At 60.4% G+C, this 115,343-nt stretch carries 103 protein-coding genes, 2 tRNA genes and 2 pseudogenes (1 of these 107 running past the window's edge); 53 read left to right on the plus strand and 54 right to left on the minus strand.

What is annotated here, in order from left to right; genetic code table 11:
* Positions 1-36 precede the first annotated feature (36 nt).
* Positions 37-1,068, minus strand: coding sequence for a small ribosomal subunit biogenesis GTPase RsgA (gene rsgA, locus J7E41_RS23515; RefSeq protein ID WP_214996670.1), 1,032 nt, complete (start codon positions 1,066-1,068; stop codon positions 37-39).
* Positions 1,069-1,174: 106 nt separating this feature from the next.
* Between rsgA and orn the strand changes: the two genes are divergently transcribed.
* Complete coding sequence (gene orn, locus J7E41_RS23520) at positions 1,175-1,717, plus strand: oligoribonuclease (protein WP_169357602.1); 543 nt, start codon at positions 1,175-1,177, stop codon at positions 1,715-1,717.
* A 173-nt stretch (positions 1,718-1,890) separates the two neighbouring features.
* Positions 1,891-2,502, plus strand: coding sequence for a trimeric intracellular cation channel family protein (locus J7E41_RS23525; RefSeq protein WP_214996672.1), 612 nt, complete (start codon positions 1,891-1,893; stop codon positions 2,500-2,502).
* Here J7E41_RS23525 and queG read toward each other — a convergent pair.
* On the minus strand, positions 2,484-3,563 hold the full coding sequence (gene queG, locus J7E41_RS23530; protein WP_214996675.1) for a tRNA epoxyqueuosine(34) reductase QueG: 1,080 nt from the start codon (positions 3,561-3,563) through the stop codon (positions 2,484-2,486). The two genes, J7E41_RS23525 and queG, sit on opposite strands and share 19 nt — an antisense overlap.
* A 63-nt stretch (positions 3,564-3,626) precedes the next feature.
* Between queG and J7E41_RS23535 the strand changes: the two genes are divergently transcribed.
* The 13 genes and pseudogenes from J7E41_RS23535 to J7E41_RS28590 form a co-directional block, all read left to right on the plus strand.
* Complete coding sequence (locus J7E41_RS23535; RefSeq protein ID WP_214996677.1) at positions 3,627-4,487, plus strand: NAD(P)H-hydrate dehydratase; 861 nt, start codon at positions 3,627-3,629, stop codon at positions 4,485-4,487.
* Positions 4,475-4,945 carry a tRNA (adenosine(37)-N6)-threonylcarbamoyltransferase complex ATPase subunit type 1 TsaE gene (gene tsaE / locus J7E41_RS23540; protein ID WP_214996682.1) on the plus strand — a complete coding sequence of 157 codons (471 nt, stop codon included), beginning with the start codon at positions 4,475-4,477 and terminating at the stop codon, positions 4,943-4,945. The genes J7E41_RS23535 and tsaE overlap by 13 nt, the downstream gene beginning before the upstream one ends.
* A 3-nt stretch (positions 4,946-4,948) precedes the next feature.
* On the plus strand, positions 4,949-6,382 hold the full coding sequence (locus J7E41_RS23545) for an N-acetylmuramoyl-L-alanine amidase (RefSeq protein ID WP_214996683.1): 1,434 nt from the start codon (positions 4,949-4,951) through the stop codon (positions 6,380-6,382).
* A gap of 14 nt (positions 6,383-6,396) precedes the next feature.
* Positions 6,397-8,295, plus strand: a complete 1,899-nt coding sequence (gene mutL / locus J7E41_RS23550) for a DNA mismatch repair endonuclease MutL (RefSeq protein ID WP_214996842.1) — start codon at positions 6,397-6,399, stop codon at positions 8,293-8,295.
* On the plus strand, positions 8,295-9,266 hold the full coding sequence (gene miaA / locus J7E41_RS23555; RefSeq protein WP_214996684.1) for a tRNA (adenosine(37)-N6)-dimethylallyltransferase MiaA: 972 nt from the start codon (positions 8,295-8,297) through the stop codon (positions 9,264-9,266). Before mutL ends, miaA begins: the two co-directional genes overlap by 1 nt.
* Before the next feature lie 94 nt (positions 9,267-9,360).
* Positions 9,361-9,621 (plus strand): RNA chaperone Hfq, encoded by a 261-nt coding sequence (hfq, locus tag J7E41_RS23560; RefSeq protein ID WP_094950970.1) that lies wholly within the window; start codon positions 9,361-9,363, stop codon positions 9,619-9,621.
* Positions 9,622-9,633: 12 nt separating this feature from the next.
* Positions 9,634-10,935, plus strand: coding sequence for a ribosome rescue GTPase HflX (gene hflX / locus J7E41_RS23565; protein WP_214996686.1), 1,302 nt, complete (start codon positions 9,634-9,636; stop codon positions 10,933-10,935).
* A 96-nt stretch (positions 10,936-11,031) separates the two neighbouring features.
* Complete coding sequence (gene hflK, locus J7E41_RS23570) at positions 11,032-12,210, plus strand: FtsH protease activity modulator HflK (RefSeq protein ID WP_214996688.1); 1,179 nt, start codon at positions 11,032-11,034, stop codon at positions 12,208-12,210.
* On the plus strand, positions 12,210-13,076 hold the full coding sequence (gene hflC, locus J7E41_RS23575; protein WP_214996690.1) for a protease modulator HflC: 867 nt from the start codon (positions 12,210-12,212) through the stop codon (positions 13,074-13,076). Before hflK ends, hflC begins: the two co-directional genes overlap by 1 nt.
* A 302-nt stretch (positions 13,077-13,378) precedes the next feature.
* A complete protein-coding gene (locus J7E41_RS23580; RefSeq protein WP_214996692.1) occupies positions 13,379-14,566 on the plus strand; it encodes an ATP phosphoribosyltransferase regulatory subunit in 1,188 nt (395 codons plus the stop codon).
* A gap of 54 nt (positions 14,567-14,620) precedes the next feature.
* A complete protein-coding gene (locus J7E41_RS23585) occupies positions 14,621-15,910 on the plus strand; it encodes an adenylosuccinate synthase (RefSeq protein ID WP_214996694.1) in 1,290 nt (429 codons plus the stop codon).
* A gap of 1,113 nt (positions 15,911-17,023) precedes the next feature.
* Positions 17,024-17,077, plus strand: a pseudogene (locus tag J7E41_RS28585) (hypothetical protein); the annotation flags it as partial.
* A 390-nt stretch (positions 17,078-17,467) separates the two neighbouring features.
* Positions 17,468-17,983: pseudogene (locus tag J7E41_RS28590) on the plus strand (methyl-accepting chemotaxis protein); the annotation flags it as partial.
* A gap of 109 nt (positions 17,984-18,092) precedes the next feature.
* Here the strand turns inward: J7E41_RS28590 and J7E41_RS23595 are convergent.
* The 4 genes from J7E41_RS23595 to J7E41_RS23610 form a co-directional block, all read right to left on the minus strand.
* Positions 18,093-19,658 carry an ABC transporter permease gene (locus J7E41_RS23595; RefSeq protein ID WP_214996697.1) on the minus strand — a complete coding sequence of 522 codons (1,566 nt, stop codon included), beginning with the start codon at positions 19,656-19,658 and terminating at the stop codon, positions 18,093-18,095.
* Complete coding sequence (locus J7E41_RS23600) at positions 19,658-20,683, minus strand: extracellular solute-binding protein (RefSeq protein WP_214996699.1); 1,026 nt, start codon at positions 20,681-20,683, stop codon at positions 19,658-19,660. The genes J7E41_RS23595 and J7E41_RS23600 overlap by 1 nt, the downstream gene beginning before the upstream one ends.
* Positions 20,684-20,875: 192 nt before the next feature.
* A tRNA-Leu gene (locus tag J7E41_RS23605) sits at positions 20,876-20,962 on the minus strand.
* Between the two features lie 177 nt (positions 20,963-21,139).
* Positions 21,140-21,226: transfer RNA gene (locus J7E41_RS23610), tRNA-Leu, on the minus strand.
* 224 nt (positions 21,227-21,450) lie between these two features.
* On the opposite strand from J7E41_RS23610, the gene rnr reads away from it, so the two are divergent.
* From rnr to J7E41_RS23675, 13 genes are all read left to right on the plus strand, one after another.
* Positions 21,451-24,087, plus strand: coding sequence for a ribonuclease R (gene rnr / locus J7E41_RS23615; protein WP_214996707.1), 2,637 nt, complete (start codon positions 21,451-21,453; stop codon positions 24,085-24,087).
* Positions 24,084-24,839, plus strand: coding sequence for a 23S rRNA (guanosine(2251)-2'-O)-methyltransferase RlmB (gene rlmB / locus J7E41_RS23620; protein ID WP_155582783.1), 756 nt, complete (start codon positions 24,084-24,086; stop codon positions 24,837-24,839). Before rnr ends, rlmB begins: the two co-directional genes overlap by 4 nt.
* Before the next feature lie 350 nt (positions 24,840-25,189).
* Positions 25,190-25,612 (plus strand): 30S ribosomal protein S6, encoded by a 423-nt coding sequence (gene rpsF / locus J7E41_RS23625; RefSeq protein ID WP_003217491.1) that lies wholly within the window; start codon positions 25,190-25,192, stop codon positions 25,610-25,612.
* A gap of 28 nt (positions 25,613-25,640) precedes the next feature.
* Positions 25,641-25,871: a 30S ribosomal protein S18 gene (gene rpsR, locus J7E41_RS23630; protein WP_002551829.1), complete on the plus strand. Its 231-nt coding sequence runs from the start codon at positions 25,641-25,643 to the stop codon at positions 25,869-25,871.
* Positions 25,872-25,907: 36 nt separating this feature from the next.
* On the plus strand, positions 25,908-26,801 hold the full coding sequence (locus J7E41_RS23635; RefSeq protein WP_214996709.1) for a hypothetical protein: 894 nt from the start codon (positions 25,908-25,910) through the stop codon (positions 26,799-26,801).
* 18 nt (positions 26,802-26,819) lie between these two features.
* On the plus strand, positions 26,820-27,266 hold the full coding sequence (gene rplI / locus J7E41_RS23640) for a 50S ribosomal protein L9 (RefSeq protein WP_003171376.1): 447 nt from the start codon (positions 26,820-26,822) through the stop codon (positions 27,264-27,266).
* 119 nt (positions 27,267-27,385) lie between these two features.
* Complete coding sequence (dnaB, locus tag J7E41_RS23645; protein WP_058411329.1) at positions 27,386-28,780, plus strand: replicative DNA helicase; 1,395 nt, start codon at positions 27,386-27,388, stop codon at positions 28,778-28,780.
* A 151-nt stretch (positions 28,781-28,931) separates the two neighbouring features.
* Positions 28,932-31,235: a YgiQ family radical SAM protein gene (locus J7E41_RS23650; RefSeq protein ID WP_214996711.1), complete on the plus strand. Its 2,304-nt coding sequence runs from the start codon at positions 28,932-28,934 to the stop codon at positions 31,233-31,235.
* Positions 31,236-31,378: 143 nt separating this feature from the next.
* A complete protein-coding gene (locus J7E41_RS23655; RefSeq protein WP_214996713.1) occupies positions 31,379-32,299 on the plus strand; it encodes an NAD synthetase in 921 nt (306 codons plus the stop codon).
* Positions 32,296-32,748 carry a hypothetical protein gene (locus J7E41_RS23660; RefSeq protein ID WP_214996715.1) on the plus strand — a complete coding sequence of 151 codons (453 nt, stop codon included), beginning with the start codon at positions 32,296-32,298 and terminating at the stop codon, positions 32,746-32,748. The genes J7E41_RS23655 and J7E41_RS23660 overlap by 4 nt, the downstream gene beginning before the upstream one ends.
* Before the next feature lie 208 nt (positions 32,749-32,956).
* Positions 32,957-36,247 (plus strand): DUF2126 domain-containing protein, encoded by a 3,291-nt coding sequence (locus J7E41_RS23665; protein ID WP_214996717.1) that lies wholly within the window; start codon positions 32,957-32,959, stop codon positions 36,245-36,247.
* Between the two features lie 229 nt (positions 36,248-36,476).
* Positions 36,477-38,963: a circularly permuted type 2 ATP-grasp protein gene (locus J7E41_RS23670; RefSeq protein ID WP_214996719.1), complete on the plus strand. Its 2,487-nt coding sequence runs from the start codon at positions 36,477-36,479 to the stop codon at positions 38,961-38,963.
* Positions 38,963-39,853 (plus strand): transglutaminase family protein, encoded by an 891-nt coding sequence (locus J7E41_RS23675; protein WP_214996721.1) that lies wholly within the window; start codon positions 38,963-38,965, stop codon positions 39,851-39,853. The genes J7E41_RS23670 and J7E41_RS23675 overlap by 1 nt, the downstream gene beginning before the upstream one ends.
* 164 nt (positions 39,854-40,017) lie before the next feature.
* On the opposite strand, the gene J7E41_RS23680 is transcribed toward J7E41_RS23675, so the two are convergent.
* Entirely contained in the window at positions 40,018-40,206 is a 189-nt protein-coding gene (locus J7E41_RS23680; RefSeq protein WP_214996723.1) for a hypothetical protein, read from the minus strand.
* A 68-nt stretch (positions 40,207-40,274) separates the two neighbouring features.
* Positions 40,275-40,862: a TIGR00730 family Rossman fold protein gene (locus tag J7E41_RS23685; protein WP_214996724.1), complete on the minus strand. Its 588-nt coding sequence runs from the start codon at positions 40,860-40,862 to the stop codon at positions 40,275-40,277.
* A gap of 341 nt (positions 40,863-41,203) precedes the next feature.
* Here J7E41_RS23685 and azu point away from each other — a divergent pair, with 341 nt between their 5' ends.
* A complete protein-coding gene (gene azu / locus J7E41_RS23690) occupies positions 41,204-41,650 on the plus strand; it encodes an azurin (protein WP_214996726.1) in 447 nt (148 codons plus the stop codon).
* Between the two features lie 215 nt (positions 41,651-41,865).
* Here azu and nadE read toward each other — a convergent pair whose 3' ends face one another.
* From nadE to J7E41_RS23705, 3 genes are all read right to left on the minus strand, one after another.
* On the minus strand, positions 41,866-42,693 hold the full coding sequence (gene nadE / locus J7E41_RS23695) for an ammonia-dependent NAD(+) synthetase (RefSeq protein WP_214996727.1): 828 nt from the start codon (positions 42,691-42,693) through the stop codon (positions 41,866-41,868).
* Positions 42,694-42,696: 3 nt separating this feature from the next.
* Positions 42,697-43,911, minus strand: coding sequence for a nicotinate phosphoribosyltransferase (gene pncB, locus J7E41_RS23700; RefSeq protein WP_214996728.1), 1,215 nt, complete (start codon positions 43,909-43,911; stop codon positions 42,697-42,699).
* A 239-nt stretch (positions 43,912-44,150) separates the two neighbouring features.
* On the minus strand, positions 44,151-45,047 hold the full coding sequence (locus J7E41_RS23705; RefSeq protein ID WP_214996729.1) for a LysR family transcriptional regulator: 897 nt from the start codon (positions 45,045-45,047) through the stop codon (positions 44,151-44,153).
* 153 nt (positions 45,048-45,200) lie between these two features.
* Here J7E41_RS23705 and amaB point away from each other — a divergent pair, with 153 nt between their 5' ends.
* From amaB to J7E41_RS23750, 9 genes are all read left to right on the plus strand, one after another.
* Entirely contained in the window at positions 45,201-46,691 is a 1,491-nt protein-coding gene (gene amaB, locus J7E41_RS23710; RefSeq protein ID WP_214996730.1) for an L-piperidine-6-carboxylate dehydrogenase, read from the plus strand.
* A gap of 185 nt (positions 46,692-46,876) precedes the next feature.
* On the plus strand, positions 46,877-48,160 hold the full coding sequence (gene amaA / locus J7E41_RS23715; protein WP_214996731.1) for an L-pipecolate oxidase: 1,284 nt from the start codon (positions 46,877-46,879) through the stop codon (positions 48,158-48,160).
* Positions 48,161-48,536: 376 nt separating this feature from the next.
* Positions 48,537-49,673 (plus strand): ABC transporter substrate-binding protein, encoded by a 1,137-nt coding sequence (locus tag J7E41_RS23720; RefSeq protein WP_214996732.1) that lies wholly within the window; start codon positions 48,537-48,539, stop codon positions 49,671-49,673.
* 224 nt (positions 49,674-49,897) lie between these two features.
* Positions 49,898-50,812 (plus strand): ABC transporter permease subunit, encoded by a 915-nt coding sequence (locus J7E41_RS23725; RefSeq protein ID WP_003188099.1) that lies wholly within the window; start codon positions 49,898-49,900, stop codon positions 50,810-50,812.
* A gap of 2 nt (positions 50,813-50,814) precedes the next feature.
* Positions 50,815-52,092 (plus strand): high-affinity branched-chain amino acid ABC transporter permease LivM, encoded by a 1,278-nt coding sequence (gene livM, locus J7E41_RS23730; RefSeq protein ID WP_214996733.1) that lies wholly within the window; start codon positions 50,815-50,817, stop codon positions 52,090-52,092.
* On the plus strand, positions 52,089-52,964 hold the full coding sequence (locus J7E41_RS23735) for an ABC transporter ATP-binding protein (RefSeq protein ID WP_214996734.1): 876 nt from the start codon (positions 52,089-52,091) through the stop codon (positions 52,962-52,964). Before livM ends, J7E41_RS23735 begins: the two co-directional genes overlap by 4 nt.
* Entirely contained in the window at positions 52,961-53,677 is a 717-nt protein-coding gene (locus tag J7E41_RS23740; protein ID WP_214996735.1) for an ABC transporter ATP-binding protein, read from the plus strand. Before J7E41_RS23735 ends, J7E41_RS23740 begins: the two co-directional genes overlap by 4 nt.
* 799 nt (positions 53,678-54,476) lie before the next feature.
* A complete protein-coding gene (locus J7E41_RS23745; RefSeq protein ID WP_214996736.1) occupies positions 54,477-55,244 on the plus strand; it encodes an SDR family oxidoreductase in 768 nt (255 codons plus the stop codon).
* A 178-nt stretch (positions 55,245-55,422) separates the two neighbouring features.
* The gene (locus J7E41_RS23750) at positions 55,423-56,328 is read left to right on the plus strand and encodes a cation diffusion facilitator family transporter (protein ID WP_214996737.1); all 906 of its coding nucleotides are present in this window, start codon (positions 55,423-55,425) and stop codon (positions 56,326-56,328) included.
* 123 nt (positions 56,329-56,451) lie between these two features.
* On the opposite strand, the gene J7E41_RS23755 is transcribed toward J7E41_RS23750, so the two are convergent.
* The 5 genes from J7E41_RS23755 to ureE all read right to left on the minus strand — a co-directional run bounded on the left by J7E41_RS23755 (position 56,452) and on the right by ureE (position 60,161).
* Positions 56,452-57,570: an AGE family epimerase/isomerase gene (locus J7E41_RS23755; RefSeq protein WP_214996738.1), complete on the minus strand. Its 1,119-nt coding sequence runs from the start codon at positions 57,568-57,570 to the stop codon at positions 56,452-56,454.
* A 185-nt stretch (positions 57,571-57,755) separates the two neighbouring features.
* Positions 57,756-58,328, minus strand: coding sequence for a HupE/UreJ family protein (locus tag J7E41_RS23760; protein WP_214996739.1), 573 nt, complete (start codon positions 58,326-58,328; stop codon positions 57,756-57,758).
* A gap of 22 nt (positions 58,329-58,350) precedes the next feature.
* Positions 58,351-58,965 (minus strand): urease accessory protein UreG, encoded by a 615-nt coding sequence (gene ureG / locus J7E41_RS23765; RefSeq protein WP_003217431.1) that lies wholly within the window; start codon positions 58,963-58,965, stop codon positions 58,351-58,353.
* Between the two features lie 24 nt (positions 58,966-58,989).
* Positions 58,990-59,664: an urease accessory protein UreF gene (locus J7E41_RS23770; RefSeq protein WP_214996740.1), complete on the minus strand. Its 675-nt coding sequence runs from the start codon at positions 59,662-59,664 to the stop codon at positions 58,990-58,992.
* Positions 59,661-60,161 carry an urease accessory protein UreE gene (gene ureE / locus J7E41_RS23775; RefSeq protein ID WP_214996741.1) on the minus strand — a complete coding sequence of 167 codons (501 nt, stop codon included), beginning with the start codon at positions 60,159-60,161 and terminating at the stop codon, positions 59,661-59,663. Before ureE ends, J7E41_RS23770 begins: the two co-directional genes overlap by 4 nt.
* A 336-nt stretch (positions 60,162-60,497) precedes the next feature.
* Between ureE and J7E41_RS23780 the strand changes: the two genes are divergently transcribed.
* Positions 60,498-61,010: a C40 family peptidase gene (locus J7E41_RS23780; RefSeq protein ID WP_214996742.1), complete on the plus strand. Its 513-nt coding sequence runs from the start codon at positions 60,498-60,500 to the stop codon at positions 61,008-61,010.
* Positions 61,011-61,015: 5 nt separating this feature from the next.
* On the opposite strand, the gene J7E41_RS23785 is transcribed toward J7E41_RS23780, so the two are convergent.
* On the minus strand, positions 61,016-61,648 hold the full coding sequence (locus J7E41_RS23785) for a TetR family transcriptional regulator (protein WP_155584926.1): 633 nt from the start codon (positions 61,646-61,648) through the stop codon (positions 61,016-61,018).
* Positions 61,649-61,802: 154 nt separating this feature from the next.
* Positions 61,803-62,300, minus strand: coding sequence for a hypothetical protein (locus J7E41_RS23790; RefSeq protein ID WP_214996743.1), 498 nt, complete (start codon positions 62,298-62,300; stop codon positions 61,803-61,805).
* 369 nt (positions 62,301-62,669) lie between these two features.
* Here J7E41_RS23790 and J7E41_RS23795 point away from each other — a divergent pair, with 369 nt between their 5' ends.
* Positions 62,670-64,739, plus strand: coding sequence for an AsmA family protein (locus J7E41_RS23795; RefSeq protein WP_214996744.1), 2,070 nt, complete (start codon positions 62,670-62,672; stop codon positions 64,737-64,739).
* Positions 64,740-64,849: 110 nt separating this feature from the next.
* Here J7E41_RS23795 and J7E41_RS23800 read toward each other — a convergent pair whose 3' ends face one another.
* The gene (locus J7E41_RS23800; protein ID WP_169357646.1) at positions 64,850-65,380 is read right to left on the minus strand and encodes a ferritin-like domain-containing protein; all 531 of its coding nucleotides are present in this window, start codon (positions 65,378-65,380) and stop codon (positions 64,850-64,852) included.
* A 98-nt stretch (positions 65,381-65,478) separates the two neighbouring features.
* Positions 65,479-66,390, minus strand: coding sequence for a LysR substrate-binding domain-containing protein (locus J7E41_RS23805; RefSeq protein WP_214996745.1), 912 nt, complete (start codon positions 66,388-66,390; stop codon positions 65,479-65,481).
* Positions 66,391-66,515: 125 nt separating this feature from the next.
* Between J7E41_RS23805 and J7E41_RS23810 the strand changes: the two genes are divergently transcribed.
* The 3 genes from J7E41_RS23810 to J7E41_RS23820 all read left to right on the plus strand — a co-directional run bounded on the left by J7E41_RS23810 (position 66,516) and on the right by J7E41_RS23820 (position 68,582).
* Positions 66,516-67,157: an FMN-dependent NADH-azoreductase gene (locus J7E41_RS23810; protein WP_214996746.1), complete on the plus strand. Its 642-nt coding sequence runs from the start codon at positions 66,516-66,518 to the stop codon at positions 67,155-67,157.
* 1 nt (position 67,158) lies between these two features.
* The gene (locus tag J7E41_RS23815) at positions 67,159-67,464 is read left to right on the plus strand and encodes a DMT family transporter (RefSeq protein ID WP_214996747.1); all 306 of its coding nucleotides are present in this window, start codon (positions 67,159-67,161) and stop codon (positions 67,462-67,464) included.
* 227 nt (positions 67,465-67,691) lie between these two features.
* Entirely contained in the window at positions 67,692-68,582 is an 891-nt protein-coding gene (locus J7E41_RS23820; protein WP_214996843.1) for an esterase/lipase family protein, read from the plus strand.
* A 113-nt stretch (positions 68,583-68,695) separates the two neighbouring features.
* Here the strand turns inward: J7E41_RS23820 and J7E41_RS23825 are convergent, their stop codons facing one another.
* Positions 68,696-69,583 (minus strand): DMT family transporter, encoded by an 888-nt coding sequence (locus tag J7E41_RS23825; protein WP_214996748.1) that lies wholly within the window; start codon positions 69,581-69,583, stop codon positions 68,696-68,698.
* Between the two features lie 97 nt (positions 69,584-69,680).
* Between J7E41_RS23825 and J7E41_RS23830 the strand changes: the two genes are divergently transcribed.
* The 3 genes from J7E41_RS23830 (at position 69,681) to J7E41_RS23840 (ending at position 71,977) form a co-directional block, all read left to right on the plus strand.
* Positions 69,681-70,469: an AraC family transcriptional regulator gene (locus J7E41_RS23830; RefSeq protein WP_214996749.1), complete on the plus strand. Its 789-nt coding sequence runs from the start codon at positions 69,681-69,683 to the stop codon at positions 70,467-70,469.
* Between the two features lie 71 nt (positions 70,470-70,540).
* Complete coding sequence (locus tag J7E41_RS23835; protein WP_017478381.1) at positions 70,541-70,855, plus strand: PsiF family protein; 315 nt, start codon at positions 70,541-70,543, stop codon at positions 70,853-70,855.
* A 108-nt stretch (positions 70,856-70,963) separates the two neighbouring features.
* Positions 70,964-71,977, plus strand: a complete 1,014-nt coding sequence (locus tag J7E41_RS23840; protein ID WP_214996750.1) for an AI-2E family transporter — start codon at positions 70,964-70,966, stop codon at positions 71,975-71,977.
* Positions 71,978-72,093: 116 nt separating this feature from the next.
* Here J7E41_RS23840 and J7E41_RS23845 read toward each other — a convergent pair whose 3' ends face one another.
* A complete protein-coding gene (locus J7E41_RS23845; RefSeq protein WP_214996751.1) occupies positions 72,094-73,362 on the minus strand; it encodes an Hsp70 family protein in 1,269 nt (422 codons plus the stop codon).
* Between the two features lie 299 nt (positions 73,363-73,661).
* On the opposite strand from J7E41_RS23845, the gene J7E41_RS23850 reads away from it, so the two are divergent.
* Both J7E41_RS23850 and J7E41_RS23855 read left to right on the plus strand, forming a co-directional pair.
* Entirely contained in the window at positions 73,662-74,612 is a 951-nt protein-coding gene (locus J7E41_RS23850; protein WP_214996752.1) for a DnaJ C-terminal domain-containing protein, read from the plus strand.
* A 2-nt stretch (positions 74,613-74,614) separates the two neighbouring features.
* The gene (locus J7E41_RS23855) at positions 74,615-74,923 is read left to right on the plus strand and encodes a chaperone modulator CbpM (RefSeq protein WP_214996753.1); all 309 of its coding nucleotides are present in this window, start codon (positions 74,615-74,617) and stop codon (positions 74,921-74,923) included.
* Between the two features lie 129 nt (positions 74,924-75,052).
* Here the strand turns inward: J7E41_RS23855 and J7E41_RS23860 are convergent, their stop codons facing one another.
* From J7E41_RS23860 to cbiE, 23 genes are all read right to left on the minus strand, one after another.
* A complete protein-coding gene (locus J7E41_RS23860; RefSeq protein ID WP_214996754.1) occupies positions 75,053-76,189 on the minus strand; it encodes a sensor histidine kinase in 1,137 nt (378 codons plus the stop codon).
* A gap of 100 nt (positions 76,190-76,289) precedes the next feature.
* A complete protein-coding gene (gene ureC, locus J7E41_RS23865; RefSeq protein ID WP_214996755.1) occupies positions 76,290-77,990 on the minus strand; it encodes an urease subunit alpha in 1,701 nt (566 codons plus the stop codon).
* 128 nt (positions 77,991-78,118) lie between these two features.
* Entirely contained in the window at positions 78,119-78,424 is a 306-nt protein-coding gene (locus J7E41_RS23870) for an urease subunit beta (RefSeq protein ID WP_214996756.1), read from the minus strand.
* On the minus strand, positions 78,421-78,954 hold the full coding sequence (locus tag J7E41_RS23875) for a GNAT family N-acetyltransferase (protein ID WP_214996757.1): 534 nt from the start codon (positions 78,952-78,954) through the stop codon (positions 78,421-78,423). The genes J7E41_RS23870 and J7E41_RS23875 overlap by 4 nt, the downstream gene beginning before the upstream one ends.
* Before the next feature lie 5 nt (positions 78,955-78,959).
* A complete protein-coding gene (locus J7E41_RS23880; RefSeq protein WP_214996758.1) occupies positions 78,960-79,481 on the minus strand; it encodes a GNAT family N-acetyltransferase in 522 nt (173 codons plus the stop codon).
* A 9-nt stretch (positions 79,482-79,490) separates the two neighbouring features.
* A complete protein-coding gene (locus tag J7E41_RS23885; RefSeq protein ID WP_214996759.1) occupies positions 79,491-79,793 on the minus strand; it encodes an urease subunit gamma in 303 nt (100 codons plus the stop codon).
* A gap of 162 nt (positions 79,794-79,955) precedes the next feature.
* The gene (locus J7E41_RS23890) at positions 79,956-80,795 is read right to left on the minus strand and encodes an urease accessory protein UreD (RefSeq protein ID WP_214996760.1); all 840 of its coding nucleotides are present in this window, start codon (positions 80,793-80,795) and stop codon (positions 79,956-79,958) included.
* Positions 80,796-80,825: 30 nt separating this feature from the next.
* Positions 80,826-81,524 (minus strand): urea ABC transporter ATP-binding subunit UrtE, encoded by a 699-nt coding sequence (urtE, locus tag J7E41_RS23895; protein ID WP_214996761.1) that lies wholly within the window; start codon positions 81,522-81,524, stop codon positions 80,826-80,828.
* A gap of 131 nt (positions 81,525-81,655) precedes the next feature.
* Entirely contained in the window at positions 81,656-82,516 is an 861-nt protein-coding gene (gene urtD / locus J7E41_RS23900; RefSeq protein ID WP_214996762.1) for an urea ABC transporter ATP-binding protein UrtD, read from the minus strand.
* Complete coding sequence (gene urtC, locus J7E41_RS23905) at positions 82,513-83,592, minus strand: urea ABC transporter permease subunit UrtC (protein ID WP_214996763.1); 1,080 nt, start codon at positions 83,590-83,592, stop codon at positions 82,513-82,515. Before urtC ends, urtD begins: the two co-directional genes overlap by 4 nt.
* Positions 83,592-85,094 (minus strand): urea ABC transporter permease subunit UrtB, encoded by a 1,503-nt coding sequence (gene urtB / locus J7E41_RS23910; RefSeq protein WP_214996764.1) that lies wholly within the window; start codon positions 85,092-85,094, stop codon positions 83,592-83,594. Before urtB ends, urtC begins: the two co-directional genes overlap by 1 nt.
* Before the next feature lie 153 nt (positions 85,095-85,247).
* Positions 85,248-86,513 (minus strand): urea ABC transporter substrate-binding protein, encoded by a 1,266-nt coding sequence (urtA, locus tag J7E41_RS23915; RefSeq protein ID WP_214996765.1) that lies wholly within the window; start codon positions 86,511-86,513, stop codon positions 85,248-85,250.
* A gap of 184 nt (positions 86,514-86,697) precedes the next feature.
* The gene (locus J7E41_RS23920) at positions 86,698-87,708 is read right to left on the minus strand and encodes a FecCD family ABC transporter permease (protein WP_214996766.1); all 1,011 of its coding nucleotides are present in this window, start codon (positions 87,706-87,708) and stop codon (positions 86,698-86,700) included.
* Entirely contained in the window at positions 87,705-88,652 is a 948-nt protein-coding gene (locus J7E41_RS23925) for an ABC transporter substrate-binding protein (RefSeq protein WP_214996767.1), read from the minus strand. Before J7E41_RS23925 ends, J7E41_RS23920 begins: the two co-directional genes overlap by 4 nt.
* The gene (locus J7E41_RS23930) at positions 88,649-89,437 is read right to left on the minus strand and encodes an ABC transporter ATP-binding protein (protein WP_214996768.1); all 789 of its coding nucleotides are present in this window, start codon (positions 89,435-89,437) and stop codon (positions 88,649-88,651) included. The genes J7E41_RS23925 and J7E41_RS23930 overlap by 4 nt, the downstream gene beginning before the upstream one ends.
* Before the next feature lie 138 nt (positions 89,438-89,575).
* Positions 89,576-91,684, minus strand: a complete 2,109-nt coding sequence (locus tag J7E41_RS23935; protein WP_214996769.1) for a TonB-dependent receptor — start codon at positions 91,682-91,684, stop codon at positions 89,576-89,578.
* A 153-nt stretch (positions 91,685-91,837) separates the two neighbouring features.
* On the minus strand, positions 91,838-93,220 hold the full coding sequence (locus tag J7E41_RS23940; RefSeq protein WP_214996770.1) for a PepSY-associated TM helix domain-containing protein: 1,383 nt from the start codon (positions 93,218-93,220) through the stop codon (positions 91,838-91,840).
* Positions 93,221-93,440: 220 nt separating this feature from the next.
* Positions 93,441-95,516 carry a TonB-dependent copper receptor gene (locus tag J7E41_RS23945; RefSeq protein WP_214996771.1) on the minus strand — a complete coding sequence of 692 codons (2,076 nt, stop codon included), beginning with the start codon at positions 95,514-95,516 and terminating at the stop codon, positions 93,441-93,443.
* 92 nt (positions 95,517-95,608) lie between these two features.
* Entirely contained in the window at positions 95,609-96,034 is a 426-nt protein-coding gene (locus tag J7E41_RS23950) for a DUF2946 domain-containing protein (protein ID WP_214996772.1), read from the minus strand.
* A 21-nt stretch (positions 96,035-96,055) separates the two neighbouring features.
* Positions 96,056-96,535 (minus strand): copper chaperone PCu(A)C, encoded by a 480-nt coding sequence (locus J7E41_RS23955; protein WP_214996773.1) that lies wholly within the window; start codon positions 96,533-96,535, stop codon positions 96,056-96,058.
* Between the two features lie 46 nt (positions 96,536-96,581).
* Positions 96,582-96,977 (minus strand): DUF2946 domain-containing protein, encoded by a 396-nt coding sequence (locus tag J7E41_RS23960; RefSeq protein WP_214996774.1) that lies wholly within the window; start codon positions 96,975-96,977, stop codon positions 96,582-96,584.
* Between the two features lie 277 nt (positions 96,978-97,254).
* Positions 97,255-97,998, minus strand: a complete 744-nt coding sequence (locus J7E41_RS23965; RefSeq protein ID WP_214996775.1) for a cobalt-precorrin-6A reductase — start codon at positions 97,996-97,998, stop codon at positions 97,255-97,257.
* Positions 97,995-99,200, minus strand: a complete 1,206-nt coding sequence (gene cbiE / locus J7E41_RS23970) for a precorrin-6y C5,15-methyltransferase (decarboxylating) subunit CbiE (RefSeq protein WP_214996776.1) — start codon at positions 99,198-99,200, stop codon at positions 97,995-97,997. The genes J7E41_RS23965 and cbiE overlap by 4 nt, the downstream gene beginning before the upstream one ends.
* 111 nt (positions 99,201-99,311) lie before the next feature.
* On the opposite strand from cbiE, the gene cobG reads away from it, so the two are divergent.
* The 5 genes from cobG to J7E41_RS23995 all read left to right on the plus strand — a co-directional run bounded on the left by cobG (position 99,312) and on the right by J7E41_RS23995 (position 104,617).
* Positions 99,312-100,604: a precorrin-3B synthase gene (gene cobG / locus J7E41_RS23975; RefSeq protein ID WP_285229522.1), complete on the plus strand. Its 1,293-nt coding sequence runs from the start codon at positions 99,312-99,314 to the stop codon at positions 100,602-100,604.
* Positions 100,597-101,223, plus strand: coding sequence for a precorrin-8X methylmutase (locus J7E41_RS23980; RefSeq protein ID WP_214996777.1), 627 nt, complete (start codon positions 100,597-100,599; stop codon positions 101,221-101,223). The genes cobG and J7E41_RS23980 overlap by 8 nt, the downstream gene beginning before the upstream one ends.
* Positions 101,223-101,954: a precorrin-2 C(20)-methyltransferase gene (locus tag J7E41_RS23985; protein WP_214996778.1), complete on the plus strand. Its 732-nt coding sequence runs from the start codon at positions 101,223-101,225 to the stop codon at positions 101,952-101,954. The genes J7E41_RS23980 and J7E41_RS23985 overlap by 1 nt, the downstream gene beginning before the upstream one ends.
* Entirely contained in the window at positions 101,954-103,600 is a 1,647-nt protein-coding gene (gene cobJ / locus J7E41_RS23990; RefSeq protein WP_214996779.1) for a precorrin-3B C(17)-methyltransferase, read from the plus strand. The genes J7E41_RS23985 and cobJ overlap by 1 nt, the downstream gene beginning before the upstream one ends.
* A 237-nt stretch (positions 103,601-103,837) precedes the next feature.
* Positions 103,838-104,617 carry a hypothetical protein gene (locus J7E41_RS23995; RefSeq protein ID WP_214996780.1) on the plus strand — a complete coding sequence of 260 codons (780 nt, stop codon included), beginning with the start codon at positions 103,838-103,840 and terminating at the stop codon, positions 104,615-104,617.
* 3 nt (positions 104,618-104,620) lie between these two features.
* Here J7E41_RS23995 and J7E41_RS24000 read toward each other — a convergent pair whose 3' ends face one another.
* The 9 genes from J7E41_RS24000 to accC form a co-directional block, all read right to left on the minus strand.
* Positions 104,621-105,217 carry a MarC family protein gene (locus J7E41_RS24000; protein ID WP_003217330.1) on the minus strand — a complete coding sequence of 199 codons (597 nt, stop codon included), beginning with the start codon at positions 105,215-105,217 and terminating at the stop codon, positions 104,621-104,623.
* Positions 105,218-105,324: 107 nt separating this feature from the next.
* A complete protein-coding gene (locus tag J7E41_RS24005; protein WP_214996781.1) occupies positions 105,325-108,102 on the minus strand; it encodes a hybrid sensor histidine kinase/response regulator in 2,778 nt (925 codons plus the stop codon).
* 101 nt (positions 108,103-108,203) lie between these two features.
* Positions 108,204-109,496, minus strand: coding sequence for a phosphoribosylamine--glycine ligase (purD, locus tag J7E41_RS24010; RefSeq protein WP_214996782.1), 1,293 nt, complete (start codon positions 109,494-109,496; stop codon positions 108,204-108,206).
* A gap of 147 nt (positions 109,497-109,643) precedes the next feature.
* Positions 109,644-111,251 (minus strand): bifunctional phosphoribosylaminoimidazolecarboxamide formyltransferase/IMP cyclohydrolase, encoded by a 1,608-nt coding sequence (purH, locus tag J7E41_RS24015; RefSeq protein WP_214996783.1) that lies wholly within the window; start codon positions 111,249-111,251, stop codon positions 109,644-109,646.
* Between the two features lie 81 nt (positions 111,252-111,332).
* Positions 111,333-111,653, minus strand: coding sequence for a DNA-binding transcriptional regulator Fis (gene fis, locus J7E41_RS24020; protein WP_003186237.1), 321 nt, complete (start codon positions 111,651-111,653; stop codon positions 111,333-111,335).
* Complete coding sequence (gene dusB / locus J7E41_RS24025) at positions 111,650-112,663, minus strand: tRNA dihydrouridine synthase DusB (protein WP_214996784.1); 1,014 nt, start codon at positions 112,661-112,663, stop codon at positions 111,650-111,652. The genes fis and dusB overlap by 4 nt, the downstream gene beginning before the upstream one ends.
* Before the next feature lie 185 nt (positions 112,664-112,848).
* On the minus strand, positions 112,849-114,066 hold the full coding sequence (locus J7E41_RS24030) for a DUF3426 domain-containing protein (RefSeq protein WP_214996785.1): 1,218 nt from the start codon (positions 114,064-114,066) through the stop codon (positions 112,849-112,851).
* Between the two features lie 30 nt (positions 114,067-114,096).
* A complete protein-coding gene (prmA, locus tag J7E41_RS24035; RefSeq protein ID WP_214996786.1) occupies positions 114,097-114,975 on the minus strand; it encodes a 50S ribosomal protein L11 methyltransferase in 879 nt (292 codons plus the stop codon).
* Between the two features lie 282 nt (positions 114,976-115,257).
* Positions 115,258-115,343 carry the end of an acetyl-CoA carboxylase biotin carboxylase subunit gene (gene accC, locus J7E41_RS24040; protein WP_169357689.1) on the minus strand. It continues 1,273 nt past the right edge of the window, so only the last 86 of its 1,359 coding nucleotides appear in the window; its start codon lies beyond the right edge, outside the window; its stop codon occupies positions 115,258-115,260.

The following is a 115,343-nucleotide window of genomic DNA, read 5'->3' on the forward strand; positions in this document are numbered from 1 at the left end:
GGGGCAAGCCCCCTCGCCACGGTGTTGTTGCGCTACCTAGTAACTGGTTTCCGGCAAGCTGGCGATGATCGAGCGATAGCTGTTCATCCGCTGTTGTTGCACGCGACCGTCTTCCAGCGCCTTGAGCAGGGCACAACCCGGCTCGCGATCATGCTTGCAGTCACGGAAGCGGCACGTGCCGATCAAGTCGTTGAACTCGATAAAGCCCGCTTCCACATCCGCCCGGCTGACATGGCCCAGGCCGAACTCACGAATCCCCGGGGAGTCGATCAGCTCGCCGCCGCCCGGGAAGTGGAACAACCGCGCCGTGGTGGTGGTATGCGTACCTTGGCCGGAAAGCTCCGACAGCGGGCCGACACGGGTCTCGACTTCCGGCAGCAGGCTGTTGACCAGCGACGACTTACCCACGCCCGATTGGCCGACGAACACACTGATGCGCCCGTCCAACTGCTGTTGCAGTTGTTCCATGCCGTTACCGTGATGGGCAGAGACTTCCAGCACCGGGTAGCCCAGGGTGCGGTAGACCGCCAGCAACGCATTCAGCGCCGGTGCGTTCTGCTCGTCGATCAGGTCGAACTTGTTCAGCAGCAACAGCGGACGAATACCCGCGTGCTCGGCAGCCACCAGGTAGCGGTCGATCAGGTTGGCATGCGGCTCGGGCAGTGGCGCAAACACGATGACGATCATGTCGACGTTGGCCGCCACCGGCTTGAGCTGGCCGCGGCTGTCCGGGCGGCGCAGTTCGGTGGTGCGTGGCAGTTGCGCCACGATTACACCGATGCCCTGGTTGCCGGCACGCCAGACCACCTGGTCGCCGGTCACCAGCGCGGGCAGGTTGGCGCGCAAGTGGCAACGGAACACCTGGCCTGCGTGCTCGCCTTCTTTGGCCTCGACCTCGACCTGCACACCGAAGTGCGCGATCACCAGCCCCGTTTGTTCGGAGCCCAGGTCGCCGCCTTCCAGCGCTTCCACGGCGGAGGATTCACGTTTGGCGGCGCGGGCAGCGCGTTCACCCTGAATCTTTTCGATGCGCCAGTTTTGGCGACGGTTGAGCTGGCGTTTGGCCATTGGTGTTCCGTGTCGATAATGCAAAGGTTGGATAAAACGGTCGCGAGTCTAGCACGCCCTGCCTGCTAAACTGCGCAGCTACGCCAAGGTGCCAAGGAACCAAGACATGCAAAACCCACAGAACCTGATTTGGATCGATCTGGAAATGACCGGTCTGAACCCTGACACCGACGTCATCATCGAAATGGCGACCATCGTCACTGACAGCAACCTCAACACCCTGGCTGAAGGCCCGGTGATCGCCATCCACCACAGTGACGCCGTCCTGGCCACCATGGATGAGTGGAACACTCGCACTCACGGCGGTTCGGGCCTGACCCAGCGCGTGCGTGAAAGCCGTGTCAGCATGGCCGAGGCCGAGGCTGAAACCATCGCGTTCCTGGAGAAGTGGGTGCCCAAGGGCAAGTCGCCGATATGCGGTAACAGCATTTGCCAGGACCGGCGCTTTCTTTATACCCATATGAAGGCGCTGGAAAGCTACTTCCATTACCGCAATCTGGATGTATCGACCTTGAAAGAGTTGGCCGCACGCTGGGCGCCGGAAGTGAAAGACAGCTTCCACAAGGGCAGCACCCACCTGGCACTGGATGACATTCGCGAGTCGATCGCCGAGTTGCAGCATTACCGCAAGCATTTCATCAAGTTCTGATTCCGCAGGTGAGCTGTTGTGGCGAGGGGGCTTGCCCCCGTTGGGCGGCGAAGCGGCCCTGAAACCTGACAGCACTACCTATCTGAAAAAAAACTCCGCTGCCTTTATAAGGGGGCTGCTTCGCACCCCAACGGGGGCAAGCCCCCTCGCCACAACTTGCAAGGATCGCCGTCATGCTGCTGATGCTCTACCTCATCGCCATCACCGCCGAAGCCATGACCGGCGCCTTGTCCGCCGGTCGGCGCGGCATGGATTGGTTTGGTGTGGTGCTGATTGCCTGCGTGACGGCGCTGGGTGGCGGGTCGGTGCGTGATGTATTGCTCGGCCACTACCCGCTGACCTGGGTCAAACATCCGGAATACCTGGTGCTGACCTCCGTTGCCGCGCTGGTGACGATCTTCATTGCGCCACTGATGCGTCACCTGCGCTCGCTGTTCCTGGCGCTGGATGCCGTGGGGTTGGTGGCGTTCACCCTGATCGGCTGCATGACCGCTCTGGAAATGGGCCATGGCATGTTGGTGGCGTCGGTCAGCGGGGTCATTACCGGGGTCTTTGGCGGCATCCTGCGGGACATTTTCTGCAACGACATCCCGTTGGTCTTCCGCCGCGAGCTGTATGCCAGCGTGTCGTTCCTCGCTGCCTGGTTCTATCTGCTCTGCCTCTATCTGCAGTTGCCCAGCGAGCAAGCGATCCTGCTCACGTTGTTCAGTGGCTTTTTATTGCGTCTGCTGGCGATCCGCTTTCACTGGGAAATGCCCAAGTTCGTCTACAACGACGAACACTGACGCTCGGCGTGCTGCTTCAGCGCCCACTCCACGTGTTCGCGCACCAGTTCCGACGGGTAATCCCGGCGTGCCTTCAAGGCTTCCAGCACCGGTATGCTCGACGGCGCATTGCCCAGCCCTACTGCCAGATTGCGCAGCCAGCGCTCATAACCGGCCCGGCGCAGGGGCGAACCTTCGGTACTGCTGAGGAATTTATCCTCGTCCCACATAAACAATTCGGCCAGTTCTGCGTTATCCAGATTGTGCCGAGGCTTGAAATCGCTTTCGGATGAGATGTGTGCGAAACGATTCCACGGACAAACGATCTGACAGTCATCGCAACCGAATACGCGGTTGCCGATCAATGGGCGCAGGTCTTCAGGGATGGCGCTCTTGAGCTCGATGGTCAGGTAGGAAATGCAGCGCCGGGCGTCGAGCACGTAAGGCCCGACGAAGGCATTGGTGGGGCAGATGTCCAGGCAGGCGGTGCAGCGGCCGCAGTGTTCGGTGGAGTGGGGTGGGTCGACCGGCAACGGGAGGTCGACAAAGAGTTCGCTGAGGAAAAAGTAGCTGCCGGCCTTGCGATTGAGCACCAGAGTGTTTTTGCCGATCCAGCCTAAACCTGCCTGTTCGGCAATGGCTTTTTCCAGCACCGGAGCACTGTCGACAAAGGCACGAAAGCCAAACGGGCCGATTTGCGCCTGAATCCGGTCCGCCAGCTGCTGCACGCGCTTGCGGATCAGCTTGTGGTAGTCGCGGCCCAGGGCGTAACGGGAGATGTAGGCTTTTTCGGGTTGGGCCAGCAATTGCGCCATGTGCGTGTCGCCGGGCAGGTAATCCATGCGCAGGGACACCACACGCAAGGTGCCGGGCACCAACTCTTCGGGATGGGAGCGTTTGCTGCCATGGGCGCCCATGTAGTCCATCTCGCCATGGTAGCCGGCGTCGAGCCAGCGTTGCAGGTGTTGCTCATGCTCGGCCAGGTCCAGGCCGCTGATGCCCACTTGTTGAAAGCCCAGCTCACGGCCCCAGTCTTTGATCGATTGGGCCAGGGCGGGCAGGTTGGAGGTGATAGCAGGCATGAGACAAGAGAAACCGCAGGTTAGATGCGTATAATTCTGCCAGACATCGGAGCTTGAAGACGCATGCCGCAGACAAAACACGAAATAACCGACGTTCAGCACCTGTTGCCCGGCCAATTGCCGGAACTGCCTGCTCGTTCCCCGGATGCCCATAAAGGCCAGTTTGGCCATGTCCTGCTGATTGGCGGCGACCGTGGACTCGGTGGCGCGGCCTTGCTGAGCGCACAAAGCGCGCTGCGCAGCGGAGCCGGCCTGGTTTCCTTGGCGACCCGCAGTGAACATGTGCCGGCCGCCCTGGTACGCCTGCCGGAAGTCATGACCCTGGGCGTGCATTCGGCCAACCAATTGATGGGCTTGCTGGAAAAAGTCTCGGTGATCGTCATCGGTCCCGGCCTTGGCGAAGCGTCCTGGGGCAAGAGCCTTCTGTCGGCGGCGGCGAATGCCCGGCAGCCGCAGGTCTGGGATGCCGACGCGCTGAATCTGCTGGCGACGGGCGCTGTCAGCCTGCCGGCCAACTGCGTGATCACCCCGCATCCAGGTGAAGCGGCCCGGTTGATGGGGATTTCGACAGCTGAGGTTCAGGCGGACCGCCTTAACGTAGCGCGCGCGCTGAGTCAGAAATTCAATGCGGTGGCGATCTTGAAAGGCGCTGGCAGTTTGATTGCCAGCCCTCACGGTCGGGTTGCCCTCTGTGATCAGGGCCATCCCGCAATGGCGACAGCCGGTTTGGGCGATGTGTTGGCCGGACTGGTGGGGGCTTTGCTGGCCCAGGGGATGTCGGCATTTGACGCTGGCTGTCTGGCGGTCTGGTTGCACGCTACCGCTGGGGATCGTCAGGGTTCGTTCGGTCGCGGGCTGGCGGCCAGTGATCTGATCCCCGCCATTCGTCAGTTGCTGGAGGAACAGTCACCGTGTCTGAAGTAACCCTTTTTCTGGCTGATGAAGAGGCCATGGTCGCGTTCGGCAAGCGTATTGCCGAGGTCACCAAAGGCTCGGGGCTGATCTTTCTGGAAGGGGATCTGGGGGCCGGTAAAACTACCTTGTCCCGAGGCATCATTCGCGGGCTGGGTCATGACGGCGCGGTGAAGAGTCCTACGTTTACCTTGGTCGAGCCCTACGAGATCGGCGAAGTGCGGGCCTTCCATTTCGATCTGTACCGATTGGTGGATCCCGAGGAGTTGGAGTACATGGGCATCCGCGATTATTTCGATGAAGACGCCTTGTGTCTGATCGAGTGGCCAGATAAAGGCACAGGCTTTTTGCCAAAGCCCGACCTGACCATTACCATTAGCCCGCATAACAGTGGACGTCAGCTGAAGTTGTTGCCCCAAAGTGCGCGCGGTGAGTCGTGGTGTGTCGCTTTGGCATTGGAATTCAAATAATTGATGGGGTTAGGTATGCGCTTTCGCGCGTTGGTTACTGTCGTAGGGGTGTTGCTTGCGGCAATGACTGTCAATGCTCTGGCCGCTTCACAGGTGAAAAGTGTTCGCCTGTGGCGGGCACCGGATAACACGCGACTGGTATTCGACCTGTCTGGCCCGGTCCAGCACAGCGTCTTCACCCTGACGGCGCCTGATCGCCTGGTGATCGACATCAACGGTGCGACCCTGGCCGCGCCGTTGAAAGTCTCCACGGCCAATACGCCGATTACCTCCATGCGCTCGGCCCAACGTACGCCGACGGATTTGCGGGTGGTCATCGACCTGAAACAGGCCGTCACCCCGAAAAGCTTCTCGCTGGCGCCCAACGCCCAGTACGGTAACCGGCTGGTGGTCGACCTGTTCGACAACGCCGCCGATGCTGCGCCGCCGCCCGCGCCAACGCCTAGCGTGGCAACGGTGCCCGCAGTGCCGGTCAATCCATCGCAACCCCAGGTCAAGCTGCCACCCATGCCGCCGGCACCGGCGGGCAAGCGTGACATCATCGTGGTCATCGATGCCGGTCACGGTGGGGAAGACCCGGGTGCCTCGGGCTCGCGCGGCCAGCATGAAAAAGACGTGGTACTGGCCATCGCCCGTGAGCTGCAGCGTCAGGTCAACGGCATGAAAGGCTATCGCGCCGAGCTGACCCGTACCGGCGACTACTTCATTCCGCTGCGTGGACGTACCGAAATCGCTCGCAAGAAGGGCGCCGACCTGTTCGTCTCGATCCACGCGGACGCTGCGCCTTCTACCGCGGCCTTTGGCGCTTCGGTATTTGCCTTGTCTGATCGCGGCGCCACCTCCGAGACGGCCCGTTGGCTGGCGGACAGTGAAAACCGTTCCGACCTGATCGGCGGGGCCGGTAACGTGTCCCTTGATGACAAGGACAAGATGCTCGCTGGCGTACTGCTCGACCTGTCGATGACCGCCTCGCTGACGTCCAGCCTGAACGTCGGGCAGAAAGTCCTGAGCAATATCGGCCGCGTCACCTCGTTGCACAAACAGCGCGTGGAGCAGGCCGGGTTCATGGTGCTTAAATCGCCGGACATCCCATCGATCCTGGTGGAAACCGGGTTTATCTCCAACTCAAATGAAGCCTCGAAACTGGCCTCCTCCAGCCACCAGCAGGCGCTGGCGCGTTCCATCAGTGCCGGTGTTCGCCAGTTCTTCCAGCAGAATCCGCCACCGGGTACGTATATCGCTTGGCTGCGTGACTCCGGGAAAATTGTCCAGGGCCCACGTGACCATCGGGTTCAGCCGGGCGACACCCTGGCGATGCTGGCGGTGCGATTCCAAGTGTCTGCGGCGACCTTGCGCAGTGCCAACAACCTGAAGACCGACGAGCTGAAGGTCGGTCAAGTGTTGACCATCCCAGGCACTGAATTGGCGGCCCAGTAATGAGCGAATCGGTATTGAGCAACACCTCGCGCATTGAGTTGCTAAGCCCGCGTCTGGCCAACCAGATTGCCGCGGGCGAGGTGGTCGAGCGGCCGGCCTCGGTGATCAAGGAGTTGCTGGAAAACAGTATCGACTCCGGTGCCAAGCGTATCGACGTCGACGTTGAACAAGGTGGCGTCAAGCTGCTGAGGGTGCGTGACGATGGCAGCGGCATCTCCTCCGATGACCTGCCGCTGGCCCTGGCCCGTCACGCCACCAGCAAGATCCGTGACCTGGAAGACCTCGAGCGGGTGATGAGCCTGGGCTTTCGCGGTGAGGCGCTGGCTTCCATCAGCTCTGTGGCGCGCCTGACCCTGACCTCCCGCACCCGTGGTGCCGACCAGGCCTGGCAGGTAGAAACCGAAGGCCGCGACATGGCGCCCCGGGTTCAGCCGGCTGCGCATCCGGTGGGCACCTCGGTGGAAGTGCGCGACCTGTTCTTCAATACCCCGGCGCGGCGCAAATTCCTCAAGGCCGAGAAAACCGAATTCGATCACCTGCAGGAAGTCATCAAGCGCCTGGCCTTGGCCCGCTTCGATGTGGCTTTTCACCTGCGTCATAACGGCAAGACCATCCTCAGTCTGCATGAAGCCAATGATGATGCAGCCCGCGCGCGGCGTGTGGCGGCAGTCTGTGGCGCGGGGTTCCTGGAACAGGCTTTGCCCATTGAAATAGAGCGCAATGGTTTGCGCTTGTGGGGTTGGGTCGGTTTGCCGACTTTCTCCCGTAGCCAGGCAGACTTGCAGTACTTTTTTGTGAATGGCCGGGCGGTGCGCGACAAGCTGGTGGCCCATGCGGTGCGCCAGGCGTACCGCGATGTGTTGTTCAACGGACGGCACCCGACGTTTGTGCTGTTTTTTGAGGTCGACCCATCGGTGGTGGACGTCAACGTGCACCCGACCAAACACGAAGTGCGGTTCCGTGACGGGCGCATGGTTCATGACTTCCTTTATGGCACCTTGCACCGTGCCCTTGGCGATGTGCGGCCGGATGATCACCTGGCGGCGCCGATTGCGACGGCCATTGTCCGTCCTTCGGGGCCGGAAGCCGGTGAGTTCGGGCCCCAGGGTGAAATGAGCCTAGCGGCCAACTTGCTGCAATCGCCACAAGCCCAGCCGAGTTATACCGCGCCGGGTTCAGGCGCGGGCGCCGGTTATCAGTATCAATACACGCCACGCCCGCAATCGGCGGTGCCGGTGGCCGAGGCCCAGGCGGCCTATCGCGAGTTTTTTGCGCCGCTACCTGGAGCCGAGTCGGGCGCCGTCGCCTTGCCGGAAGGCCAGGGCGATGTGCCGCCGCTGGGTTATGCCCTGGCACAACTCAAGGGCATCTACATTCTGGCGGAAAACGCCCAGGGCCTGGTGCTGGTGGACATGCACGCCGCCCACGAGCGGATCATGTACGAGCGCCTGAAAATCGCCATGGCCAGTGAAGGCCTGAGCGGCCAGCCGTTGCTGGTGCCGGAATCCCTGGCTGTCAGCCAGCGCGAAGCCGATTGCGCTGAAGAGCATGTCAGCGTATTCCAGAAACTGGGCTTTGAATTGCAGCGTCTGGGCCCGGAAACCCTGGCTATCCGCCAGATTCCTGCGTTGCTCAAACAAGCTGAAGCCAACCGACTGGTCGCCGATGTGCTGGCAGACTTGATGGAGTACGGCACCAGCGACCGGATCCAGGCGCACATCAACGAACTGCTCGGCACCATGGCCTGTCATGGGGCGATTCGCGCCAACCGGCGTCTGGCCCTGGCAGAAATGAACGGTTTGCTGCGGGACATGGAAAACACCGAGCGCAGTGGCCAATGCAACCATGGCCGACCGACCTGGACCCAAATGGGCCTGGACGATCTGGACAAACTATTTTTGCGCGGTCGTTGATGAGCGTTCTACCTCCGGCCATCTTCCTGATGGGCCCGACGGCCGCCGGCAAGACTGACCTGGCCATCGAACTGACCAAGGTCTTGCCTTGCGAGCTGATCAGTGTCGATTCCGCCCTGGTTTACCGGGACATGGACATCGGCACCGCCAAACCTTCAAAAGAGCTATTGGCTCAGTATCCGCACCGGTTGATCGACATCATTGACCCGGCCCAAAGCTATTCGGCGGCGGACTTTCGCACCGACGCATTGGCCGCCATGGCTGAAATCACCGCGCGTGGCAATATTCCGCTGCTGGTGGGCGGCACGATGCTCTACTACAAGGCTTTGCAGGAAGGTCTGGCGGACATGCCGCCAGCCGATCCCCAGGTGCGTGCCGAACTGGAAGAAGAGGCTGCGCGCCTTGGCTGGCAAGCCCTGCATGACCAATTGGCGGCGGTGGACCCGGTGTCCGCTGCGCGGATTCACCCCAACGACCCCCAGCGCCTGTCACGGGCCCTGGAAGTCTGGCGAGTCAGTGGTCAGACCATGACCGCGCACCGACTGAGACAATCTGCGCAAAGTACTGATGCAGGCGCGTCTAGGCAGCCACAATTGCCCTATACTGTGGCGAATCTGGCCATCGCCCCGGCGAATCGTCAGGTGCTGCATGAGCGAATTGCACAAAGATTCACAATTATGTTGGAACAGGGGTTCGTGGAAGAGGTCGTAGCACTGCGTTCCAGAGGTGATCTGCATCCCGGGTTACCTTCGATACGTGCTGTAGGCTACCGCCAAGTCTGGGATCATCTGGATGGCAAGTTGACGTCAGCCGAAATGCAGGAGCGCGGCATCATTGCCACGCGCCAATTGGCGAAGCGCCAGTTCACCTGGCTACGCAGCTGGAATGACTTGCATTGGCTGGACAGTCTGGATTGCGACAATCTGTCACGCACCTTGAAATACTTGGGAACGGTCTCCATATTGAGCTGAGTCCTTGCAATTGCCGTCTATCCTTGGGGGTGTGACGGCTACGAGCTATCTATTTTCCGATTTTTTATTATTGATCCTTAAAGGAGTGCGGCACATGTCAAAAGGGCATTCGCTACAAGACCCTTACTTGAATACTTTACGTAAAGAGAAAGTTGGGGTTTCCATCTATCTGGTCAACGGTATCAAACTGCAAGGTACGATCGAGTCTTTCGACCAGTTCGTTATCCTGCTGAAAAACACCGTCAGCCAGATGGTTTACAAACACGCTATCTCGACAGTAGTGCCGGTTCGTCCAATTCGTCTGCCTAGTGCAACCGATGCCGAACAGGGTGACGCTGAGCCAGGTAACGCCTGATAGGAGTCTCCTTTGTTCTTTGAGCGCCACGGTGGTGGTGAGCGGGCAATCCTCGTTCACTTGGATGGTCAGGACCCTGAGGCGCGCGAAGATCCGCAGGAGTTTCAGGAGCTGGCAAATTCGGCTGGCGCCGAGACCGTCGCGTTTTTTAACGTGCCGCGTCATCGGCCAACCGCCAAATTCCTGATTGGCAGCGGCAAGGTCGAAGAGTTACGCGACCTGGTCCATGCCGAACAGGTCGATCTGGTTATTTTCAATCACGTCCTCACACCCAGTCAGGAACGTAACCTCGAACGTGTTTTCGAGTGTCGCGTGATCGACCGTACAGGTCTGATTCTCGATATTTTCGCCCAGCGCGCCCGTACCCATGAAGGCAAGCTCCAGGTTGAGCTGGCTCAGCTGGACCACATGAGCACCCGGCTGGTTCGCGGCTGGACTCACCTTGAGCGCCAGGGTGGCGGTATCGGCCTGCGTGGCCCGGGTGAAACCCAGTTGGAAACGGACCGTCGTTTGCTGCGGGTTCGCCTGAAGCAGATCAAGGCGCGGCTTGAAAAGGTCCGCAGTCAGCGCGAGCAATCGCGGCGAGGTCGCAAGCGCGCCGATATCCCGACCGTTTCCCTGGTGGGTTACACCAACGCCGGCAAATCCACACTGTTCAATGCGGTGACGGAGTCCGACGTTTTTGCGGCTGACCAACTCTTCGCAACCCTCGACCCGACCTTGCGCCGTCTGGACCTGGACGACCTGGGGCCGATTGTCCTGGCCGATACCGTAGGGTTCATTCGTCACTTGCCCCACAAGCTGGTCGAGGCATTTCGGTCTACGCTCGAAGAGTCGAGCAACTCCGACCTGCTGTTGCATGTGATCGATGCGGCCGAACCTGACCGTATGTTGCAGATTGAGCAGGTGATGGTGGTGTTGGGCGAGATTGGTGCCCAGGACTTGCCGATCCTCGAGGTCTATAACAAACTCGATTTGCTTGAGGGCGTGGAGCCGCAAATCCAGCGTGACGAAGACGGCAGGCCCCAGCGGGTCTGGCTTTCGGCGCGGGACGGTTCCGGGCTGGACTTGCTCAAGCAGGCGGTTGCCGAGCTGTTGGGCAACGATTTGTTTGTTGGCACCTTGCGCTTGCCGCAGCGTTTTGCTCGACTGCGGGCACAGTTTTTCGAGTTGGGCGCGGTCCAGAAAGAAGAACACGACGAAGAAGGTGTCAGTTTACTGGCTGTTCGACTGCCACGGGCAGAGCTGAATCGGCTGGTCAGCCGGGAAGGCATGCAGCCGATGGACTTCATCGAACAACACACTTTGCAATAAAAGCCTGAGAAAGCGGTTGTGCCGCTGTGGCAGGCATTCTGTAGCATTGGTCGGCGCGCCGTGGGTGCGTCTTTGCTTTATCAGATGGAGAGCGCTATGGCTTGGAATGAGCCGGGTGGCAACTCGAATAATCAGGATCCTTGGGGTGGTAAGCGCCGCAATAATGGCGACCGCAAGGGGCCACCGGATCTCGACGAGGCCTTCCGAAAGCTGCAGGAAAGCCTGAATGGGTTGTTCGGTGGTGGAAAGAAACGTGGTAGTGGTGACGAAGGTGGTGGTTCGGGCAAGGGCGGTGGTTACGGCCTGCTCGGCATCGGCCTCGTCGTGCTGGCGGCCGTCTGGCTGTACAGCGCGGTCTACGTGGTGGACGAGCAGGAGCAAGCCGTGGTGCTGCGCTTCGGCAAGTACTACGAGACTGTCGGCCCGGGCCTGAATATCTACTTCCCGCCGATCGACAAGAAGTACATGGAAAACGTCACGCGTGAGCGTGCCTATACCAAGCAGGGCCAGATGCTCACCGAAGACGAAAACATCGTCGAAGTGCCGCTGACCGTGCAGTACAAGATCAGCAACCTGCAGGACTTCGTGCTGAACGTCGATCAGCCGGAAATCAGCCTGCAACAAGCGACCGAAAGCGCCCTGCGCCATGTGGTGGGTTCCACCGCAATGGATCAGGTGCTGACCGAAGGCCGTGAATTGATGGCCAGCGAGATCAAGGAGCGCCTGCAACGGTTCCTCGACACTTACCGCACCGGTATCACCGTTACCCAGGTCAACATACAGAGCGCAGCTGCACCGCGTGAAGTACAGGAAGCCTTCGATGACGTGATCCGTGCCCGTGAAGACGAGCAGCGTTCGCGCAACCAGGCTGAAACCTACGCCAACGGCGTCGTGCCGGAAGCCCGTGGTCAGGCCCAGCGCATCCTCGAAGATGCCAACGGCTACCGCGATGAAGTGGTCTCCCGCGCCAAGGGTGAGGCTGATCGCTTCACCAAACTGGTGGCCGAGTACCGCAAGGCACCGGAAGTTACCCGCGAGCGTCTGTACCTGGACACCATGCAGGAAGTCTTTACCAACACCAGCAAGGTTCTCGTGACCGGCAGCAAGGGCGGGCAGAACAATCTGCTTTACCTGCCGTTGGACAAGATGATCGAAGGTGGTCGTAGTGGCAGCAGTGCGCCGTCCAGCGCTTCGACTGCCGCTGCCAATGAAGCGAGCGCTCGTGCGGCCGCTGACTTGCAGCAACAGCAATCACGTACCAGGGAGAGTCGTTGATGAGCAATAAATCGCTGACCGCCCTGATTGTGGGCGTCGTCGTGGTCATCGCTGCCTGGAACTGCTTCTACATCGTGGCTCAGACCGAGCGCGCGGTGTTACTGCAATTCGGTCGTGTGGTCCAGGCGGATGTCCAGCCGGGCCTGCATGTGAAAGTCCCCTACGTCAACCAGGTGCGCAAGTTCGACGCCCGCCTGATGACGCTGGATGCACCGACACAGCGCTTCCTGACCCTGGAAAAGAAAGCTGTAATGGTTGATGCCTACGCCAAGTGGCGCGTCAAGGATGCCGAGCGCTTCTACACCGCGACCTCCGGCCTCAAGCAGATTGCTGACGAGCGTTTGTCGCGCCGTCTGGAATCGGGCCTGCGTGACCAGTTTGGTAAGCGCACCCTGCACGAGGTGGTATCCGGTGAGCGTGATGCGCTGATGGCGGATATCACCGCTTCGCTGAACAAGATGGCTGAAAAAGAACTGGGCATCGAAGTGATCGATGTTCGGGTCAAGGCCATTGATCTGCCGAAGGAAGTGAACCGCAGTGTGTTCGAGCGTATGAGCACTGAGCGTGAGCGTGAAGCGCGCGAGCACCGCGCCAAGGGTAACGAGCTGGCCGAGGGTATCCGTGCGGATGCCGATCGTCAGCGTCGGGTACTGTTGGCTGAAGCCTATCGCGAGTCTGAAGAGGCCCGTGGTGATGGTGATGCTCAAGCGGCGGCGATCTACGCCAAGGCTTATGGCCAGGACCAGGAGTTCTACGCGTTCTACCGTAGCCTGCGTGCCTACCGTGAAAGCTTCGCGAACAAAACCGACGTCATGGTGCTGGACCCAAGTAGCGATTTCTTCCGCTACCTGGAAAAGTCCAAGTAACCCGCACTTGACCTGAGAATCGCTCCGTCTGGCGGCTAAAATGTCGGGCGGGGTGATCCTTTGAGAAAACGGGTGTATGATGCGGCAGCCGGGAAATTCCCGGCTTTTTTGCGTCTGCATGTTTGATTGTTATTTTGTGTCCGCGGACGCGACAGGTTTTTCGAGGAAAGTGCCCGACGAGGCCGATTAGTGGTCGTTCGTCACGTCGCTCTTGCGCGTGGTTTATGCAAGAGCCGGGTATTTTCTGCTTCACTCAAGGCACGCCTTAGGGCTGGCCGCCCGGATCATAGGGGAATGGCGTAATGGCAACGGTAGACCGCTGGCTGCTGCCAGATGGCATCGAAGAAGTACTGCCACCGGAAGCTGCGCGCATTGAAGTTGCGCGTCGCCAGGTGTTGGATCTGTTCCAGAGCTGGGGTTACGAGTTTGTCGTGACCCCCCATATCGAGTACCTGGAATCCCTGCTGACCGGCGCGGGCCAGGACCTGGATCTGCGCACCTTCAAGGTCATCGACCCGCAATCGGGCCGGCAAATGGGCTTTCGTGCCGACATCACCCCGCAAGTGGCGCGCATCGATGCGCACACCTTGCGCCGTGAGGGCCCGAGCCGCCTGTGCTATGCCGGCAGTGTCCTGCATGCTCAGCCGCGGGCCTTGTCGTCTTCGCGCAGCCCGATTCAACTGGGCGCCGAGTTGTATGGCGATGCGAGCCCGAGCAGCGATGTGGAAGTTATCAGCCTGATGCTGGCTATGCTGCAACTGGCCGATGTGCCGGATGTGCACATGGACCTGGGGCATGTCGGTATCTACCGTGGCCTGGCCCGTGCCGCTGGTTTGTCCGGTGAAGTGGAACAACAGTTGTTCGATGCCCTGCAACGCAAGGCTATCGATGAAGTGATTGCCCTGACCGAGGGCGTGCCTACTGATCTTGCTGGCATGTTGCGTTCGCTGGTGGATCTGTGTGGTGGTCGCGAAGTGCTGTCCGCTGCCCGTGATCGCCTGGCCAATGCGCCGGCCCCGGTGTTGGCTGCCCTGGACGACGTGCTGGCGATTGCCGAGCGTCTGTCGGCGCGGTTCCCGCAGTTGCCGCTGTACTTCGACCTGGGTGAGCTGCGCGGTTACCACTACCACACCGGCGTGGTGTTCGCCGTGTTTGTCCCGGGTGTTGGCCAAGCCATCGCTCAGGGCGGTCGTTATGACGATATCGGCGCCGATTTTGGTCGCGCTCGTCCGGCGACCGGTTTTTCCACCGATTTGAAAACCCTGGTGACCCTGGGGCGTGCTGAGGTCGAGTTACCGTCTGGCGGTATCTGGATGCCCGACAGTACGGACGCGGCACTCTGGCAGCAGGTTTGCCAGTTGCGCAGTGAGGGTCAACGTGTTGTTCAGGCTTTGCCTGGGCAGCCATTGGCCGCCGCCCGTGAAGCGGACTGCGACCGGCAATTGATTCAGCAGAACGGGCTTTGGCAAGTATCGCCACTGGCTTCTTGAGTTTTCCTGCCGGCCGTTGCCGGCACCAAGTTTGCGCGAATGAGGACAAGTGTTATGGGTAAGAATGTCGTAGTCCTGGGCACCCAATGGGGTGATGAGGGCAAAGGCAAGATCGTTGATCTGCTGACCGAACATGCTGCCGCCGTAGTGCGCTACCAAGGTGGCCACAACGCTGGCCACACCCTGGTCATCGATGGCGAAAAAACCGTCTTGCACCTGATTCCGTCGGGCGTGCTGCGCGAAGGCGTGCAGTGCCTGATCGGTAACGGCGTGGTGGTTGCACCTGACGCCCTGCTGCGCGAGATCACCAAGCTGGAAGAGAAAGGCGTACCGGTGCGTGAGCGCCTGCGTATCAGCCCGTCCTGCCCGTTGATCCTGTCCTTCCACGTAGCGCTGGACCAGGCCCGTGAAAAGGCCCGTGGCGAGCTGAAGATCGGTACTACCGGTCGCGGCATCGGCCCGGCATACGAAGACAAGGTGGCTCGTCGTGGCCTGCGTGTTGGTGACCTGCTCAACATGCCGCGTTTTGAAGACAAGCTGCGTGAGCTGGTGGAATACCACAACTTCATGCTGGTGGGTTACTACAAAGAGCCGGCCATTGACTTCGAAACGACCTTGGCCGAGTGCAAGGAATACGCTGAGCTGCTCAAGCCGTTGATGCTGGACGTGACTGCCGAGCTGCACGATCTGCGTCGCGCAGGCAAAGACATCATGTTCGAAGGCGCTCAAGGTTCGTTGCTGGACATCGACCACGGTACCTACCCGTACGTGACCAGTTCCAACACCACCGCTGGTGGCGTTGCTACCGGTTCGGGTGTTGGCCCTATGTTCCTGGACTACATCCTGGGCATCACCAAGGCTTACACCACGCGGGTCGGCTCGGGTCCATTCCCGACAGAGCTGTTTGACGAAGTGGGTGCGCACCTGGCTAAACAAGGTCACGAGTTCGGCGCGACTACTGGTCGTGCTCGTCGTTGTGGCTGGTTCGACGCTGTTATCTTGCGTCGCGCTATCGATGTGAACAGCATCTCGGGCATCTGCCTGACCAAGCTGGACGTACTCGACGGTCTGGAAACCATCAATATCTGCGTCGGCTACAAAGATGCGCAAGGCAAGGACGTTGCCCCGACTGACGCTGACAGCTACGTGGGCCTGCAGCCTGTGTACGAAGAAGTGCCGGGCTGGACCGAGTCGACCGTAGGTGCCAAAACCCTGGAAGAACTGCCAGCTAACGCCCGTGCTTACATCAAGCGCGTTGAAGAGCTGATCGGTGCGCCGATCGATATTATTTCGACCGGTCCGGACCGCAACGAGACCATCGTTCTGCGTCACCCGTTCGCGTAATAAGCTGTTGATGTAAAAGCAAAGGGTCCCTTCGGGGACCCTTTGTCGTTTCTACCTTGCGCACGGCATGACCCTTGCTATGTTTCTCTCTTTCGAGGTGCCATCAATTTAATGGCACCGTAGGTAGAGGGATTTCCAGTGTCTGCCGTTCTTTCACTGTTACAAAGCCGTCTGTTGCGGCCGGTGTTCGTTACTCTAGGTATCGCTCTTCTGGTGCAAGTGCTGGTGGCCGTCGCCCTGACGCGGAGCACAGTTACCGCCTTGGAAGCCGATTTGGGTAATCGCCTGGGCGTGGACAGTCAAAAACTGTCGGGTGAACTGACGCAGGCGGGGAAGGAGGTCACCTCCAGCCTGGATAGCCTGTCCTCCAGTACGCGACAGCGTCTGACGGCGGGGCTTTCCACTCGATTGCAGGAAGAGCAGAAGCAACTGCGTGCGACTCTGGAAAAAGACCTGAAAGACTCGGCCAATGACATGGCGCAGTTGCTGGCCTCGGTGGCGCCGCGCGCCATGTGGGACAGCGATGTGCCGACCCTCTCCGAGTTTGCCCGGCGCGCCCAGCGCAATCCCAATGTGTTGTTTGTGGTGTACGACGATGCCAACGGCCAACACCTGACCCGTTATTTGAATCGGGACAACCCGATCAACCAGGCGCTGCTGGACAAGGGCAAGGGCGAGCGAGCTCTGGATAAGTTACTGGATGCCGCTAAGAACGATCCGTCGGTTTACTACCTTGAATCCTCCATCAGTCCCAATGGTGTGGAGATCGGCAAGGTCATCATGGGAGTTTCGACTGCCTCGGTGGATGCTGATCTGGCCGCCCTGGATAAGCGCTTCGCGGCGCTGATCGCCAGCAGCGATCAATTGGTGGGCGATAGCCTCAAAGGTGCGGCTGCGGACAGCGCATCGGCCATGGGCGCGCGCTTGCAGTCGGCCCAAGCCACGGCCACTCAGATGACTGCCAATACCAGCAGTGCCGTACAGGAAGCTGCTGGCACTTTGCGCTGGCGCATCGGCATGGGTCTGGCAGTCGTCGGTTTTGGCGTGTTACTGCTGATCGCCGTGGTCCTCGGGCGTCGAGTGGTCAATCGCTTGAAACTGCTGATCGCCGCCATGGATGATCTGGCGGCCGGCGAGGGTGACCTGACCAAGCGCGTGCAGATCAGCAGTCGGGATGAAATCGGTGAGATGGCTTCGGCAGTCAATCGCTTTGTGGATAAGTTGCAGCCTATCGTGCGTGAAGCCGGCGATGTGGCCCAGCGTACCGGTGTGGAAATTGGCGCCATGACCTTGCGCAACGCGGGTGCCGATGCGGCCGCCGGCTTGCAGCGCGATGAAGTCGCCGAAAGCCTGCGGGCGTTGTCGCAGATGGCTGATGCGGCTCAGGCGGAAAGCCATGCCATGCAGGCGGCGTTGCAGCAGGTAGTGGATATTCGTCAGGCCACTGACGAGAACTCGCGTACCTCCGCTGAGGTCGGCAGTCTGATCGAGGCATTGGCGGGGCAGGTGGACGATGGTGCCAAAGTCATTGAGCGCCTGGCGCGGCAAAGCGAACAGATTGAAGTGGTGTTGACGGTGATTCATGGGATTGCCGAGCAGACCAATCTGCTGGCGTTGAATGCCGCTATTGAAGCTGCGCGGGCGGGTGAGACCGGACGTGGCTTTGCGGTGGTAGCGGATGAGGTGCGAGCTCTGGCCAGCAAGACGCAAAGCTCTACGGGCGACATCCAGGCTCATATCGTGGCCCTGCAGCAAGGTGCTCGTGAGGCCGTGGAGACCATTGGCAAGGCCGGGCGCCAAGCCAGCGAAGGCTTGCTGGTGCTGCGCGACAGTGTGCGCTTGCAGCAATCGGTGCAGGCGTCGGTGGAGCAGGTGCATGCGGCGATTGGCTTGGCGACCCGGGCGGCGGAGCATCAGGCCAAAGGTGCCCATGCCGTGCGTGGGCGGGTAGAGGTTATCCATGCCCAGGCTGAGCGAGCGGCCCAGGCGGTGGTGGAGACTACGGCCAGCGGTAAAGTGCTGGATGGCTTGGCGGCGCAGTTGAAGGCGAGTCTGGGGCAGTTTCGGGCTTAGTGTTGTCTGGTCGGGCCCTTTCGCGAGCAAGCCCGCTCCCACATTTGACCGCGTTTATCCTGACGAAACGCGGTCAAATGTGGGAGCGGGCTTGCTCGCGAAGGCTATCTCAGCGGCTCAGATACATCCGCGTCGTCAGCAGATAAACCGGCAACCCCGATACCAGAATCAATAGCGCCGCATAAGGCGCTGCCGCCGCAAACTCCACATTCGACGTGTGTGCCCAGACGGCCGTGGCCAGCGTATTCAGCCCAGTTGGACTAAGCAGCAACGTCGCCGTCAGCTCCTTCATCGCATCCAGAAATACCAGCGCAAACGCTGCCCCCAACGCCGGGAAGATAATCGGCAGTGTTACTCGACAAAACGCACTGAACGAAGATGCACCGAGTGTCCGCGCAGCCTCTTCCAGCTGCGGCGCCGCCTTGTTCAGCGCCGTACGAATTGGCGCCTGGGCCAGCGGCAAAAACAACAGCGCATAAGCGATCAGCAGCAATGCCGACGTCTGGTACAGCGCCGGCACGTAATGCAGGGCGAAATACACCAGCGTCAATGCAATCACCAGGCCGGGCAGGGCATGCAACAGATACGGCAAGCGTTCGGCCCACAGTGCCAGTGGGCCCTTGTAGCGCACCACCAGCAGGCCTACTGGTACCGCCAGCACCAAACACAGCGCCGCGCCCCCCAAGGACAGCGCCAATGATGAAAGCAGCGCCTCGCTGATCTCGGCCACCGGAAACGCCGCCGACGAGCCAACCGCCAGCCAATAACCGAGCATCCCCAATGGAATGCCGCTGCCAATGACCGCCAGTATCAGGCAATAAAGCTGCCCCAGTGGCGCCCATTTTCCGAGTCGAACTTGCTCTGCATGCCGCGCCGCGCCCTGGCCGGTACGCACGTGTCGGCCCTTGCCGCGTACGCGCAACTCCAGCCACAGCAAGGTCAGGCACATCACTAGCAATACAGCGGAGAGCATCGCCGCATTGGCGTTGCTGAATTCCAGTTCGAACTGCTGATAGATCGCGGTGGTAAAGGTCTGCAGGCCGATGATCGACAAGGCGCCGAACTCCACCAGCATATGCAGGGCGATCAGCAGTGAGCCGGCCAGCAGCGATGGCCACAACAGCGGCAAGGTGATGTGAAAGAATACGCCCCAGCGGTTCAGACCCAGGGTGCGGGCCGATTCTTCCAGGGAGGGGTCAAGGTTGCGCAGGGTGGCTGCCACCGGCAGAAACACCAGCGGATATTTGGAGAGCGTCATCACCAGAATCGCTCCGCCCAGCCCCTCAAAGTTCGCGCTCAGGGATACCCAGGTAAAGCTGCTGACAAATGCCGGGACCGCAAAGGGCAGGCACAGAATCACTCCCCAGATGCGCCGCCCTGGCAGGTTGCTGCGTTCCAGCAGCCAGGCGAGGGAGAGGCCGATCACACCGCAGGCCACGGTGACGCCGACCATCAGTGCCAGGGTATTGCGCAGCAAGCCGAAGACATAGGGCCGCCACAGCAGATGCACGGCCTCAGCCCAGCCTGCCTGCCAAGCCTTGAGGCCGACATACACCAGCGGCAACAGGCTTAGGCCTACCAGCAGCAACACCGGCAACAGTAGCCAGACCGAAGGGCGTTTGCGTCCTGGAATAAAACCCCCGTGCGAGGCGGGGGTGGAGAGCGATGAGGTCATCAGTTCAAGCCAACGTCACGTTCCAGTTCCAGGGCTTCTTCGGCGTTGCCCAAGTCGGCAGGGGTGACTTTCGGCGGTTGCAGTTCGCTGAAAGGCTTGAGGCCGCGGTTGGATTCCATGCCTTTGCGCAGCGGGTATTCAGCTGAGGTGTTGGTGATTACCCGCTGGCCTTCTTCGCTGGCCATGAAAGCCAGCAGTTGCTGGGCTTCTTTCGGATGTTTGCTGGACTTCAATGCTGCAGCGGCGGATACGGTAATCAAGCCACCTGCATCACCGTCGGTGAAGTAGTGCAACTGAGAGTCCAGATTGGTTTTTTCCTTCTTCAGGGCGAACCAGTAGTAGTTGTTCACCAGGACGGTGGCGACTTCGCCGTTTTCCACCGCTTTGAGGGCAACCATATTGTTGCTGTAGACCTTGCCGAACGCCCTCAGGCCGGTCAGCCATTCTTCGGCGGCTTCGCGACCGTGCAGCTTGATGATCGCCACGGCCTGTTCCTGGAACGCGCCGCTGGTGGGGACGAAACCGACTTTGCCTTGCCACTCGGGCCCGGCGAAATCCAGCACTGACTTGGGCAGGTCTTTCTCGGCAATCAGTTTGGGGTTGAACGCGACGACTCGGGTTCGTGCGGTCACGCCCATCCAGGCGCTGTTGCCAGCCACGTATTCCTTGGGCAGTACGTCGAGGGTGCTGGCGTCGATGGTTGCCAGCAGGCCTTGTTCGCCAAGTTTATTCAGTGGCGGCGATTCTTCGGTGTAGATCACGTCGGCGGGGGAGCGATCGCCTTCTTCGACGACCTGGCTAGCCAGTTGGTTGCTACTGCCCTTGCGTACATTGACGTGGATGCCAGTCTTGGCTTCGAAGGCCTTGGCAAGTTCATCGCCGACCTCCTTGTGTTGGCCGTTGTACAAGGTCAGTGCAACCTTGTCGGCGGAATAGGCAGTGGGTGACAGCAGGGTCAGGCCGAGCAGAGTGATGGTCAAGCCACGCAGAAGGGATGTCTTGAGACGGGTATCGCGGATCATCATTCGCAGGATTCCTCACTTAAGTGCAACAATTTGTGAGAATGATAAACGATCGTAGAGGCTGTCGAGTGAAACGAGACTGCGATTTCTCAAGCGCGCCGCAAAACAAACAGGAAATTTCTGTAGGCCAGAAACGCAAAAACCCGCTTTCGCGGGTTTTTGTGAGACTCAAGGTTTTAACCTTGAGTTTGGAATTGGTGCCCAGAAGAAGACTCGAACTTCCACGACCTTGCGGTCACCAGCACCTGAAGCTGGCGTGTCTACCAATTTCACCATCTGGGCAATATCAGCAACGTTGCCGCTGTTGATGGAGCGAACTATACGGAGCGGCTTTTGATCTGTAAACCCCTGATTTGAAATTATAAATCAAGTTTTTCGTTAAAAATCAAAGGCCTGTAACGCAAAAACCCGCTTTCGCGGGTTTCTGTGAGACTCAAGAGTTAACCTTGAGTTTAGAATTGGTGCCCAGAAGAAGACTCGAACTTCCACGACCTTGCGGTCACCAGCACCTGAAGCTGGCGTGTCTACCAATTTCACCATCTGGGCAGCATCGGCAACGTTGCCGTCGTCGATGGCGCGCACTATACGCAGCGCACTTTTGACTGTAAACCCCCGTCATCAAAAAAGCCTGGAAAATTTCGCAAGCGGTCGTGCAAGGTGCGTTCCGAGGGCTGCAAAGTGCTTTTACGGGCTTGTTGACACCTGAAATTTCCCGTTTCAATACGCGTATGCCAAACTAACCCGCATATAGACAAGGTGAAAACTCTCTAATGGCCGATTGGCAGTCCCTCGATCCCGAGGCCGCTCGTGAAGCGGAAAAATATGAAAACCCTATTCCTAGCCGCGAACTGATCCTGGCGCATCTCGCCGATCGGGGTTCGCCTGCTAGCCGCGAGCAGCTGGTCGAAGAGTTTGGTCTGACCACAGAGGACCAACTCGAAGCCCTGCGTCGCCGCCTGCGCGCCATGGAGCGCGACGCTCAACTGATCTACACCCGCCGCGGCACTTATGCGCCGGTGGACAAGCTTGACCTGATCCTGGGCCGTATCAGTGGCCACCGTGATGGTTTCGGCTTCCTGATCCCGGATGACGGCAGTGACGATCTGTTCATGAGCCCGGCGCAAATGCGCCTGGTGTTCGATGGCGACCGTGCGCTGGCCCGTGTGTCCGGCCTGGACCGTCGTGGCCGTCGCGAAGGCGTGATCGTCGAAGTGGTGTCCCGTGCCCACGAGTCCATCGTCGGCCGTTACTTCGAAGAAGGCGGTATCGGCTTCGTTATTCCGGATAACCCGAAGGTCCAGCAGGAAGTGCTGGTGACTCCGGGCCGCAATGGCGCCGCCAAGGTCGGGCAGTTCGTCGAGGTGAAAATCACTCACTGGCCAACCCCGCGCTTCCAGCCACAAGGCGATATCGTCGAAGTGGTCGGCAACTACATGGCGCCGGGCATGGAAATCGATGTTGCGCTGCGCACCTACGATATTCCTCACGTCTGGCCTGAGGCTGTGCTCAAAGAAGCCGCCAAGCTCAAGCCGGAAGTTGAAGAGAAAGACAAAGAGAAGCGTATCGACCTGCGTCATCTGCCGTTCGTCACCATTGACGGCGAAGATGCCCGCGACTTCGACGATGCGGTCTACTGCGAAGCCAAGCCCGGCAAGCTGCGCCTGTTCTCCGGCGGCTGGAAGTTGTTCGTCGCGATTGCCGACGTTTCCAGCTACGTGAAGATCGGTTCGGCCCTGGACAACGAAGCCCAGGTGCGTGGCAACTCGGTGTACTTCCCTGAGCGCGTGATCCCGATGCTGCCTGAGCAGCTGTCCAACGGCCTGTGCTCCCTGAACCCGAAAGTCGACCGTTTGGCCATGGTGTGCGAGATGACTATCTCGAAAACCGGTGAAATGACCGACTACCAATTCTACGAAGCGGTGATCCACTCCCAGGCGCGTCTGACCTACAACAAGGTCAGCACCATCCTGGAGCAGCCGAAAACCAGCGAAGCCAAGGCGCTGCGCGGTGAGTACGGTCATGTCGTGCCGCATCTGAAGCAGTTGTATGCGCTGTACAAGGTGTTGCTGGGGGCGCGTCATGTTCGTGGCGCGATCGATTTTGAAACTCAGGAAACCCGGATCATCTTCGGTTCCGAGCGCAAGATCGCCGAAATCACGCCGACTACCCGTAACGATGCTCACAAGCTGATCGAGGAATGCATGCTGGCGGCCAACGTGGCCACTGCTGAGTTCCTGAAGAAGCATGAAATTCCTGCGTTGTACCGGGTCCACGATGGCCCGCCGCCAGAGCGTCTGGAAAAACTGCGCGCGTTTCTCGGTGAGCTCGGCCTGTCCCTGCACAAAGGTAAGGATGGCCCGTCGCCGAAGGATTACCAGGCGCTGTTGGCCAGCATCAAGGATCGTCCGGATTTCCATCTGATCCAGACCGTGATGCTGCGCTCCCTGAGCCAGGCGGTGTACAGCGCTGATAACCAGGGCCACTTCGGCCTGAATTACGAAGCGTATACCCACTTCACCTCGCCGATTCGTCGCTACCCGGACTTGCTCACGCACCGGGCGATTCGCAGCGTGATCCACTCCAAGCAGAACACTCCGCACGTCCAGCGCGCCGGGGCAATGACTATTCCGAAGGCGCGGATCTATCCGTACGACGAAGCGGCCCTGGAACAGTTGGGCGAGCAGTGCTCCATGAGCGAGCGCCGTGCCGACGAAGCCACTCGCGACGTGGTGAACTGGCTCAAGTGCGAGTTCATGAAAGACCGCGTGGGCGAGTCGTTCCCGGGCGTGATCACGGCCGTCACCGGCTTTGGTCTGTTCGTCGAGTTGACCGACATCTACGTCGAAGGCCTGGTGCACGTCACCGCTTTGCCGGGTGACTACTACCACTTCGATCCTGTGCATCACCGCCTGGCGGGCGAACGCACCGGACGCAGCTTCCGCTTGGGCGATACCGTGGAAGTGCAGGTCATGCGTGTCGACCTCGATGAGCGCAAGATCGACTTCGGTATGTCCGAAAAAACCATCGCTGCGCCAATTGGTCGCAAGAAGCGTGGCGCTGAAACCACCGCACCTGCCGGCAAAGGTAAGGGCGCTCCTGCGAAAGCTGCAGTTGAGCCGGCGCCGGCCAAGGTTGCTGGTCGTCGCTCGTCAGCCAAGGAAAAAGCCCCCGAGGCTTACCGTCCAAGCGATGCCGCGGCAAAAAATGCCGAGCTGCGTAAAAGCCGTGAACTGAAACAGGCACTGCTGAACGAAGCGAAAAGCGGTGGTAAAGCGGCGTCTGGGGGAAAGTCCCACGGGGCGGAAAAGCCGTCGAGCAAGCCAAGTAAACACCGTAAAGGCCCGCCAAAAGCGGGTTCGGCCCCCGCGAAAAGTGGTGGGTCACGCAAACCTAAGGCCAAACCATGAGTCTGGAAAAAATCTATGGCGTGCATGCCGTAGAAGCATTGCTGCGTCACCACCCGAAACGCGTCAAACAGGTGTGGTTGGCGGAGGGTCGTAGTGAGCCGCGTGTACAAGCGCTGGTCGAGTTGGCCAACGAAAACCGCGTGGCGATAGGTCAGGCTGAGCGTCGAGAAATGGACGCTTGGGTCGAAGGCGTTCACCAGGGTGTAGTGGCGGATGTGAGTCCGAGTCAGGTCTGGGGCGAGGCGATGCTTGACGAGCTGCTCGACCGTACCGAGGGTGCTCCGCTGTTGCTGGTGCTGGATGGGGTGACCGATCCGCATAACCTGGGTGCCTGTCTACGTTCGGCGGATGCTGCCGGTGCGTTGGCGGTGATTGTGCCTAAAGACAAGTCGGCGACCTTGACGCCTGTGGTGCGTAAAGTCGCCTGCGGTGCTGCGGAAGTGATTCCGTTGGTGGCCGTGACTAACCTGGCGCGCACCCTGGAGAAACTCCAGCAGCGTGGCCTATGGGTTGTGGGTACGGCGGGGGAGGCCGAGGTCAGCATTTATGACCAGGACCTCACCGGCCCTACCATCCTGATCATGGGCGCTGAAGGTAAGGGCATGCGTCGCCTGACCCGCGAGCATTGTGATTACCTGGTGAAGCTGCCGATGGCCGGTAGTGTCAGCAGTCTCAATGTTTCCGTGGCGACTGGCGTTTGCCTGTTTGAAGCCCTGCGTCAGCGCGGCGCCAAGGCCAAAGCCAAGAAGTAACTCAAATGTGTGCGGGCTTGCTCGCTATGCGGTTGTAGCCGCTGCCAAGGTACGAGGCTGCGATGCGTGTCCGCAGGACCGCCCTGGGGGCCGCTACGCAGCCCATCGCAGCCTTGTACCTCGGCAGCGGCTACAGTCGCATTCGCCGCTCCCACATTGGTTTTTGGTGTATTCGACATTGTTCAAATAATCACCAATTGCCTTGCGCCCATCCTTCCCCTTCTCTACAATTGCGCCCCTTGCCTTCCTGGCGGGCACGCATGTGCCTCCCTGCGGCAAGATCCATAAGTGTCATTCACTCCTTGTCTGACCGTTTTTGAGCGGCAGGCTACAACCCGTAAGGAGCATTCATGCGTCATTACGAAATCATCTTTTTGGTCCACCCGGATCAAAGCGAGCAAGTCGGCGGCATGGTTGAGCGTTACACCAAGCTGATCGAAGAAGACGGCGGCAAAATCCACCGTCTGGAAGATTGGGGCCGTCGTCAACTGGCCTACGCAATCAACAATGTTCACAAGGCTCACTACGTGATGCTGAACGTTGAATGCACTGGCAAGGCCCTGGCCGAGCTGGAAGACAACTTCCGCTACAACGATGCAGTGATCCGTAACCTGGTCATCCGTCGCGAAGAAGCCGTTACCGGCCAATCCGAGATGCTCAAGGCTGAAGAAAACCGCAGTGAGCGCCGTGAGCGTCGCGACCGTCCTGAGCACGAAGGCGCTGAAAGCGCTGATAGTGATGACAGCGACAACAGCGATAACGCTGACGAGTAATCCACGGACCTTTTAAGGAGCCTATCAAATGGCACGTTTCTTCCGTCGTCGTAAATTCTGCCGCTTCACCGCTGAAGACGTGAAGGAGATCGATTACAAAGATCTCAACACTCTGAAAGCTTACGTATCCGAGACCGGCAAAATCGTTCCAAGCCGCATCACCGGTACCAAAGCTCGTTATCAGCGTCAGCTGGCCACCGCTATCAAGCGCGCCCGCTTCCTGGCCCTGCTGGCCTACACCGACAGCCACGGCCGCTGAGACCGGGCAGTCGACAAGTAGTAAGGGATTGAATGCATGCGCGCCTTAGCTGAGTTCATCATGCGCGGTCGTGTGCAGGCCACTCTGGTAGTGGCTGGATGTGCAGCATTGCCGTTGTTGTATTGGTTGGGTGCTGCCGCAGGTTGCCTTGTGCTGCTGCGGCGCGGTTTGAAGGACGCCCTTGGTGTCCTTGCCCTGGGGTTGCTGCCGGCCTTGATCTGGTGGCTGCAATTCGACGATCCACGGGTACTTCTGGTACTGCTGGGGTCTTCGAGCCTTGCGTTGGTTTTACGCGCAAGTGAGTCCTGGAACCGTACGCTGCTGGTCAGCGTGGCATTGGGAGTGGTGTACGCAGTGGTGTTGGGCGCGGCTTTCCGCCCGCAAATCGAGGCGCTGGCGCAGGAGTTGGTAAAAATCCTGCCGCTGGCCCTCGGGGATCTCTACCAGAAGTTGTCGGTAGAGGAGCGAGCGCGCCTTGCAGCACTGATTGCACCGGTACTTACCGGCCTGATTGCGGCACTGTTGCAGATCGTCAGTGTGCTGAGCCTGATTCTTGGGCGCTACTGGCAGGCGTTGTTGTATAACCCGGGTGGTTTTGGTCGCGAGTTTCGCAGTATCAGAATCCCCGCAGGACCAGCGATGTTGCTGCTGGCGCTCATGCTTGTAGGGCCGAATTTCGGTCCACAAATGGCCATGTTGACGCCGTTGTGCAGCGTACCGTTGGTGTTTGCCGGACTGGCCCTGATGCACGGGCTGGTGGCGCGCAAGCGCCTGGCCAAGTTTTGGCTGGTGGGGATGTACGTGACGCTGTTGCTGTTTATGCAACTGATCTATCCGTTACTCGTGGTTTTGGCCATTGTCGACGGCCTGATTGATTTTCGCGGACGTTTGGCGCCGAAAGACGCTGACAATGCGAACGGTGAAGGTTAAAAGTTAGAGGATTTTCACATGCAACTGATCCTTCTGGAAAAAGTCGCCAACCTGGGCAACCTGGGCGACAAAGTGAACGTTAAGGCCGGTTACGGTCGTAACTACCTGCTGCCATACGGCAAAGCCACCGCTGCAACCGCTGCCAACCTGGCTGCGTTTGAAGAGCGTCGTGCTGAGCTGGAAAAAGCAGCAGCAGACAAAAAAGCTTCGGCCGAAACTCGCGCTGCCCAACTGGCTGAGCTGGAAGTGACTATCACTGCCACCGCCGGTGACGAAGGCAAGCTGTTCGGTTCGATCGGCACCCACGACATCGCTGATGCACTGACCGCCTCCGGCGTTGAAGTGCAGAAGAGCGAAGTTCGTCTGCCGAACGGCACCATCCGCAACGTTGGCGAATTCGATGTAGCTGTGCACCTGCACGCTGAAGTCGAAGCAACCGTACGCGTTGTTGTGGTAGCTGCTTAAGCTGCATTAACTGACTGGCACCTCTGGTGTCAGGCGGTTAACATCGGGCACGATCCTGTTTACAGGTCGTGCCTTTTGTTTTCCTGTAACCCCTGATTTTCCAACTATTCCAAGTGGCCATGAACGATATCTCCGCTCCTGAGCAATACGATCTGCAAACCGCTGCCCTGAAGGTGCCGCCGCATTCCATCGAGGCCGAACAGGCCGTGCTCGGTGGTCTGATGCTGGACAACAACGCCTGGGAACGCGTGCTGGATCAAGTCTCGGACGGTGACTTCTATCGCCATGACCACCGCCTGATCTTCCGTGCCATCGCCAAACTGGCCGATCTGAACTCCCCCATCGACGTCGTGACCCTTGCCGAGCAATTGGACAAGGAAGGTCAGACTTCGCAAGTGGGTGGTCTCGGTTACCTGGGCGAACTGGCGAAAAACACCCCATCGGTAGCCAACATCAAGGCCTATGCGCAGATCGTCCGCGCACGGGCGACCTTGCGGCAACTGATCGGCATCGCCACGGAAATCGCCGACAGCGCCTTCAACCCGGAAGGGCGCACGGCTGAAGAGATCCTCGACGAAGCCGAGCGGCAGATTTTCCAGATCGCCGAAGCCCGGCCAAAAACCGGCGGCCCGGTGAGCGTCAATGACCTGTTGACCAAGGCCATCGACCGTATCGACACCTTGTTCAACACCGACAACGCCATCACCGGCCTGTCCACCGGCTACACCGACCTCGATGGCATGACCAGTGGCTTGCAGCCATCCGACTTGATCATCGTTGCTGGCCGTCCGTCCATGGGTAAGACCACCTTCGCCATGAACCTGGTGGAAAATGCGGTGCTACGCAGCGAGAAGGCCGTACTGGTCTACTCCCTGGAGATGCCAGGTGAATCGTTGATCATGCGTATGCTCTCGTCCCTTGGCCGCATTGACCAGACCAAGGTCCGGGCGGGCCGCCTGGAAGACGACGACTGGCCGCGCCTGACCTCGGCCGTCAACCTGCTCAATGACCGCAAGCTGTTCATCGATGACACTGCCGGTATCAGCCCCTCGGAAATGCGCGCGCGCACCCGTCGTCTGGTGCGCGAGCACGGTGATGTTGGCTTGATCATGATCGACTACCTGCAGTTGATGCAGATCCCTGGTTCCGGTGGCGATAACCGGACCAACGAGATTTCCGAGATCTCCCGCTCGTTGAAAGCCCTGGCCAAGGAATTCAACTGCCCGGTGGTTGCGCTGTCGCAGCTCAACCGTTCCCTGGAGCAACGTCCGAACAAACGCCCGATCAACTCCGACTTGCGGGAATCCGGAGCGATCGAGCAGGATGCTGACGTAATCATGTTCGTGTACCGGGACGAGGTCTACCACCCGGAAACCGAGCATAAAGGCATCGCCGAAATCATTATCGGCAAGCAGCGGAACGGCCCGATCGGCACCACGCGCCTGGCGTTTATCGGTAAGTACACCCGCTTCGAGAACCTGGCGCCGGGCAGCTACAACTTCGACGACGAATAACGGCAAGTCGAATCGTCGCACCGCCGCTCCCACATTTGAAAGCATTCACTATTCAAGACTCGCCACAATTCCGACCGTTACCGTCGGAATTGGTCAAATTTTGTGCTATATTCCGCGCCCGCGATTTTTCATCTCAACACCGGTCATCGTCATGCAAACAGCCAAGCCGTTATTTGACTATCCCAAGTACTGGGCCGAATGTTTCGGTCCAGCGCCATTCCTGCCCATGAGCAGGGAGGAGATGGATCAACTTGGCTGGGATTCATGCGACATCATCATCGTCACCGGTGATGCCTATGTCGACCACCCGTCTTTCGGTATGGCAATCATCGGCCGGCTGCTGGAGTCCCAGGGCTTTCGCGTCGGGATCATTGCTCAGCCGAACTGGCAGTCCAAAGACGACTTCATGAAGCTTGGCGAGCCGAACCTGTTCTTTGGCGTCGCGGCCGGCAACATGGACTCGATGATCAACCGCTACACCGCCGACAAGAAAATCCGTTCCGACGACGCCTACACTCCCGGTGGCATGGCGGGCAAACGCCCGGACCGTGCGAGCCTGGTCTACAGCCAGCGTCTCAAGGAAGCCTACAAGCACGTGCCGATCGTGCTTGGCGGCATTGAAGCTTCCCTGCGCCGCATCGCGCACTACGACTACTGGCAGGACCGAGTGCGCAACTCGATCCTGATCGACGCCGCCGCCGATATCCTGCTGTACGGCAACGCCGAGCGGGCCATCGTCGAAGTCGCCCAGCGCCTGTCGTGGGGCCACAAGATCGAAGACATCACCGACGTGCGCGGCACCGCGTTCATTCGCCGCGACACGCCGGCAGGCTGGTACGAAGTGGACTCCACGCGTATCGACCGTCCGGGCAAGATCGACAAGATCATCAACCCGTACGTGAATACCCAGGACACCCAGGCCTGCGCCATTGAGCAGGAAAAAGGCCCGGTTGAAGATCCTGAAGAAGCCAAGGTCGTACAGATCCTCGCCAGCCCGCGCATGACCCGCGACAAGACAGTGATCCGCCTGCCGTCCGTGGAAAAAGTCCGTGGCGACTCGGTCCTGTACGCCCACGCCAACCGCGTATTGCACCTGGAAACCAACCCAGGTAATGCCCGCGCCCTGGTGCAGAAGCACGGTGAAGTGGACGTGTGGTTCAACCCACCGCCCATTCCGATGACTACCGAAGAAATGGACTACGTGTTCGGCATGCCATACGCACGTGTCCCGCACCCGGCGTACGGCAAGGAAAAGATCCCGGCCTACGACATGATTCGCTTCTCGGTGAACATCATGCGTGGCTGCTTCGGCGGCTGCACCTTCTGCTCGATCACCGAGCACGAAGGCCGGATCATCCAGAACCGTTCCGAAGAGTCGATCATTCGCGAGATTGAAGAGATCCGCGACAAGGTTCCAGGCTTTACCGGTGTCATCTCCGACCTCGGCGGCCCGACCGCGAACATGTACCGCATTGCCTGCAAGAGCCCGGAAATCGAATCCGCATGCCGCAAGCCGTCCTGCGTGTTCCCTGGTATCTGTCCGAACCTGAACACCGATCACTCTTCCTTGATCCAGTTGTACCGCAGTGCCCGTGCGCTGCCGGGTGTGAAGAAGATCCTGATCGCTTCCGGCCTGCGCTACGACCTGGCCGTCGAGTCGCCGGAATACGTTAAAGAGTTGGTGACCCACCACGTCGGTGGCTACCTGAAGATCGCCCCGGAACACACCGAGGAAGGTCCGCTCAACCAGATGATGAAACCGGGCATCGGCAGCTATGACAAGTTCAAGCGCATGTTCGAGAAGTACACCAAGGAAGCAGGCAAGGAGCAGTACCTGATTCCTTACTTCATCGCCGCCCACCCGGGCACCACTGATGAAGACATGATGAACCTGGCCTTGTGGCTCAAGGGCAACGGCTTCCGTGCCGACCAGGTGCAGGCGTTCTACCCATCGCCGATGGCCACCGCCACCGCGATGTACCACTCGGGCAAGAACCCGCTGCGCAAGGTCACCTACAAGAGCGACTCGGTGACCATCGTCAAGAGCGAAGAGCAGCGCCGTCTGCACAAGGCGTTCCTGCGCTACCACGATCCGAAAGGCTGGCCGATGCTGCGTGAAGCATTGACCCGCATGGGTCGCGCCGACCTGATCGGGCCGGGCAAGGACCAGTTGATCCCGTTGCACCAGCCGGCCACCGACAGCTACCAGAGCGCCCGTCGCAAGAACTCGACGCCGGCTGGCAGCCACAAGGTCGCCAAGGAAACCACCACCAAGATCCTCACCCAGCATACCGGCTTGCCGCCGCGTGGCAGTGATGGCAGCAACCCTTGGGACAAACGCGAACAAGCCAAGGCCGCTGCAATGGTCCGTAACAAACAGGCCGCCAAGGAACGCACCGACGCGGCCAAGGGCAAAGGCAAGAAGCCTGCCCGCAAGCCGGTAGTGCCGCGTTGATCGCGGCCTGAACCACAAAACGCCAGCCCCGTGCTGGCGTTTTGCTTTCTGGCGGGTGGGTTACCTGTTTGTTAAGGTGGCGCCCATTAAATCGCCTTCGCGAGCAAGTTCAGTCGCCACCCATTTCAAGGAAGAACACCTCTATGAGCAACCCCCTGCTCAACATCGGCATGGACTCCAACCGCTCCCAGTTCATGGCTCGCCAGCGCATCGAAAGCCAGATCAACCTGCCGCGTTTATTTGCCGCCATTGATGCGGACCCCGGCATTGTCGGTGCCGGTGTGGTGTATATCGATGCTGACTTCAACATAGTGACCCTGCGTGAATTCAAGCCACTCTGTAGCATTACGCCCAAGCGCGTTATTTTGCGGGAGGCGCAGAAGTACATTGCCCCTACGCAATTTGCTGAACACGTAGTCAGTAATCCGCGCGAGTCCCGCCTGATTGGCGAGGCGATGAATACCACTATTTCGTGTGTAGGTGCTGTCATCAGTTGGGCTGCTATTGCCAGCGGAACCATTTTGGTTCCCTTCAGCGCCGGCACGAGCTCCGTCATCGTTGTGGTCGGATACGCGGCTGCTGGTGCAAGCGCACTCCAGTGTTTCAATGGCATTACTCGAACGGCACTCGAGGTCGCCAGGCCAGAAGGAAATGATTGGCTCGACAGCGAGGCGTGGTATCAGAACACCTCAACTGTTTTGGACGCAGTATCGTTAGCTGGAGTAGGCGCATCCGCCCTTACGACGATTAAACTCGTCAATGTCGCTAAGGTGGCCACAGGCAAGACCTTGCGCGAAGTGCTTCGTGGCTTGAATCGACAAGAAAGAGCGAAGCTCACAAAAGAACTGCTGACCATCAATGATCCTCGCCTGACATCGAAGATGCTCAAGCTCAAGCAATTGTCAGGCGAGTTGCCCAAGCGTTTTACCCCGACTCAACTTAAACACAGCACCAAGACCCAAATTAAAGACGCCTTAGGCGCAACGGCAGGCTTTGTTGGGAGTGCTTATACGGGCAACATAAAAACCATCGCATTGGGGCTGTATGAGGAGGTGGGCGAATGAGCGAGCTGATGACGCTTCGTGATTTTTTCAGGCATTACTTCCTTACTTTTATCGGTGGTGTATTTGCGGCCTATTTTTCTTTGGGTTTCACTACAGCGCTTTCCTTTGCGACCTATTTTCGTGATGCGCCTCTCGCCGGCGGATTGGGCTTTTCGATCATGCTCACCGGAGCGTTTCTGATCCTGCTGACGGTCCATAGCAATTTCATGATTTTGCGTGGGCGACCGTCGTGGATGTGGGTAATGGTGGGCATTTACTTCGCTTGCCTTGTGTTTGTGCTTCCAATGATTCAGTACAAACCGCACACCGTTCTTTATGGCCTTGCGTTGGTTTTTCCGCTGTTTGGCCTATTGATACTCAACAGTGCCGTTCAGCGAGATATGCGTATTAAACTCGTGGAAATCCGCCATCTTCGTCAGGCAGTAAAAGCCTCGCATAAAAACCGGTAGGTACCACGGCACGGCTTGCCATCTGGGTAGATTCACCACCCACCCCCGCACTCCTGCCACAAATATGTGCAACCCTCGCACCACGAGGGCCGCCGTCGCGCTGTTTTGGTGCTGTACTGCACCGGGTCCATTGATAAAGCGCAACAGCCCCCGCACTGGCATAAGTCTTGCGCGCTTTGTTTCATGCTCTGGCTCGCAGGAGGCCGCCGTGTCGATTCATGTCGCGTTGCACCATGTCACGCACTACCGCTACGACCGCTCAGTCGAGCTCGGCCCGCAGATTGTGCGCCTGCGTCCGGCGGCACACAGCCGCACGCGGATTTTGTCGTATGCGTTGAAGGTGTTGCCCGAGCAGCACTTCATCAATTGGCAGCAAGACCCCCAGGGTAATTACCTGGCACGGTTGGTGTTTCCGGAAAAGACCGATGAGTTGCGCATTGAAGTCGACCTGGTCGCCGAGATGGCGGTGTTCAATCCCTTCGACTTCTTCCTTGAACCCTACGCCGAAAAAATCCCGTTCAGCTACGCCGCCGATGAGCAGCGCGAGCTGGCGCCGTACCTGGAAACCCTGCCGCTGACGCCGAAATTCGCCGCTTACCTGGCAGGTATCGACCGTACACCGTTGCCGGCCGTGGACTTCCTTGTAGGGCTCAATCAGCGCTTGGCTGCCGATATCGGCTACCTGATCCGCATGGAGCCCGGCGTACAAACCCCGGAGTTCACCCTGGAAAACGCTTCCGGCTCCTGCCGTGACTCGGCCTGGCTGCTGGTGCAATTGCTGCGCAACCTGGGCCTTGCTGCACGGTTTGTGTCCGGTTACCTGATTCAACTGACCGCCGACGTCAAAGCCCTCGATGGCCCGTCCGGTACGGAAGTGGACTTCACCGACTTGCACGCCTGGTGCGAGGTGTACTTGCCCGGCGCCGGCTGGATTGGTCTTGATGCCACCTCCGGCTTGTTCGCCGGAGAAGGACATATCCCGTTGGCTTGTAGTCCTGATCCTTCTTCAGCGGCACCCATCAGTGGTCTGGTGGAACCTTGCGAGTGCGAATTTACCCACGAGATGTCGGTGGAGCGGATCTGGGAAGCCCCACGGGTTACCAAGCCTTACACCGAAGAACAATGGCTGGCGATCCAGGCCTTGGGGCGGCAGATCGATAGTGACCTGATCAAGGACGATGTGCGCCTGACCATGGGCGGCGAGCCGACCTTCGTCTCCATCGACGATCCCGACGGTGCCGAGTGGAACACCGCCGCCCTGGGGCCGGACAAACGCCGGCTGTCCGCGGAGCTTTTCCAGCGCATGCGCAAGCATTACGCGCCCAAGGGGCTGGTGCATTTTGGCCAGGGCAAGTGGTACCCCGGCGAGCAACTGCCGCGCTGGTCCCTCAACTGCTACTGGCGTCGGGACGGCCTGCCGATCTGGCACAACAGTGCGCTGATTGCCGATGAGCAACAGGACTATGGTGCTGATGGTGTGATGGCGGGGCGTTTTCTTGCCAGTGTCGCCGAGCGCTTGAAATTGCCGGCGCGTTTTGTCTTCCCGGCTTACGAGGACAATTTCTACTACCTGTGGCGCGAAGGCGCGCTGCCGCAAAACGTTACCGCCGAAGACCCGCGACTGGGCGACGACCTGGAACGTGAACGTCTGCGTAAGGTATTCACCCAAGGGCTGGATAAAGTCATCGGCCAGGTGCTGCCATTGGCACGTACGGCGGCCAATGACCGCTGGCAGAGCGGGCGTTGGTACCTGCGGGAGAACCATTGCCGCCTGGTGCCGGGGGATTCGCCTCTGGGTTATCGCCTGCCATTGGCCTCGCAGCCTTGGGTGACGGCGGCGGAATATCCGTTCGTGCATCCCACCGACCCCAATCAGGACTTGCCCGAACTGCCCACCGTTGCGCAACTGCAAAGCCATGGCGAACCGGCCCTGAGTGAAGACCGCGAGCCGAAGATCGACGAGTCCGCCGACTGGCTGACGCGCACCGCCTTGTGCGCCGAAGCGCGGGAAGGCCGGCTGTATCTGTTTATGCCGCCGCTGGAGCGGGTCGAGGATTACCTGGCGTTGGTGGCGGCCATCGAAGCCACCGCCGAAGAACTGCACTGCCCTGTGCTGCTGGAAGGCTACGAACCACCCAGCGATCCACGCCTGAGCAACTTCCGGGTAACCCCGGATCCGGGTGTGATCGAGGTTAATGTGCAGCCGTCCGCTACCTGGGACGAGTTGGTGGAACGTACTGAATTTCTCTACGAACAAGCCCGGCAAACCCGCCTGACCACCGAAAAATTCATGATTGACGGTCGCCATACCGGTACCGGCGGCGGTAACCACTTCGTCCTTGGCGGTGCCACGCCGAAGGACTCGCCGTTTCTGCGTCGCCCCGACCTGCTGCGCAGCCTGATCAGCTACTGGCATAACCATCCGTCATTGTCCTACCTGTTTTCCGGACTGTTCATCGGCCCGACGTCCCAGGCGCCACGGGTCGATGAGGCCCGTAACGATGCGCTGTATGAACTGGAAATCGCCTTCGCGCAGATGCCCGCACCGGGTGAAGAGTGCCCGCCTTGGTTGGTAGATCGCCTGTTGCGCAACCTGCTGATCGACGTCACCGGCAACACCCATCGCGCCGAGTTCTGCATCGACAAGCTCTACTCGCCGGACGGCGCCACCGGCCGCCTGGGCCTGCTGGAATTGCGCGCCTTTGAAATGCCGCCCCACGCACGCATGAGTCTGACGCAACAATTGCTGCTGCGGGCGCTGGTTGCGCGGTTCTGGCATGAACCCTATGCGCCGCCGAAGCTGGCGCGTTGGGGGACCGAACTGCACGACCGTTTCCTGCTGCCACATTTTATCGAGCAGGATTTTGCCGATGTGATCGTCGAATTGAACGCTGCCGGTTATCCGCTGCGGGCCGAATGGTTTGCTGCGCACCTGGAGTTCCGTTTTCCCAAGGTCGGCGATTACGCCGTCAGCGGCATCGAGCTGGAACTGCGCCAGGCCCTGGAACCCTGGCATGTGCTGGGGGAAGAGGGCGCGGTGGGCGGCACGGTGCGCTATGTCGATTCGTCCCTGGAGCGATTGCAAGTCAAGGTGAGTGGCTTGCCGCCGCAACGTTACCTGCTGACCTGCAACGGCATCCCGGTACCACTGCAACCCACCGGGCGTGTCGGTGAGTTTGTCGCCGGCGTGCGTTACCGCGCCTGGCAACCGGCCAACTGTCTGCAGCCGACAATCCCGGTGCACGCGCCGTTGGTATTCGATTTGCTGGATACCTGGATGCAACGCTCGCTGGGGGGCTGCCAGTACCATGTCGCCCATCCGGGTGGGCGTAATTACGACAGCTTGCCGGTCAATGCCAATGAAGCTGAAAGCCGGCGCATGGCGCGGTTTTTCCGCTTGGGGCACAGTCCGGGCAAGCTGCCGGTGCCGACGGAAGTGATCAATGATGAATTGCCGATGACCCTGGATTTGCGGCGCTTCCCCAATAAAAATGACTAAGCGCGATCTAAAATGTGGGAGCGGCGGTGCGACGAGGGCGGTTGTAGCCGCTGCCGAGGCACGAGGCTGCGATGGGCTGCATAGCGGCCCCAATGGGCGGTCCTGCGGACACGCATCGCAGCCTCGTGCCTCGGCAGCGGCTACAACCGCCTTCGCGAGCAAGCCCGCACACATTAGATTGCAGTGAATCTGAGTTAATCTGACTTCCCTTGCCTCTGCCGAGCGTTCCATGTCCGACTTGCTCGACCGTTACCCGCTGACCGCGGGCACCTATCATGAACTGCTGGACGACAGCGGCGCGGTCCGTGCCCATTGGCAGCGCTTGCTCGACCACCTGCAACGCAGTACACCGGCGCAACTGGCTCAGCGCCAGGCGCTGCTGACCCGGCAGATTCAGGAAAACGGCGTGACCTACAACGTCTATGCCGACCCCAAGGGCGCCGATCGGCCCTGGGAACTGGACCTGTTGCCCCATGTGCTGGCGGCGGATGAGTGGAAGCACTTGTCGGCCGGCATCGCCCAACGGGCGCGGCTGCTCAATGCGGTGTTGGCGGACCTCTACGGTCCGCAACGGTTGATCGCCGAAGGTTTGCTGCCGGCAGAACTGGTGTTTGGCCATAACAATTTTCTGTGGCCATGCCAGGGCATCCAGCCGCCGGACGGGGCTTATTTGCACCTGTACGCGGTGGACTTGGCGCGCACGCCGGATGGTCGTTGGTGGGTCACGGCTGACCGCACCCAGGCGCCGTCTGGCGCAGGTTATGCCCTGGAAAATCGCACCATCGTGTCCCGCGCTTTCCCGGATCTGTACCGCGACTTGCAGGTTCAGCACCTCACCGGCTTCTTCCGTACCTTGCAGGAAACCCTGGCCCGCCAGGCGCCCGGCGACGACCAGCCACCGCTGATCGTGCTGCTGACCCCTGGCCGTTTCAACGAAAGCTATTTCGAACACCTGTACCTGGCCCGCCAGCTCGGCTACCCGTTGGTGGAAGGTGGCGATCTCACTGTGCGCGATGCCACCGTCTACCTGAAAACCCTCAGCGGCCTGCGCCGGGTGAACGCCATCATGCGTCGGCTGGACGACGACTTCTGTGACCCGCTGGAGCTGCGCACCGACTCGGCCCTTGGCGTCCCAGGCCTGCTCGACGCTGTGCGTCAGGGCAACGTGTTGGTGGCCAATGCCCTGGGCAGCGGTGTGCTGGAGTCTCCCGGTTTGCTGGGCTTTCTGCCGAAGATCAACCAATACCTGTTTGGCGAAGAACTGATCCTGCCGTCCATCGCCACCTGGTGGTGCGGCGAAGCGCCAGTGCTCGCCGAAGCGCTGGAAAAACTGCCGGAGCTGCTGATCAAGCCGGCATTCCCGTCCCAGAGCTTCGCCCCGGTATTCGGCCGCGACTTGAACCACGAACAACGCCAGGCCTTGGCCGAGCGCATGCAGGCGCGGCCTTACGCTTACGTCGCCCAGGAGTTGGCGCAATTGTCCCAGGCGCCGGTCTGGCACACCGTCGATGACCATCTGCAACACCGCGCCATTGGCATGCGTGTTTACGCAGTGGCCAGCGATGACGATTACCGAGTATTGCCCGGTGGCCTGACCCGTGTGGCCGCCGAAGCCGATGCCGAAGTGGTATCGATGCAGCGTGGCGGCGCGAGCAAGGACACCTGGGTGTTGGGGGAACGAGCGCCCGGCGGTGAGCAGTGGCGGGCGCAACGTTCGATCGGTACCCATGACCTGGTGCGGCGTGATCCGTATCTGCCATCGCGGGTGGTGGAAAACCTGTTCTGGTTCGGCCGTTATTGCGAGCGTTGCGACGACAGCGCGCGCTGGCTGCGTGTTGTCCTGGCGCGTTATGTCGACGGAGATGACCCGCTGGCGTTGCAGGCGGCGGTAGAGCTTGGCGAAAGCCTGCGACTGTTGCCGGAGGAGGGCACGTTGCCTGAGCGGCTGCAGGCGGCGCTGCTCGGTGATGACTGGCCGTCGAGCCTGCGGGCCAATCTGCAGCGCTTGCAGTGGGCGGCGTCCCAGGTGCGTGGCAAGTTGTCCCGGGAAAACTGGCAGGCATTGGTGGAGTTGCAGCGCGAAGCCATGGAGCTGGAAAGTGAGGCGCCGGATTTTGGCGAGTTGCTGGATTTCCTCAATCGTCTGGTGATGTCTCTGGCGGCGCTGTCCGGCTTTGCCCTCGACGATATGACCCGTGACGAAGGCTGGCGCTTTTTGATGATGGGCCGGCGTATCGAGCGTCTGCAATTTCTCAGCAGCAGCCTGGCGGCGTTTTTGCGCGGGGTGGCGGTGTTCGATCAAGCGGGGCTGGAGTGGTTGCTGGAGCTGGGCAACAGCAGCATCACCTACCGCTCGCGCTACCTGGCAGTGCCGCAACTGATCCCGGTGCTGGACCTGTTGCTGCTGGATGAACAGAACCCCCATGCGGTGTTGTTCCAACTGAAGCTGGTGAGCCGTACCTTGCGCCGTTTGAATGACGACTTCGGCGTGCCTCGGGAGACCGGGTTGACACCGTTGGTGGAGCGCCTGGCACGGTTTGACCTGGGTTGCCTGGAGAACCCGTTGTTCGGCGAAACCAGCGTGCGTGCGGCTCTCGATGGCCTGGCGGACCTGCTGCAAGCGGTCGCCGATGAAAGCGGGCAAGTCTCCGATCGCCTGGCCTTGCGCCATTTTGCCCATGTGGATGATGTCAGCCAGCAAACGGTGTCCGTGTGATGAGTGCCCGCTACCAGATTTTCCACGATACCCATTACCACTACGACAGTCCGGTGTCGCTGGCCCAGCAGCTTGCTCACTTATGGCCACGGCCGTGTGCCTGGCAGCGTTGCACGTGGCAACAGTTGGACATCAGCCCCGAGCCGACGTCGCGTCGGGATGAGCTGGACGTGTTTGGCAACCCGATCACCCGCCTGGCGTTTGAGCGGCCGCACGATGAGTTGCTGGTCAACGCCGGGCTGACGGTGGAGGTTCTGGCGCGACCGCGGCTGGATTTCAGCCAGTCACTGCCCTGGGATCAGGCTCGCGAGGGCTTGACCTACAGCAGTCAGCCGCTGTCGGTCGAGGTGATCGAGGCGTGCCGGTACCGCTTTGAATCGCCTTACGTGCATTTGAAGAAAAGCTTCGTCGAGTTTTCCGAAAGCTGCTTTCCACTGGGTCGCCCGCTGTTGCTGGGGACTCAGGCGCTGATGGAGAAGATTTTCAGCGAGTTCACCTTCGATGCCGAAGCCACCCAAGTGGCCACGCCGCTGGTGGAAGTGCTGGAACGCCGGCGCGGCGTGTGCCAGGACTTTGCCCACCTGATGCTCGCTTGCCTGCGTTCCCGGGGCCTGGCGGCGCGTTATATCAGTGGCTACCTGCTGACCCAGCCGCCACCCGGCCAGCCACGGCTGATCGGCGCCGATGCGTCCCATGCGTGGGTTTCAGTATTTTGTCCGGTGTTGGGGTGGGTGGACTTTGACCCGACCAACAATGTGCAGCCGGCACTGGAGCACATCACCCTGGCCTGGGGCCGGGATTTTTCCGATGTCTCGCCGTTGCGGGGGGTGATTCTGGGGGGAGGGAGCCATGACCCGGAAGTACGGGTGACGGTGATGCCGCTGGAGTAACGGGGTTGTTGTGGCGAGCGGGCTTGCCCGCGTTGGGCTGCGAAGCAGCCCCAGTAAGCTCACCGCGATCTTTCAGACAGATCTCGGCGGCAGATTTTGGGGCCGCTGCGCAGCCCAACGCGGGCAAGCCCGCTCGCCACAGGGGATTTGTTACACAGTGTGCCTCAGGCGTCAGGCGCCTGATCTTTCGGTGCTTCGGTCTCGTCAGTTGCAACTGTACCTTCTGCATCCGGGTTCAGTGCACCGGCCTCTTCATCGGCTGCAACTTTCTTGCGTTGCAGTTTTTCCTCTTTCTTCTGTTCCTTGGCCAAGTCTCTCTGACGTTTGGCGAAGGAGTAATTAGGTTTTGCCATGGGCGATCCTCTAGGGTCGAAGGTGAGGTTGAGCGGCGCGTATTCTGCCTTTAATCGCGTCCCAAGGGTTAATCGGGTTTCTTGTCCACCCATTTGGGCAGCGCCAGCGGCTTCCAGGCATCGAGCGCGTCCAGCAACTGCACGGGCGATTCGTCAACTTGCAGCATGGCACGATGCGGCCCGCGGACGAAGCCTTCACCGACGATATGATCGAGAAATGCCGTGAGTTTGCTGTAGAAACCGTTCACTTCCAGCAAACCCAGCGGCTTGCCGTGGTAGCCGAGCTGGCCCCAGGTCCAGACTTCGAACAGCTCTTCCAGGGTGCCCAGGCCGCCTGGGAGCGCGATAAACGCGTCGCTGAGCTCCGCCATGCGTGCCTTGCGGGCGTGCATGCCGTCGACCACTTCCAGGCGGGTCAGGCCTTTGTGACCAATTTCCAGGTTTTGCAGGCTTTCGGGAATAATCCCGACCACCTCGCCGCCCGCCGCCAGGGCTGCGTCGGCCACAATGCCCATCAGGCCAACGGCACCGCCACCATACACCAGGGTCAGTTTGCGCTCGGCCAGCGTTTGCCCGAGGGCAATGGCCGCTTCGCGGTAGGCCGGATCAGTGCCGCTGCTTGCACCGCAAAATACACATACAGACTTCAAGGACATACCCGACTCCATGCTCAGTAATCGCTAAAGAGTAAAGGTTGGTCGGCGTCTCTTAAAGGATTAAACCTCGCAGCGAGGCGTTTCGCAGGTGCCGCTGGCGCCGCAGGCATACGCGGCAAGCAGGCTGCGCAGTAGGCTATTGAAATGCATGGCTTGAACTCCGTAAGGGATGACGAGCCGATCATAGGTGGGCAATCAACACGAGGCTGTTTGATTGTCTCGATCAGTCTGATAGCCTAAAGTTGTATACAATTTGTTGATGCAGATCATGAGAAGTTCGGCCTGTATCAGGCAATCTTCCCGTTATTCGGATTTTGTTTAACCCTGCCTTGGAGATTCACATGTTTGCCAAACTCGTTGCTGTTTCCCTGCTGACTCTGGCTAGCGGCCAGTTGCTTGCTGCAGAGTGCTCGGTCACCGTCGACTCCACTGACCAGATGTCCTTCAACACCAAGGAAATCACCATCGATAAGAGCTGCAAGAAGTTCACTGTGAATCTGGAGCATTCCGGCAGCCTGCCGAAGAATGTTATGGGCCATAACTGGGTCTTGAGTAAAACTGCTGACATGGCTGGCATCGCCGCCGACGGCATGGGTGCTGGTATTGACAAGAACTACCTGAAAGACGGTGACACCCGAGTCATTGCCCACACCAAAATCATTGGTGCTGGTGAGAAAGACTCCGTGACGTTTGATGTCTCGAAGCTGGCGGCTGGTGAAAGCTACGAGTTCTTCTGCTCGTTCCCAGGCCACAACTCGATGATGAAAGGCGCTGTTGTCCTGAAATAATCAGGCTCCCAACCATAAAAAAGCGCCTTTTCAGGCGCTTTTTTTGTGGCTGGTGAAGACCTGTGGCGAGCGGGCTTGCCCGCGTTGGGGTGCGCAGCAGCCCTAAAACCAGCCACCGCGATCTTTCTGAAAAAACACAGTGATCTTATTGGGGCCGCTTCGCAGCCCAACGCGGGCAAGCCCGCTCGCCACAAAAAATGTCGCGAGGTCATGCCTTATGGCGCAAACGGCATCACTCGCTTGTGATGCGTCTTGCGATAGGTCTCGCAAATAATCCGGAACGCTTCATCGCGCACCGGCTCACCGTGCAGGAATGCATCGATCTCGGCGTAGGTCACGCCGTGGGACGCCTCATCCGGCTTGCCCGGGGAAAGGTCTTCCAGGTCGGCGGTCGGGATTTTTTCCACCAGCGATTCCGGCGCACCCAAGTGCCGCGCAATTGCCCGCACCTGGTTTTTCACCAGGCCGCTCAATGGCGCAAGGTCGCAGGCGCCATCGCCGAACTTGGTGAAAAACCCCATCACCGCTTCCGCCGCATGGTCGGTACCGATCACCAACCCACCGGCTGCGCCAGCGATGGTGTACTGCGCCACCATGCGTATCCGCGCCTTGGTGTTGCCCAGCACGAAATCCCGGGCAACGGCGTGTTTGCCTTCAAAGGCAGCCACCTCATTGGCTAGGGATTTGACCGCCGGGCCGATGTTCACGGTGTGGCGCTCGTCGGGGGCGATAAAGTCCACCGAGGCCTGGGCATCGTGTTCGTCGAACTGGGTTTCATAAGGCAGACGCACCGCGATAAAACGGTACGCCTCGTCGCCATTGCGCGCGCGCAACTCTTGCATCGCCCGCTGGGCCAACAGACCGGCAGTCAGGGAGTCGACGCCGCCGCTGATGCCCAGCACCAACGTCTTGAGCCCCGAGTTGAGCAGGCATTCCTGGATAAAGGTGATCCGTCGCGCAACCTCCGCCTCCAGGGCGGCCTGGTCTTTGAATGGCGGTTGGACCTTGAGCTGTTCAGCAATCTCGCGCTGTACGGCTTGCATGATTCACTCCTTGCTGGGTAGGGCAGGTACTTTGAAAACGTGGCGCAAATAGGCGACAAAGTTCGGATCGGTGCAATGGGTCTTGCCCGCTTCATCGGAAATCTTCGCGACGGGCTGGCCATTGCAGGCAGTCATTTTAAGCACGATGCTCATCGGTTCCACACCTGGAATATCGCAGGTCAGGTTGGTGCCGATGCCGAAGCTGACATTGATCCGACCGCGCAGCGCCCGGAAAATCTCCAGGGCCTTGGGCAGTGTCAGGCTGTCGGAGAACACCAGGGTCTTGCTCATCGGCTCGATCCCCAGCTTGTGGTAATGAGCGATGGCTTTTTCTGCCCACAGCACCGGATCACCGGAGTCATGGCGCAGGCCGTCGAACAGCTTGGCGAAATACAGATCGAAGTCGCCCAGGAATGCGTCGGTGGTGATGCAGTCGGTCAGGGCGATCCCCAGCAGGCCACGGTATTCGCGAACCCAGCAATCGAGGGCGGCAGCCTGGCTGTCGATCAACCGTGGGCCCAGTTGCTGGTGGGCCATGATCCATTCGTGGGCCATGGTGCCCAGGGGTTTCATGTCCAGTTCGCGGGCCAGGTGCACGTTACTGGTGCCGACAAAGCGCCCAGGGAAATCGTGCTTGAGCACGTTGACCACTTCTTCCTGGACCCGATAAGAAAAGCGCCGGCGGGTGCCAAAGTCAGCCACCTGCAACTCCGACAATTCGTCGCTGCTGGCGTTGGCGGTCAGCCAGTCGAACTTGCGGTACAGCTGCTCGCGGACCTGTTCGAGGATCACCGTCTGGTAGCGATAGCGGTTACGCACTTCGCTGACGATCGCGAGCATCGGCACTTCAAACAAAATCACATGCAACCACGGCCCGCGCAGGCGGATAAACAACTCGCCGTTTTCGATGCCGGTCTGCACATAACGCAGGTTGAAGCGAAACAGGCCGAGGAAGCGCAAAAAGTCTGGCTTCATAAAGCTGATGCGCTCCAGGAAACCCAGTTGATCAGGGCTCAGGCTCAGCTCGGCCAGGCGCTCGATCTGGTAGCGAATCTCTGCCAGGTATGGGCGCAGGTCTTCACTGTTGCGGCAACGAAACTCCCATTCAACCTCCACGTTGGGATAGTTGTGCAGCACCGCCTGCATCATGGTCAGCTTGTAGAAGTCGGTGTCGAGCAAGTTCTGCACGATGCGATCGGCAAACACACTCTCGCTCATAACGGGAATCTCCAGACGGGTCGGCGATGGGCACCGACCGTTACGCACAATTAAGGAATGGCGCTAGTGGCGCATAGACCTGTGTTGTTTTGCCAGTGATTTTTAACTTGGTATTTTTGTCGGGCTGCCACCGCCTTCGCGAGCAAGCCCGCTCCCACACTTGAAATGCATTCCAAATGTGGGAGCGGCGGTGCGACGATTCGACTTGCTCGCGAAGGCGAATTTGCAGGCGAAGACCATCATGAAGGCTCAACCTGCGCCATCATCCACTTCACAAAATCCCGCACCTCGGGCACTTCCGCCGAATGTTCGGGATACGCCAGGTAATAAGCATCCTGGCTCGGCATTGCGTACTGCCAGGGAATGACCAGTTTGCCCTCGGCCAATTCTTCTTCCACCAGAAACCGTGGCAACAGCGCCACGCCGCAGCCCACTTGCGCGGCGCGGATGCACATATAGAAGGTTTCGAAGCGTGGGCCGTGGTAGCTGTGTTCGGTGTGATGACCCTGGGCGGCGAACCAGTCGTGCCAGCCCTGGGGGCGGGACGCGTTTTGCAGCAGCACCAGGTCGCTCAGTTGCGTGGGGTCGGTAAATGGCTGGGCAGGCAGCGTGTCCGGGGCACACACCGGCACCAGTTCCTCGCTGAACAGCTTCAGGCTTTCGGTGCCGGGTCGCGAGCCCTGGCCGAAGTAGAACGCCAGGTCGGCCTTGCCTTGCAGCAGCTCGTCGGGGTCCTGTTCGTTGCACAGGTCCAGGTGGATCTGCGGATGACGCAGGCGCCAACCCTTGAGGCGAGGCACCAGCCAGCGGGCGCCGAAGGTGTAGGGCGTGGATACCCGCAGCACTTCGGTTTCGCCGCCGTAGGAGCGTAGGTAATGAGTCGACATCTCCACCTGGGTGAGGATCTTGCGCACTTCCACCAGGTACAGATCGCCCGCCGGGGTCATTTGCAAACGGCGGCGCACCCGGCGAAACAGCAAGTGTTGCAGCAGTTCTTCCAACTGCGCCACCTGTTTGCTGACGGCGCTTTGGGTGAGGTTCAGCTCCTCGGCGGCGCGAGTGAAACTCAGGTGACGGGTGACGGCCTCGAAGCACTGCAAGGCGGTGATCGACGGCAAATGTCTTTTATTCAGCATGGCCTGTCTCTTTTTCTTTTTTGCATGAATAAACGGAATGATATCTCGCCTAATCGTCGTTTGTTGGCAAGTCTTGGGCCAGCTACAAATAAGGTCTGGATCGTCCCCTGACGGGCGGCGCATATTTTCGTTTGTAGATGGAAGGAGAAACCCATGGTTGCCGCATTGCTTGATCGTCTCGGGGTAAACCCGGCGTTGTACCAATCGGGTAAACATCCCGTGCATTCGCCCATTGATGGCAGCCAGATCGCCAGTGTGCACTGGGAAGGGGCCGCCGAGGTCGAGCAGCAGGTCAGTCGCGCCGAGCATGCATTTGAGGCCTGGCGCAAGGTACCGGCTCCACGACGTGGCGAGCTGGTGCGTCAATTAGGCGACGTGTTGCGTGAATATAAAGCCGATCTGGGCGAGTTGGTGTCCTGGGAAGCAGGCAAGATCACCCAGGAAGGCTTGGGTGAAGTGCAGGAAATGATCGATATCTGCGATTTCGCCGTTGGTTTGTCGCGTCAGCTGTACGGCTTGACCATCGCCTCCGAACGCCCGGGCCACCATATGCGTGAGACCTGGCACCCACTGGGCGTAGTGGGCGTGATCAGCGCCTTCAACTTCCCAGTAGCGGTATGGGCGTGGAACACCACCCTGGCCCTGGTGTGCGGCAATGCCGTGATCTGGAAACCGTCGGAAAAGACCCCGCTCACCGCGCTGGCCTGTCAGGCGCTGTTCGAGCGCGTGTTGAAGAAATTCAGCGATGCGCCCGAATACCTGAGCCAAGTGATCATCGGCGGTCGCGATGCCGGTGCTGCACTGGTGGACGACCCGCGTGTCGCGCTGATCAGCGCAACCGGCAGCACTCGCATGGGCCGCGAAGTGGCGCCGAAAGTCGCCGCACGTTTTGCCCGCAGCATTCTGGAATTGGGTGGCAACAACGCGATGATCCTCGGCCCAAGCGCCGACCTGGACATGGCCGTGCGCGCCATTCTGTTCAGCGCCGTGGGTACGGCTGGCCAGCGCTGCACCAGCCTGCGCCGGCTGATCGCCCATGAATCGGTGAAAGCAGAAATCATCACCCGCCTGAAGGCCGCCTATTCCAAGGTGCGCATCGGCCATCCGCTGGAAGGCAATCTGGTGGGCCCGCTGATCGACAAGCACAGCTTTGAAAACATGCAGGATGCCCTCGAGCAGGCATTGAGCGAAGGCGGCCGGGTGTTCGGTGGCAAGCGCCAATTGGAAGACCAGTTCCCCAACGCCTACTACGTGTCGCCCGCGATTGTGGAAATGCCGGAGCAGAGCGATGTGGTCTGCACCGAGACCTTTGCGCCGATTCTTTACGTGGTTGGCTACAAGGACTTCACCGAAGCGCTGCGCTTGAACAACGCCGTGCCTCAGGGCTTGTCCTCGTGCATCTTTACCACCGATGTGCGCGAAGCCGAGCAATTCATGTCGGCGGTGGGCAGTGACTGCGGCATCGCCAACGTCAACATCGGCCCGAGCGGCGCGGAAATTGGCGGGGCGTTTGGTGGTGAGAAAGAGACCGGTGGTGGGCGTGAGTCGGGCTCGGATGCATGGCGCGGGTATATGCGCCGCCAGACCAATACCGTGAACTACTCGCTGGAGTTGCCGCTGGCGCAGGGCATTACCTTCGACTGACTCTTTGATCGGAGCGCGGTTAATGTGGGAGCGGGCTTGTGTGGGAGCGGGCTTGCTCGCGAAGGCGGAGTGTCAGTTGGTACATTTCTGACTGACACTCCGCCTTCGCGAGCAAGCCCGCTCCCACATTTGATCGCATTTGCACATCAAAATAATGGTTTGTCAGGTCTCATCGGAGTCAGGCAATGGCATTGCGCGAAGCATGTTTGTGGGAACAACTGACCCCTGGCCGGCCGGATCGTGCCGCGCTCAAGGGTGAGGTGAAGGTGGATGTGTGCGTGATCGGCGCCGGTATCACCGGTTTGTCAGCTGCCATTCACTTGCTCGAACAAGGTAAAAGCGTCTGTGTACTGGAAGCCCATCGCACCGGTCATGGCGGTTCGGGGCGCAATGTGGGGTTGGTCAACGCCGGAATGTGGATTCCTCCGGACGAGATCGAGGCCGGTTTTGGCGAGGCGGTGGGCAGCCAGCTCAACCGCATGCTCGGCGCGGCACCATCCCTGGTGTTCAGCCTGATCGACAAATACAACATCGACTGCCAACTGCGCCGTGAGGGCACTTTGCACATGGCGCACAACGCCCGTGGCGAAGCGGATTTGCGCAGCCGTGAAGAACAATGGAAACGACGCGGTGCCCCGGTTGAGCTGTTGACCGGTGCTGCATGCGAACAAGCTACCGGGACCCAGAAAATCGCTGCTGCCTTGCTGGATCGGCGCGCCGGCACTTTGAACCCGATGGCCTACACCAGTGGTTTGGCCAATGCCGCCGTCGGTCTTGGCGGGCAACTGTTTGACCACTCTCCTGTCACTCAACTGGAACGCCAGGGCCAGCATTGGTCTGTGCAAACCGCTCAAGGTGCCGTGCACGCTGAACAGGTGGTGATCGCCTCCAACGCTTACACCGAAGGCGAATGGACCGAGTTGCGGCGCAATTTTTTTCCCGGTTACTACTACCAGGTGGCATCGGCGCCGTTGACTGACGACGCCGCCCAACAAATCCTGCCTGGCGGTCAGGGTTCCTGGGATACGCGACAAGTCCTCAGCAGCATTCGCCGCGATGCCGATGGCAGGTTGCTGCTGGGCAGCCTGGGCAATGGCAATCAGAAGCCCGCCTGGTTCCTCAAGGCGTGGGCCGATCGCGTGCAGCAGCACTACTTTCCGTACCTCAAATCGGTGCAGTGGGAATGTACCTGGACGGGCTGTATCGCTTTCACACCGGACCACCTGATGCGCCTGTTCGAACCGGCGCCGGGCCTGGTGGCCGTCACCGGTTACAACGGGCGTGGCGTGACCACCGCCAGTGTGGTGGGCAAAGCCTTTGCCGATTACTTGTGTCACCAGAATCCACAGGCATTGCCCATTCCGTTTGCGCCGATGCAGCCGCTGGCCGGAGCGGGGCTGCGCAGCTGTCTATATGAGGCGGGATTCTCGCTGTATCACGCCGGGCAATGCCTGCGAATTGTCATCTGATCAGCGAAATAGCTGTAAGAAGACGGCATTTTCTTAGCAGGCTACTCATCTGTATTGGTGCGAGTCGTAGCAGTAACGCACTGTAAATGTGCAGTTCCGTTACGCACGTTGTTACAGGTTCGGAGCCTGTCGTTTAAGGGACGGGTTGCAGCGGTTGCAATGACGGGTTGCACTTTTTGGGTCCATTGGTAGTACCTGTGCGAGCTAAAGGGTTGCACGTCCAATTGAAAGGAGTCGAAACGCTTGTAATAACAATGACACGGTGTCTTTTTGAATAATAAAAACGTAATGGCACGAGGCTTGCTCTGGGCTTTCCAGTGAAAGTTTGAAGTGAAGTTGCAGTGCCAATTCAACAAAAACCTCGGAGCACCACCTCATGTCCCAGACGTTTTACAAGAAAGGTTTTCTCGCCCTCGCAGTGGCTACTGCATTGGGTGTTTCTGCGTTTGCTCAAGCTGATGTGAAGATTGGCGTAGCGGGGCCGATGACCGGCGCCAACGCGGCGTTCGGTGAGCAGTACATGGTGGGCGCCAAGGCCGCCGCAGAGGTGATCAACAAAGCGGGCGGGATCAACGGCGAGAAGATTGTGCTGGTGGCGGGGGATGACGCCTGCGAACCCAAGCAAGCCGTAGCCGTGGCCAACCGCCTGGTTGACCAGGACAAGGTGATCGGTGTGGTCGGGCACTTCTGCTCGTCGAACACCATTCCCGCTTCCGAGGTTTATAGCGATGCGGGCGTGATTGCGATCACCCCTGGCTCCACCAACCCGCAGGTGACTGAGCGTGGCCTGACGGCAATGTTCCGTATGTGTGGTCGTGACGACCAGCAGGGCATCGTTGCCGGTGACTACATCGTCGACGTGCTCAAGGGCAAGAAAGTCGCCGTCATCAACGACAAGGACACCTATGGCAAAGGCCTGGCCGATGCCACAGCAGCGCAGTTGACCAAGCGTGGCGTGAAACCAGTGATCGAAGAAGGCCTGACGCGCGGCGAGAAAGATTTCAGCGCCTTGGTGACCAAGATCCGTGCAGCCGGTGCCGACGTCGTGTACTTCGGTGGCTTGCACCCTGAAGCCGGTCCACTGGTACGTCAACTGCGTGAAGCGGGCCTCAAAGACGTCAAGTTCATGTCCGATGACGGTGTAGTGACCGATGAACTGGTGGCTACCGCCGGTGGTGCCCAGTACGTGGATGGCGTGTACATGACTTTCGGCGCCGACCCGCGCCTGCTGCCGGAAAGTAAGGCGGTGGTAGAGGAATTCCGCAAGGCTGGCAAAGAGCCTGAAGGCTACACCCTGTATGCCTACGCCTCGATCCAGGCCCTGGCCGCCGGCTTCAATGGCGCCAAATCCAACAAGGGCGAAGACGCGGCCAAATGGCTGAAAGCCAACCCGGTGAAAACCGTGATGGGCGACAAGGCCTGGGACGCCAAGGGCGACCTGAAAGTCTCCGACTACGTGGTTTACCAATGGGACAAGGACGGCAAGTATCACCAGCTGGAAAAGCAGAAGTGATCTGAGAGTCTGAACCGACTGCTGGACCCTTGTAGGAGCGAGCTTGCTCGCGAAGAACGTTAACGATAACGCGGGCATTCTGGATGTACGCGTCGCTCTCTGGTTTTTCGCGAGCAAGCTCGCTCCTACAGGGGAGGGTAGTCCGGTTGCTAAGCCTCTGTTTTCCTCCTAGAAGAGCCGCACACACCACAGGTGTGCAGGTTCTCACTGCGTGAGATTGCGTTATGGATGGTATTTTCCTGCAGCAACTGGTCAACGGTCTGACCCTCGGGTCGGTCTATGGCCTGATCGCCATCGGCTACACAATGGTCTATGGCATCATCGGCATGATCAACTTCGCCCACGGCGAGGTTTACATGATTTCCGCTTACCTCGCGGCAATCAGTCTGGCTCTGCTGGCCTACTTCGGTATCGAATCCTTCCCGCTGCTCATTCTCGGCACCCTGATATTCACCGTGGTCGTCACGGGCGTTTACGGTTGGGTCATCGAACGTGTCGCCTACAAACCGCTGCGTAACTCCACCCGGCTGGCTCCGCTGATCAGCGCCATCGGTATTTCCCTGATCCTGCAAAACTACGCACAGATCGCCCAGGGCGCCAAGCAACAAGGCATTCCCACCCTGCTGGCAGGCGCCTGGCGAGTCGACATCGGCACCGGGTTCGTCCAACTGACGTACACCAAGGTCTTCATCCTGGTCGCGGCCTTTGCCGGTATGGCCCTGCTGACTTACATCATCAAGTACACCAAGCTCGGCCGCATGTGCCGCGCCACCCAGCAAGACCGCAAGATGGCCTCGATCCTCGGCATCAACACTGACCGGGTGATCTCCTACGTATTCGTTATTGGTGCAGCCATGGCGGCCTTGGCCGGTGTGCTGATCACCTTGAACTACGGCACGTTCGACTTCTATGCCGGCTTCATCATTGGCATCAAGGCGTTTACCGCAGCGGTACTCGGCGGCATTGGTTCCCTGCCTGGGGCGATGCTGGGCGGGATCATCCTCGGTATCTCCGAGTCGCTGTTCTCGGGGTTGATCAACTCTGACTACAAAGACGTGTTCAGTTTCTCCCTGCTGGTGGTGATCCTGATTTTCCGTCCCCAGGGCCTGCTCGGTCGCCCACTCGTGGCGAAGGTATAAATATGTCTGCTGCCAACTCAATCGATATCAAGAAAAGTGTGGTCGATGCGGTCCTTGCCGGACTGATTTCGCTGATCGTGTTCGGCCCGATCGTCGGTGTGGTCCTCGACGGCTACAGCTTCAATCTGCAGCCGGCCCGCGTCGGCGTGCTGGTGGCCATTGTGATGGTTGGGCGTTTCGCCATGAGCCTGTTCCTGCAAACCCCCAAGGGCTTGCGGATTCTTCAGGGGTTCGAGAGCACAGGCTCCGGTGTGCATGTGCTCAAGCCTGACTACAAGTCGCGGCTGCGCTGGATCATCCCGGCGCTGATCGTGATTGCCATCGTGTTCCCGTTCTTCGCCAACAAGTACCTGTTGACCGTGGTGATTCTCGGGCTGATCTACGTGCTGCTGGGCCTTGGCCTGAACATCGTGGTGGGCCTGGCCGGGCTGCTCGACCTGGGTTACGTGGCGTTCTACGCCATCGGTGCCTACGGCTTGGCGCTGGGGTACCAATACCTCGGCCTGGGTTTTTGGACGGTGCTGCCATTGGCGGCCATTTGTGCGGCATTGGCGGGATGCATACTCGGCTTTCCGGTACTGCGAATGCATGGGGATTACCTGGCAATCGTGACCCTGGGTTTCGGTGAAATCATCCGTCTGGTGTTGAACAACTGGCTGTCGTTTACCGGTGGGCCGAACGGTATGCCGGTGCCGTCGCCGACGTTTTTCGGCCTGGAGTTCGTGCGTAAAGCCAAAGATGGCGGGGTGCCGTTCCATGAGTTCTTTGGCCTCGATTACAACCCCAACATCAAATTCCTGTTTATCTACATCGTGCTGTTTCTGGTGGTGTTGCTGGTGCTGTACATCAAGCACCGCCTGACCCGCATGCCAGTGGGCCGTGCCTGGGAAGCCTTGCGCGAAGATGAAATTGCCTGCCGCTCCATGGGCCTGAACCATGTACTGGTCAAGCTCTCGGCATTCACCATCGGGGCTTCTACTGCCGGCTTGGCGGGGGTGTTTTTCGCCAGCTACCAGGGGTTCGTCAACCCGTCGTCGTTCACCTTCTTCGAGTCGGCGCTGATTCTCGCCATCGTGGTGTTGGGCGGCATGGGTTCGACCGTCGGCGTGGTGATTGCCGCGTTCGTGCTGACGGTGGCGCCGGAGTTGCTGCGTAGCTTCTCCGAGTACCGTGTGCTGCTGTTTGGCGTGTTGATGGTGGTGATGATGATCTGGCGACCGCGGGGCCTGATTCGCATCAGCCGCACGGGTGTGACCCCACGTAAAGGAGTGGCGCCATGAGCAAGGAAGTCGTCCTGTCGGTGGAAAAACTGATGATGCACTTCGGTGGCATCAAGGCCTTGAGCGACGTGAGCCTCAAGGTCAAACGCAACTCGATCTTTGCCCTGATCGGCCCTAACGGTGCCGGCAAGACCACGGTGTTCAACTGCCTGACCGGTTTCTACAAGGCCACTGGCGGCAAGATTGAACTCAATGTGCGAGGCAAACAGACCAACGTTATCCAGTTGCTCGGCGAACCCTTCAAGGCCACCGACTTCGTGTCGCCGAAAAGCTTCATCAGCCGGGTGTTCTACAAGATGTTCGGCGGCACCCATCTAGTGAACCGTGCCGGTTTGGCGCGCACCTTCCAGAACATTCGCCTGTTCAAGGAAATGTCGGTGGTGGAAAACCTGCTGGTGGCCCAGCACATGTGGGTCAACCGCAATATGCTGGCGGGTATCCTCAACACCAAGGGCTACCGCAAAGCCGAAAGCGACGCCCTCGACCACGCCTTCTACTGGCTGGAAGTGGTGGACCTGGTGGACTGCGCCAACCGTCTGGCCGGTGAGCTGTCCTACGGCCAACAACGCCGCCTGGAAATCGCCCGCGCCATGTGCACCCGGCCGCAGATTATCTGCCTGGATGAACCGGCGGCAGGCCTCAACCCCCAGGAAACCGAAGCACTGAGCGCGATGATTCGCCTGCTGCGCGACGAACATGACCTGACGGTGGTGCTGATCGAACACGACATGGGCATGGTGATGAGTATTTCCGACCACATCGTGGTGCTCGACCACGGCAACGTTATTGCTGAGGGCGGCCCGGAAGCGATCCGCAACGATCCGAAAGTGATCGCCGCCTACCTGGGCGCTGATGAAGAGGAGCTGGTATGAGTGAGCCGATCCTCGAACTGAAAGACCTGGACGTGTTCTACGGGCCGATCCAGGCCTTGAAGAAAGTCTCGATGCACATCAACGAAGGGGAAACGGTCAGCCTGATCGGCTCCAACGGCGCGGGCAAGTCCACGCTGCTGATGTCGATCTTCGGCCAGCCACGGGCCGAGTCCGGGCAGATTCTCTATCGCGGCGTGGATATTACCCACAAGTCGACCCACTACATTGCCTCCAACGGCATTGCGCAATCGCCGGAAGGGCGACGCGTGTTCCCCGACATGACCGTCGAGGAAAACCTGTTGATGGGCACTATCCCGATTGGCGACAAGTTCGCCACCGAGGACATGCAGCGCATGTTCGACCTGTTCCCGCGGCTCAAGGAACGACGTAATCAACGAGCGATGACCATGTCCGGTGGCGAGCAGCAAATGCTCGCGATCGCCCGGGCGTTGATGAGCCGCCCCAAGCTGTTGCTGCTGGACGAGCCGAGCCTGGGGCTGGCGCCGATTGTGGTGAAGCAGATCTTCGCGACCCTGCGGGAGCTGGCGGCTACCGGGATGACCATCTTCCTGGTGGAACAGAATGCTAACCACGCGCTGCGCTTGTCTGATCGGGCGTACGTGATGGTTAACGGCGAGATTCGCCTCACAGGGACTGGCAAGGAGTTGCTGGTCAATGAAGAGGTGCGGAACGCCTACCTCGGCGGGCACTGATTTAAAGCGTGATGTAAGACCCCTGTGGGAGCGGGCTTGCTCGCGAACGCGGTGGGTCAGTCAACAGATGTATTGGCTGATCCACCGCGTTCGCGAGCAAGCCCGTTCCCACATTGTTTTGTGCAGTCCACAAGCACCGAGCCAAATTGTGGAAAACAAATCTGAGCACCTCCCAAAGCGCGACATATAGCCGCCGCAAATCCCTGTTTTGTCACAGTTTTGACTTGTCCCCACGGACTGTGGAACCGGCTGTGGGTAACGTGGGAGTAGCTGGCTGCAGGCCTTTGATTACGTGGCTTTCAGGGTTGTGGTTGTTTTTTGATCAGGGACTTTTTCACGACCTGTCCAAGGTTTTGTCAACCTGTTTAAAGACACAGGTATATGACAAAAACATGTCACGCCAGCCTGTGGATAAGTCTGTGATTAAACTCTGGAAAGACTCCCGCAGGGGCCGGAATTACTGGCCTGGAGCCATCCCCTTGATTCCTTCTATTGCATTGGGCCTACATAGGCCTGGCCCAAGGTCAAGCAAAAAACTTATCAAATCGCGCTGAAAGCCTTGTACACAGCGGCTTGGCGGGTTTTGTACTTGCCCCCAAAGACTGTGGACGGGGCTGTGGATAACGTGCGCGCATATGGCTGCATGCCACGGTTTATATAGCTTTGCGATGGTTGATTAAATTTCGTACAGAATCACCGGTGCGACGGGTGTATCGGTTGCCGCCAGGGCGGCGTGCGGGCATTCTGCTCGCTGGTTTTTTATTTCACCGGCTGCGCGAAGCCTTGCAAGGAGAACATCATGTCCAACACGCTATTTATTACCGGTGCGACGTCCGGTTTTGGCGAAGCCTGTGCCCGACGTTTTGCCGAGGCGGGCTGGTCGCTGGTGCTCACCGGGCGCCGTGAGGAACGCTTGAACGCCCTGTGCGCCGAGCTTTCCAGGCAGACCGAAGTCCACGGCCTGGTAGTGGACGTGCGTGATCGCAAGGCCATGGAAGAGGCAATCGCCAACCTGCCGCCGTCCTTCAGCAAGCTGCGCGGGCTGATCAACAACGCAGGCCTTGCCGTGGGTACGGACCCGGCGCCCAAGTGCAACCTCGACGATTGGGAAACCATGGTCGACACCAACATCAAGGGCCTGCTGACTACCACCAACCTGCTGTTGCCGCGCCTGATCGCCCACGGACGTGGTGCCGGGATCATCAACCTGGGTTCTATCGCCGGCAACTACCCGTATCCGGGCAGCCACGTGTATGGCGGCACCAAGGCTTTCGTCAAACAGTTCTCTCTGAACCTGCGTTGCGACCTGCAGGGCACCGGTGTGCGGGTGACCAACATCGAACCGGGCCTGTGTGAAAGCGAGTTTTCGCTGGTGCGCTTTGCCGGTGACCAGGCCCGTTATGACGCGACCTACGCGGGTGCTGAGCCGATCCAGCCACAGGACATTGCGGACACGATCTTCTGGGTGATGAATACCCCGGCGCACGTGAATATCAACCGTCTGGAGTTGATGCCGGTGAGCCAGACCTGGGCCGGGTTTGCCATTGAACGTGGTGCAAAGGGCTAAATAGCCAGCTTGTTGTGGCGAGCGGGCTTGCCCGCGTTGGGCCGCGAAGCGGCCCCGTATGACTCGGTTTTAGGGCTGCTTCGCCGCCCAACGGGGGCAAGCCCCCTCGCTACAGGTACACTCCACCCCTGAAAACCCCGCCGCACTCTGCGGTTTCAAGGTTTTGACAGGAGGATATGTGAGTAACCGAGGTGAGCAGTCGCTGCTCAAACAATCGACCATCCTGATGTTCGCCGTGGCGATCGCCGGGATTGTCACGGGTGTGGTGTCAGGATCCCAATCCATTTTATTCGACGGCTTTTTCTCGCTGATTGCCACCTTTATCAAGGTGCTGATGCTGATCACGGCCAAGCTGATCGCGAAAAAAAGCAATGATCGCTTCCAGTTCGGCTACTGGCACCTGGAACCGATGGTGCTGCTGATCGAGGGCAGTTTCCTGTTTCTGATTGCCATCTATGCGTTTCTCAATGGGGTGTCCGGCGTTATCAATGGCGGGCGCGAGATCGAGTTGGGTCTGGTGATCATCTATGCGGCGGTGTTTACCGTCGTCGAGTTCGGCTATTTCTTCTATGTGCGCTACCGCAATCGCACGCTCAAGTCGTCGCTGATCCAGTTCGACAACATCAGTTGGCTGGTGGACGCGATGCTCTCGGTGGGCCTGTTGATAAGCTTCCTGACGGCGTTGCTGCTCAAGTCCCAGGGCTATGGTGAGTGGGCGGTGTATGTCGACCCATTGATTCTGATCCTGCTGGCCCTGAGCATGCTGGCGCCGGCGTTCAAGATCCTGCGCCCGGCCTTGCGTGATGTGCTGGGGATTGCACCGGATCAACTGGACGACAAGGTGCGCGAAGTGATGGACGCGGCCCAGGCCAAGCATGGTTTCGACGATTATGTGTCTTACGTGCAGAAGCACGGGCGGGCGCGGTTTATCGAGATTCATGTGGTGCTGCCGGCGGATTACCCGATGGACAGCGTCGCGACCCTCGATGGGCTGCGCGAAGAGATATCCACAGGGTTGGGTAAACCGGACGCGGCGCGTTGGTTGACCATCAGCTTTACCGGGGACCGCAAGTGGGTCGCATAAGGTACTGATCTGTAGCCGCTGTCGAGGTACGAGGCTGCGATGGGTTTGGTGCGGCATTCCGACGAAGCGACCCCCGAGGGCGGTCCTGCGGACACGCATCGCAGCCTCGTACCTCGGTAGCGGCTACAAGGCGTCGGCCAAACCCCGATAGCAGGTGGCCAAATGGTAGGGCGTGGTCGATGGCATATCCCATCGACTCACCGCCCCACTGGCATCCAGGCATTCATTCCAGCCTTTGTGATGCAGGAACCGTTGCTGCAACGCCTGCAATTGGTATTGCAACACGGCTTCGCTCCCCGGTCGCAAGGTCAGTGCCCGCAGGTATTCGGCCTGGGCCCAGATGCGCTGGGTGCCGTCACGTACGGTGCCATCCAGGGCGAGCATACCGCTGACCGCACCGGTCAACTTATCCACACCCTTTTGCTCGGCATAGGTAAACGCCCGGGCCAGCGAGGCGTGCAGGGGTGTGTTTTTCAGCACGTCCGAAGACGCCAGCAAAAAGAACCATTCGAACTGGTGCCCTGGCTCAAACCAGTTATCCACAGCACCCAACGGTTTTTCCATCATGACCCCGTGCTGGCGGTCGATGAAACGCTGCTGCATGGCTGTCGCGAGCGCCAGCAAGGCACTTTGTACGGCGGCGTCTTCACGTACCGCGAGGGTAGCGAGGAAGCCTTCGGCGAGGTGCATCAACGGGTTTTGCAGCGGGCCGGACTTGAGGGACGACCAATTGCGCTCCAGCACCGCTTCATACAAGCCGTCGCCGGTGGCGAACCGTTCGGCGACCACTTCCAGGGCGGCATTGAGCACCGACTCCACCAGCGGCTCACGCACTTTGGCCCAGTAGTGGGCGCAGGCGAAGATGATGAAGGCGTGGGTGTAGAGGTCTTTGCGCTTGTCCAGCGGCTTGCCGTGGGGGTCGATGCTGTAGAACCAGCCGCCGTGCTCGGCGTCATGGAAGTGTCGCTGCAGTGAACGAAACAATGCCGCCGCACGCTCTTCGGCAAAGTCTGCGCCTGGCTCACCGATCAGGCTGGCGAACAGGTACAACTGCCGGGCGCAGGCCATGGCGCGGTAGCGTTGCGCGGGCAGGGGATGGTGATCGGCGTTCAGAGCCTCATAAGGCAGCGCCAGGTCGGCATTCCAGCCGGGACCTTGCCAGAGCGGCACGATCAGGTCGTGGAAGTGCGTGAGCACGGCGTTCAATTGAGGCTTGAGGGCGGAGCTTGGAGCGATGGGCATCGGCTGGCGTCGTCACGGCAGGGGTGTTTGCGCGACATGGTAGCAGGCTTGGGATCGGTGTTGTCTTTGCTGCCGCCTTCGCGAGCAAGCCGGCTCCCACATTCGACCGAGTACATTCTTTGAAATACGGTCAAATGTGGGAGCCGGGCTTGCTCGCGAAGAGGCCCTTACTAACAGCGCAAATGTTAGCCCGCGAGCAACCACACCCCAGTCGCCGCCGAAGCCGCTCCCGCAATCCGCACCAACGGCGCTGCCGCAGCCGGCAGGAAACGCACCACGGCATAACCTGCGGCATGCAGCGCCGCCGTTGCACCCACAAACCCTGCGGCATAGGCCCAAGGGCTGGACATGTCCGGCAGCTCCAGGCCATGGGCCACACCATGGAACAAGGCAAACAGCGCCGTTGCTGCAACTGCTACCGCAACCGGTGGACGAATCGCCAGGGCCACCGCCAAGCCAAGCGCCAGTACCGAAGCGGCAATCCCGCTTTCCAGGCCCGGCAGTTCCAGGCCTTCAAAACCCAGCAGGCCGCCGATCAGCATGGTGCCCACAAACGTGCAAGGCAGCGCCCAGCGAGCCGCGCCTTTTTGCTGGGCGGCCCACAAGCCGACCGCCACCATCGCCAGCAGATGGTCGATGCCGCTTAACGGGTGGCTGATACCGGCCACCAGGCCGTTGTCGCCATGGCCCGGGTGAGCGAAGGCCAGGGCAGGGGTGAGCAGCAGGGTGGCGGCGCCAAACAGTTTCTTGAGGCTCATGGACAGATTCCTTGGTGGTTGATCAGGCTGCGGTCAGCAAGCCTTGGCGTTCGATAAAGGCGACGATTTCTTCCAGGCCGACGCCGGTTTTCTGATTGCTGAAGACAAAGGGTTTGCCGCCGCGCATGCGTTGGGTATCGCTGTTCATCAGTTCCAGGGACGCGCCTACCAGCGGCGCCAGGTCGATCTTGTTGATCACCAGCAAGTCGGACTTGCAAATTCCGGGGCCGCCTTTGCGCGGCAACTTGTCACCGGCCGAAACATCGATCACATAGATGGTCAGGTCCGACAGCTCAGGGCTGAAGGTCGCCGAGAGGTTGTCGCCACCGGATTCCACCAGGATCAGGTCCAGGCCCGGAAAGCGCCGGTTCAGTTGATCCACCGCTTCCAGGTTGATGGACGCATCTTCACGAATCGCTGTGTGGGGGCAGCCGCCGGTTTCCACGCCGATGATCCGCTCAGGCGCCAGGGCTTGATTGCGCACCAGGAAATCGGCGTCTTCGCGGGTATAGATGTCGTTGGTGACCACCGCCAGGTTGTAGCGGTCGCGCAGGGCCAGGCACAGGGCCAGGGTCAGGGCGGTCTTGCCGGAGCCGACCGGGCCACCGATGCCAACACGCAGGGGTTGTGTGTTCATGTGCTTCTCCAAAATAAAAGGCGCCTAGGAACGGAACAGGCGGCTGTACTGGCGCTCGTGAGCCATGCACGCCAGGGACAGGCCAAAGGCGGCGCTACCGTAATGATCGGGATCGAGTTGGCTGGCATCCTGCTGGGCCTGTTGCAGCAGTGGCAGCAACTCACTGGTCAGGCGTTGCGCGGCTTGCTGGCCCAGGGGCAGGGTTTTCATCAGCACGGCGAGCTGGTTTTCCAGCCAGCTCCAGAGCCAGGCGGCCAGGGCATCTTGCGCACTGATATGCCAGGCACGGGCGGCCAGGGCCCAGCCCAGGGCCAGGTGCGGTTCGGGGCGTTGTTCGAGGAACTGTCGGGCGGGATCGTCCAGTTCCGGCAAGCCAGCCAAGAGTTGCTGCAGGGAGTAGCCCATTTGCCGGCTTTCCTGGTACAGCTCGCGGGTTTCGCGGCTGGCGCGGTGTTCTTCACACAATTGGGACAGACGCGGCCAGTCCTGCGCGGCGGCCGCCTGGCAATGGGCGAGCAGCAACGGCGCTTCAAAGCGTGCCAGGTTGAGCAGCAATTGGTCACTGATCCAGCGGCGGGCGGTGATGGAGTCGTTCACCCGGCCGTTTTCCACTGCCATTTCCAGGCCCTGGGAATAGCTGTAGCCACCAATCGGCAGCTGCGGACTGGCCAGACGCAGCAGCGCCCAGGCTGGGTTCATAGACGCACGCCGAACTGATGCAGCTTGGGCGGGTAGTTGAAGTCTTCGTCACCGTGACGCGAATGATGATGACCACCGCCGTAGGCGCCGTGTTCCGGCTGGAACGGCGCCTCGATGGTTTCAGTGTTCGCGCCCAGTTGTTCGAGCATGGCTTTGAGTACGTAATCGTCCAGCAGGCGCAGCCAGCCATCGCCGACTTGCAGGGCAACATGGCGATTGCCCAAGTGATAGGCGGCGCGGGTCAGTTCGAAGGCATTGCTGCAGGTGACGTGTAGCAAGTGTTCAGGGCGGGCACATACGCGTACGACACGTCCGTCCTCTGCCTGTAGGAATTCGCCGTCGTGCAGCGGTGGTTGTCCGCGCTCCAGAAACAGGCCCACGTCTTCGCCGTCGGCACTGAAACAGCGCAAGCGGCTTTTACTGCGTGCTTCGAAATTCAGCAGCAGCTCCGCGGCCCAGAGGGCTTGGGGGGCAATTCGGCGGTGGATGACCAGCATCAGAAGGCTTCCAGCTATGAGCGATAAGCAAGCTAGAGCAAGGGTCTTGCCAATCACGCGGGGAGTGGGAATTCCCTGTAGGCAGGCGCTTTCGTGCCACCGGATAGGGCGCTGAGACATTTCGAGATGTCTCATGTTGGTGCGTGAGCGGATTTATAGCACCGGAATCGGGCGATTCGCCGTCACTCACAGGGTATTTCGTATGAAATATCCTTCATCTTTTTCTTGTTGTGGAATTAAGAGATTTGTCCTACGTGGCTACGGGATTTGCCGTTCATTTTATTACGCACCCTTTGATTAGGATGCCGCTCGTGTTTAACCAGTGCGGCACCTGTCATGTTCAAATCATCCTTATGTTTACTTTTTCTGTGTTTAGTCAGTGTTTCGTCTTTCGCGAATATTCAGCCGCGTGCCTTCTCCTTGAACGGGTTGGGGGATTCGCTGACGGGCGTGCCGCAGCCTTCTATCGACAATGTGATCGACCGCGCCCACGGGTTGCTGGGTACGCCCTATAAACTGGGTGGAACATCGGTGGGCCAGGGCTTCGACTGCAGCGGTTTATTGGTCTATCTGTTCAAGACCGAGGCTAATATTCAACTGCCCCGCACCACGACGGCGATGCACCGTTCAACGGCAGCCACGGTCAAGCGCGACGCGCTGCGACCAGGCGATGCAGTGTTTTTCAAGGGCAATGGGCGCGGCCAGATCAGCCATGTGGGTCTTTATATCGGCGGGGGCAAGTTCATTCACTCGCCGCGTACCGGCAAGAACATCCGTATCGACTCTTTAGCCAACAGCTACTGGAAGAAGAACTACACCACCGCTAAGCGATTTCATGTGGTGCGCTGACCGGGTTACTCGGTGCTGCCCAGCCCTTGCCAGTGCTTGAGGCCGATAAAGATAAAACGCAGCTGCTGGGTGATCTTGGCCTGGGGCGTAAGGTGCGCCGGCAGGGCTTCGGCGGGTGGGTCGATGATATCGGGAAGGGTGGCGAACACGCTTTTGACGATCAGGTCGGCCATGACGTGCAAACCTTCGGCGTCCAGGTGCTGGAGCTTGGGCATCAGGGTCAGGTCGGCCGCAAGGTCCGAGGTGATGTCTTCACGCAAGGCGCCGATGGCTTGGCGAACCGCCAGGCACCCACCGTATTGTTCGCGCGCCAGGAACAGGAACTGCGAGCGATTGGCGGCCACTACGTCGAGAAAGATCCGCACGGAGGCATCGATAATGCCGCCCATGACGAATTCATTGTGGCGCACCAGGCGAATGGTGGCGCGGAAGGTCTGGCCTACTTCGCTGACCAATACCAGGCCCAATTGATCCATATCGTCAAAGTGGCGGTAGAAACCGGTGGGCACGATGCCGGCGGTTTTTGCGACTTCCCGCAGGCTCAAGCTGCCAAACCCTCGGCCACACTCCATCAGATGGCGGGCTGCGTCCATTAAGGCAAGGCGGGTCTGTTGCTTCTGTTCAGCGCGGGGCAGCATGGGCGGGTGGGCTTTGTGGACAAGGACAGCGACGCACTCTAGCAAAACAACTTTACTGGCGTCGAACTTGAGGCGGGCGAAGGGTGTTGCGGGTTACATAAAGTCAAAAGCCCGATTCGGCAGAATCGGGCTTTTTTTCAGGGCCAGCACAGGCTTAGCTCGCTGCTTGATGCAGTTCTTGCAGACGATCAGCACCGCCTTCAGCAACAGCACCGGCGTAGGCACGTGCATTGGCACGGTCAGAACCGTTTTCAACCAGGCCTTTCTGTTCCAGGCGATCACGGCCACCTTCAGCAACGCCTTCGGTGTAGGCACGTTTGTTGGCTTGTTCAGCACCGCCTTCAACCAGGCCTTTCTGTTCCAGGCGATCACGACCGCCTTCAACCAAGCCTTTCTGTTCCAGACGATCACGGCCGCCTTCAACTACGCCTTCGGTATAGGCACGTTTGTTGGCTTGCTCCGAACCGTTTTCAGCGACGCCTTTGGCGTAATCGCGATTTTCATCTTCTTGCGAACCGCTGCGAGCCAGGGTTTGGCTCAAATGTGCGGCGTCAGCTTTGACTTGTGGAGTGGCTTGCTCAGACGCTGGCAGGGCAAATGCGCTGGTGGCCAGGACCGATAGTACAAAGCTTGCGAGTAATTGGCGTTTCATGATGGGTTGCTCCTTGGGAGGGCGATAAATTGGGTACAGAGCTAATGCTACTCTTGATAAGTCGATATAAAAGTTCATAAACACAATGGTAATAATCAACAGAATTGATTGTTCCCCGCGGAGGCTCTATCTCGCACGTCTCAAGCACGCGGTTTTGCACCGTGCTGGGTATTTTCGACACGAACGTGGGTAACAACGGTGCGCCGTTGATGATGGAAGCTGTCTGAGTGGTCAGAAAGTCAGGTTTTTTCCACCTAATTGGCCATCGGGGTTAAACCCCTGCACCGTTTGTCAGTCGTAGCCATATAAGCTGTAGCCCTAACGTGCGTCGTAACTCGCACGCTCAGTCGTAATCAGGAGTCCTGTGCAATGACGCGCACCCGTAAAATTCTCGCCTGGAGCTGCGCCAGCTTCGTTCTGCTTATCGCCGTCGTGGTGTTGGTCCTGGTGTTTTTTGACTGGAACCGAATCAAGCCGCCCCTCAATGCCAAAGTCTCCGAAGAACTGCATCGCCCCTTTGCCATCAATGGCAACCTGGCGGTGATCTGGCAGCGCGAGCCCGACGAAGGCGGTTGGCGTGCCTGGATTCCCTGGCCCCACGTGGTGGCCGAAGACCTGACCCTGGGCAATCCCGAGTGGTCGAAAAATCCGCAGATGGTCACCCTCAAACGCGTAGAACTACGTGTTTCGCCCTTGCCGCTGTTGGCTCAACGCGTGGTCATCCCGCGTATCGACCTCACTGAGCCAAGTGCCGAGCTGCAGCGCATGGCCGACGGCCGCGCCAACTGGACCTTCCAATTCGATCCTAAAGACCCCAATGCCGAACCCTCCAATTGGGTGGTGGACATCGGTGCCATCGGTTTCGACAAGGGTCATGTGACCCTCGATGATAAAACCCTCAAGACCCAGCTTGATGTGGTGATCGAGTTGCTGGGCAAGCCGATCCCGTTCAACGAAATTGTGGGTGACGCTGATGCCAAAAAGGCCCTGGAAAAGGGCTCGGCACCGCAGGACTATGCTTTCAGCCTCAAGGTCAAGGGTCAGTATCACGGCCAGAAACTCGCCGGCACCGGCAAGATTGGCGGCCTGCTGGCCTTGCAGGACGCCGCCAAGCCATTCCCGTTGCAAGCCCAGGTGAAGATCGCCGACACCAGTGTTGCGCTGGCTGGCACCCTGACTGATCCGCTGAACCTCGGCGCCCTGGACTTGCGCCTGAAACTCTCGGGTAACAGTCTGGGCAACCTCTACCCGCTGACCGGCGTCACCCTGCCGGACTCGCCGGCCTACGCCACAGACGGCCACCTGATCGCCAAGCTGCATGAGGTGGGCGGCGCGTCGTTCCGCTATGAAAACTTCAACGGCAAGATCGGCAACAGCGACATTCATGGCAACCTCGCTTACGTCGCGAGTCAGCCCCGCCCCAAGTTGAGCGGAACGTTGGTGTCCAATCAACTGTTGATGGCTGACCTTGCGCCATTGATCGGCGCCGATTCCAACGCCAAGCAAAAAGCCCGGGGCGGCGAGAGCAAGCAACCGGCGACCAAGGTATTGCCGGTGGAGGAGTTCCGCACTGAACGCTGGCGCGATATGGATGCCGATGTGGAATTCACCGGCAAGCGCATCGTCCACAGTGCGGACTTGCCGTTTACTGATCTCTACACGCATTTGGTATTGAACGATGGCGAGCTGAGCCTGGAGCCCCTGCGCTTTGGCGTGGCCGGTGGCAAGTTGGATGCGCAGATTCGCTTGAATGGCCGGATCACCCCGCTGGAAGGTCGTGCCCGCTTGACCGCACGTAACTTCAAACTCAAGCAGCTGTTCCCGACCTTTGAGCCGATGAAAACCAGTTTCGGTGAGCTCAACGGTGACGCGGATATTTCGGGTCGCGGCAATTCCGTGGCGGCGTTGCTAGGCAGTTCCAACGGCGATCTGAAGATGTTGATCAACGACGGTGCTATCAGCCGCGGGCTGATGGAAATCGCCGGGCTGAACGTCGGTAACTACGTGGTCGGAAAAATGTTTGGCGACAAGGAAGTGAAGATCAACTGCGCAGCGGCGGACTTCGGGATCAAGACTGGCTTGGCCACCACCCGGCTGTTTGTGTTCGATACCGAGAACGCGATCATTTACATCGATGGCACGGCGAACATGGCCAGCGAGCAACTGGATCTGACGATTACGCCTGAGTCCAAGGGCTTCCGCCTGTTCTCCCTGCGTTCACCGTTGTACGTCAGTGGGCCGTTTATCAAGCCCAATGCCGGGGTGAAAGCGGTGCCGTTGATGCTGCGTGGTGCAGGGATGGTGGCGTTGGGGTTGATTGCCGGGCCGGCGGCGGGTCTGTTGGCACTGGTTGCACCGAGCGGCGATGTGCCGAACCAATGTGCGCCGTTGCTGCAGCAGATGAAGGAAGGCAAGGCCCCGAAAACAGTGAAAGGCTAACTCACCGGTGTAGCCGCTGCCGAGGTACGAGGCTGCGCAGCGGCCCCAAGGGCGGTCCTGCGGACACGCATCGCAGCCTCGTACCTCGGCAGCGGCTACAACGGGGACAGTTACAGATCCTGCAGAATATCCGCCATGTCATCGGCGTGTTCTTCTTCCTGGGCCAGGATGTCTTCGAAGATCCGGCGGGTGGTCGGGTCTTTATCGCCGATGTACTGGATGATCTCGCGGTAGCTGTCCACGGCAATTCGCTCGGCGACCAAGTCTTCGTAGACCATTTCCTTCAGGTTTTTGCCCGCGACGTATTGCGCGTGGGAGTTCTTGGACAGCAAGTCCGGATTGAATTCCGGTTCACCGCCCAGTTGCACGATACGTTCGGCCAGCTTGTCGGCATGCTCGGATTCCTGGTTGGCGTGCTCCAGGAACTCTTCGGCGGCGACGTGGGCTTTAACGCCGTTGGCCATGAAGTAGTGACGTTTGTAGCGCAGCACACAGACCAGCTCAGTGGCCAGCGACTCGTTGAGTAAGCGCAGGATTTCCTGGCGGTCAGCGTCGTAGCCTTCGGTCACGGCGCCGTTTTCGACGTTCTTGCGGGCGCGTTCACGCAGGGTGCTTACGTCGGACAAATGCATGTCAGTCATCTCATTCTCCTCAGGGCGATATACGGTTTGCGCCACGCTCTATTGGCGTGATCGCTCCAAGTTGTGAGTTCTGCATGAGGCAAAAAGTTTTATCGGATTTACAACGCGTGTCCCGACAGCCGCGCCTCCTCCTGTAACCACTGGAAAAACGCCCTGACCGGCGGATGCCGCTCGCGACCGGGCACGCACAGCGCACTGTAGCCGGCACCGTCGACGCTGATCTGGGGTCGATAAGGCACCAGCAAACCGCTGGCGACGCTTTCCGAAACCAGGATATTGCTGGCCAGTACCAAGCCCTGGCCGGCAATCGCCGCTTGCAGGGCGTAGTGCTCTTCATCGTATTCGCGTATCGGCGAGGCAGGTTGCAGCCAGTCTTCGCCGGCCTTCTCGCACCAGGCCTGCCAACCCAGGGCGTAGAGCTTGGAGTTGTGCCAGCGCACGCTGATCAAGGTCGGCGCCCGTTCACTCGCCAGCGCGACCTGTTCGGGTGAGCCATAGACCGCAAAGCATTCATCGAACAGGCACAGGCCGTATAAGTTCAGGTAATCGTCGAGGCTGTAGCGAATCGCCAGGTCGATGCTGGCGTCCTGCTGCAAATCCACCACGTCGCAGTTTGTGTCCAGGCGCAGGCTGATCCCCGGATGGGCGGCGTAGAAACGCCCCAGCCGTGGCACCAGCCACAGGGCGGCGAACGCCGGCGTGGTGGACAGCGTGAGGTTGCCGGTGCTGCGCTGTGGACGCAGGGTGTCGACACTTTGCGCCACTTCCAGCAAGGCACCGTGCAAGCTGTGGAACAGCCGCTCGCCACCTTCGGTGAGGCGTACCTGGCGCGGCAGGCGCTCGAACAGTGGCACTCCGAGCCAGGTTTCCAGTGTGCGAATCTGATGGGATACCGCCGTCGGCGATACCGACAACTCGTGGGCGGCAGCCTTGAAGCTCAGCAGGCGCGAGGCCGACTCAAAGGCGCGCAGGGCGGTCAGGGGCAGTGAGGCGAACATGCGAGACTCCATGGGTGAATTAAAGTCATCTGGATTGACTTCTGCTCATTTGTCGGGTGGGTCGCTCGGCTATAGCTTTGTTAGCAAGAGAGGCGGCCAATCAGGTTGCCTGAGTCTAGCGTGCGAAGGCCTTACAGATGAAAAAAATGCTTGCGATTCATGCCAGCCCCCGTGGCGAACGTTCCCACTCCCGGCGCTTGGCCGAAGTTTTTCTCGATGTTTGGCAAACCGCCAATCCCGAGGTGCAACTGACGCGTCGCGAAGTTGGGCGGGCCTCGATTCCCCATGTCAGCGAAGCCTTTGTCGCGGCGAACTTCTACCCTGAACCCCAGGCCCGTCCTCTGTCCATGCAGGCCGATTTGCAGTTGAGCGATGAACTGGTAGGTGAGTTGATCGAGCACGAGCTGCTGGTGATTTCCGTGCCGATGTACAACTTCGGCATCCCGAGCGGCCTCAAAGCCTGGATCGATCAGATCGTGCGGATGGGGCTGACCTTTGATGTTGCCCAAGACAGCCAGGGTATCGCCCAGTATCAGCGTTTGCTGGTGGGCAAGAAGGCGTTGATCATCACCAGTCGTGGCGGCAGCGGGTTTGGCCCGGGTGGCGAGAACGAGGCGATGAACCACGCTGACCCGCACTTGCGCACGGTGTTGGGGTTTATCGGTATCGACGACATTACGGTGATTGCCGCCGAGGGCGAGGAGTCTGTCGCCGAAGCTTTTCGTCGTTCCAGCGATGAGGCGGAGCGCCGGTTACACGACTTGGCCCGGAGCTTCTGAGGTGCCCTGGGTCTTCCTGCTGATCGCCGCCGGCTTTGAGGTGACCTTCGCCATGGGCATGAAGTACGCCGAGGGCTTCACCCGGCTCTGGCCGTCGGTGCTCACAGTGGTCGCGGCGGTGGGCGGGATTTATTTCCTGACCCTGGCCATGCGTGAGCTGCCGGTGAGCATCGCCTACCCGATCTGGACCGCCATCGGTTCCCTGGGCACAGTGTTCCTCGGGTTTGCCTTGCTGGGGGAAAGCCTGACGCTGATCAAGTTGGTGTCGGTGGGGCTGATCGTGGCGGGTGTGGTGGGCCTTAAATAGCGTCATGGCTTGGTCATGGTGACTGGTCTAGGATGGGCATCAGTTAAGGATGGGCGCTGTACTTGTGGCGAGCGGGCTTGCCCGCGTTGGACTGCGTAGCAGTCCCTTTTTTGGGCCGCTTCGCGACCCAGCGCGGGCAAGCCCGCTCGCCACAGGTTACTTGCATGTTCTATATCTTGACTGACCGGTTTTTGCCCCATCTGCTCACGTTCAAGGACGTTCGCCCCATGCCGCAGTCATTGGCCACGCGTTATCCCCTGGTGCTGGTGCCGGGCATGCTCGGGTTTGTGCGCCTGGTGCTGTACCCGTATTGGTACGGTATCGTTCCGGCGTTGCGCGCCGGTGGAGCGCAGGTGTTCCCGATACAGGTGGCACCGCTCAACTCCAGTGAAGTGCGCGGCGAACAGTTACTGGCGCAGATCGAGCAGATTCGCCGGGAAACCGGGGCCGACAAGGTCAACCTGATCGGCCATAGCCAGGGCTCGCTGACCGCACGTTATGCCGCGGCCAGGCGCCCGGAATGGGTGGCCTCGGTGACCTCGGTGGCCGGCCCCAACCATGGTTCGGAGCTGGCGGACCATATCCATACCCATTACCCCGCGGATAGCGCCAAGGGTCGCATCATGAGTGCGCTGCTGAGGTTGGTTGGCGTGATGATGGGCTGGCTGGAAACCGGCTATCGCGGCCCACGTTTTGCGGCAGATATTCATGCCTCTCACCATTCACTGACCAGCGAGGGTGTGGCGCTGTTCAATCGTCAGTATCCGCAGGGGATGCCAGACACCTGGGGCGGGCAGGGCGCCGAGGAGGTCAACGGTGTGCGCTATTACTCCTGGTCCGGCACCTTGCAACCGGGCAAGGCCGACCGTGGGCGCAACCTGTTGGAGGGGACTAATCGCAGTTGCCGGCTATTTGCCAAAACCTTCGTCCGTGAGAAGGACCAGTGCGATGGCATGGTCGGCCGCTACAGCTCGCACCTGGGCACCGTGATCGGCGATGACTACGCCCTGAACCACTTCGATATCGTCAACCAGCCCCTGGGGCTGGTAGGCAAGGGCGCGGAGCCCATCAGGCTATTTGTCGAGCATGCCCAGCGGTTGAAGGCCGCCGGGGTTTAGCAGGTAGACCGAGTTATCGTTCTTCGCGAGCAAGCCCGCTCCCACATTCGACCGAGTCCATCCGTTGGAATGCGGTCGAATGTGGGAGCGGGCTTGCTCGCGAAGGCGATGTCTCAGGCGACGCTGACCTTCCTGCTAACCGGCGTCGTCCAACGCTCCGACAAGATCACCCCACCCAAGGTCAGCACGCCGCCCACCAGGTGATACGACGCCAACTGTTCCTTCAACACCACCGCCGCAATCAATGCAGTAATCAACGGCAGCAAGTTGAAAAACAGCGTGGTGCGGCTCGGCCCCAAATGCTTGACCGAATGCATCCACGCCAACGGCGCGAGCATCGAGGCCAGCAAGCAGGCGTACATCACCAGCGGAATATTCGACCAGCCCAGCCCGACCTTTTCCGACATGAGGAACAGCGGAAACAGCACCACCACCGCCACCAGCACCTGCAAGTACAGCAACACCAGCGGCGGCAGGCGCAGCTGCCACTTTTTCAGCAAGGTGCTGTAGATCGCATAGGCCAGGGTGGCAACCAGCATCATCGCGTCCCCCAGGTTCAAGCCATGTTGCAGCAGCACGGAGAGGCTGCCGGAGGACACCACCACCAGCACCCCGGCAAACGACAGCACCGCACCGGTCAGGGCGCCAAAGGTCAGGCGTTGACCGAGGCTGATGATCGCCGCAGTCAAGGCCATCAGCGGCATCAGCGACAGGATGATGCCCATGTTGGTGGCCGAGGTCAGGGTCGCGGCGTAATACGCCAGGCTCTGATAGACCGCCATGCCCAGCACGCCAAGGATGAAGATCTTGCCAAGGTTAGGGCGAATCAGCGGCCAGTGGGTGATCACCGGCTTGAGCATAAAGGGGGTGAACAGAATCCCCGCCAGCAGCCAGCGGTAAAAGCCAATCTCGGCGGGGAAGATCGCGCCCACCGCCAGTTTGTTGATCACGGTATTGCCGGCCCAGATAAAAATGGCCAGTAATGGATAAGCGTATTGCATCGAGAAGAACCAGGAGCGTGGATAAGGGTTGATTATCCTTTGTCTGGATCGAAGCCTATACTTCGATCCAGCCATCCGACCTCTGTATCCAGACAATATGCCCAAGAAGTACATCAACCTCCCTGATTTCGACGCGCTGCCGGCTCCGGTGTACTTCCGCTATTCGGAGTTCGAGGCCGACACCCATGCCAGTGCCCACCAGCACGCCTGGGGCTCGCTGGACTATTCGGCCCGGGGCGTGATGCGTTTCGAGGTCGCCGGCAGCCGCTTCATGTCGCCACCGCAATACGCGCTGTGGATTCCGCCGAACACCCAGCACAGCTCCTACAACGCTCAAGCCATTGTCTACCGCTCGGTGTACCTGGCGCCGGAGTTGTGCGAGCAACTGCCGCCGCAGCCATGCACCTTGACCATCAGCGACATTCTCAAGGCGATCCTCAGCGACTTCGCCGAGCGCGATGTGAATATCCCCCAGAGTGAAGCCGACGTACGTCTGGCCCAGGTCCTGGTGGATCAACTCAAGCAGGCACCGGTGCACGACTGCTTCCTGCCGTACGCCAGCAATCCCGGCCTGCTCAGTGTGCTTGAAGGCATGCAGGCGGATCCGGGGGATAACCGGGCCTTGGCCCTGTGGGCGCAACAGGTGCACGTCAGCGAGCGCACCCTGGCCCGGCAATTTGTTCGCGAGCTGGGCATGAGCTTTGGTGAATGGCGCCAGCGCCTGCGCTTCCTGGCGGCTATCGAGGCGTTGGACAGCGCCCGCAGTGTCCAGGAAGTGGCCTTCGATCTGGGCTACAGCACTGCCTCGGCGTTTATTGCCATGTTTCAGCGCCAGGCCGGGTGTACGCCGGAGCAATATCGTCAGGCAAACATACGTAGCAGGTGAAGGTGTAACACGGTTTGTCTACACTGCGGAGGAGTCCGTGCCCCTCGGCACGGTAACAGGGAGAAAACTCCATGAAGATGCTGCGTATTCCGTTGTTGATGATGGGCCTGCTGCTGTGTTCCCAAGGCTTTGCCGCGACTGCCGCACAGACGGCTCAGCAACAAAAAATGACCACTTGCAACGCCGAAGCCAAGACCAGTGGCAAGACCGGTGATGATCGCAAGGCATTCATGAGCACCTGCCTCAAGGCCGCTCCGGCTGCCAACGATGCCAAGACCCTGACCCCGCAGCAGCAGAAGATGAAAGACTGCAACGCCACGGCCAAAACCCAGGCACTGACCGGCGATGCGCGTAAAACCTTTATGAGCACCTGCCTGAAGAAATAATAGCCCCCGGCTATGGAAGGCTGCGACACTCGTGCGCAGCCCTCTGCTGTAGGAGCGAGTTTGCTTGCTCCTACGCACATCCTTTAACGCCGTTCGTTTTGAGGCTGTATGCCAACGTTTTCTCAGCGTCACGTGTTGTTGCTGGCCAGCTACATCATCATTTTTGGCGGATTGCTGCTGGTGTTGCCGTTGAAACTGCTGCCCAGCCTACTGGCTGGATTGTTGGTCTATGAACTGGTCAACATGCTCACCCCGCAGTTGCAGCGGCTGATCGAAGGCCGACGTGCGCGCTGGCTGGCGGTAGCCTTGCTGGGGACCTTGATCGTCAGCATCCTGACTCTGATCTTTGCCGGTGCTATCAGCTTCCTGCTCCACGAAGCAGAAAATCCCGGGGCTTCCCTGGACAAATTCATGGGCGTCGTCGATCGGGCACGCGGCCAATTGCCGCCGTTTCTCGACGCCTACCTGCCTGCCAGCGCCGCCGAGTTCCGCGTGGCCATTGGGCAATGGTTGAGCAAGCACCTGAGCGAATTGCAACTGGTGGGCAAGGACGCGGCCCATATGTTCGTGACCTTGCTGATTGGCATGGTGCTGGGGGCAATCATCGCCTTGCAGCGCGTGCCGGACCTGACCAAGCGCAAGCCCTTGGCGGCGGCGCTGTTTGATCGCCTGCACCTGCTGGCTCAAGCCTTTCGCAATATCGTGTTCGCGCAAATCAAAATCGCCGCGCTCAACACCGCGTTCACCGCTGTGTTCCTCGCAGTGGTCCTGCCGCTGTGCGGGATTCACCTGCCGCTGACCAAGACCCTGATCGTGCTGACCTTCCTGCTGGGCTTGCTGCCGGTGATCGGCAACCTGATGTCCAACACCCTGATCACCATCGTCGCGCTGTCGCTGTCGATCTGGGTGGCGGTGGCGGCGCTGGGCTACCTGATCGTGATCCACAAGGTGGAATACTTCCTCAACGCACGCATTGTCGGCGGGCAGATCAGTGCCAAGTCGTGGGAGTTGTTGTTGGCAATGCTGGTGTTCGAAGCCGCATTCGGCCTGCCGGGCGTGGTGGCGGGGCCGATTTATTATGCGTATTTGAAGAGTGAGTTGAAGCTGGCGGGGATGGTGTAGGGATTGATGTTGTCTGGACTGACCCCTTCGCGAGCAAGCCCGCTCCCACATTAGAATGCGGTCGAAGGTGGGAGCGGGCTTGCTCGCGAAGGGCGCGCCACGGTTTCAGCTAAAACTCAGTACCCGTACCGCTTGCTGGCCTCAATCGCCAACCCGCTACCGATACTGCCAAAGATATTGCCTTCCACATGCCGCGCATTCGGCAGCATCGCCGACACACTCTGGCGCAGCGCCGGAATGCCGCTGGAACCACCGGTAAAGAACACCGTGTCCACTTGGGCCACGTCCACCGAAGCATCATTCAGCAGCTGGGTGACGCTGTTACGCACCCGCTCCAGCAGGTTGTCGATGGCCGATTCGAACAGTGCCCGGCTCAGTTCCACGCTCAACCCCGGCTCAACCCGATCCAGCAACACATGGCGGCTCTCGTCATGGGTCAGTTGGATCTTGGTTTCTTCCACCTCCATGGCCAACCAGTGCCCGGCGCGCTGTTCGATCAGCTTGAACAGACGGTCGATGCCGCCGGTGTCTTCGATGTCGTAGCGCATGCTGCCCAGGGCCAGTTGGGATTTTTGCGAGTACACCGAGTTGATGGTGTGCCAGGTCGCGAGGTTCATGTGATGGCTGGTGGGCATGTAGGCGCCGCTTTTCATACGGCTGCCATAGCCGAACAGCGGCATCATGCCGGCCAGCGAAAGTTGCTTGTCGAAGTCGGTCCCGCCGATGTGCACGCCGCCGGTGGCGAGAATGTCGTCGTGGCGGTTGTCGTGGTTGCGACGTTCAGGCGAGAGGCGCACCAGGGAGAAGTCCGAAGTACCGCCGCCGATGTCGACAATCAGCACCAGCTCTTCGCGCTCGATGGTCGACTCGTAGTCGAACGCCGCGGCAATCGGTTCGTACTGGAACGAAATATCCTTGAAGCCGATCTTGCGGGCGACGTCCACCAGGGTGTCTTCGGCCTCTTTGTCGGCCATCGGGTCATCGTCGACAAAAAATACCGGGCGGCCCAGTACCACTTCCTCGAACTCACGCCCGGCATTGGCCTCGGCGCGGCTCTTGAGCTGGCCGATAAACAACGCCAGCAAGTCGGTGAACGGCATGGCTGTGCCCAACACGCTGGTGTCGTGCTTGATCAGCTTGGAGCCCAGCAGGCTCTTGAGCGAGCGCATCAAGCGCCCTTCATAGCCTTCCAGGTACTCGTGCAGCGCCAGGCGACCGTAGACCGGACGGCGTTCTTCGAAGTTGAAGAACACCACCGATGGCAGGGTGATCTTGTCGTCCTCCAGCTCGATAAGCGTTTCCATGCCGGGGCGGATCCAGCCGACAGTGGAGTTGGACGTGCCAAAGTCGATGCCGCAGGCACGGGCTGGGGATTCGTTTTTCATGTCTTTCAGGTTCCGGTTAAAAAACGGCCGCGCAGTGTATGTCACCTGCGTCCAGATGCGTAGGCCGACTATCCGCTAAAGTCATCGTACTTGTTACCTTGAAAGATCAGTCTTTGCCCCCAAATCCCCTCCATACGGTTGGTGGCTGACGCAATGATCAAGTTTGTCTGTCATGCCGCCGATAAACTTCTGACGTACCCTCAGGTCACAAGATTGAGATCGGTCAATCCAGACGCCGTAAACAGGCGCATGCTGTGCCTCAGGCAGTGCGATATCGATAACGGATGGTGATGCCCCCGATGGACTTCAAAGACTATTACAAGATTCTCGGCGTTGAACCGACGGCAGACGACAAGGCGATCAAGACCGCCTATCGCAAGCTGGCGCGTAAATATCACCCCGACGTCAGCAAGGAAAAGGACGCCGAAGCCAAATTCAAGGACGCGTCCGAGGCCTATGAAGCGCTGAAAAGCGCCGATAAACGCGCCGAATACGACGATTTGCGCAAATATGGTCAGCATGGCCAGCCGTTCCAGGGGCCACCGGGCTGGCAGAGCCGTGGCGGCTATGGCGGCGGTGGTGGTGAGGACACAGGCGACTTTTCGGACTTCTTCAGCTCGATTTTCGGTTCCCGTGGCAATGGATTTGGTGGTGCTCAAGGCCGTAGCGCCGGGCGTCGAGGGCAAGATGTGGAAATGGAATTGCCGGTGTTTCTGGAAGAGACCCTGTCCAACGAGTCCAAGCCGATCAACTTCCAGGTGCCGCAGTACAACGCGGCCGGTCAGCATGTCAGCAACACCACCAAAAGCCTGAATGTGAAAATCCCGGCCGGCGTGACCGACGGCGAACGCATCCGCCTCAAGGGCCAGGGCGCACCAGGGGTCGGTGGCGGTACCAATGGTGATCTGTACCTGATCATCAAGTTCGCGCCGCATCCGAAATTCGATGTGGAAGGCGAAAACCTGATCATTACCCTGCCGCTGGCCCCGTGGGAGTTGGCGTTGGGCGCTGAAGTTGCCGTGCCGACACTGACCGGCAAGATCAACCTCAAGGTTCCGGCCGGTAGCCAGAACGGCCAGCGTATGCGTGCCAAGGGTCATGGCTTGCTGAACAAGGCCGGGCAGCGCGGTTATCTGTTTGTGCAGCTCAAGGCGGTCATGCCGAAAAACACCGACGATGAAGTCAAAGCGTTGTGGCAGGAACTGGCGAAAAAAGCCGCTTTTGATCCGAGAGAAACATGGAGTAGCTAACGATGAGCAGTCCCCGTGTGGTTCAAGTGAACATGACAGAGTTTTGTGAGGCCACCGAGTTGTCGGTGGCCTACGTGATCGAAATCGTTGAACACGGCATCGTCGAGCCCGTGGGGAAAAGCCCCGAATCCTGGCATTTCACCGACTACGAACTGGCCCTGGCCAAGCGCGCGTCGACGCTGCGCAAGGACCTGGACCTGGAATGGGAAGGCGTCGCCCTGGCGCTGGACCTGCTGGAGGAGGTCCAGCAATTACGGGCCGAGAACCAGATGCTCAAGCAGCGATTGGGGCGCTTGGTGCAAACTCCCTGAATCCGCACCAGCCACAACATTCCCGTAGCAGCTGTCGAGCGCCAGCGAGGCTGCGTCGGGAGCGACTCGGTGCTGGACGGCTGGGACTGATGGTGAGGCCTACGCAGCCTCGCTGGCGCTCGACAGCTGCTACGGGATTTTAGGCTTGCGCGGCAGCGTCACGGTAAACGTGGTGCCTTGCGCCTCGGTGGACGTCACTTCAATCGTCCCCCGATGGGCGTTCACCACTTGCTTGACGATAAACAACCCCAATCCGAGACTCGTCGAAGCGTTGCCCAGCTCTTCGCTGGCGCTGCGTACCAGCGGATCGAATACGGTGCCGAGGGCGGCCGAGGGGATCGGTGTGCCGTAGTTGTGCATACTGAGCACCACCGTGTCGGCTGTACCGTTGAGGGTCAGCGTCACCGCTTGGCTGTTCTGGCCATGCTGCAACGCGTTGCCAATCAAGTTCTGCAATAACTGATCAATTCGCCCGCGATCCCACTGCCCTTGGGTATCACCCTGAATATGCAAGCCCGGATGACATTCCGGATGCCCCGCGCACGCTTCATCAATGGCTGCTTGCGCCGCGTCGGCCAGGTCCATGGGTTTGGGCTCGATAGGCAGGCTGCTGCCCAGTCGGTGGCGCACAAACTCCAGCAGGTCGCTGACCATCGCCCCCATGTGCCGGGCACCATTCTTGATATTGCCCACCAGGCTCAATCCATTGCTGTCCAATTGGGCTTTGCGCAACAACATCTCGGTTGACATGTTCACCGCCTGCAACGGCGCGCGCAGGTCGTGGCCGAGGATGGCCAGGAAAATATCCCGCGAGCGATTGACCTGCTCGGCGTAAGCGGCCGTGGATTCGGCCAGCGCTTCATCGATGGCTTCATTGAAGCGGATCATGTCCTGGAAGTACGTCAACTCCGGTGATTCCAGGCTATTGACCCACAGCCGGATCACACACGCACGCAGATGGCGGAACTCGGAGGTCATCTGCACCAGGTCAAAGCCTACGGTGTGACGCAGCTCGCCATGGCTGGCGGCGGCTTCGTCCAGGCAGGGGGTTTTCTCAGGGCCTTCGCCCTTGGCCTTGGCGGCTTGTTCGCTGGCGCTCTGGCGGGTGGTCATGTCTCGTGCGGCGGCCATCAGAATCGAACGGGCGTGGTCGCGCAGTTGCGTGCGGTTCAAGGTATCTGCGGCGGGGGTCAGGGTTCCGGCAAATTGCTCCCATTCATCGACGATCTGATCGGTGTGTAACACGATGAATTCGGATAGGCGCATGGCCGGGTTCCCAAGTGCAAGACAGTGAAGAGGCGTGGCGCATCGTAGCGCCTTACGCCTCTTCGCTTCACTGGCGCAGCAGGTCTGTGCCGATGAACGGTCAGAACAGGAAGTAGCGCTGGGCCATCGGCAGCACATCGGCCGGCTCACACCACAGCAATACACCGTCGGCCTTGACCTGATAGGTCTGCGGGTCGACCTCGATGTCCGGCAGGTAATCGTTGTGGATCAGATCGGTCTTGCGCACCTGGCGACAACCTTTGACCACCGCAATCTGCTTCTTCAATCCCAACGCCTGTGGCAAGCCTTCCGCCAAGGCTGCCTGACTGATAAAGGTCAGGCTGGTGGCGTGCAGCGCGCTGCCGAAGCTGGCGAACATCGGGCGGTAGTGCACCGGTTGCGGCGTGGGGATTGAGGCGTTGGCATCGCCCATCAGGCTTGAAGCAATCGCTGCGCCCTTGAGAATCAGGGTGGGCTTGATCCCGAAAAACGCCGGGCGCCACAGCACCAGGTCGGCCCACTTGCCGACTTCGATGGAGCCCACTTCATGGCTGATGCCATGGGTGATCGCCGGGTTGATGGTGTACTTGGCGATGTAGCGTTTGGCGCGAAAGTTATCGTTGCCTTCGCCGTCGCCCGGCAGTGGGCCGCGCTGTTTTTTCATCTTGTCGGCGGTTTGCCAGGTGCGTGTGATGACTTCTCCGACGCGGCCCATGGCCTGGCTATCGGAGCTGATCATCGAGAACGCGCCGAGGTCGTGGAGGATATCTTCGGCGGCAATGGTCTCGCGGCGGATACGGCTTTCGGCGAAGGCCACGTCTTCGGCAATACTGGGGTCGAGGTGATGGCAGACCATCAACATGTCCAGGTGTTCGTCGATGGTGTTACGGGTGAACGGCCGGGTCGGGTTGGTGGAGCTGGGCAGCACGTTGGCAAAGCCGCAGGCCTTGATGATGTCCGGTGCATGGCCGCCACCGGCACCTTCGGTGTGGTAGGTGTGGATAGTGCGGCCTTTGAACGCGGCCAGGGTGGTTTCGACGAAACCGGATTCGTTGAGGGTGTCGCTGTGAATCGCCACTTGCACGTCGTACTCGTCGGCAACGCTCAGGCAGTTGTCGATGCTGGCGGGCGTGGTGCCCCAGTCTTCATGCAGCTTCAAGCCAATGGCACCGGCCTTGACCTGTTCGATCAGCGGTTCCGGCAGGCTGGCGTTGCCCTTGCCGGTGAACCCGATGTTCATCGGGAACGAGTCCGAAGCCTGGAGCATCCGCGCCAGGTGCCAAGGGCCTGAGGTACAGGTGGTGGCATTGGTGCCGGTGGCTGGGCCGGTACCGCCGCCGATCATGGTGGTGACGCCGCTGCTGAGAGCTTCTTCGATTTGCTGCGGGCAAATGAAGTGCACATGGGTGTCGATGCCGCCGGCGGTGAGGATCATGCCCTCGCCGGCGATCACTTCAGTGCTGGCGCCGACAGCGATGGTCACGCCGGGCTGGGTATCCGGGTTGCCGGCCTTGCCGATGGCGGCGATGCGGCCGTTCTTCAGACCCACGTCGGCCTTGACGATGCCCCAGTGGTCGATGATCAGCGCGTTGGTGATCAGCGTGTCGACGACCTCGGCGGCCAACAACTGGCTCTGGCCCTGACCATCACGGATCACCTTGCCGCCGCCGAACTTCACTTCTTCGCCATAAATGGTGAAGTCTTGTTCCACTTCGACGAACAGTTCGGTATCGGCCAGGCGGACCTTGTCACCGACGGTGGGGCCGTACATGTCGGCATAGGCTTGTCTGGAAATTTTCATCGATATTCCTTGGACATTTGAGTCGACCTGTAGCCGCTGCCGCCAGGCTGCGATAAGGGCCGAAGGACCTTCGTTCAATTTGAAATGCCAGGGGCCGCTTCGCAGCCCATCGCAGGCTTCGCCAGCGGCTACAGGTTGCCCATGATTCGGCCAGCAAACCCATAAACGCGGCGCAACCCGCTCAGATCCACCAGTTCCACTTCTCGGCTTTGTCCCGGCTCAAACCGTACGGCCGTGCCCGCCGGGATGTTCAGGCGCATGCCGCGGCTGGCGGCACGGTCAAACGTCAAGGCGTCGTTGGTTTCGAAAAAGTGGTAATGGGAGCCGACCTGGATCGGTCGGTCACCGCTGTTGGCCACGCTCAGGCTGATGGTACGGCGGCCGACGTTGAGTTCGATATCGCCAGGCTGGATCCGGTATTCGCCAGGAATCATTCAGGTTGCCCCAGGGTCTTGAAGTAGATGGCGGTCGGGCTGTAGCGCCCGTCCGGGCTTTGGCAGTAGTTGGGCAGTTCGCCGACCCTGGTGTAGCGCAGGGACTGATAGAAGGCTTCGGCGTCGGAGCCGGCTTCGGTGTCCAGGTACAGCAGGCCGCGTTTATGCTGATGGGCGCTCAGTTCCAGGGCATTCATCAGTTGCTGGCCCAGGCCTCGACGGCGAGCCTCACTGTGCACCAGCAGCTTTTGCACCTCGGCGCGGTTCAGTCCGTTGGTTTTCTGGCACAACGCCAATTGCACACTGGCGAGTACCTGTTCATCGCGCACCACCACCCACAGCAGCAGACTGGCGTCTTCGACGGCGGCCTGTACACCGCTCAAATAGGTGCGGGCCTGGGCCTCGTCGAAATCGGCCATGAACCCTACGGATGCCCCATGCTTCACTGCGTCCAGCAACAACTCAATCAAGCCCTGACGGTAATGGGCAAAACTTTCAGCATTGACTTGACGCAGTTGGGCGGCGTTCATCGGTGTCACTCCTTGGAGGGCGTAGCGCCTGGGTTGAGCGTCAGTTGCATGAAGGTCAGGTCCAGCCAGCGGCCGAACTTGGTGCCCACTTGCGGCATCTGCCCGGTGGTGATGAACCCCAGGCCCTCATGCAGGCGGATTGAAGCCTGGTTGGCGCTTTCGATGGCGGCGACCATCACGTGCTTGTCGCAGGTTTTCGCCCGTTCGATCAGGGCTTCCATCAGACGCGGGCCGAGGCCTTTGCCGCGCTGGTCGTTGCGCACGTACACCGAGTGCTCGACGGTATGGCGAAAGCCTTCGAAGGGCCGCCAGTCACCGAATGAGGCGTAGCCCAGCACTTGATCATCGTCGACGGCCACCAGGACCGGATAGCGCTGTGCCTGCCGCGCGCTGAACCAGGCCTGGCGATTGTCCAGATCTACCGGTTGTTCATTCCAGATCGCCGTGGTGTTCAGGACTGCATCATTGTAAATATCGCGGATCGCCGGCAGGTCGCCGTGTACCGCGTCACGAATCAGCAAAGACATGGCCGGGCCTCAAGCGATGGGTTGGTGGACGGTGACCAGTTTGGTGCCGTCGGGGAAGGTGGCTTCCACCTGGATGTCCGGGATCATTTCCGGGATGCCTTCCATTACTTGCTCGCGACTGAGTAGGGTGGTGCCGTAATGCATCAGGTCGGCCACGGTGCGGCCGTCACGGGCGCCTTCCAGCAGCGCGGCGCAGATGTAGGCAATGGTTTCCGGATAGTTGAGCTTCACACCGCGCGCCAACCGCCGCTCGGCCACAAGGCCGGCGGTGAAGATCAGCAGTTTGTCTTTTTCCCGTGGGGTCAGGTCCATTGTTTAGTCCGTCATGAAAAACATTCTTAAAAACACCGAAGATCAAAATGTGGGAGCGGGTTTGCTCGCGAAAGCGGTGGGTCAGCCAAACATTGAGCGACTGACACCACGCCTTCGCGAGCAAGCCCGCTCCCACACAAGCCCGCTCCCACATGTTGATCTTCATGTGCTCCAGATTCTGGGTGAAACCGCTTCACGCCCCAGCATCGCCGGGCGCAGTAATCGCCACAAATCAATCAACCAGCTGCGCGCCAGCAGCGCTTCGCTGGCCAGGCAACGCGCCACCAGCAGGCCGGGTAACTGGGTCAGGTCGCCGCACACCGCATGGGGCAGGGAGCGACACTGCTCCAGCAACTCACTGTCGATATCACCGGTCACCAGCAAGGTGGCAAACACCGGATGCCCGTCCAGGCCAATCGGCGAGTCGAGCAACCCGTCGGCGCCCACAATGCGCTGGCGTTCATGCCAAATCAACTGGCCTTCGCGGCGGATATCCAGGGCCGACTGGAAGTGCCCGAGGTCAAAGCGCTCGCCGCTGGCCGGGCGTCCCAGGGCTATCACGTCCCAATAAAACAGCCGGGCGTCGCCTTCAAGGTCAATGCGTGTGCTCAGTTCAGCCTGGGCGGCGCTGAACACGATAGTTTCCTGGGGCAGCCACTCCAGAGTGGCGCCGGCTTTCACGGTCAACGCCACCTGCTGATAGGCCGGGCCGCTGGCGCGGTACCACTTGGCGGCTCCCGGGCTGGTCAACTGCGCCCAAGCACCTTCGGCGACATCCACGTTGATATTCAGGCGGTCACCGCCGGCAATCCCGCCCGGTGGGTGCACGATGATGTGCTGGCACACCTCGGGGCCTTCGGCATACAGGTGCTTCTGCACCCGCAGCGGCCCCAGATGGCGGCGCAGGACCGGGCGTGTGGTATCGCCAAAACGGGCGTAGCCGAGTTCCAGCTCGGCGTGCCAGCTGGGGGTGAACAGGGCGGTTGCGGCAGGCAGGGTCATGGTCAGTGCTTATCGTCAGGACGCTACAGATTAGATCGTAACGAGACCGCGCACACCCTCGCTTTCCATATTTTCTCCACGGCCTTGCTGGACGATTTCACCCCGGGACATCACCAGATACTGGTCGGCCAGTTCGGCGGCGAAGTCGTAGAACTGCTCCACCAGCAGGATTGCCATATCACCGCGTGCGGCGAGTTGCTTGATCACCGCACCGATCTCCTTGATCACCGACGGCTGAATACCTTCAGTGGGTTCATCGAGAATCAGCAGGCGCGGGCGGCTGGCCAGGGCCCTGCCGATCGCCAACTGCTGTTGCTGGCCGCCGGACAAATCGCCGCCACGGCGTTGCTTCATCTGCAGCAGCACCGGGAACAGTTCGTAGATAAAGGCCGGGACTTCCTTGGCTTCGGAACCGGGGAAACGCGACAGGCCCATCAGCAGGTTCTCCTCCACCGTCAATCGCCCGAAAATCTCCCGGCCCTGGGGCACATAGGCGATCCCGGCGTGGACGCGCTGGTGTGGTTTGAAACCGGTAATGGCGCGGCCTTCCCAGTTCACCGCGCCTTCCTTGGCCGGCAACAAGCCCATCAGGCATTTGAGCAAGGTGGTCTTGCCCACGCCGTTACGGCCCAGCAGGCAGGTGACTTCACCGACTTTCACGTCGAACGAAAGGCCGCGCAGGATGTGGCTACCGCCGTAGTACTGGTGCAGTTTATCGACTTGCAGCATGTTCAAATTCCCTCTGGTTCGTACCCTGTAGCCGCTGCCGAAGGCTGCGATAAGGGCCGAAGGACCTTCATGTTCGTTGGAATGTCGGGGCCGCTTCGCTGCCCATCGCAGGCTGCGCCAGCGGCTACAGTTCACCGTCCCAAATACACTTCGATCACCCGCTCATTTTCCTGAACCTGTTCCAGCGACCCTTCGGCCAGTACGCTGCCCTGGTGCAACACCGTCACGTGGTCGGCAATCGAGCCGACAAACCCCATGTCGTGTTCCACCACCATCAGCGAGTGCTTGCCCGCCAGGCGCTTGAACAGCTCGGCGGTAAATTCGGTTTCGGCGTCGGTCATGCCGGCCACCGGTTCGTCCAGCAGCAACAGTTGCGGGTCTTGCATCAACAGCATGCCGATCTCCAGGAACTGCTTCTGGCCGTGGGACAACAAACCGGCCGGGCGATTGACCGAGGCGGTGAGGCGGATGGTGTCGAGCACTTCGCTGATACGGTCCTTCTGCTCACCGCTCAGGCGTGCCCGCAGGCTGGCCCACACCGACTTGTCAGTCTTCTGCGCCAGCTCCAGGTTTTCGAACACGCTCAAGGCTTCGAACACCGTAGGTTTCTGGAACTTGCGCCCGATCCCGGCCTGGGCAATCTGTACTTCGCTCATGCTCGTCAGGTCCAGGGTTTCGCCGAACCAGGCTTTGCCGTGGCTGGGCCGGGTCTTGCCGGTGATCACGTCCATCAGCGTGGTCTTGCCCGCGCCGTTGGGGCCGATGATGCAGCGCAATTCGCCGACGCCGATGTACAGGTTCAGGTCGTTAAGGGCTTTGAAGCCGTCGAAGCTGACGCTGATGTCTTCCAGGGTCAGGATGGTGCCATGGCGGGTATTGAGGCCCTTGCCAGCAGCTTGGCCAAGACCAATGGCGTCGCGACTGCTACCGGCATCTTTATTGGGTTCAAGGATCGGTTCGAGCATGAATTCTGCCGTCGCTGTGATTCTCATTGGTCGCCCCTTTTCTTCAGCAGGCCGATCACGCCCTTGGGCAAATACAAGGTGACGATGATGAACAACGCCCCCAGGAAGAACAGCCAGTACTCGGGAAATGCCACGGTGAACCAGCTCTTCATGCCGTTGACCACACCGGCACCCAGCAGTGGCCCGATCAGCGTGCCGCGCCCGCCGAGCGCAACCCACACGGCGGCTTCGATGGAGTTGGTCGGCGACATTTCGCTGGGGTTGATAATCCCCACTTGCGGCACATAGAGCGCACCCGCCAAACCACACAGCACGGCGCTCAATACCCAGACAAACAGCTTGAAACCACGCGGGTCGTAACCGCAGAACATCAGGCGATTTTCTGCATCGCGCAGTGCCGTCAGCACCCGGCCGAACTTGCTTTGCGCCAGGCGCCAGCCGATGTACAAGCTCGCCACCAGTAACAGCACCGTGGCCACAAACAACACCGCCCGCGTCCCAGGTTCGGTGATGCCAAACCCGAGGATGCTGCGGAAATTGGTAAAGCCGTTGTTGCCGCCAAAACCGGTTTCGTTACGGAAGAACAGCAGCATCCCGGCGAAGGTCAGGGCCTGGGTCATGATCGAGAAATACACGCCCTTGATCCGCGAGCGGAAAGCGAAGAAACCAAACACCAAGGCCAGCAAGCCGGGCGCCAACACCACCAGGCACATGGCCCAGAGGAAGTGATTGGTGCCGACCCAATACCACGGCAGCTCGGTCCACGACAGGAAGGTCATGAACGCCGGCAGGTCATCACCGGAAGCCTGGCGCATCAGGTACATACCCATCGCATAACCGCCGAGGGCGAAGAACAAACCGTGGCCCAGGGACAACATTCCGGCGTAACCCCACACCAGGTCCAATGCCAGGGCGACGATGGCGTAACACAGGATCTTGCCCACAAGGGTCAAGGTATAGGCGGAGACGTGCAGCGGATTGTCCGGCGACAGCAGGGAAAGCAGCGGCATGGCCAGCAGCAGGATCAGGATCACTGCGCCGACCGCAATCGTTACCTTGGGGCCGGCCTTTTGCGTGGCCGTCAGCATCAATGGCTGGTTCATCAGTCGATCACCCGTCCTTTCAGTGCGAAGAGTCCTTGCGGGCGTTTCTGGATAAACAGAATGATCAGCGCGAGGATCAGAATCTTGCCGAGCACGGCACCGATCTGCGGTTCAAGAATCTTGTTGGCGATCCCCAGGCCGAAGGCGGCCATGACGCTGCCGGCCAACTGGCCGACGCCGCCGAGCACCACCACCAGGAACGAGTCGATGATGTAGCTCTGGCCCAGGTCCGGGCCGACGTTGCCGATCTGACTCAAGGCCACACCGCCCAGCCCGGCGATGCCGGAACCGAGGCCAAAGGCGAGCATGTCGACGCGTCCGGTGGGCACGCCGCAGCAGGCCGCCATGTTGCGGTTCTGGGTCACGGCCCGCACGTTGAGGCCCAGGCGGGTCTTGTTCAGCAGCAGCCAGGTCAGCACCACCACAAACAGCGCGAAGGCGATGATCACGATGCGGTTGTACGGCAGCACCAGGTTCGGCAGCACTTGAATCCCGCCCGACAACCAGGCCGGGTTGGCCACTTCAACGTTCTGTGCACCGAACACCAGACGCACCAATTGGATCAGCATCAGGCTGATGCCCCAGGTGGCGAGCAGCGTTTCCAGCGGGCGACCATAGAGGTGGCGAATCACTGTGCGTTCCAGAGCCATGCCGATCCCGGCGGTGACAAAGAACGCCACTGGCAGCGCGATCAGCGGGTAGAACTCGATGGCTTGCGGCACGTAGCGCTGCATCAGCAACTGCACCATGTAGGTGGAGTAGGCGCCGAGCATCAGCATCTCGCCGTGGGCCATATTGATCACTCCGAGCAAGCCGAAGGTGATCGCTAGACCGAGGGCGGCGAGCAGCAGGATCGAACCCAGGGACATGCCGCTGAACGCCTGGCCGAGAACCTCGCCGACCATCAGTTTGCGCTTGACCTGGGCCAGGCTGGTTTCGGCGGCGGTGTGTACGGCCGCGTCCGCTTCGACGCCTGGGGCGAGCAAAGCTTCAAGACGCGTGCGGGCCAGCGGGTCACCGGTGCTGCCGAGCAAACGCACAGCGGCTAGGCGCACGGCCGGGTCGGTGTCGACCAGTTGCAGGTTGGCCAGGGCCAGGCTGAGGGCGGTGTGGACGCCTTCGTTGGTTTCGGCGGCCACTTGCTGGTCGAGGAATTTCAGTTGCGCGGGTTGCGCGCTTTTTTGCAGTTGTTGCGCGCCAGCCAGGCGTACCTTGGGATCAGCGGCGAGCAGCTGTTGGCTGGCCTGCACGTTGTCGATCAGGCCGCGCAGGCGATTGTTCAAACGCACGGCTTTGGTTTCTCCGTTGACCGTGAGTTGGCCTTGTTGCAGGGCGTTGACCAGCTCGATGCGGGCCGGGTCGGGTTGGGCGGCCCAGTCCTGGAGCAGCTTGGCTTGTTGGGTCGGGTTGGCCGCGAGGAAGTCTTCGGCGTCGCCGGCGTGTGCGGAGAAGGGCAGCACAAGCAGCAGCGTCAGGAAATAGCGTTTGAGGGCAGTGGGCATAAACAAAGGTCCTGATCATACACGGTCAAAATGTGGGAGCGGCGGTGCGACGATTCGACTTGCTCGCGAATGCGGTCTGTCAGTTGATGCAACAGTGCCTGACACTCCACTTTCGCGAGCAAGCCCGCTCCCACATTTGATCTGTGGCGTGGCTTAGTTGCTCTTGACGGCATAATCCGGCTTCTTGTCATTCCCCGGAATGAACGGGCTCCACGGCTGGGCGCGGATCGGCCCTTCGGTCTGCCACACCACCGAGAACTGCCCATCCGCCTGGATCTCGCCGATCATCACCGGCTTGTGCAGATGGTGGTTGGTCTTGTCCATGGTCAGGGTGTAGCCCGACGGTGCGGCGAAGGTCTGGCCGGCCAGGGCTTCGCGAACCTTGTCGACATCCGTGGACTTGGCTTTTTCCGCCGCTTGCGCCCACATATGGATACCGACGTAGGTGGCTTCCATCGGGTCGTTGGTCACCGCTTTATCGGCGCCCGGCAGGTTGTGTTTCTTGGCGTAGGCTTTCCAATCCGCGACAAACTTCTGGTTCACCGGGTTCTCTACCGACTGGAAGTAATTCCACGCGGCGAGGTTGCCCACCAGCGGCTTGGTGTCGATACCGCGCAGTTCTTCTTCACCCACCGAGAACGCGACCACTGGAACATCGGTGGCCTTCAGGCCCTGGTTGGCCAGTTCTTTATAGAACGGCACGTTGGAGTCGCCATTGACGGTGGAGATCACCGCCGTCTTGCCACCCGCAGAGAATTTTTTGATGTTGGCCACGATGGTCTGGTAATCGCTATGACCGAACGGGGTGTAGACCTCTTCGATGTCCTTGTCGGCTACGCCTTTGGAGTGCAGGAAGGAGCGCAAGATCTTGTTGGTAGTACGCGGGTACACATAGTCGGTGCCCAACAGGAAGAAGCGCTTGGCGCTGCCGCCTTCTTCGCTCATCAGGTACTCCACGGCAGGGATCGCCTGCTGGTTCGGCGCGGCACCGGTGTAGAACACGTTGGGCGACATTTCTTCGCCTTCGTATTGCACGGGATAGAACAGCAGGCCGTTGAGTTCTTCAAACACCGGCAACACCGATTTACGCGACACCGACGTCCAGCAGCCGAACACCACGGCGACCTTGTCCTGAGTCAGTAACTGCCGGCCTTTTTCGGCAAACAGCGGCCAGTTGGAGGCCGGGTCCACCACCACCGGCTCCAGCATCTTGCCGTTGACCCCACCCTTGGCGTTGATCTCGTCGATGGTCATCAACGCCATGTCTTTAAGCGATGTTTCGGAGATGGCCATGGTCCCGGACAGCGAGTGCAGGATGCCGACTTTGATGGTCTCGGCGGCCTGGACGGTCCAGGTCAGGCCCATGGCGGCAATGGATGCCGACAGAGTGAAAGCCTTGATCAAACTGCGACGCTTCATGGTGCGATCTCCGTGACTCAACGTTGTTATCGAGGGACAAGTTGAGTGGAGCTTTGCAAGCGGTGTGCCTAGTCGTACAAAGGCAGGAAATGGTCGTTTTATTCAGGGCCTGGCAGCATCAATGCACCATGAGCTGGCAGGTTCGCAGGGTTGGTGCGCCAAGATGCGCTACAACGGGGCGATGTCAGCGCTTGCGCATCAGCCCGATAAAAAACAGCCCGCCGATGGCAGCAGTGGCTACGCCGATGGGCAAGTCTTCCGGTGCAATCAGGGTGCGCGCAGCGACATCGACCCACACCAGGAACAGGCTGCCCAACAGCACGCACACCGGCAGTAGTCGACGGTGCTCGGCGCCTATCAGGCGCCGGGCGATGTGCGGCACCATCAGGCCGACAAAGCCGATGGAGCCGCTGATGGACACCAGCACGCCGGTCATCAGCGAGGCAATCAGGAATACCTTCAGGCGGACATTGCGGGGGTTCAGGCCGAGGGTCACGGCGGTTTGCTCACCGGCCATCAAGGCGTTCAACGGGCGCGCCATTCCCAGTAGTAACAGCAAGCCGAGCAACACGCTGACGGTCGGGATAACCAGCAGCTCCCAACGCGCCAAGCCCAGGCCGCCGAGCATCCAGAACATCACTGCCGACGCCGCCCGATGATCGCCCATGAACAACAGCAGGTTGGCCACCGCCATCATCACGAACGACACCGCCACACCGCACAGCAGCAGGCGATCACTCTCCAGCCGGCCGTTGCGGCTGGCCACCGCCAGCACCACGATCATGCTCAGCAGTGCGCCGATAAAGGCGGCAATGGGCAAGGTCAGCAGGCCGACGATTTCACCCACATGCAGCACCACAATCACCGCGCCGAGGGTGGCGCCGGACGTGACGCCCAGCAGGTGCGGATCAGCCAGCGGGTTACGTGTCACTGCCTGCAACACCGCACCGATGAGCGCCAGCCCGGCGCCCACCAGCGCGCCGAGCAGCATGCGTGGCACGCGGATCAGCCAGACGATATGTTCCTGGCCAACCGTCCAATCCACTTCACCGATCCCGAACGTCTTGTGCAGCAAGATCCGCCACACCACGTCCACCGGTACCCGCGCCGAGCCGAATGCCAGCGAGACCACGCAGGACACCAGCAACAACGTGCCAAGGGCGCTCAGCAGCAGGGCATAGCGACGGTTGATCATTCGCCGTGGAACCCCTTGGCCAGGGTTTCAACCGCCAGCACATTGTCGATGCCCGGCGTGGCCTGCACGTACGGGATGACGATAAAGCGCTGGTTCTTGATGGCATCCACTGACTGCAGCGCCGGGTTGTTCAACAGGAATTGTTCTTTCTGCTCGGCGGTGATTTCGCTGTAGTCGACGATCACGATCACCTGAGGATTGCGCTCCACTACGGTTTCCCAGTTGACGCGGGTCCAGCTCGATTCCACGTCATCGAGAATGTTGCGCCCGCCGGCGGCGTCGATCAGCGCCTGGGGCATGCCCAGTCGACCGGAAGTCATGGCGCGGTCTTCGCCGCTGTCGTAGAGGAACACACGCGGTTTGTCGGTGGGCAGGTTTTTTTGCACCTCGGCAACGTGTGCCTGCATCTGCGCGATCAGTGCATTGGCGCGGTCCTGCACGTCGAAGATCTTGCCCAGGTTGCGCAGGTCGTTATAGGTGTCGTCCAGCGTTGCCGCCGGGCGCTTCATTACAAAAGCGCAGGACTCGGTCAGCTCATAGACGTTGATGCCCAAGGGTTGCAGGGTCTGCGGGGTGAGGTCGCCGCCGACGCGCATGCCGTAGTCCCAGCCGGCGAAAAAGAAATCGACGTTGGCGTTGAGCAGGGTTTCCACGGAGGGGTATTTGCTCGCCAGTTCCGGCAAACCATCAAGAATCTGCGCCATCTGCGCAGTGACCGACTTCCAGCCGGTGACGCCGCTGTAGCCAGCCATATGAGACTTCAGCCCCAGGGCAAGCATCATTTGGGTCATGTTGATGTCATGGCTGACCGCATGCTTTGGCGCTTCCTGAAACGCCACCGTGCGGTTGCAGCTCTGGATCTTCAGCGGGTAATGGGTCGCTTCGCCGAAGGCTTGAGAAGTGCCGAGCAACAGGGCGACTGACAGCAGGGAGCGCAGGATCATGGTTGGGTTATCCAGGTGATTCGGGGGCAGCCGGACAGCGGGTGAGTGTCGATCAACGCCTCGACGCCGAACACCTCGCGCAGCAGTTCGATGGTCAGTACTTCGTGGGGCGTGCCGCTGGCAACGATGCGCCCGTGGTTGATCACGTACAGGCGATCACAAAAGGCGGCAGCCAGGTTCAGGTCGTGAATGCTGGCCAGGGTGGCGATGTTCAGGCGCTTTACCAGTTGCAGCAGTTGCAACTGATAGCGCGGGTCGAGGTGGTTGGTAGGCTCGTCGAGGATCAGCAACTGCGGTTGCTGGGCCAGGGCGCGCGCCAGGATCACGCGCTGTTTTTCACCGCCGGAGAGGGTGGCGAAGGCGTGGTCTTCAAAGCCCAGCAAACCGACGGATTCGAGGGTTTGCTGGACCAGTTGCCGGTCGTGCTCCGTATCACTGTCGAACAACCCCTTGTGGGGCGTGCGACCCATGGCAACCACTTCGTCCACTCGCAAACCGAAGGCGTCGGGAAACTCCTGCAGCACCACGGCGATGCGTCGGGCGCTCCAGCGTGCAGATTGCTTCCAGACGTTTTGGTGTTCGAGCGAGACTTCACCATTTTGTGGTTTGCTGAACCGATAGGCGCAGCGCAACAGGCTGGTCTTGCCGCTGCCGTTGGGGCCGATCAACCCGACGAACTCCCCCGCAGCCACCTGCAAGCTGGCATCACGCAGTTGGAACTGGTGATGACAGTGGCCGTGACCCAGTGGGGTCCAGGCGAGGTTGGTGAGGTTGAGTGAGGTCATTGATATTCTCAAATAAAACACCTATCCCTTGTGGGAGCGGGCTTGCTCGCGAAAGCGGAGTGTCAGGCACTGCTGCATTAACTGAAAGGCCGCTTTCGCGAGCAAGCCCGCTCCCACATTGGAAGATGTTGCATTCAACTAGAAGGTGTAGTCGGCGGTCACGAAAAACGACCGTGGTTCGCCAAGGATCCATTGCTGGCCGTCATTGTATTGGCTTACGGCGTAGGTACGGTCAAACAGGTTATTCAATTGCAGGCCCAGTGTCGTGTTACGCATGGCCTTCCATGACACGGTGGCGTCGACCACGGTGTAGCTCGCCAGCTCGTTCTGGTTAGCGATATCGGCGTAGCGTGCGTCGACATACCGTACGCCAGCGCCGGTGCGGAGGTTGTCGGTGACAGCCTTGCTCAGCCACAGATTGGCGGTGCGGCGTGGGACGTCCACCGGGCGATTGCCGTCGCGGGAAACCTGCACGCCGTTGACGTCTTGTTTGAAGTCGTCGTACCGGGCGCGAACGATGGCGGCGTTGGCTTGTAGTTGCCAGGCGTTGGGCAGTTGCAGGTCGAGGCTGGCTTCCAGCCCGTTGGATGATTGTTGGCCGACTTGCTGCTTGAAGTCAGGGTTGCCCGGAATATCGGTCAGCAGTTTCTTTTTGACGATGTGATACGCCGCCAGGGTCCATTCGCCGCGCAGGTCCCAGAACGTCTGCTTGATACCGATCTCGGTCTGCTTGGCGGTCGATAGGTCGAACTGTTGCTGGCTCGGGCTGAGGGAGATCAGGCCGCCCACGCCGTCGGTGCTGGTGGCGTACTGGCCGTAGACCGAGGTGTCCGGGGTGATGGTGTACACCAGGCCGGCTTTCCAGTTGTTGCCGGTGAGGGTCTTGTCGGTTTGGGCCCCACCGGTAAGGTTGTCGCGATCCACATGCACATAGTCGCGGCGGATGCCGGTGATGAGAGACAGTTGCTCGGTCAGTTGCAAACGGTTTTCGGCGAAGCCCGAGACCTGCTTGGTGGTGGTCGCGAACTGCGGCTTGAACGGATCCTTGCTCTCGAAAGGGGCGGGTGCCGGGTGATACAGGTCGATTGGCTGGCCGCTTTCCAGCACGTCGTTGAACGGCGAGTTACTCGCCAGGCGGAAGCGAATACGGTTGTAATCCACACCGGCCACGGTTTGGCTGTCGAGACCGAACAGCGTGTGCTTAAAGGTAAAGGTCTGGCGATCGCCCACCTGTTCCTGATTGTGCTTGATGCCGAAGTTGCCGCTACGGGTCAGTTGCCCATTGGTGAAGTTGTAGTTCTCGGCGTTCTGCCAGCGGCGCTGGTTCTTCAGGTAATACAGCTCGTTGGTAGCACTGACGGTGTCGTTGATCTGCCACTCGCTGGTCAGGCGGGTCCACTGGTCGTTGTAGTGCTGAGTGTCGTTGCTGACGTTGTAGTTCTTGTCCCGCAGGCTTTTTTGCAGGTGGCCATTGATCAACGGCGTGCCGAAATAGTTTTGCGGGCGCTGGTCGCCGTAATCGTGGGCGAGGGTGAAGCTCAGGTTGTCGGCGGCCTGCCAGCGCAGGGCGGCGCTGACGAAGTCACTGCCCGAATCGCCACGGTCGATAAAGCCGTTGCTGCGCAGGCGATTGACGTTGAGGCGGTAGCTCAGTTGATCGGTCAGCGAGCCGCCGCTGTCGAGGGCTTGCTGCTGACGGTCATAGGAGCCGTAGCCCAGGCGGATATGGTTTTCGATTTCGCCCTCGAAGGGCTTTTTCGGGATCGTGTTGACGACGGCGCCGGTTGCGCCTTCGCCGTACAGCACCGAGGCCGGGCCGCGCAGGACATCGACGCGCTCGACGGACCAAGTGTCCACCGGGAACGTCGAGGTGCCCATGCCGGTGTACATGCGATTGCCGTCATACAGCTGCATCACCGAACCCTGGCCGGTGAAGCCTCGTGCGGATAACGAGGTGCCGCCGTCTCCCGGGGTGCCGGTGCGGCTGATACCGGTGGCACGGGAGATAGCGTCTTGCACACTGGCGTCGCCGCGCTCGCGGATCTGCTCGCCGGTTTGGCTCTCGACACTGCCAGGGGTTTGCAAGGCGGTGAGGTTCAAGCGGGAGCCGGCGGTGGTCGGGGTTTTCAGGTCGACACGTTCGTCATCGACGGCCAAGGCAGTGACGGGGCTGGCGGGCAGAGTCAGGGCCAGGGCACTGTTTTGCAGGACGAGCAGGCACAAGCCGCACGTATAGTACTTGTTCATCGGACGATAAATCGCTTCTTCGAGGCGGTACTCGCCGCAGGGCGCGGCGAGCTGAGATTACGCAGAAAGTGTTATAAGTTAACACTTTCTGCGCGGGAGATGAAAGCCCGCGTAAGACTACACAGCGCCTCTATGTAGGGCATCTCGCTAGTCTCATGACGAAGGTGAGGCCGATTCACGTTGGCCCCAGAGTCGCGACAACAGTAGGCGATCCAGCACCCAGACCAGCACCAACGAAGCGCCGACCAGCGGGAAAACAATCGCCAGGGCCAGCATGATCACCATCGCGGTTTTCCACTTCGGCAGGTCATGGCGCAATGGTGGAACCCCCAGCCCGCCCTGTGGCCGACGCTTCCACCAGATCACCACGCCACTGACCGCACTGAGCAGGATCATCAGGCAAATCAGCAGCACCAGAATCTGGTTGACCCATCCGAACATCTTGCCCTCATGCAGCATCACACCCACCTCTGTCGCGCGGGCGACGCCGTTGTAGTGTTCCCAGCGCACATCGGCCAGGACCTTGCCGGTGTATTGGTCGACATGCAGGGTCGCATCGTTGCGTGGATCGTTGGCGAATACCGCGATGGTGAACACGCCTTCGGCGGTAGTCGGGAAGGTGATGCTGTAGCCGGGTTCGACCTTGCGGGCGATGGCCAAGTCCATGACCTGTTGCAAGCGGATACTCGGTGCCGCGGGGCTTTGGCTCATGCCTGCGTGGTTCATGTGTTCGGCGTGGTCGCCGGACATGGGCATCGGTGTGTTTTCCATGGCCCAGGGTACGGTTTGTTGCGTGGCGGAATTGAGGACGCGGGCCTGTTGGTCGGACTGCGGGACGCTGTTCCACATCGCGGCCGGGAAGCGGTTCCACAGTTCGGCGTATTGCTTGCCCCAGAAGCCGGTCCAGGTCATGCCGCTGAGCAGCATCACCAGCAAAAATGCCGCACCCCAGAAGCCGATGACCGCATGCAAATCGCGCCAGAACAGCCGACCTCGCGTGCCAAGTCGCGGCCATAAGATCCCGGCCGCCGATTTGCCTCGCGGCCACCACAGGTACAGACCGGACACCACCAGCATCACGCCCCAACCGGCGGCCAGCTCCACGAGACGATCACCGACGGTGCCGATCATCAACTCGCCGTGCAACGCGCGGGCGATGGCTTGCAGGTTGTTTTTTGCGTCTTGCTCGCCGAGTACGGTACCGCGATAAGGGTCGACGAATACGGTCAGCTCATGCCCGGCGTTATGCATGACGAATTGCGCACTGCTGGTGGCATCAACGGGCGGTAGGTACTTGCTGATCGTGCCCTGTGGATAGGCCACCTGGGCCCGTCGCAGTTGCTCATCGGCACTCAATGCGTGTTCGGCGCGCTCGACCGTAAGCAAGTTGCCGTACATCAGCGGGTCGAGCTGGGGCTTGAACAGATAGATGATGCCGGTCAGGGCCAGCAGCACCATGAACGGCGCAACAAACAGCCCTGCGTAGAAATGCCAGCGCCAGGCCAGGTTGTAGAAGGAAATCTTTGGAGGGTTCATCGAGGTGTGCTCCGCAAAAGGCATGTTATTCATCTGGCTGATCAAATGGTTTGTTGTTGCGAACGAACTTGTTGTGGCGAGCGGGCTTGCCCGCGTTGGGCTGCGTTGCAGCCCCAGAACCTGCAACCGCGACCTGTCTGAAAGCTTCCGGTCACCTGGATGGGGCTGCTGCGCAGCCCAACGGGGGCAAGCCCCGTGCCACAAAAAAACGGGGCGTCTGTTAGAAGCTCATGTCGACCTTGGTCCAGAGTGTGCGCCCCGGTTCCTTGATGGCTTGCGGGTCATTGACCGGGTAGCCGAAACCGGCGTTACCCGCCAGGTTCAAGTGCTCGGCGTACGCTTTGCCGAACAGGTTGTCGACGCCGGTGCTGACCTTGAAATTCTTATTGATGCGATACGCCGCATTCAGCGAGAACACACCAAAGCCTGCGCTCTTGTCGAAGTCCTTGCCGACCACGTTGCCCTTGTTCTGGTCGATGCGGTTTTGCGCCGCGACCACGCGCCACAAGGCACCGGCACTCCAATCATCCTGGCTGTAGGTCAGGCCGAAACGCGCATCCAGCGGTGGCATTTGCGGCAGGGCCTTGCCGTCGCTGGTGTTCTTGCCCCAGGCGTAGGCCAGGGTGGCGTCGGCCTTCCAGTTGGAAGTCAGTTTGTAGGCTGCACCCAGTTCGCCGCCCATGATCCGTGCATCGACGTTACGGGCTTGAGTGGTGGTACCCATCATGCCCTGGCGGTAGTCGAACAGGATGTAGTCGCGTACCTGGCCGACATAACCCGAGGCCCAGGCCTCCAGGTCGGCAGACTTGTACTGCAGGCCGAAGTCCAACTGAGTGGTCTTCTCTGGCTTCACGCCGTCGAAGGCATTCGCTGAACCGACGGTACCGGTATTGGGGGAAAACAGTTCCCAGTAATCAGGGAAGCGCTCGGCGTGCCCCAGGCCTGCGTAGACCGTGGTCGGGCTGTCTTCAAGGTCGTGCTCATAGCGCACAAAACCGGATGGCAGGGTGTCGGCGCGGGTCTTGCCGGCGGTGGGGTTGGGGCGGCTCATCATTGCTGAGCTGAGGGTCTGGCGAAAGTCCTTGGCCGAGGCACGGTCCAGGCGGGCACCGGTGATCAGGCGGTCGCGGTCGGCGGCGTACCATGTCAGTTCGCCGAACACGCCGTAGTTGTGGAAGTTGGCGTCCTTCTCGCGCGGCAGGTTCTTGTAGGTATCGATGCCCATGGCACTGCGCTCGCGGTGTTCATTGGTCTGTGCGTCGATGCCGCTGATCAGTTGCACATCGGCCCAGCGCCAGGTCGCCTTGATCCGTGCGCCGAGGGTGCGACGGTCGACGTTGGAGGCCATGGGCCCGGCCATCATTCCAGTGCCCGACGGCATGCGCAGGGTGTAGTTGTCCATCACATGGTCGGCGTAGTTGTAGTAGACCTGGGCTTCGACCTTGTCCAACACGTCACCGATATTGGACTTCTCGAAACGCAGGCCCAGGCTTTCGCGCTTGAACTGCGAGCCGTCCATGCCGCGCCCGGCGTAACGGGCTTCGCCGTCACCTTTGCCGGCGGTCAGTTCCAGCACGGTGTCGGCGTCCGGGGTCCAGCCCAGCGCCACATCGCCGTTCCATTTGTCATAGCGCGACGCGACGGTGTCGTTGTTGCCGTCCTTGTAGTCGTCGGCGTGGGCCTGGTTGCCGATCACCCGGATGTAGCCCAATGGCCCGCCGGCAGCGGCATCGACGACTTTATCGAAACGCCCGTTGGAGCCGGCCAGGACGCTGGCGTTGACCTGTGTGCCGAGTTCGCCGAACTGCTCCGGCTCACGGTCGAACAGGATCGTACCGGCGGAGGCGCCGGGGCCCCAGAGCACGGTTTGCGGGCCTTTGATCACCGTCAGCTTGTCGTAGGTTTCTGGTGAGATGTAGGAGGTGGGCGCATCCATCCGGCCGGGGCAGGCGCCGAGCATCATGCTGCCGTTGGTGAGGATATTCAGCCTGGAGCCGAACATGCCGCGCAGCACCGGGTCGCCGTTGGTGCCGCCGTTGCGGATCAGGGCGAAGCCGGGGATGGTCTTGAGGTAGTCGCCACCGTCGCTGGCCGGCACCGGTTGGCGCGGGTCCTTGGGGTTGGTGATGACCGTCAGCGGCGAGCTGGGGGCAATGGCGGTGATCACCGTCGGGGCCAGTTCATTGGCGTGTTCGGCGTGTTCGTCGGCGTGAACCTGCGGGGCCAATAACGTGCCGCACAGAATGGCAAACACAGGGGTATATCCCAATCGGGAGTCAGCAGAAAACCTGGACATGACAAGTTCCATCAATCAATCGTAAACAACACGGCCAGCAGCCTGCGGCTGTCTATCTGAAGTCGGCCGGGTGAAGTAACGCTGTGAAGTGTTTACGCGATGATGGGTGGCGCACGGCTGCGGGCGCCGGGGAAGATGCTCTGCCGGGCATGGCCCAGGCGCGGGGCGGGGATGATGGCGTTGGCCGCAGGCGCAGAGCCCAGGCTGACGAACGAGACGCTGCCGGGCAATGCCGGGCAACTGAACAGCAGGCTGCAGTAGCCGCACTTTTCCCAGAGTACGTGGTGCTCATCCGGGACTTGGCTGTGCTCGGCGGGGTGCTGGGGCTCGCCATGGCAGTTGGGCGTATCCATGGACATTTCCATGGACATGCCGGCGTGATGGTCCATCGGCATCGCTTGGGAAATCAGCGGACCGATAAAGATCATCAGCATGGCGAACAGGCTGATCCAACTGCCGCGCGCAAGGCTCATCGGCTTACGGCGGGGTGTGGACAACCTGGCGCGTGAGGCGCCCATCCGGGTGCAGACCTGGAAGGCTTACTGGGCGTGCATGTGCTCGTGGCTGGCCGTTGGTGCTTGCTTGTGCACCGAGACCTCAACGTTTACGTCGCCGGCTTTTTCAAAGTGCAAGGTAAGCGGGAAGTGCTTGCCGTCGGCCAGCAGGCTGCGGTCTTTGAGCTCCAGCAGCATCACGTGATAGGCCATGGGGGCGAACGTCAGGTCACCCTTGGCCGGGACCGCGACGCTGGTCACCTGCTGCATTTTCATCAAGTCACCTTGCATCACATGCTCATGCAGCTCGGCCTTGGCCGCCACGGGCGTATCGACGCTGAGCAAGCGATCAGGCTTTTCACCTTTGTTATGAATCACGAAATAAGCGGCGACCGTAGGCGCGTTGGGCGGCAACTCCTGTGACCAGGGGTCGCTGACCACCAGTTCGCCGACCTTGAAGTCATCCGCATTGGCGGCACACATCGGCAGCAACAACGCAGCCAGAAGCAGGGAAGATTTGAGCATGGCAGTTCTCCAGAACGGTTCAAAACGCAGTTCAATTGCGAAGTGATCAGACCGTTGGAGAGGCGCGGGGATTCAGGCTGGGCCATTGCTGGCGGGGTGTAGGGGATTGCAGTGATGGCGGCGGCAGGCTTTGCACCGCGTCGAATCGCGCGAAGTACAACTGCGGCACATGCCCTGGCAACGCTACCATCGGCGCCGACCCTGAGCAGCACCAGCAATGCTGCATGGTGGAATGATCGTCTTGTTGCGGCGCCTTTTGCTCCAGGCTCCCTAAGGAAATCGCCACCAGCTTGGTGCCGCTGGCGGAACAGAAACTGCCCCACAGCAACTGCTCGATGGAGTTTGTCGACGACTGCATCGCCCCGGCCATCGGCATGGCAAACGCGTTGAACAGCACTGCAAAGCAGGCGATCCAGGCAAATGCGAAGCGTTGACGGGCCATGGCGGACTATCCGTAGGGTTAAGCGATCAGGTGGGTATTTAGCCTGATCGGGGGCGATAAGTAAAAAGCGGGTGTGCGGTTTGGTGTCGCAGTGACATCAGATTGCTGTGGCGATCACCTGTAGCCGCTGGCGCAGCCTGCGATCGGCTGCGTAGCAGTCGCCAGAATCTTGAAACCGCTGAAGGTCCTTCGGCCCTTATCGCAGCCTCATTCTTCGGCAGCGGCTACACGGGCCAAATGTGTGACGGCTCTTGGCGGGTGATGCACAAGACGGTATCTACTGAACGCCAGGTCTTTGAAGTTGTGTAGATTCCAATGCCAGCAGCACCGCATCCGCAGTCAAAAACTCCCGATCCACGCCCACCAACTCCGGTCGTTTCAAAATCAGCACCGGCACCCCACGCTCCCGCGCCACTTCCAGCTTCGGCTCCGTTGCGCTGCTGCCGCTGTTCTTGCTGATCAGCACATCAATCTGCCGCCGTTCGAACAACGCGCGCTCATCCTCGATCAGAAACGGACCGCGAGCGCCGATCACTTCGCAACGCTCGTTGCCCGGATAAACATCCAGCGCCCGCAAGGTCCAGAACTGCTCGGAAGGAATCTCTGCCAGGTGTTGCAGCGGCTCACGGCCGAGGGTGAACAGTGGACGCTTGAAGGGTTTGAGGGCTTTCGTCAGCTCCGCCCAGTCACTGACTTCACGCCAATCATCCCCGGCTTGCGGCTGCCAGGCGGGACGGCGCAAGGCCCAGCAGGGCACGCCGCACAGGCGGGCAGCATGGGCGGCGTTATGACTGATTTGTGCGGCATAGGGGTGCGTGGCATCCAGCACCAGTTCGATGCCTTCGTCGCGAATGAACTGCGCCAGTCCGTCAACGCCGCCGTAACCGCCGACGCGCACCCGGCAGGTGAGGTCGGTGGGCACTCGGCCGATGCCCGCCAGGCTGTAAATATGTTCTGGCTCCAAAGTGCGGGCGATGGCCAGGGCTTCAGTGACGCCGCCCAGCAGCAGGGTACGTTTCATAGCGGCTTGATCACTTCCAGCAAGGTGATCGGCAACGCTTGGCGCCAGGTGTCGAAGTTGCCCAAGGGCTGCGCCTGGGCAATGTGGATGCGCGTCAGTTCGCCGCCGTGTTGTTCGCGCCAGGCCATCAGGGTCATTTCGCTTTGCAGGGTCACGGCATTGGCCACCAGCCGGCCGCCGGGACGCAGGTGGTGCCAGCAGGTGTCCAGCACGCCGTCGCGGGTCACGCCGCCGCCGATGAAGATCGCATCCGGTGCTTCCAGACCGGCGAGGGCCAGCGGTGCACTGCCGCGAATCAGTTGCAGGCCGGGGACGCCGAGGGCGTCGCGGTTGTGTTCGATCAACACTTGCCGGCCTTCATCCGCTTCTATGGCCAGCGCTCGGCAACTGGGGTGGGCGCGCATCCATTCGATACCGATAGAGCCGCTGCCAGCACCGACATCCCACAGCAGTTCGCCGGGGACGGGCGCCAGGCGGGCCAGGGTCATGGCACGAACATCACGTTTGGTCAGTTGACCATCGTGCTGGAAGGCCGAATCCGGCAGCCCGGCAAGGCGTGACAGGCGCGGGGTGTTGGCGTCGGCAACGCAGTCGATGGCCACCAGGTTCAGGGCTGCAATCGGTAGGTCCTGCCAATCCTGGGCAATGCCGTCGATACGCCGTTCATCGGTGCCGCCCAGGTGCTCGAAGACACTCAAGCGACTCGGGCCGAAGCCACTGGAACGCAGTAACGCCGCAATCGCCGCCGGGCTCTGGCCGTCGTTGCTCAGCACCAGCACACGTACGCCACTGGAAAGATGGGCATTCAGAGCGGCCAATGGGCGGGCCACCACCGACAGCGTCACCACGTCCTGTAACGGCCAGCCCAAGCGCGCCGCCGCCAGGGACACGGAAGAGGGCGCCGGCAGAATCAGCAATTCGTCGGCGGGCACCTGCCGCGCGAGGCTGGCACCCACGCCATAGAACATCGGGTCGCCGCTGGCCAGCACACAGACCGCTTCACCGCGCCGCGCCAGCACCGGCTCCAGGGAAAACGGGCTGGGCCACAACACGCGTTCACCGCGAATACACACCGGCAACAGGTCCAGCTGGCGCTGGCCGCCAATAATGCGAGAGGCGCGCAACAGGGCGTGCCGAGCATTTCTGCCCAGACCCTTGAAGCCGTCTTCACCGATGCCTACTACCGTCAGCCAGGGCGACATATGAATTCCTTGAACGACATCCGACGGGCAGGCTTTTCATGCCGCCGGACAAAGCAGGCATAATACCGCGCCTTTACCTGTGAACCGGTAGCCCCCGTGAAACCACTGCCATTGTCCAATACGTTGCGCCCCTCGGGTTGTCCGGGGTTGCTGCGTATTGTCCAGGCGTTGGATGGCGGAATTTGCCGGATCAAATTGGCGGGCGGATCGATCACTGCCGACCAGGCCAACGCCGTGGCAGAGGCGGCGCAGGCGTACGCAGGCGGGGTGATCGAAGCGACCAATCGCGCCAACCTGCAGATTCGCGGGATCGGCACCGAGCACGATGCCCTCATTGCAATGTTGCTGGCGGCGGGCCTGGGCCCGAGCAGCGCTGGCGGGGACGATGTACGCAACCTGATGCTCAGCCCCAGCGCCGGGATCGACCGCGACATGTTGTTCGATACCCGGCCCCTGGCGAATCAGATCCTCACCACCTTGCAAACCCACCCACGCTTTCATGAGCTGTCGGCCAAGTTCGCCGTGCAACTGGACGGCGGTGAGGCTCTGGCGATGCTCGAACATCACCACGACCTGTGGTTGTCGGCCTTTGAGGTGAATGGCGAGACGCTGCTGGCGTTCGGCCTGGCCGGTTGCCTTGGTCATGACGCTCCGCTGGCCGCCGTGCCGCTGACCCAAGGGCATGCACTGGTGGTGGCCGTGCTGGAGTGGTTTCTTGAACAGGCCCGGCCTGAACAGACACGCATGCGTCATCTGTTGGCTGATACGACGGTGGATCACTTCCTGGGGCAACTGCGTTTGTCATTGCGGCCTGCCACCGGTTTTTCACGCGATGCCAACCCCGCACCGCTGCACCTGGGCAGTTATCCACAGCGCCAGGAAAACCGTGTCTACGTGGGCGTTGTCGCCCCTCTTGGAAGGTTGGACGGCGCCATGCTTCAAGGCGCTGCGCGCTTGGCCAGCGAGTATGGCGACGCCAGCCTGCGATTCACGCCGTGGCAAGGGGTGCTGCTGCCCAATCTGCTGGCCGAGGACGCCGCTGTCGTCACCGAACACCTGGGACAATTGGGCTTTCTGTGTTCGGTGGATCAGCCCCTGGCCCGCCTGATCGCTTGCACCGGCTCTACGGGCTGCGGCAAAGGCCTGGCCGATACCAAGGCCGACGCCTTGCAACTGGCCACGCTGCTGCAAGGCCAGGACGTGCACTTGTCCGGCTGCCCGCGTTCCTGCGCCGCCGCCCACACCGCACCAGCCACCTTGCTGGCAGTAAGCCCCGGTCACTACGACCTCTATTTTCGCGAAGCAGGCCAGCCGGGTTTCGGCCGCCTGCAAGCACGCACTCTTTCTCTTTCAGCGGCGAGCGCCATACTGCGCGCCCGCCCACGGAGCAACACCGATGATTGATTACATCCGCGACGGTCAGGAGATCTATCGCAACTCCTTCGCGATCATTCGCGCAGAAGCCAAGCTGGATCGCATCCCGGCCGACCTGGAAAAACTCGCGGTGCGGGTGATTCACGCCTGCGGCATGGTCGATGCTATCGAGGGCCTGCAGTTTTCCGAAGGCGCGGGCAAGGCCGGGCGTGATGCCCTGGCCGCCGGTGCACCGATCCTGTGTGATGCGCGCATGGTCTCCGAGGGCGTAACCCGTACCCGTCTGCCCGCCAACAATCAGGTGATCTGCACCCTGCGCGATGACAGCGTGCCGGACCTGGCGCGCGAGTTGGGCAACACCCGCTCCGCCGCCGCCCTGGAATTGTGGCGTCCGCACCTGGAAGGCAGCGTGGTGGTGATTGGCAATGCACCCACGGCTTTGTTCTACCTGTTGGAAATGCTCGACGCCGGCGCACCCAAACCGGCGTTGATCCTCGGTTTTCCGGTGGGCTTTGTCGGTGCTGCCGAATCCAAAGCGATGCTGGCCGCTGACAGCCGTGGCGTGCCGTTCGTGATCATGCAAGGTCGCTTGGGCGGCAGCGCCATGGCGGCGGCGGCGGTCAACGCTTTGGCCACGGAGGTCGAATAATGCAGGCTCGCGGACGTTTGATCGGTTTGGGCGTAGGCCCCGGTGATCCGGAACTGATCACCCTCAAGGCCCTGCGCCTGCTGCGTGAATCGCCAGTGGTGGCGTACTTCGTGGCCAAGGGCAAGAAGGGCAACGCCTTCGGCATTATCGAAGATCACTTGGTGGCGGAGCAGACCTTGATGCCGCTGGTTTATCCAGTGACCACCGAAGTCTTGCCGGCGCCGCTGTCCTACGAACAGGTGATCAGCGATTTCTACGACAGCGCCAGCGTTGAGGTGGCCGCGCATCTGGATGCCGGTCGCGACGTGGCGGTGATCTGTGAAGGCGATCCGTTCTTCTACGGTTCCTACATGTATTTGCATGACCGCCTGGCCGAGCGCTACGAGGCTCAGGTGATCCCGGGCGTGTGCTCGATGCTGGGAGGCGCATCGGTGCTGGGTGCGCCGTTGGTGTACCGCAATCAGAGCTTGTCGGTACTCTCCGGCGTGTTGCCTCACGATGAACTCAAGCGGCGCCTGGCGGATGCCGACGCGGCGGTGATCATGAAGCTGGGACGCAACTTTCCCAAGGTGCGTCAGGTACTGGAAGACCTCGGTTTGGCCGAGCGCGCGCTGTATGTGGAGCGCGCGACCATGGCCAATCAGAAAATCGTCCCACTGGATCAGGTTGAGCCCATGTCTTCGCCGTACTTCTCGCTGATCATCGTCCCAGGTGAAAGGTGGCAGGGCTGATGACTGCTCCCGCGATTGTGATTCTGGGCAACGGCAGCCTTGCCACGGCCCGCAGCATCCAGCAGTTGTACCCCGACGCGCTGATCCACGGGCTGGCCGAACGGGTTGAGGGTGCTGACCGGGTGTACAGCGAATTCGGTGCAACCTTGCGCCAGTTGTACCAGCAGGGCACGCCGATCATCGCGCTGTGCGCGGCCGGGATTGTGATCCGCACGCTGGCGCCGCTGTTGCTGGAAAAGGGCGCTGAACCGGCGGTGCTGGCCGTGGCCGAGGATGGCAGCGCCGTGGTGCCGCTGCTCGGCGGCCTGGGCGGGGTGAATGTGCTGGCGCGGGAAATCGCCGCCGTGCTCGGCGTTGCTGCCGCCATCACCACCAGCGGCGAGCTACGTTTTGGCACCTGCCTGCTTAACCCGCCCAAGGGTTATCAGTTGGCGGATCTGGAACTGGGCAAGCGTTTTGTCTCGGACCTGCTGGCCGGTGAAACGGTGCGTATCGAAGGCGCCGCGCCGTGGCTGGACCAGGCCAATCTGCCCGAGGACCAGCAGGCGCGCTTGGCGATTCATGTGGGCAATCGCGAGCGTATACCTGCGCTCAATGAGTTGCTGATTTATCCGAAGAATGTCTGGGTGACTTGCCGGCCGAGCGCGCAATTGGCCCTTCGGGTTCGCGAGGCGTTGCACGACGCCGGGATCGCGGCGCAGTCCCTGGCGTGCCTGTTGGCCAGTGACCAGGACATGGCCAGCCCCGAGCTGCACGAAGCGTCGCTGGAACTGAGCGTGCCGCTACGTTTCGCCGCCTTGTCGCACGCCGCCGAGGCCGACGTCGTCATCACCGTTGCTGACGAACCGGTGGACGTGTCCCTCCTCGGTCGCCCTCGTGGGCGTCTGGCGGTGATTGGCCTGGGCCCGGGCGCAGCTGAGCTGATGGTGCCGGCGGTCAAGGCCGAGCTGGCGCGCTGCACCGACGTGCTGGGTTATGAAACCTACGTACGCATGGCCGGGCCGTTTCGGGCCGATCAGGTCCAGCATTGCACCGACAACCGCGAAGAGATGCAGCGCGCGCGTCACGCGTTTGAACTGGCCGCACAGGGCCGTTCGGTGGTGGTGGTTTCCTCCGGTGACCCGGGTGTGTTCGCCATGGCGGCAGCGGTATTGGAAGCCTTGCACGAGTCCACTGACCCGACTTGGCAGCAGGTTGACCTGGAGATTCTGCCGGGCGTCTCGGCGTCTCTGGCCACGGCTGCCCAGGCAGGTGCGCCGTTGGGTCACGACTTCTGTGTGATGTCGCTCTCGGACAACCTCAAGCCTTGGTCGATTATCGAAAAACGCCTGGACCTGGCGTCCCAGGCCGACCTGGCCCTGGCGTTCTACAACCCGATCTCCCGCTCGCGGCCGTGGCAGTTGGGGCGTGCCCTGGAGATTGTCGCGCAGCACCGTACCGCCGAAACGCCGGTGGTGTTGGGCCGTGACATCGGTCGTCCGGGGCAGACCTTGCGGGTCACCACCCTTGGGCAACTGACGCCGGATCAAGTGGACATGCGCACCATGGTGTTGATCGGTTCGTCCACCACCTGCGTGTTCCCTCGGGCCGGTGGCGGTGAGTGGGTTTACACGCCGCGCTGGTATGGGGAAAAACCGCTGTCCTGAAAAGGTCAATGGCTGTGAAAGAAAGCTCTGAGCCGCGGTGGGTAATTACCTGCAGTGACTTGGGGCTTTTTCTTTTTCTGTTCGGGAAAACGGGAAGGCTTGGATGTGCGCCTTGTGATTGCTGGGCGGGGTTGTTGCGCACGTTCTCCCCAGACATGTTTGTCGTATGGAAAGCCCGCGGGTGTGTGGACTACCGTTGAGGCAATCCCCGTGTGGGGTGTTTGTGGAGAGATACAAATGGAGCGACATAACAGAAGGATTATTAGTGCCAAAAGGAAAAAGTTGATTGCGGCCTATAAGCTGCCGGGGGCGCCAGGTTCGGGGCAATTTGCACCGATGGACAGTGATGATGATTGCAACGCAGCCGTGGTGAATAACGGCGTCATCTCGTTTATGGAGGGCATGTCGGGTCTGAACAGGGAGTACACCCGCAAGAGTTATCTGCTGGCAAGCAGCTATGTCAGCGATGTATTGAAGGTCAGTCGGGGTACCGAAGCCTGGTATGACGAGTTTATCAAGGTCATGATCAGCTTGGGCTGGCTGCCGGTGCGCAGCAGCTTCGAGCGGGTTTCGACCTCTCGCAAGGGGCTGACGGTCCAGCTGGCCGCCCTGAATATCATTGCTGCGACGGTGACCTCGGCATCTTTTTCGGGGCCGCTGCTGACAGCATTACCGAAGTTGGCAGCGGATGCGGTTGAAGCCTTGAAGCAGCAACCTGCTTCTTTCGATTTATTCAAACGTAATAGCAGCGTGCATGACGGCGGGGATTTTGGCCTGGCGTCCTGTACCGAGCGCAACGGCGAAATCATGATGGTGCTGGTGATCTACAGTTCTCACGGCGTCAACAAACAGGTCGGTGTTCCATTTATAGAGTGGGACAGTTCTTCTTTTGAAGCCTTCAGCGGGCAAACGTGCCTGGTGTTGAATACGGCGGTGGTCAACGAAAAGACCGTCCAGCTAATGCGCGAAAGCGCGGGCGACAAAGTGCAACTGGCAATCGCCAAATATCGCATCTGACCCTTACGGCACCAAGTAACCACGCACGCCGGTGAAGATGATTTGCGCTGCCAGTGCGCATACAAACAAGCCCATCAGGCGGCTGACAATCTGCAGGCCCTGGTCGCCGAGGATGCGTTCAATACGGTTGGACAGGTAAAGCACCACGCCGACCGTCAGGCTGGCCAGGGCAATGCTGAGGATGGCGGTGATCTTGTCGTCCCAGTGGGGCTGGCTGACGCCCATCACCAGCAGCGCACCAATGGTGCCGGGGCCGACGGTCAGGGGGATGGTCAGCGGGACGATGGTCACGTCCTGCTGCACGTTGTCGGTCTGTACCGCTGATTTGCCCTGGGCCATGCCCAGCGCCGAGATGAACAGCACGCTGCCGGCACCGATACGAAAGGCGTCCACTGTGATGCCGAACACGCTGAAAATTACTCGGCCAAACAGGTAGAGCAGGACGCTCGACACCAGGGTTGCCAGGGCCACCTTCCATGCCAGGCGTCGTCGCTCCTTGCTGGAGTAGCCGCGGGTCAGGCTGATAAAACAGGAAAGCACGAAGAAGGGGCTATACAGCACCAGCATCTTCAAATAAACGCTGAACAACACATGGAGCATGGTGGGAGCTCACAGCGAAGGAGGGCGGGCGGGAGTTTACCTGTGGTGAAGGCGCTTGTCCTGTGGCGAGCGGGCAAGCCCGCTCGCCACAGTGGTTGGCTCCAGCGTCAGGAGTTGTGCACCTGTGCTGTTTTCTGCTCGCGCTGCGCCACCCAATATTCCACCAACTCCCGCAGTTGCGACAGTTCCACCGGCTTGGCCATGTGCCCGTCCATCCCGGCTTGGCGTGCACGTTCCTTATGTTCCGAAAGAATGTGTGCCGTCAGCGCCACGATCGGCGTGCGGATACGCTGGTTGCTGACTTCCCAGGCCCGTAGTTGCTGAGTCGCGGAGAATCCGTCGAGGATCGGCATCTCGCAATCCATCAGCACCAGGTCGTAACGCTGAGCCTTCATCGCCTGCAAGGCTTCCTCGCCATTGCTGGCGGTATCCGGTTGCAGGTTGAGCTTGCCGAGCATGCCGCGAATTACCTTGGTGGAGATGCTGTTGTCTTCGGCCACCAGGATGCGGAAATCACTGGGCACGGTCACTACAGCAGGTGCGCTGAGGCTCGCCTGGCGTGACGGGGTGACGCCCTTGCTGCGTTGGGTCAGTTCGTCGGCCAAGGTGGTCTTGAGGGTGTAGCCGGCCACCGGTTTGGCGAGGATGCGCTTGATCCCGCAATTGCGCGCAATGATCTTGCTCGGGGCATTGCTGATGCCGGTCAGCATGATCAGCAGAATGTCGTGGTTCAGGCTCGGGTCTTCCTTGATCTTCGCCGCCAGTTGCATGCCGGTCATGCCCGGCATGTTCTGGTCCAGCAGGACCACATCGAAGTAGTCCCGCAGGTGCGCCTTGGTGCGCAGCAGGGCGAGGGCTTCCTTGCCTGAGGGGACGGCACTGACGTTCAGGCCCCAGGCCGTGCATTGCTGCACCAGCACCTTGCGGCAGGTGTCGTTGTCGTCCACCACCAGTACTCGCGCGCCCTTGAGCGGGCCGTCGAGGTCGGAGGTTGGATGTTCCAGGCGTTCCGGGTCCAGTGGCAGCGTCAGCCACAGGGTGCTGCCCTGATGGCTGCCGCTCTTGATGCCGAATTCGCCGTGCATCAACAGGATCAACTGACGGGCGATGACCAGCCCCAGGTGACCGCTCAAACGGGTGGCCGAAAGGAAGTTCTTGCTGTGCAGTTCACTGTGCAGCAAGGCGTCGCGCTCGGAGGCCTCCATCGGCAGGCCACTGTCTTGCACGGCAATGCGCAGGCGAGGCTTGCTGCTGCGCTCATCCAGGGCGACGACGATCAATACTTCGCCTTCGTCGGTCTTGTGCAGTGCATTTTCCAGCAGGCTCAACAACGCCTGGCGTAGGCGTGTCGGATCGCCGCTGATCACGCGTGGCACTTGGGGCTGGATAAAGCTGATCAGCTCGACGTTCTGTTGTTCGGCCTTGGCGCGGAAAATACTCAGGCAGTCTTCGATCAGCGCATTGAGGTCGAACTGCACGTCGTCCAGCTCGATCTGCCCGGATTCGAGCTTGGAGATGTCGAGAATCTCGTTGATCAGCGTGAGCAGTTCGTTACCGGCGCTGTGGATGGTCTGCACATAGTCGCGCTGCTTGACCGACAGCGGCGTGCCCAGCAGCAGCTCGGTCATGCCCAGCACGCCATTCATGGGCGTACGGATTTCATGACTGATCTTCGCCAGGAACTCTGCCTTCGCGGCGATCTCGGCGTTGCTTGCCGCGAGGTCGCGGCTGAGGCTGAAGCGGTCTTCGGTGATGCTGCGTTGGCGTTCGGCCAGGGCCAGGCTCATCAACAGGCCGCTGATGCAGATAAAACCCAACAGGGTGACGATCAAGCCCTGGGGCGCTACCAGCGTCAGGCCCAACAGCGCTGGCAGGATGATCAGTGTGCCGATGTTGAACACCACCATGGCCAGCATGAACAGCCGTGCCGGCCGGTAACCTTTTTGCCAGTGATAGGCCGAGACGAACAGCATGCTCAGGCCGGCCAGGGCCACCAATGCGTAGGTGATGATATTCAACGGCAGGGTATTGACGAACAACAGCAGCAAGCCGCACAGGATGATCAGCAGGATGTCCGCCATCAGCAGCTTGTTCAGTGGGTGCGGGCCAAGGGGCGCGAAGAAGCGGTAGGCGAACATCAACCCGCAAGGCGCCGTCAGCAGCAAGGCAAGGTAGGCGCCCGGCGTCTGGGCGGCATGCCAGTCTGGCAGCCAGGGGCCCAGAATGTTAAGCAACAGCAGCAGGCTCATCAATAACAACATCTCGCAGGCGGCCAGCCACAGGCTGCTGCGGGAGCGATGGTAGGCATAGCGGGTCAGGTTATGCAGGATCAGCATCACCAGGCAGCCGAACAGCAGCCCATAGACCAGCGTCTGGCTCTGATTGGCGGCGGCGAGCACTGCCGGCTCGAGGGTGATATACGGCCGCAGTTCGTGTTCCGACACCAGGCGCAGGTAGACGTCCAGTGGCTTCTGGATTTGCGGCATTGGCAGCATGAAGTCGCTGCTGGGCAGCGGGCGTTCTGACTGGGGTTGGCGGGTGCCTGTGCTTTGCTGCTCCACCAGGGTGTCGCCGTCCAGTACATACAGGTTCAGGTGTGACAGGTCGGGGGCGAACACCCGCAGCACTTGCTCGTGCTTGCCGGGTTGCAGCTTGAAGCGTACCCACAACGCACCGTCCGGTTCGGCAGCGGTGATCCGGTCCAGTTCGATGGGGCTGAATTGATTGGTGTAGCGAGGGGAGCGTATATCGCTCAGTTGCAGATCGGCCTGTTCGTCAAGCAATACCGCCCAACCACTGCCTTGTGCGGCGGCCTGGGCCGGAAACAGGCAGAGCAGAGTCAGCAGGCTGACAGTGAAACCTATGGCGATCCTGAGCCAGCGCACGGCGAAATCCCTTCGTAGATTAATGCACGGGGTAACTATGCGCGGGGCCGCAATAGTACGGCAAGGGCCAAGGGCCCCTGCCTAACCGAACGGATAGCTGTTTACTGATCTTCGCCACGCTCGCGGGCAATGGCGCGGTAGCCAATGTCCTTGCGATAGAAGCAGCCCTGCCAGTCGATTTTCGTGGCCAGCTTGTAAGCTTGTTGCTGGGCGGCATCAACACTGGCACCCATCGCCGTGGCGCACAACACACGACCACCGGCGGTGACGACCTTGCCATCCTGGAGCGCGGTGCCCGCGTGGAACACCTTGCCTTCCAGCGTAGCAGCCGCATCCAGACCTTCAATCACGTCGCCCTTGGCGTAGTCGGCAGGGTAGCCACCAGCTGCCAGTACGATACCGACGCTTGGGCGCGGATCCCATTGCGCTTCGACCTTGTCCAGGGCCTGGGCCAGGGCAGCTTCCACCAGCAGCACCAGGCTTGATTGCAGACGCAGCATCACCGGTTGGGTTTCCGGGTCGCCGAAGCGGCAGTTGAACTCGATGACTTTCGGATTACCGGCCTTGTCGATCATCAAGCCGGCGTACAGGAAGCCGGTGTAGATATTGCCTTCGTCGGCCATGCCACGCACGGTCGGCCAGATCACCAGGTCCATCACACGCTTGTGCACCTCGGCGGTGACCACCGGGGCAGGGGAGTAGGCACCCATGCCGCCGGTGTTCGGGCCGGTGTCGCCGTCGCCGACGCGTTTGTGGTCCTGGCTGGTGGCCATCGGCAAGACGTTTTTGCCATCGACCATCACGATAAAGCTGGCTTCTTCGCCGTCGAGGAACTCCTCGATCACCACGCGCGAACCGGCGTCACCAAAAGCATTGCCGGCGAGCATGTCGCGTACGGCGTCTTCGGCTTCACTCAGCGTCATGGCGACGATCACGCCTTTACCGGCCGCCAGGCCGTCGGCCTTGATCACGATCGGGGCGCCTTTTTCACGCAGATAAGCCAGGGCAGGCTCGATCTCGGTGAAGTTCTGGTAGTCGGCCGTTGGAATCTTGTGGCGCGCCAGGAAATCCTTGGTGAAGGCTTTCGAACCTTCCAACTGAGCTGCGCCGGCGGTAGGGCCGAAACAATCCAGGCCACGGCTGCGGAACAGGTCCACAACGCCGGCAACCAGTGGAACTTCCGGACCGACGATGGTCAGGGAAACGTTCTTCTCGGCGAAGTCGGCGAGTTGCTCAAGGGCCAGTACGTCGATGGCGACGTTTTCGCACTTGGCTTCAATGGCGGTGCCCGCATTGCCTGGGGCGACGAAAACTTTCTGGACGCGAGGGTCCTGGGCGACTTTCCAGGCCAGGGCGTGTTCACGGCCACCGCTGCCAATGATCAAAACATTCATTTCAAAAACCTCAAATTCTGTAAGGCACCGCTAGAGTGCTTTATGTGGGAGCGGGCTTGCTCGCGAAAGCGGTGTGTCAGTCGCAGGATATGTAGCTGATACACCGCATTCGCGAGCAAGCCCGCTCCCACATTTTGATCAAGTCAATCAGTGACGGAAGTGGCGCATGCCGGTGAAGACCATCGCGATGCCGGCTTCATCAGCGGCCGCTATCACTTCTGCATCACGCATTGAACCACCCGGCTGTATCACGGCGGTCACACCGGCTTTCGCGGCGTTATCCAAGCCATCACGGAATGGGAAGAATGCATCGGAAGCCATCACCGAACCCACTACCTGCAAACCGGCATGTTCAGCCTTGATCGCGGCAATGCGGGCCGAGTTCACGCGGCTCATCTGGCCAGCGCCGACGCCGATGGTCTGGCGGTTCTTGGCGTAGACGATGGCGTTGGATTTAACGTACTTGGCGACTTTCCAGGCGAAGATCAGGTCGTTGATTTCCTGTTCGGTCGGGGCGCGCTTGGTCACCACTTTCAGGTCGGCGCTGCCGATCATGCCGATGTCACGGCTCTGGACCAGCAAGCCGCCATTGACGCGCTTGTAGTCCCAGGCAGCAGCACGGTCAGTTGACCACTCGCCGCAGGCCAGCAGGCGCACGTTAGCTTTGGCGGCCACGATGGCACGGGCCTCTTCGCTGACGCTTGGCGCAATGATCACTTCAACGAATTGACGCTCAACAATGGCCTTGGCCGTTTCGGCGTCGAGTTCACGGTTGAAGGCGATGATGCCGCCGAAAGCCGATTCGGTGTCGGTGGCGTAGGCCAATTCGTACGCCTGGCGGATACCGCCTTCAGCGTCCGGGCTCACCGCCACACCACACGGGTTGGCGTGCTTGACGATCACGCAGGCCGGCTTGACGAAGCTCTTCACACATTCCAGCGCGGCGTCGGTGTCGGCCACGTTGTTGTAGGACAGCTCTTTGCCTTGCAGCTGGGTCGCGGTGGCGATGCCGACTTCGGCAGGCTTGGCTTCCACGTAGAACGCCGCGCTCTGGTGCGGGTTCTCGCCGTAGCGCATTTCCTGGGCCTTGATGAACTGGCTGTTGAAGGTGCGCGGGAACTGGCTGCGACCTTCTGTGCTCAGGGTTTCAGCGGCCTGGTTCACGGTGCCCATGTAGTTGGCGATCATGCCGTCGTAGGCGGCGGTGTGTTCGAAGGCCTTGAGCATGAGGTCGAAGCGCTGGGCGTAGGTCAGGCCACCGGCTTTCAGGCTTTCCAGGACTTGGGCGTAATCGCCGGCGTTAACCACGATGGCAACGTCTTTGTGGTTCTTGGCGGCCGAGCGGACCATGGTCGGGCCGCCGATATCGATGTTTTCGATAGCGGTCGGCAGGTCGCAGCCAGGCTTGGAGATCGTTGCTTCGAACGGGTAGAGGTTAACGGCCACCAGGTCGATCGGCTTGATGCCGTGCTCGGTCATGATGGCGTCGTCGATACCGCGACGACCGAGAATCCCACCGTGGATTTTCGGGTGCAGGGTCTTGACCCGGCCGTCCATCATTTCTGCGAAACCGGTGTAGTCCGCGACTTCTACTGCGGCCACGCCGTTGTCCTGCAGCAGTTTGAAGGTCCCGCCGGTGGAGAGAATCTCCACGCCCAGGGCTTCCAGCTCCCGGGCAAATTCGAGGATCCCGGTCTTGTCGGAGACACTGATCAAGGCACGGCGGATCGGCAGGCGGGTAGTCTGGTCGGTCATCTCAATTTCCATCAAAAGCAAAGGAGTCAGCAAAAAAGGCGACCGGTTTTACGCGGGCGCCTTTCTGGTTTGATTGAATGCTTACAGCAAATCGTACTGCTTGAGCTTTTTACGCAAGGTGCCCCGGTTGAGGCCCAGCAGCTCACTGGCTTTGGTCTGGTTGCCCTTGACGTAGTTCATCACGCTTTCGAGCAAGGGCGCCTCGACTTCGGAGAGCACCAGGTTGTACACGTCCGTGACGGCAGCGCCCTCAAGGTGGGCGAAATAATTGTGCAGCGCCTTCTCGACACTCCCGCGAAGGGTCTGGCCTTCTTCGCTCGGCGTGTTGAGGTGCTGTTTCAAATTGACGTTGTCGCTCACGGGTGTTGTTCCACTCACTAAAGTCTCGGTCATCATCGTCATGCGGCCACCCCTTCTCCGTCCCCTGCTCTCAGGCTCTTGTCTCGTTCGGCGAAGAACTCACGAACGGCGGTGACCTGTGCTTGCGTTTCATCCAAACGATTGAACCGGGCGCGAAACTCCTTGGCCCCCGGCAGGGTTGCGAGATACCAACCCACATGCTTGCGAGCAATGCGTACGCCCATCACGTCTCCGTAGAAGATGTGCAGCGCGGCCAGATGCTCTAGCAGAATACGTTCCACCTCGATCAGCGCCGGTGCCGGCAAGGTTTCGCCGGTACGCAGAAAATGTTCGATTTCACGAAAAATCCATGGCCGCCCCTGGGCGGCCCGGCCAATCAACAGGCCATCGGCACCGGTCGCGTGCAGCACGCGCCGGGCTTTCTCGGCCGAGTCGATATCGCCATTGGCAAAGACCGGAATCGACACCGCCTGCTTGATCGCGGCAATGGTGTCGTACTCGGCTTCACCGGTATAAAGGTCGGCGCGGGTGCGGCCATGCACTGCCAGCGCTGTGATGCCCGCCTGTTCGGCGATCTTCGCCACCGTCAGGCCATTCTTGTTCTCCCGGTCCCAGCCGGTGCGAATCTTCAGGGTGACCGGCACATCCACTGCAGCGACAACGGCATGCAGTATCTCGCTCACCAGCGCTTCATCCTTGAGCAAAGCAGAACCGGCAGCCTTGTTGCAGACTTTTTTTGCCGGACAGCCCATGTTGATATCAATTATCTGCGCCCCCAACTCGACGTTGGCCCGGGCCGCATCCGCCAGCATCTGCGCATCACCGCCGGCGATCTGTACCGAGCGGGGCTCGGGATCACCTTCGTGGATCATGCGCATCCGCGATTTGCGGGTGTTCCACAAGCTCATGTCGCTGGTGACCATTTCCGAGACTACAAGGCCCGCTCCCAATCGTTTGCAAAGCTGACGAAAGGGCTGGTCGGTGACGCCCGCCATGGGGGCGAGAATCAAGCCGTTGTGCAATGTGTATGGGCCGATGCGTACCGCCGACATAGGACTTCCCTGTTGTGGGGCCGGATCATTAGAGTTCGAAAAAGGGTTGGCATGATACCCGCTCTCGATGACTGGATAAAGGCTGAATTGGATAAAATCTGAACAGTTACTTTCTTATCGCCGCCAGTTTGGTCGCAGACGGCGCAGTCAATAATCCGCCGTCAAACCTCAGCGCCGGAACCGATTCACTCGGGGGAGTGGAAACTCAGGCTGTAATTCACGGCCTTGTTGCCCGGGTCGAGGATGTCCAGGGCGATGTGAATGGGTGTCTGGGACGGCATCTCGGTCTGGCCTGCCAGTTCGCCGTTGAGGTACTCGGCGGGCTTGAATCGCCGGCTGGCGATCAGGTTTCCGTTGAGGTCGGCGAAGCGCAGTTCCAGCAGTGGGAAGGGCTGGGAAAAGGTCGCGCGGTTATAGATGATCGCATCCACCACCAGCGCGCCGGCGAACTCCGGGTGGCTACGCACCACCAGGTTGCTGCTCTTGATGTGGGCGATGTCGACCCTTGACGGCACAGTGCAGCCTACTTTCGGGCACAGTTCCTGGAACCAGGGGCGGTAGGCGTCCTGGCGTGCCAGGTCATCGAATTGATAGGCAATGTACTGGCCCGCCAGACCTGCGGCGGCCAGGAGCACCAACAAGCCCCAGAACAGCCGGCCACCCCAGCCCGAAGGGCGTTTCTGGGCGTAGAGATGCAGCGGGTCGTCTTCCAGGTCCTGGAGCATCTCGTCGTGGGCGCTGGCATCGCGGCTCGAGCGTTTGCGGCGTGGCTGCACACGTTCTGGCTGTTCGAGTTCCGGTTCGGTACTGACGGGCGTTACCGGAGGGTCGCGGTCCTCGTCGGTATGTTCGGTGTGAAGTACAGGTTCGTCTGGCTCTTCGACGGTACTGAGCGATATCAAGGGCTCGGTGCGCTTGGCTTTGTTCGCGGGTTCAGGCTCGAGACCTGCCGTTTGCGTGGCCTGAGCCCGTTCGTCGGGTGTGTCGCTGAACAGACTGGTGGCCCATTGTTCTTCTTCGGCCTTGGCCGAGTCACGGGTTGCGCTGAGGGCGTCTTCCTTTTGCCGGCGATCGGTGCCTGGCGGCTGGGTGTGTTGAATCTCCCGACGTTCAAGCTTGGCCAGCTCTTCATCGAGGTCCAGGTTATCCAGGTCCAGCTCTTCGGCGCTCCATTGCTTTTGGCTGATGGCGCGCGGTGACTCAGGTGTTGGTTCTGCGGCTACCGGCGCTTGCGGTGCGGGCGCTGTGGGGCTGGCGTGTTGTTCCAGCAACTGGCGGGCAGCATTGAACGTTTGCAGGCACGCGCCGCAGCGAACCACGCCGCGGGCCACGCTCAATTGAGCGTGGTTGACGCGAAAGCTCGCTTGGCAATGCGGGCACTGGGTGACGAAACTGTCGGTCATGCGGCCATCCGATTCATGCAGGCGCTCATTCTAGCGCCGACGACCGCTGATGCGTACCCAGCCATCACGGTTGGCGATCGGGTCCAGCTCGAAATCCTTGGCGTAGGCGGCGGCCACGTCTTCGCCTTGCTCGGCGAGGATCCCTGACAACGCCAGGCGACCACCCGGTTTGACCAGGCTGGACAGTTGCGGCGCCAGCGAGACCAGCGGCCCGGCGAGGATGTTGGCGACCAGCACGTCGGCCTGCACTTGAGGCAGTTGCTCCGGCAGGTACAGCGGGAATTTGTCTTCCGGGATGTTGTTGCGCCCGGCGTTATCGCGGGAAGCTTCCAGGGCTTGCACGTCGATATCGGTACCGACGGCTTCCTTGGCGCCCAGCAGCAGGGCGGCGATGGCCAGAATCCCCGAGCCGCAACCGAAGTCCAGTACGTTGCAATTTTGCAGGTCCTGGCCGTCGAGCCATTCCAGGCACAGGGCGGTGGTCGGGTGAGTGCCGGTGCCGAAGGCCAGGCCCGGGTCCAGCAACAGGTTTACCGCGTCAGGCTCCGGAGCAGCGTGCCAGCTTGGCACGATCCACAGGCGCTGGCCGAAACGCATGGGCTGGAAGTTGTCCATCCAGCTGCGTTCCCAGTCCTGGTCTTCGATGATTTCGCTGTGATGCTCGGGCAGCGGGCTGTCGGTGAGCAGCTCCATGTGGGCCAGAACGCTGGCGGCATCGGTGCCGTCTTCGAACAGGGCCAGCAGATGGGTGTGGGACCACAGCGGGGTGGTGTTCAGTTCCGGCTCGAAGATCGGCTGGTCTTCGGCGTCCATGAAGGTCACCGACACGGCGCCCACTTCAAGGAACGCGTCTTCGTAGGTTTCGGCTTGTTCTGGGCTGATGGCGAGACGGACTTGCAGCCAAGGCATGGCGGGCACCTTTGAAAATATGAGTGTGCAGCCGGGTGAGGCTGTGAAAGCGCGCAAGTTTACGCGAGCGAGGGGCAGAAGACGACTGTACTGCGGGTGTACACAAAACAAAATGTGGGAGCGGGCTTGCTCGCGAATGCGGTGCGTCAGTAAAGGATGTGTTGACTGGCACACCGCATTCGCGAGCAAGCCCGCTCCCACAGGGGGGATGCATCCATCCAGGAAAGTCGGGTGGGCAGAAACAACAAAGCCGCCCGAAGGCGGCTTTGTTGGGTGGAGCACTTACTGATTGGCCAGCTTGTGTTCCAGGTAGTGAATATTCACACCACCTTCGCAGAAACCTTCATCGCGAACCAGATCCCGATGCA

Origin of the sequence: Pseudomonas fluorescens, from assembly GCF_018614655.1 — a bacterium.
In the GTDB taxonomy this organism is placed as follows: Bacteria; Pseudomonadota; Gammaproteobacteria; order Pseudomonadales; family Pseudomonadaceae; genus Aquipseudomonas; species Aquipseudomonas fluorescens_BX.

Bases quoted from the DNA above. Each gene is read 5' to 3' on its own strand.
- J7E41_RS23650 (WP_214996711.1), top strand. From the start codon at position 28,932: ATGCAAACAGCCAAGCCGTTATTTGACTATCCCAAGTACTGGGCCGAA.
- J7E41_RS23670 (WP_214996719.1), top strand. From the start codon at position 36,477: ATGTCCGACTTGCTCGACCGTTACCCGCTGACCGCGGGCACCTATCAT.
- azu (WP_214996726.1), top strand. From the start codon at position 41,204: ATGTTTGCCAAACTCGTTGCTGTTTCCCTGCTGACTCTGGCTAGCGGC.
- urtC (WP_214996763.1), bottom strand. From the start codon at position 83,592: ATGAACCAGCCATTGATGCTGACGGCCACGCAAAAGGCCGGCCCCAAG.
- J7E41_RS23980 (WP_214996777.1), top strand. From the start codon at position 100,597: ATGATTGATTACATCCGCGACGGTCAGGAGATCTATCGCAACTCCTTC.
- rsgA (WP_214996670.1), bottom strand. From the start codon at position 1,068: ATGGCCAAACGCCAGCTCAACCGTCGCCAAAACTGGCGCATCGAAAAG.
- nadE (WP_214996727.1), bottom strand. From the start codon at position 42,693: ATGCAAGCCGTACAGCGCGAGATTGCTGAACAGCTCAAGGTCCAACCG.
- fis (WP_003186237.1), bottom strand. From the start codon at position 111,653: ATGACGATGATGACCGAGACTTTAGTGAGTGGAACAACACCCGTGAGC.
- J7E41_RS23795 (WP_214996744.1), top strand. From the start codon at position 62,670: ATGACGCGCACCCGTAAAATTCTCGCCTGGAGCTGCGCCAGCTTCGTT.
- J7E41_RS23635 (WP_214996709.1), top strand. From the start codon at position 25,908: ATGCGCGCCTTAGCTGAGTTCATCATGCGCGGTCGTGTGCAGGCCACT.
- ureG (WP_003217431.1), bottom strand. From the start codon at position 58,965: ATGAACACACAACCCCTGCGTGTTGGCATCGGTGGCCCGGTCGGCTCC.
- J7E41_RS23940 (WP_214996770.1), bottom strand. From the start codon at position 93,220: ATGAACCCTCCAAAGATTTCCTTCTACAACCTGGCCTGGCGCTGGCAT.
- amaB (WP_214996730.1), top strand. From the start codon at position 45,201: ATGGTTGCCGCATTGCTTGATCGTCTCGGGGTAAACCCGGCGTTGTAC.
- rpsR (WP_002551829.1), top strand. From the start codon at position 25,641: ATGGCACGTTTCTTCCGTCGTCGTAAATTCTGCCGCTTCACCGCTGAA.
- J7E41_RS23660 (WP_214996715.1), top strand. From the start codon at position 32,296: ATGAGCGAGCTGATGACGCTTCGTGATTTTTTCAGGCATTACTTCCTT.
- J7E41_RS23585 (WP_214996694.1), top strand. From the start codon at position 14,621: ATGGGTAAGAATGTCGTAGTCCTGGGCACCCAATGGGGTGATGAGGGC.
- miaA (WP_214996684.1), top strand. From the start codon at position 8,295: ATGAGCGTTCTACCTCCGGCCATCTTCCTGATGGGCCCGACGGCCGCC.
- pncB (WP_214996728.1), bottom strand. From the start codon at position 43,911: ATGAGCGAGAGTGTGTTTGCCGATCGCATCGTGCAGAACTTGCTCGAC.
- J7E41_RS23655 (WP_214996713.1), top strand. From the start codon at position 31,379: ATGAGCAACCCCCTGCTCAACATCGGCATGGACTCCAACCGCTCCCAG.
- J7E41_RS23840 (WP_214996750.1), top strand. From the start codon at position 70,964: ATGCCAACGTTTTCTCAGCGTCACGTGTTGTTGCTGGCCAGCTACATC.
- J7E41_RS23740 (WP_214996735.1), top strand. From the start codon at position 52,961: ATGAGTGAGCCGATCCTCGAACTGAAAGACCTGGACGTGTTCTACGGG.
- J7E41_RS23965 (WP_214996775.1), bottom strand. From the start codon at position 97,998: ATGAAACGTACCCTGCTGCTGGGCGGCGTCACTGAAGCCCTGGCCATC.
- prmA (WP_214996786.1), bottom strand. From the start codon at position 114,975: ATGCCTTGGCTGCAAGTCCGTCTCGCCATCAGCCCAGAACAAGCCGAA.
- J7E41_RS23725 (WP_003188099.1), top strand. From the start codon at position 49,898: ATGGATGGTATTTTCCTGCAGCAACTGGTCAACGGTCTGACCCTCGGG.
- J7E41_RS23885 (WP_214996759.1), bottom strand. From the start codon at position 79,793: ATGGACCTGACCCCACGGGAAAAAGACAAACTGCTGATCTTCACCGCC.
- J7E41_RS23870 (WP_214996756.1), bottom strand. From the start codon at position 78,424: ATGATTCCTGGCGAATACCGGATCCAGCCTGGCGATATCGAACTCAAC.
- rnr (WP_214996707.1), top strand. From the start codon at position 21,451: ATGGCCGATTGGCAGTCCCTCGATCCCGAGGCCGCTCGTGAAGCGGAA.
- cbiE (WP_214996776.1), bottom strand. From the start codon at position 99,200: ATGTCGCCCTGGCTGACGGTAGTAGGCATCGGTGAAGACGGCTTCAAG.
- urtD (WP_214996762.1), bottom strand. From the start codon at position 82,516: ATGAGAATCACAGCGACGGCAGAATTCATGCTCGAACCGATCCTTGAA.
- urtE (WP_214996761.1), bottom strand. From the start codon at position 81,524: ATGCTGCAAGTCGATAAACTGCACCAGTACTACGGCGGTAGCCACATC.
- orn (WP_169357602.1), top strand. From the start codon at position 1,175: ATGCAAAACCCACAGAACCTGATTTGGATCGATCTGGAAATGACCGGT.
- purD (WP_214996782.1), bottom strand. From the start codon at position 109,496: ATGAATGTTTTGATCATTGGCAGCGGTGGCCGTGAACACGCCCTGGCC.
- J7E41_RS23820 (WP_214996843.1), top strand. From the start codon at position 67,692: ATGCCGCAGTCATTGGCCACGCGTTATCCCCTGGTGCTGGTGCCGGGC.
- J7E41_RS23930 (WP_214996768.1), bottom strand. From the start codon at position 89,437: ATGACCTCACTCAACCTCACCAACCTCGCCTGGACCCCACTGGGTCAC.
- J7E41_RS23595 (WP_214996697.1), bottom strand. From the start codon at position 19,658: ATGACCTCATCGCTCTCCACCCCCGCCTCGCACGGGGGTTTTATTCCA.
- J7E41_RS23760 (WP_214996739.1), bottom strand. From the start codon at position 58,328: ATGAGCCTCAAGAAACTGTTTGGCGCCGCCACCCTGCTGCTCACCCCT.
- rlmB (WP_155582783.1), top strand. From the start codon at position 24,084: ATGAGTCTGGAAAAAATCTATGGCGTGCATGCCGTAGAAGCATTGCTG.
- J7E41_RS23935 (WP_214996769.1), bottom strand. From the start codon at position 91,684: ATGAACAAGTACTATACGTGCGGCTTGTGCCTGCTCGTCCTGCAAAAC.
- J7E41_RS23955 (WP_214996773.1), bottom strand. From the start codon at position 96,535: ATGCTCAAATCTTCCCTGCTTCTGGCTGCGTTGTTGCTGCCGATGTGT.
- J7E41_RS23875 (WP_214996757.1), bottom strand. From the start codon at position 78,954: ATGAACGCCGCCCAACTGCGTCAAGTCAATGCTGAAAGTTTTGCCCAT.
- J7E41_RS23790 (WP_214996743.1), bottom strand. From the start codon at position 62,300: ATGAAACGCCAATTACTCGCAAGCTTTGTACTATCGGTCCTGGCCACC.
- J7E41_RS23800 (WP_169357646.1), bottom strand. From the start codon at position 65,380: ATGACTGACATGCATTTGTCCGACGTAAGCACCCTGCGTGAACGCGCC.
- J7E41_RS23545 (WP_214996683.1), top strand. From the start codon at position 4,949: ATGGGGTTAGGTATGCGCTTTCGCGCGTTGGTTACTGTCGTAGGGGTG.
- J7E41_RS23705 (WP_214996729.1), bottom strand. From the start codon at position 45,047: ATGCTGAATAAAAGACATTTGCCGTCGATCACCGCCTTGCAGTGCTTC.
- J7E41_RS24030 (WP_214996785.1), bottom strand. From the start codon at position 114,066: ATGACCGACAGTTTCGTCACCCAGTGCCCGCATTGCCAAGCGAGCTTT.
- J7E41_RS23780 (WP_214996742.1), top strand. From the start codon at position 60,498: ATGTTCAAATCATCCTTATGTTTACTTTTTCTGTGTTTAGTCAGTGTT.
- J7E41_RS23755 (WP_214996738.1), bottom strand. From the start codon at position 57,570: ATGCCCATCGCTCCAAGCTCCGCCCTCAAGCCTCAATTGAACGCCGTG.
- dusB (WP_214996784.1), bottom strand. From the start codon at position 112,663: ATGTCGGCGGTACGCATCGGCCCATACACATTGCACAACGGCTTGATT.
- urtB (WP_214996764.1), bottom strand. From the start codon at position 85,094: ATGCCCACTGCCCTCAAACGCTATTTCCTGACGCTGCTGCTTGTGCTG.
- J7E41_RS23945 (WP_214996771.1), bottom strand. From the start codon at position 95,516: ATGTCCAGGTTTTCTGCTGACTCCCGATTGGGATATACCCCTGTGTTT.
- J7E41_RS23825 (WP_214996748.1), bottom strand. From the start codon at position 69,583: ATGCAATACGCTTATCCATTACTGGCCATTTTTATCTGGGCCGGCAAT.
- J7E41_RS23890 (WP_214996760.1), bottom strand. From the start codon at position 80,795: ATGACCCTGCCTGCCGCAACCGCCCTGTTCACCCCCAGCTGGCACGCC.
- J7E41_RS24000 (WP_003217330.1), bottom strand. From the start codon at position 105,217: ATGCTCCATGTGTTGTTCAGCGTTTATTTGAAGATGCTGGTGCTGTAT.
- J7E41_RS23925 (WP_214996767.1), bottom strand. From the start codon at position 88,652: ATGATCCTGCGCTCCCTGCTGTCAGTCGCCCTGTTGCTCGGCACTTCT.
- J7E41_RS23600 (WP_214996699.1), bottom strand. From the start codon at position 20,683: ATGATGATCCGCGATACCCGTCTCAAGACATCCCTTCTGCGTGGCTTG.
- J7E41_RS23770 (WP_214996740.1), bottom strand. From the start codon at position 59,664: ATGAACCCAGCCTGGGCGCTGCTGCGTCTGGCCAGTCCGCAGCTGCCG.
- rplI (WP_003171376.1), top strand. From the start codon at position 26,820: ATGCAACTGATCCTTCTGGAAAAAGTCGCCAACCTGGGCAACCTGGGC.
- J7E41_RS23960 (WP_214996774.1), bottom strand. From the start codon at position 96,977: ATGGCCCGTCAACGCTTCGCATTTGCCTGGATCGCCTGCTTTGCAGTG.
- J7E41_RS23785 (WP_155584926.1), bottom strand. From the start codon at position 61,648: ATGCTGCCCCGCGCTGAACAGAAGCAACAGACCCGCCTTGCCTTAATG.
- J7E41_RS23680 (WP_214996723.1), bottom strand. From the start codon at position 40,206: ATGGCAAAACCTAATTACTCCTTCGCCAAACGTCAGAGAGACTTGGCC.
- J7E41_RS23525 (WP_214996672.1), top strand. From the start codon at position 1,891: ATGCTGCTGATGCTCTACCTCATCGCCATCACCGCCGAAGCCATGACC.
- J7E41_RS23580 (WP_214996692.1), top strand. From the start codon at position 13,379: ATGGCAACGGTAGACCGCTGGCTGCTGCCAGATGGCATCGAAGAAGTA.
- J7E41_RS23880 (WP_214996758.1), bottom strand. From the start codon at position 79,481: ATGTCTTTGCTGATTCGTGACGCGGTACACGGCGACCTGCCGGCGATC.
- J7E41_RS23995 (WP_214996780.1), top strand. From the start codon at position 103,838: ATGGAGCGACATAACAGAAGGATTATTAGTGCCAAAAGGAAAAAGTTG.
- J7E41_RS23675 (WP_214996721.1), top strand. From the start codon at position 38,963: ATGAGTGCCCGCTACCAGATTTTCCACGATACCCATTACCACTACGAC.
- J7E41_RS23535 (WP_214996677.1), top strand. From the start codon at position 3,627: ATGCCGCAGACAAAACACGAAATAACCGACGTTCAGCACCTGTTGCCC.
- hflK (WP_214996688.1), top strand. From the start codon at position 11,032: ATGGCTTGGAATGAGCCGGGTGGCAACTCGAATAATCAGGATCCTTGG.
- dnaB (WP_058411329.1), top strand. From the start codon at position 27,386: ATGAACGATATCTCCGCTCCTGAGCAATACGATCTGCAAACCGCTGCC.
- J7E41_RS23685 (WP_214996724.1), bottom strand. From the start codon at position 40,862: ATGTCCTTGAAGTCTGTATGTGTATTTTGCGGTGCAAGCAGCGGCACT.
- purH (WP_214996783.1), bottom strand. From the start codon at position 111,251: ATGACCGACCAGACTACCCGCCTGCCGATCCGCCGTGCCTTGATCAGT.
- J7E41_RS23985 (WP_214996778.1), top strand. From the start codon at position 101,223: ATGCAGGCTCGCGGACGTTTGATCGGTTTGGGCGTAGGCCCCGGTGAT.
- J7E41_RS23810 (WP_214996746.1), top strand. From the start codon at position 66,516: ATGAAAAAAATGCTTGCGATTCATGCCAGCCCCCGTGGCGAACGTTCC.
- J7E41_RS23850 (WP_214996752.1), top strand. From the start codon at position 73,662: ATGGACTTCAAAGACTATTACAAGATTCTCGGCGTTGAACCGACGGCA.
- J7E41_RS23735 (WP_214996734.1), top strand. From the start codon at position 52,089: ATGAGCAAGGAAGTCGTCCTGTCGGTGGAAAAACTGATGATGCACTTC.
- J7E41_RS23830 (WP_214996749.1), top strand. From the start codon at position 69,681: ATGCCCAAGAAGTACATCAACCTCCCTGATTTCGACGCGCTGCCGGCT.
- J7E41_RS23835 (WP_017478381.1), top strand. From the start codon at position 70,541: ATGAAGATGCTGCGTATTCCGTTGTTGATGATGGGCCTGCTGCTGTGT.
- J7E41_RS23860 (WP_214996754.1), bottom strand. From the start codon at position 76,189: ATGCGCCTATCCGAATTCATCGTGTTACACACCGATCAGATCGTCGAT.
- ureE (WP_214996741.1), bottom strand. From the start codon at position 60,161: ATGCTGGTCATCCACCGCCGAATTGCCCCCCAAGCCCTCTGGGCCGCG.
- queG (WP_214996675.1), bottom strand. From the start codon at position 3,563: ATGCCTGCTATCACCTCCAACCTGCCCGCCCTGGCCCAATCGATCAAA.
- amaA (WP_214996731.1), top strand. From the start codon at position 46,877: ATGGCATTGCGCGAAGCATGTTTGTGGGAACAACTGACCCCTGGCCGG.
- J7E41_RS23920 (WP_214996766.1), bottom strand. From the start codon at position 87,708: ATGATCAACCGTCGCTATGCCCTGCTGCTGAGCGCCCTTGGCACGTTG.
- urtA (WP_214996765.1), bottom strand. From the start codon at position 86,513: ATGAAGCGTCGCAGTTTGATCAAGGCTTTCACTCTGTCGGCATCCATT.
- cobJ (WP_214996779.1), top strand. From the start codon at position 101,954: ATGACTGCTCCCGCGATTGTGATTCTGGGCAACGGCAGCCTTGCCACG.
- J7E41_RS23805 (WP_214996745.1), bottom strand. From the start codon at position 66,390: ATGGAGTCTCGCATGTTCGCCTCACTGCCCCTGACCGCCCTGCGCGCC.
- J7E41_RS23950 (WP_214996772.1), bottom strand. From the start codon at position 96,034: ATGGGCGCCTCACGCGCCAGGTTGTCCACACCCCGCCGTAAGCCGATG.
- livM (WP_214996733.1), top strand. From the start codon at position 50,815: ATGTCTGCTGCCAACTCAATCGATATCAAGAAAAGTGTGGTCGATGCG.
- hfq (WP_094950970.1), top strand. From the start codon at position 9,361: ATGTCAAAAGGGCATTCGCTACAAGACCCTTACTTGAATACTTTACGT.
- hflC (WP_214996690.1), top strand. From the start codon at position 12,210: ATGAGCAATAAATCGCTGACCGCCCTGATTGTGGGCGTCGTCGTGGTC.
- J7E41_RS23845 (WP_214996751.1), bottom strand. From the start codon at position 73,362: ATGAAAAACGAATCCCCAGCCCGTGCCTGCGGCATCGACTTTGGCACG.
- J7E41_RS23745 (WP_214996736.1), top strand. From the start codon at position 54,477: ATGTCCAACACGCTATTTATTACCGGTGCGACGTCCGGTTTTGGCGAA.
- rpsF (WP_003217491.1), top strand. From the start codon at position 25,190: ATGCGTCATTACGAAATCATCTTTTTGGTCCACCCGGATCAAAGCGAG.
- ureC (WP_214996755.1), bottom strand. From the start codon at position 77,990: ATGAAAATTTCCAGACAAGCCTATGCCGACATGTACGGCCCCACCGTC.
- J7E41_RS23720 (WP_214996732.1), top strand. From the start codon at position 48,537: ATGTCCCAGACGTTTTACAAGAAAGGTTTTCTCGCCCTCGCAGTGGCT.
- J7E41_RS23855 (WP_214996753.1), top strand. From the start codon at position 74,615: ATGAGCAGTCCCCGTGTGGTTCAAGTGAACATGACAGAGTTTTGTGAG.